The following is a 115,343-nucleotide window of genomic DNA, read 5'->3' on the forward strand; positions in this document are numbered from 1 at the left end:
CTTCGTGACGCTGGCATCAGAAGCCAAACAGCAAATTCCGCTACTTAGCGATTTAAAAAAGCATTTGAAATCGTCACTCAGCCGAAAGTTCATCGAAATTAAAAACGTTAACTCTGCGATTGCCCATAAACCCAATACTTACAGCACATCCAAAAGTGTTAAGTGCTGGGTGTTTGAGCGAGGTTGAGTTATTCATCAGCAAGGTTAAATCACCATAACTTAAGAGGTATTTATGGAGCCAATATGCAAATTTGGATGGGTTAAACCCGTTATTATCGAAAAATATAAAGGTATTACCGTTGCGGCATTAGAGAAAAAAAGACAACGGTCTCATCTAATAGAGGGAGTCCACTATAAATTATGGGGAGGCTCCTATTACTATAACTACGAAAAACTGAACGAGTTGATTGGACAATGACTGACCAATTAAAAGATTATTGTAGGAGCTTTGAAGGGGTTTCTATACACGGTAAAAGCATTAGGATTATGTTTTATTATCTTGGAACTAGATGTATCGAACCATTAAAAGGAGTTCCTGTAACTAAAAGTAATATCAAATATGCAAGCCAATTGAGAGCTACAATAATTCATGAAATTACAACTCAAAAGTTTGACTACGGTGAACGATTCCCACACTCTAAAAAAGCTAAACAGTTCAGCCATATAATTAAAGTACCCACCATTTCACAAGCCATTGAAAAGTGGCTTGTGAGTTACAAAATTCAAGTTCGAAGCAAGCAGTTCAACCTCGTTAAAAAAAGATGTGAACAATACATCTTACCCAAATGGGGTGATCGGAAAATTGATTCACTTGTCCAAAGTGAAATAAAACAATGGCGAGATACTGAACTGACAAAAACGCTTAGCAACAAAACTATTAACGACCTGCTTACTCCACTAAGAGCTATTTTTGACAGTGCTCATGCTGATCAGATCATCTCTCATAACCCATTCAACCATATAAAAAATCTGCCACGAATGAAGCCTGATTCACCAGACCCTTTCGATCGAGAGGAAATTGCAATGATTGAGTCAAGTGAAACACTTCAAGTGAATGAAAAACATGGGCTGCTATTTGCCATATACAGCGGATTAAGCGTTTCCGAATGGATGGCACTAGCTTGGGAGGATGTTGACTTAACTAAAAAGCAAATTAATGTAAGGCGCTCTGTTGTAAAAGGAGAATACGCTTTTACTAAGAACGACGGCAGGTGTCGAACAGTTGAACTTCTTGAACAAGCCTATGGAATATTGCTCGCTCAGAAAAAGTTAACAGAAAGTTTAGAATCGCAAACTGTTGAAGTTTTACAGGAGGATAACCGAACCATTAAGTGTACAGAGCTTAGGTTTGTATTTGTAAACACTGCAACTTTAAAGCCATTTTCAGGTAGCAACAATTTTAGTGACGACTTTGTAAAACCTTTCTTAAATAAATGCCAGATACGATACCGCTCAGCTAATCAAGCTCGTCATACTCACGCGAGCCAGTTACTTACAGCTGGCATACCCGAACGATGGATATGTAAACAAATGGGTTGGAGTTCAATATCTATGTTAGAAAAACATTATGGCAAATGGATGGATTCTGAAATGCCTCATATGTCCAAAACAGCCAGCAAAGTTTTTTCCAATGGATCCAATAGCGATCCAAAATAACCAGAAAGGCACTTAAGATACTGAAAAATAAGGGATTATTTGGTGCGGAAGGCGGGACTTGAACCCGCACGAGCTATGCTCACCACCCCCTCAAGATGGCGTGTCTACCAATTCCACCACTTCCGCAAGTGATTTGTAATAACCTGAGCTTGTTAGAAGGATAACTCAGATTTTAATATTGCTTATTGATCGTCAGCTTCTTTATTTTCAACGTTAGTTGAAACAGGGACGTCACTTTCGACTGACTCAGAAACTGGCATGTCACCTTTTTCTGGAGCAATCGCAGGAGCAGATACTTCCGTTGAGCCGAGACTTTCCCATTCGTCAACGTTCCTTTCAACACCCGTGGACATGTTGCCCAAAGCCAAATTAATAATGAAAAATAACGCTGCCAAGATAGACGTTGCGCGTGTTAGGAAGTTACCGGAACCAGTTGCACCAAACACTGTATTTGAGCCGCCACCACCAAATGACGCGCCCATATCAGCCCCTTTGCCTTGTTGAATTAGCACTAAGCCAATTAACATTAGGGCTACGATCAAATCTAATACCAAAAGAATTTCGTAAAGCATTAATTAATCTCTTTTAAATTGCAGCACGAGAAATGGCTACAAAATCCTGTAACGATAAACTTGCTCCGCCAATCAAACCACCGTCTATATCAGGCTGGTCGAATAATGACTTGGCATTATCAGGTTTAACACTGCCACCGTATAAGATGGACACGTTTTCAGCAACTTGCGCATCGTAACCAGCCACCAACGCCCTAACAAATGCATGTACTTCCTGAGCTTGTGCGGGCGTTGCCGTGCGTCCCGTTCCTATGGCCCAAATCGGCTCATAAGCAAGAACACATTGAGCCAAACTTTCAACGCTATTTTCAACGATAATCGCTTCAAGTTGCTGCTTCAAAAATTCAAAAAGATGACCATCATCTCTTACTTGCTCTGACTCACCGAAACAAATAATGGGAGTCAAACCAGCGCTTAATGCGACTTTTGTTTTCTTCGCAACCACTTCATTCGTTTCAGCATGAGTGTTACGCCTTTCCGAGTGCCCTACTATAACGTATCGACACCCAAATTCTGCCAGCATATCCCCAGAGACTTCACCTGTGTGAGCCCCTCCGGTAAACAGACTTACGTCCTGAGCACCTAAAGAAAACGCCTGTAACTGCGTTGCGTTAAAGCTCGCAAAGTAAGGTGATGGCGGACAGACAACCACTGTAACGCCTGCAATTGCTTCGTTAATCAAGCCCTGTTGCATTTCCTGAACCAAAGCAAGACTACCATTTTGCTTCCAGTTTCCAGCTACTATAATTTCACGCTGCTTGCTCATTACCTTACCTGAACATTTTTATCTGCTTCTGGAATTTTATAAATACAAAATTCCCTTCAAAAAAGCGGGCGTGATAGTAACGGACGGAATGAAAAGTTACAAGTATTTTGCAGCAAATAACGCAACTAAATACAAGTTTCATTCTCGCCTGATTATGAAACCGTCTTTTCGCCCACTTTTCAGGCATTTTTACCTTGTTTACGATGCTGATTTTACCGCTTCTGCGATATGTTCAGCCCATTTATTTGCGTCGGATTCTTCATGGGCTTCAACCATCACGCGAATAAGAGGCTCTGTTCCGCTCTTACGCAACAAAACCCGCCCATTGCCTTGCATTTCTGCTTCAGCTAGCTCAACCGCTTTTTTCACGTCATCGCTTTCTAATGGCGCTGTACCTTGCTTAAATCGCACATTAATCAGTCGCTGCGGAAACTTTTCCATTCCAAGACGCAATTCAGCGAGCTTCATATCGGAATGCAACATGGCGGTAATCACTTGTAAACCAGAAATGATGCCGTCGCCAGTTGAAGATTGAGACAAGTTCAAAATATGGCCAGAACTTTCCCCGCCAATATTCCAACCCTTTTCTTGTAAAAGTTCCATTACGTAGCGATCGCCTACTTTGCTGCGAGCAAAGGGAATGCTGAGGTTTTTAAGTGCCTTTTCCAACCCAATATTGCTCATTTGAGTCCCGACTACTCCGCCCTGCAACCTGCCAGATTTCAAGGCATCGCGAGCAATGATGTAAACAATCTCGTCACCATCCAAAATATGCCCTTCATGATCGACCATCATGATGCGATCTCCATCACCGTCTAGCGCAAACCCTAAATCGGCGTTTTCTGCTAGCACCGCTTTTTGGATAGCCGACATTGAAGTTGCCCCTACCCCATCATTAATATTAATGCCGTTTGGTTTAGTACCTATTTCAATGACGTCGGCACCCAATTCTCGCAGTACATTAGGAGCAATGTGATAGGTAGCGCCATGAGCACAGTCGACAACGATTTTCAATCCGGTAAGGGACAGCTCCGAGGGAAAATTCCCCTTACAGAATTCAATATAGCGACCTGCTGCGTCTTCAATACGAGAAGCCTTGCCTAGCTTGTCAGATTCGACACAAACCATCGGTTTGTCCATCTCCGCTTCAATAGCAAGCTCTATGTCGTCGTCCAGTTTAAAACCATCTGATGAAAAGAATTTAATACCATTATCATAATAAGGATTGTGGGAAGCACTAATGACGATGCCTGCTTCGGAGCGAAATGTTTTTGTTAAATATGCAATTGCTGGCGTTGGCATTGGTCCGAGTAAACCGATATCAATTCCCGCAGCGGATAAGCCAGCTTCTAATGCAGATTCCAACATATAGCCAGAGGTACGAGTGTCTTTACCAACTAAGACTTTATTGGTGCCTCTACCGGCAAGCACCTTTCCAGCCGCCCATCCTAATTTGATCACGAATTCAGGGTTGATGAGTTCCTCTCCCACTTTCCCACGAATACCATCTGTACCAAAAAACTTTCTGTTACCCATAAACTCTTATTTCCATCTCAAACTTTTCATTCAAATGAATCAATAACCAATTTTAACTTTTAGACTTTAGTCGAGAGAACATGCTCGCATTAGCGCTAATGCATCAACGGTTTCTTTCACATCGTGAACACGCAAAATACTCGCGCCTCGTTGCGTCGCTAACACGGCGCTAACTACACTTGGGACTAAACGCTGATCAATGTTTAAATCGAGCAATGCTCCAAACATGGATTTGCGAGAAACACCAGCCAAAACAGGCAGCCCAAAATCACTGAACTCAGAAAAATGGGCAAGTAAGTCGCAATTATGTTGCAATGACTTACCGAAACCAAAGCCTGGGTCGATTATGATTCGCTCTTGGGAAATCCCTACATCTGTGCATGCTTGAATCCGAGCGCCTAAAAATTGTTTAACTTCTTCAACCACATGCTCATAGGACGGCGCATTTTGCATTGAACTAGGCTGCCCCCGCATATGCATTAAACACACAGCCACATTGGAATCCGCGACGGTTTCCAACGCGCCTTCAGCCTGTAACGCAAAAATATCATTGACTAAATGCACGCCTGCGCTGATAGCTGCACGCATAACCTGCGCTTTTTTGGTATCAACGGATAACACCACATCGAAACGTGAGGCTAATGCTTCGATAATTGGCATGACTCTATCGAGTTCTTCTTGAAGCGGCACAGCAAGCGACCCTGGACGCGTAGATTCTCCACCGATGTCGAGGATAGTCGCGCCATCTTCAATCATTTTACTGGCTTGTTTGAGCGCTGTATCTAGTGTGTTAAACCGGCCTCCATCTGAAAAAGAATCAGGCGTCACATTTAATATTCCCATCACTTGGGGAGAATCTAATGAAAGTGTTTTATCTCTAAATCGCATGTTATCCATTATCAAAAACAAATAAAAAACGCCTCGCAAAGAGGCGTTTCAAAAAGATGACATCAATTCTAATTAATGTGGTAAATCACCCGGCTTGCCGATGTTGTTATCGCCGCCTTTTGATTCTTTCTTGCTTTCTGAGCTATCACCGTCAACATCAGCCGCAACAGTCGCTCCACCTGACGGTTTGTCGTCATCAGTTGGTTTGTCTGTCCAATCCGCTGGCGGACGAACATCGCGACGCGCCATTAAATCATCAATTTGCTTAGCATCAATGGTTTCATATTTCATTAATGCATCTTTCATTGAATGCAGAATGTCTTCGTTTTCTTTTAGGATAGTTTCAGCACGCTCGTAGTTACGATCAATCACTGACTTAATTTCAGCGTCAATAGCACGTGCAGTGTCATCAGACATATGCTTTGCTTTGGCAACACTGCGTCCCAAGAAAACCTCGCCTTCATCTTCTGCGTAAAGCATCGGTCCCATCTTAGTAGAGAGTCCCCACTGTGTAACCATCTTACGAGCGATTTCAGTTGCTCTTTCAATGTCGTTGGATGCGCCTGTTGTTACTTTTTCATCACCGTATATTTGCTGCTCGGCAATACGGCCACCAAACAAGCTTGAAATCATACTTTCAAGGTGCTGTTTGCTGTGACTTACCCTGTCTTGCTCAGGCAAATACATGGTCACACCCAACGCTCTACCTCTTGGAATGATTGACACTTTATAAACCGGATCATGCTCAGGCACTAATCGACCCACAATCGCATGACCAGCTTCATGATAAGCCGTCATGGTTTTTTCATCCTCGGACATCACCATTGAGCGCCTTTCGGCTCCCATCATGATTTTGTCTTTCGCTTTATCGAACTCTTCCATTGCCACTAAACGCTTGTTCGACCTGGCAGCAAATAGTGCAGCTTCGTTCACAAGGTTAGCTAAATCGGCACCAGAGAAACCTGGAGTACCACGAGCAATCACTCCAGCTTCCACATTATCCGCTACTGGCACTTTGCGCATGTGAACTTTAAGGATTTGCTCACGGCCACGAATATCTGGCAAACCTACCACTACTTGACGGTCAAAACGACCGGGACGCAGTAGAGCTGGATCTAATACATCTGGACGGTTTGTTGCAGCAATCACAATAATGCCTTCGTGCCCTTCAAAACCATCCATTTCAACAAGCATTTGGTTGAGTGTTTGCTCACGCTCATCATGACCACCGCCTAAACCTGCACCACGTTGGCGACCAACAGCATCGATTTCGTCAATGAAGATGATACAAGGCGCCGACTTCTTCGCTTGCTCGAACATATCGCGAACACGAGATGCACCCACACCCACGAACATTTCAACAAAGTCTGAACCAGAAATTGTGAAGAAGGGTACTTTTGCTTCACCAGCAATGGCTTTCGCTAATAGTGTTTTACCTGTGCCCGGAGGACCAACCATCAAAACACCTGTGGGAATTTTGCCACCAAGCTTCTGAAATTTAGTTGGGTCGCGTAAGAAGTCTACCAACTCGGTTACTTCTTCCTTGGCTTCATCACAGCCAGCAACATCTGAAAAAGTTGTTTTTATTTGGTCTTCACCTAATAAGCGCGCTTTGCTCTTACCAAAAGACATGGCTCCACGACCACCGCCGCCCTGCATCTGACGCATGAAGAAAATCCATACACCAATAAGCAACAACATAGGAAACCAAGAAATAAAAATGTTTGTAATAATTGAAGGTTCTTCTGGTGGTTCGCCATACACTTTTACATCGTGTTTGATCAAATCATTCAGAAGATACTCATCATAAGCAGTGGGAAGGAAAGTTACGAACGCCTCGCCGGTACGTTTAGTACCTTTGATTTCTCTCCCTTCTATGCGAACTTCACGGACAATACCTTGACGTACATCTTGTATAAAACTGGTATAGTCTGTTTGTTGTTTCGATGCTTCATTGGGCGCAAAACTCTGGAACACCGACATCAATACGACGGCAATGACTAGCCAGAGTATTAAGTTTTTTGCCATGTCACTCAATTTAAAAAACCTCGATTTATTAAAATAATTAGTTTTAAGTCAGAACTAATAAACGCTGGGAACCAAGCCTACTACAGTTTCCATCCAGTCGCCACCAAATACACTTCTCTTGAACGCGCTCTGGATGAGTCTGGCTTACGTGTTTTTACTGCCTTAAACCGTTGTCGCATGGCTTTGAAATACGCTTCAAAACCTGCCCCTTGGAATACTTTTACCACAAAGCTGCCATCTGGTTTTAAAACTTGATCACACATATCTAATGCAAGTTCTACCAAATACATCGCTCTCGCCTGATCAACTGTGTCGTTACCGCTCATGTTGGGTGCCATATCAGACATAACAACATCTACGTTCCGACCTCCGATTCTGTTCAATAGGGCATTTAAAACCGCCTCTTCTCTAAAGTCACCTTGAAGAAAATCAACACCCGCAATGGAATCCATTTCAAGTATGTCACAAGCAATAACTTGACCATTTTTTCCAACGATGTCAGCAGCATACTGAGACCATCCACCGGGCGCGGCGCCAAGGTCGACAACACACATACCGGGTTTGATAAGATTATCTTTTTCCTGAATTTCTTCTATTTTAAATACGGCTCGAGAGCGCAATCCCATTTTATGGGCTTTTTGCACATACTTGTCGTCGAAATGCTCTTTGAGCCAACGATTACTACTTCCTGAACGATTTTTCTTGGTCATGATACCGCAATTGACAATGGGAATAGCACTAAAATGAAGGTAGAATACTGGTTTTCAAGTAATTCAGACATGATTTCTTTGTAAATGAAATTAACTAATAAACAAAAACAACACCTAAAAGGTTTGGCTCACTCTCTCAAACCTGTGGTAATTGTAGGTGGAAATGGCGTAACTGAAAATGTTTTAGCCGAAATAGATTCCGCACTTGCACACCACGAACTAATCAAAGTGAAAGTAGCAAGCGAAGATAGAGAAGAGAAAAAGTCGCTAATGGATAACATCGTTGAAACTAGCGGAGCAGTTAAACTTCAAGTCATTGGGCATATGCTCATTATCTATCGACAAAGTGAAGATAAGAAAATCGAATTACCCAAGGGCTAACCATCTACAGGTAAATTCAAGTAATAATTATATGATTGTTACATTAAAAAAGGTGTCCGTTTTCACGTGACACCTTTTTGTTTCTGTTTTTCGAAAGGTGATATTCAATACCCACATCCAACGTTTAAGTTAGATGTATTCAACCTCAATAATTTCAAACTCTACCGCGCCCGCAGGTGTTTGGATAGTGACTTCATCATCTAAACTCTTACCGATTACGCCTCGTGCGATAGGTGAATTCACCGAAATGCGATTGTTTTTGATATCCGCTTCGTCATCACCAACGATTTTGTAGGTGGTTTCCTCATCGGTTTCCGTGTTTAACAAGGTGACGGTTACACCAAAAACAACCTTACCTGTATTTTGCATTTTGGTAACATCGATAATTTGAGCATTGCTCAATTTTCCTTCAATGTCTTGAATACGCCCTTCACAAAATCCCTGCTGTTCTCTCGCTGCATGATATTCGGCGTTTTCTTTCAAATCACCATGTTCACGAGCTTCAGCAATCGCTTTTATGATTGCGGGTCGTTTCACCGTTTTTAATTCATTTAATTCAGCACGGAGCTTTTCAGCACCTTCTGCCGTCATAGGAATTTTGTTCATGAATCCAATCTCTTATGTAGTTCCTGCACAGAAGTAACCGATTTACGATCATCTGCGGCATGAGCATTAACCGAGGCAAACGCTCCGTTCAATGTGGTTGAGTAAGGAACCTTACATTGCAATGCTTCACGGCGAATATACACGGAGTCATTAATCGCTTGGCGACCTTCCGTAGTATTAATGATGTAACAATATTCACCATTTTTTATGGCATCGACAATATTGGGACGCCCTTCAGAAACCTTATTGACCGTGGCACAAGCCACGTTTGATTCATTCAGGACTCTGGCTGTTCCACGGGTTGCTTCAAGCTTAAAGCCTTTTTGCAGCATTGCCCGACCTAACTCAACAGCGCGTGTTTTGTCATTTTTACGGAGTGAAAGTAATACCTTACCCCGACTAGGAATAGGTTCCCCTGCCCCTAAACAAGCTTTAGCGTAGGCTTCTACGAAGCTTTCACCGACTCCCATCACTTCCCCTGTAGAACGCATTTCAGGGCCCACAAGCGGATCAACGCCATGGAATTTAGCAAAAGGAATAACCACTTCTTTCACCGAGTAATAAGGTGGAATAATCTCTTTTTCAACCTTTTGTGACAACAAACTTTGCCCAACCATCGCTCTGGCGGCAATTTTTGCTAAAGGTCGTCCCGTTGCTTTTGACACAAAAGGCGCCGTACGAGCAGCGCGAGGATTAACCTCGATGAGATACACTTCGTTATCTTTTACAGCAAACTGTGTATTCATTAAGCCAATAACACCTAGCTCTAGTGCCATTGCTTTAACCTGCTCTCGCATAGTGTCTAACGTGTGCTCTGGCAAGCTGTAGGTCGGCAAAGAACACGCAGAATCTCCCGAGTGAACGCCTGCTTGCTCAATGTGCTCCATGATGCCACCAATGACCACATTTTCGCCATCACAAATGGCATCAACATCGACTTCTGTCGCATCGTCTAAGAAACGATCTAACAAAACAGGAGCTTCATTGGACACACTTACCGCATCAGTCAAATAGCGTTTCAAATCCTTAATGTCGTAAACAATTTCCATTGCGCGTCCTCCTAGAACATAAGAAGGACGAACAACTAATGGAAACCCTATCTGCTCGGCTTTTTCTAACGCTTCTTCCCAGCTACTAACGGTTGCATTCGCTGGTTGCTTCAACCCAAGCTTATTAACCATTTGTTGGAAGCGTTCACGATCTTCTGCCCTGTCTATGGCGTCTGGAGAAGTGCCAATAATGGGTACGCCAGCTTCTTCCAAAGCTCTCGCAAGTTTGAGCGGCGTTTGACCACCGTATTGCACAATAACGCCTTTTGGATTTTCAACACGGACGATTTCCAGTACATCTTCCAACGTAACTGGCTCAAAATACAAACGGTCGGAAGTATCATAATCGGTTGATACCGTTTCAGGGTTACAGTTCACCATAATGGTTTCGTAACCATCTTCACGTAGCGCTAACGCAGCGTGAACACAGCAATAGTCAAATTCAATACCTTGACCAATTCGGTTGGGGCCTCCACCGAGCACAATGATTTTATCTCTATCTGAAGGTTGCGCTTCACACTCTTCATCGTAAGAAGAATACATGTAAGCAGTACTGGTAGAAAACTCAGCCGCACAGGTATCAACGCGCTTGTATACGGGCATAATGCCGTTATCCCAGCGCATACTGCGAATATCGTTCTCAGAGATTTTTGTGAGCTCGGCTAAGCGAGCATCGGCGAAACCTTTACGTTTAAGACAACGCAAGAAGTCAGCGGTCAGACCGGGCGCACCGGCTTCCAATAAGCGACTTTCTTGCTCAACAAGGTCTTGAACTTGTACCAAGAACCAAGGGTCAACCATACAAAGCTCAAATACTTCATCCAGTGTCATCCCCATGCGGAATGCATCAGCGATATAGAATATACGATCTGATCCCGGTTCTTTTAATTCGCGGATAATGGTTGAGCGGTTTTCTTCATCAGAATAGTCCACATGTGAATCTAAACCGTTAACGCCAGTTTCTAACCCTCGCAACGCCTTTTGCAAGGATTCTTGGAAGTTACGACCAATTGCCATGACTTCACCAACCGATTTCATTTGCGTGGTGAGGCGATCGTTACTCCCTGCAAATTTTTCAAAGTTAAAGCGTGGAATTTTAGTCACAACATAATCAATAGATGGCTCAAATGATGCTGGTGTTAAGCCACCAGTAATATCATTTGCGAGCTCATCGAGGGTGTAACCAACAGCAAGTTTGGCCGCAACTTTAGCAATAGGGAAGCCTGTTGCTTTTGAAGCCAATGCCGATGAACGCGATACACGCGGGTTCATTTCGATAACTACCATGCGCCCATCTTTTGGGTTTACACCGAATTGCACGTTAGAGCCGCCGGTTTCTACCCCTATTTCACGCAACACTGCTAATGAAGCATTACGCATTAGCTGGTATTCTTTATCGGTTAACGTTTGTGCTGGCGCAACCGTGATGGAGTCACCAGTATGCACACCCATTGGGTCGAAGTTTTCGATGGCGCACACGATAATACAATTATCGTTTTTGTCGCGTACCACTTCCATTTCATATTCTTTCCAACCAATTAACGACTCATCAATGAGCAACTCGCTAGTCGGTGATAAATCCAAACCTCGACGACAAATTTCTTCGAATTCTTCAACGTTGTAGGCAATGCCTCCACCTGTTCCACCCATAGTAAACGATGGACGGATGATGCAAGGGAAGCCAATACGACTCACGACATCGTGAGCTTGCTCCATGCTGTGAGCAATTTCCGCATGCGGGCATGCCAAGCCAATGTTCTTCATAGCTCGGTCGAAACGCTCTCTATCTTCTGCCTTGTCAATAGCATCGGCCGTTGCACCAATCATTTCCACATTGAATTGCTTCAACACGCCATGTTTGTTGAGGTCAAGCGCACAGTTCAACGCGGTTTGGCCTCCCATGGTAGGCAAAATGGCATCAGGACGTTCTTTCTCAATAATTTTACTAACCACTTCCCAATGAATCGGTTCAATGTAAGTGGCGTCAGCCATTTCTGGATCTGTCATGATAGTTGCAGGATTCGAGTTAACCAGAATGACTCTGTAGCCTTCCTCTCGAAGTGCTTTACAAGCCTGCGCGCCCGAATAGTCGAACTCACATGCTTGTCCGATTACGATAGGGCCTGCGCCCAGAATTAAGATGCTTTTAATATCTGTACGTTTTGGCATTGTCACTTCCAACCTTAAGCGCGAGCTTGCATTAATTCGATAAACTGATCAAAAAGAGGGGCTACATCATGTGGACCGGGGCTAGCTTCTGGATGCCCTTGGAAACCAAAAGCCGGCTTATCGGTGCGTTTAACACCCTGTAACGAACCATCAAACAGTGAAATGTGTGTTACTTGTAAATTGTCTGGCAAGGCATTTTCATCCAGCGCGAACCCGTGGTTTTGACTGGTGATCATGACATTACCACGTTGTAAATCTTTAACGGGATGGTTGGCACCATGATGCCCAAATTTCATCTTCTGTGTTTTTGCACCGCTTGCCAAACCTAACAGTTGATGACCCAAGCAAATACCAAATATTGGGTAGTCGGCTTCAAGCAACTCAGAAATAGCGGCAATAGCGTAATCACATGGCTCAGGATCACCGGGGCCATTTGACAAGAAAACGCCATCGGGATTTAACGCTTTCACTTCACTGGCTGGTGTTGTGGCTGGAACAACAGTAACACGGCACCCCCTATCCACTAGCATGCGTAAAATGTTGCGTTTAACGCCAAAATCGTAGGCAACGACGTGAAAAGCGGGGTTTTCTGTCAGCGGTTGATGCCCTTCGCCTAACTTCCACACTCCAGCGTCCCAATTAACCACGGATGTTGTTGTTACCTCTTTGGCAAGGTCCATACCTTTTAATCCGGGAAAGGCTTTTGCTTTAGCTAACGCTGCATCAATGTCGAGGTTGTCGCCTGCAATAATACAACCATTTTGCGCGCCTTTATCTCGCAGAACACGCGTTAAACGACGAGTATCAATATCAGCAATGCCGATAATGTTACGTTCTTTCAAATAATCTGAGAGGCTTTGTTGATTGCGGAAATTGCTAGCCAACAAAGGCAGGTCTCTAATGACTAAACCTTTGGCCCAAATTTTTGAAGATTCCTCATCTTCATCATTGGTGCCTGTATTTCCGATATGTGGATAGGTTAAGGTAACGATCTGCTCGGCATAGGATGGATCTGTTAAGATTTCCTGATACCCTGTCATTGAGGTATTAAAAACCACCTCTCCAACAGATTCTCCGAGCGCTCCAATCGCTAAACCTTTAAACACCGTTCCGTCTGCAAGCACAAGTATCGCGGGATATGTCAACTGAGCCTCCTAAAAAGTCTACTTCTGGCTAATAAACTCACACCCATAAAAAACGGGATGCCAACCGAAGCTGACAACCCGTTTATATGAATGTAAAAAAATCTTCTTGCAATTTAGGCTCTACCCAAATTTCCGGCAAATTCCGCGCATTCTATATGAAGCTCGCAACACACGCTAGTGGAAAATGACATTTTTTATGGTTTTAGCGACTTCATCTCAAAATACCCTCGAAAGCGCCAAAAATCTAATTTATTTCAACCCTAATGCGTCTAGCATGTCGTACTTTCCTTTATTTTTTCCTGCTAACCATTTCGCTGCCCGAACGGCGCCAAAGGCAAAAGTAAGGCGGCTCGATGCTTTGTGTGTCAATTCAATACGCTCACCAATATCGGCAAACCAAACGGTATGCTCACCAACCACATCACCGGCTCGTATAGTAGCGAAGCCAATGGTTTCTTGAGAACGTTCCCCAGTATCGCCTTCTCTGCCGTAAACTGCACATTCATCAAGATCGCGATTTAATTCGTCAGCAATAACTTCGCCTAAGGCCATTGCGGTCCCCGAAGGTGCGTCCTTTTTGAAACGATGATGTGCTTCCCAAATTTCAATATCCGCAGAGTGGCCCATCACACGGGCAGTTTGACGAGCCAAATTAAATAGAAGATTCACACCTACACTCATATTAGCAGAAAATAAAACGGGTATATGTTGAGCTGCTGCATCTATCGCTTTCTTTTGTACTTGATTCAAGCCAGTAGTGCCAATTACCACGGCTTTTTTATTTTCAACACACCACGCCAAATTACTTTCAAGGGTTTCAGGTAGGGTAAAATCGATCATGACGTCAATGGCATTTGGATCAACGCTTTCTTTGGACGAGGTAATCACCGCATTTTTGCCAATCCCAGCAAGTTCACCAACATCAATACCTTTAACAGAGGAGTTGGGTCTAACAATTGCAGCCGTAAGCTGTGTATCTTCATCTTGGGAAATAGCTTCAACTAACACTCTCCCCATGCGCCCATTGGCACCAAATATTCCCAACTTGACAGTCATGTTTAACCTTCTTTGCTGACGACTCAAATAAGGCCACACAATACAAAAAAAGCCCCGTCATTCCTAGTCAATAACGGGGCTTCATTGAGATTTGAGTATTAATTTTAACTCGTTAAATCGTCAAAGAACTTTTTCACGTTGTCGAAAAAGCCTTTTTCTTTTGGACGATACTTAGCGGAGTCTTTTCCCATTGATGATTCAAATTCTTCAAGCAATTCTTTTTGCTTAGCTGTTAAATTAACAGGCGTTTCAACAGCGACTTTACACATCAAGTCACCCACTGCACCACTGCGTACAGACTTCACGCCTTTCCCACGCAAACGGAACATTTTTCCAGTTTGGGTTTCTGTGGGGATTTTTAACTTCACTTGACCATCTAAGGTCGGCACTTCAATTTCGCCACCTAAAGCAGCCTTAGTGAAGCTCAACGGCACTTCGCAATACAAGTTGTTGCCATCTCGAACAAAAATATCGTGCTCGCGAACATGAACTTGCACGTACAAATCGCCTGACGGCGCACCATTCTCACCCGCTTCACCTTCACCTGATAAGCGAATACGGTCGCCGGTATCAACGCCAGCAGGAACTTTAACTGAAAGCGTTTTGGTTTTCTCAACGCGTCCTTGACCATGACAACTGCGGCAAGGATCACTAATAATGGTGCCTTTACCTGAACAAGTTGGACAAGTTTGCTGTACCGCGAAGAAACCTTGACGCATCTGCACTTGACCATTTCCGTGACATGTTGGACAAGTTTTAGGAGATGACCCTTTTTTCGCGCCAGAACCATCGCAAGTTTCGCAGCCGACTAACGTTGGGACTTTAATCTCAACATCCTTTCCGCGAACGGCTTCTTCCAATGTCAGCTCGAGGTTGTAACGTAAATCGGCTCCTTGACGGGCTCGTTGTCTGCCACCACCGCGACCGCCACCGAAAATATCACCGAATACATCACCGAAAATATCTCCGAAGTCTGCCGCTCCTGCGCCCGCTGCGCCACGGTTAGGATCAACACCAGCGTGACCATAACGGTCATAAGCAGCCCGCTTATTTTCATTCATGAGGATTTCGTGGGCTTCTTGGATTTCCTTAAACTTCTCTTCCTTTTCTTTGTCGCCAGCAGTTCTATCTGGGTGATACTTCATAGCCAAACGTTTGTAAGCTTTTTTAATATCCCGCTCACTCGCATCTTTAGCTACACCTAACACTTCATAATAATCACGTTTCGACATAGAGATGATATCTTCCGGTTAATGCGTGCCTCTATGGCAACTTTAAAATTCTCTTACAACGACTGTTAAGCATCACGCTTACAAATAAATGCGGGCGCAAGAACTTAATCAGACGCCCGCTTAATCGTACTCATATGAGACGGTGTATTTCACCGCCTCTATTGCTTACGCTCGACGATTACTTTTTGTCGTCTTTCACTTCTTCAAACTCAGCATCGACAACATCGTCATCTTTGCTTGATTGGCTATTACCAGAACTTGCACCAGCATCTGCACCACCTGCTGCTTGCTCAGCAGACGCTTTTGCTTGTGCCATCTCCATTAACTTGGAAGATGCCTGCATCAACTCTTGAGTTTTTGCATCAATCTCTTCTTTATCGCCAGATTTAATAGCCGTTTCCAGCGCAGAGATTGCCGTTTCAATTGCTTCTTTATCTTCTGCCGGAAGCGCATCACCAGCCTCTTCTAACTGCTTACGCGTACCATGAACAACTGCATCGGCTTGGTTACGAGCTTGTACTAACTCTTCAAACTTTTGGTCTTCTGCAGCGTTGGCTTCCGCATCACGCACCATTGCTTCGACTTCGTCTTCACTCAAACCAGAAGATGCTTGGATCGTAATCTTCTGTTCTTTGCCAGTATCTTTGTCTTTAGCAGAAACGTGCAGGATACCGTCGGCATCAATGTCGAATGTTACTTCGATTTGTGGCTCTCCACGACGTCCCGGACGAATCCCTTCTAGGTTAAACTGACCAAGAGATTTGTTACCCGCGGCCTGCTTACGCTCACCTTGTAATACGTGAACCGTCACCGCTGATTGATTATCTTCTGCGGTAGAGAATGTTTGCGACTTCTTCGTTGGAATAGTCGTATTCTTTTCAATCAGCGCTGTCATGACTCCACCCATGGTTTCGATACCAAGAGAAAGAGGCGAGACATCTAATAGTAGTACGTCTTTTACATCACCAGACAATACACCACCTTGGATAGAAGCGCCTAATGCGACAGCTTCATCAGGGTTGACGTCTTTTCTAGGCTCTTTGCCAAAGAATTCAGAAACGTATTTCTGAACAAGTGGCATACGTGTTTGACCACCAACCAAGATAATATCGTTTACTTCACTTACCGATAAACCTGCGTCAGATAACGCTTGTTTTACAGGCTCAAGCGACTCTTTAACCATGTCTTCCACTAACGACTCTAACTTAGAGCGTGTGACTTTAATGGTTAAATGTTTAGGACCCGAAGCATCTGCGGTAATGTACGGCAAGTTAACTTCCGTTTGTTGCGCAGAAGAAAGCTCAATTTTTGCTTTTTCACCAGCTTCTTTCAAACGCTGCATTGCTAACGGATCTTTACGAAGATCAACACCTTGGTCTTTCTTGAATTCATCAACCAAGTAGTTAATAACACGGTTATCGAAATCTTCACCACCTAAGTGCGTATCACCATTAGTCGCTAATACTTCAAATGTGTGCTCACCTTCTACTTCATCAATTTCGATGATAGAAATATCAAAAGTACCGCCACCTAAGTCGTATACCGCTACTACGTTGTCGCCTTTTTTCTTATCCATACCATAAGCAAGAGCAGCAGCAGTCGGCTCATTGATAATACGCTTAACTTCTAAACCAGCGATACGGCCTGCATCTTTGGTTGCTTGACGCTGAGAATCATTAAAGTAAGCAGGTACAGTAATTACAGCTTCTGTTACTGGTTCGCCCAAGTAATCTTCTGCTGTTTTCTTCATTTTTTTCAATACTTCGGCAGACACTTGTGGCGGAGCCATTTTGTTGCCTTTGGCTTCAACCCATGCGTCACCATTATCCGCTTTCGCGATAGTAAACGGCATGATGTCGATGTCACGCTGGACTTCTTTGTCTTCAAAACGACGCCCAATCAAACGTTTGATTGCATACAACGTGTTTTTAGGATTAGTCACCGCCTGACGTTTCGCCGGCTGACCAACTAAGGTTTCGCCGTCGTCTGTGTAAGCAATAATAGAAGGGGTCGTACGATCACCTTCTGCATTCTCAATTACCTTAGGAGCATCGCCATCTAAAACGGCTACACAAGAGTTAGTGGTTCCTAAGTCAATACCAATGATTCTACCCATCAGATTTCTCCAACTACAAATTCTTTAAAACTGTACTTTTAGTGGGGGTTTATTTTGCTTTTTCAACTTTTAACAACAAAAAAACCAAACCCGGTTCAATTAAACTTCTACATCAACATTATTTTCTGGTGACTTTGACACCATCACCATTGCTGGTCTTAACAAACGTCCGTTAATAAGGTACCCCTTCTGCATTACCGCCATAACCGTATTCGGCGCATGCTCTGCTGATTCTTGCATGGACATGGCTTGATGTTGTTCTGGGTTAAACGGTTGCCCTTGCGGATCAATAGGTGTAATTCCAAATTTTTCAACTGTACTGATAAAAGATTTATACGTAATTTCGATACCTTCTATCACTGCTTTTAATGCATCGTCCGAAGCGTTAGTTGATTGCAATGCTCGTTCAAGGTTATCTACGACGTTAATCAACTCGCCAGCAAAACCTTCCAACGCAAACTTACGTGCTTTTTCAACTTCACCGGAAGCGCGTCTGCGTGCATTTTCAGCTTCGGCTTTCGCACGAAGTACGCCATCTTTCTGCTCATTAATCGTGGCTTCGGCTTTCGCTAATGCCGCTTCAAGTTCTTGAATTCTTGCTTCATCAACCGTTAAACCATCAACATTTCCTTGATTCGATTGATCCGCATCGTTTACTTGTTCTTGACCTGAATTGACGTCCTGAACATTTTCTTCATTCTGAGGCTCATTACTCATCGAAATACTTCCTAATCTGTATGCAAAAAATGGGATTGCGGCTATAGATGGGGATACTTTGTTACGATTCAAGCAATAATTTGCATAGATTTTTTGTTTATTTGCTTTACGGCAACAATTTACGCTAGTTTAATGCTAGTTTTTACGATTCCCTTACACCTATGCATCACGAATTTAAAACTATCGGCCTAATTGGCAAGCCGAATCACCCCGGTGCAAATGAGAGCCTTCAAATTCTATACAACTATCTGATCAAGCATGGCTACAACGTGGTTCTAGAAGAACGCGTTGCTGATGACTTAAATAGCCCAGAAGCAGAAGTGTTAGATTTAGTTTCTATCGGAAAACGCTCACAGCTAGCAATTGTCGTGGGAGGTGATGGCAATATGCTTGGCGCCGCGCGAGTGTTGTCGCGCTTTAACGTTTGTGTGGTCGGCGTTAACCGTGGCAATTTGGGCTTTTTAACCGATATTAGTCCAGACGAAATCGAAAAAGAAATGGATGAGATTTTGTCTGGTAATTTCGAACTAGAACAACGTTTCTTATTAGAAGTTGAAGTGCATCGACATGACAAAATTCGCAGTAGTAACGCTGCGGTGAATGAAGCAGTGCTGCATCACACCAAAGTCGCACACATGATGGAATTTGAACTACATGTAGATGATGAATATGTGTTCACACAACGCTCAGATGGCTTAATCATTGCCACGCCAACAGGCTCAACGGCTTATTCACTATCTGGGGGAGGACCCATTCTCACTCCAAACTTGGATGCTCTTAGCATTGTTCCCATGTTTCCGCATACGCTGAGTAGCCGTCCTATCGTAGTGGATGCAAACAGTAGAATAAAACTGAAAGTATCACCAGAAAATGCCGAAAACCAAACGGTGAGTTGTGATGGACATGTAATGTTGTCAGTGTTACCCGGTGATGAAATCCATATTCATAAAAACCCCAATAAATTATCACTCGTTCACCCAAAAAGTTATAATTATTTCAATGTGTTAAGAAAGAAATTAAGCTGGGGTAGTAAACTTTACTAGAACAAATACTAGACATTTTTAAATTTATGGATATATTTACAGTACCTGTTTATTTATACATGACTTGTTATGTTAACGCATCTATCCATCAAAAATTTCGCCATTGTTCGACTTTTAGATATTGAGTTTTCGTCGCATTCCACTGCCATCACCGGTGAAACGGGAGCTGGCAAATCAATTTCAATTGATGCATTAGGTTTATGTTTAGGTGAACGCGCTGAATCCAATATGGTTCGTAAAGGCGCAGATAAAGCAGAAGTTACAGCTACCTTTTCCGTAAAAGAAAATCAAAGCGCCCAAGCGTGGCTGCAAGCACAAGATTTAGAAGACGAAGATCATCTGTGCATTATTCGCCGTGTTGTTTCCAAAGAGGGCCGTTCTCGCGCATGGATAAATGGCATTCCTGCGACACTACAACAGTTAAAAGCATTCGGGGCGTTGATCGTTAATATCCACGGTCAACATGCACATCAAGAATTACTCAAGCCAGAATCCCAACGGGCTATGCTTGATGAAAGCGGGCACCATGACGCCATTCTGGCGAACGTGAAAAAGCAGAGTCATGAATACAACAAACTGCTTAAGCACTTACAATCACTTCTAAATGAAGAACAACAACGAATCGATCGCAAACAATTACTGCAATACCAGCTTCAAGAATTAGATGAATTCGAATTAGGCATTGATGAGTTTCCACACTTAGAAGCCGAATTTAAAAAGCTAAGTCATAGCCAAGCCTTGCTAGAAGACTCTCAAATTTGCTTGTTCAATCTATACGAATCAGAGCAAGGTACAGCACTATCGATTGTTGACGATGCTTTGGATAAACTTTCGGAGTTAGTAGAACACGATCCCACCCTTTCTGCAGTTACAACGTTGTTGAGCGAAGCACAAATCAATATACAAGAAGCGGCCGAAGAACTACGACATTATGTGGAAAGATTAGAAATTGATCCGCTACGCATGCAACAAACAGAAAATAGATACGGCAAAGCAATGGAATTAGCTCGTAAACATACAGTTATGCCTGAAATGCTTGCGGCCCACCATCAAGCTCTAAAAGAAGAACATGCTGCTTTGGAACAACAAGATAATGATTTAGCTTCCATGAATGAAAACTTGGATATACTCAAATCCAGCTATTTTGAAAGTGCAGCTAAACTGCACTCAGCCCGAGTTAAAGTTGCAAATAAACTAAGTAAACAAGTTACTGAACAACTGCACAAAATGAATATGCCGCACGCCACTTTTAGTATTGAAGTGGTAAGTAACGGCGAAGAAAAAATCAATTCTCATGGCACTGATGAAGTACGTTTCCTGCTGGCAGCAAACAAAGGTATTGAAGCCGATAGCATTGAAAAAGTAGCATCAGGCGGTGAACTTTCCCGTATCGGTTTAGCACTTCAAGTGCTGACGAATAAACAATCTGCAACCTTAATGTTCGACGAAGTAGATGTTGGCATTAGTGGTGCAACCGCTTCTGTTGTCGGTCAACTGCTCAGAGACTTAGGCGAAAGAAACCAAGTAATTTGTGTCACTCATCTACCTCAAGTAGCAGCAAAAGCCCATCAACAAATGCTAGTCACAAAATTTTCGGATAAAGACATTACCGAAACTCACATGCAGCCACTATCGCAAGAACAACGTATCGAAGAGCTTGCCCGATTACTTGCAGGAGACAAGATTACAGATTCGGCATTAGAAAACGCAAAAGGATTATTGCAAATTCAGCAAGAAAATTTAATTTGAACAATTGCTGAGACTTAGCGTCTAAGGTACGATGCCGCCTGCAATGGAGAAATTTAGAATCATGATCAAAATTCGTACACTATTTTCTAGCTTAGCGATCGTGCTGGCAGCTTCCTCGTTATCAGCATGTTCGTCTTGGGTTTTCCGTATTGACGTTCCTCAAGGAAACTTCCTTGATAAGAAAGACGTAGAAAAGCTACGAATTGGTATGACCAAAGAGCAAGTATCCTACGTTTTAGGCAACCCTGTAGTAAGGGATACCTTTGGCAGTGATACCTTCTACTACATTTATGAAATGAAACGTGGTTCAATTAGCAGGGGCGAAGATTTTCGTAAAGAGCTTATCGCGCGGTTTGAAAATGATAAGCTTATAGAAGTAACAGGGGACTTTGAACTATCAGAAGACTTTAATACACCTCTTCTATAGTGCAACATTAGGAAGAAAGTGTTAACACTCTTTTCTTCCTAATGACTTATCCACAATCAACTTATTCCGATGCACTTTTTCGGGGGCGTCCACCAGTTACTTTACTTGCACGCCCTTCTTCCTTCGCTTTCTCTGCTCGCGCACGTCGCGCTTCTTTCGGATCAGCAATAAGAGGACGATATATTTCCACTCTATCGCCGTCTTTCAACACATCTTGAAGTTTGCAAGTACGATTCCAGATACCAACTTTATTAATCATTAAATCGATGTCGTCGAACTCGTTTAAAATACCTGAGGCATGAATGGCATCTTGTACTTTGCAATCTTTTGCAACTTTCACTTCAAGCAAAGCTTGCTTCTCTGGCAAAGCATAAGCAACTTCTATAGTCATTAGCTGGCTCTCATTACTAGCCATTGCACACATCCTTGGCTCTCTCAGTAAAAGCCTTAACCATATTATTCGCTATTGCGCTAAATACTTTTCCAAAAGCCATTTCAATAAGCTTGCTAGAAAACTCGAAGTCTAGCCTTAGCTCAATTTTGCAGGCATCTTCTGCTAAAGCCGTGAATGTCCAACCGCCTGATAAGGCTTTGAATGGACCGTCAACCAAGGACATTTTTATAAATTTACCGCGAAGCAACTCGTTGCTAGTTGTAAACCATTGATTAACGCCAGCCTTCTTAATAAGCAAAGAAGCCTTCATTAGTTCATCAGAAGATTCCAACACTTTGGAGTCGACACATCCGGGTAAGAACGCAGGATAACTCGCTACATCATTCACAAGATCGAACATATTTTCAGCGCTAAACGGTACAAGAGCACTACGGTTTACTGTCGGCATTTAAACTCCTCTAAGCCCATTATCATCGGCGGCACGCATAATACCATAGATTCTTATAGCGAAAGTACAATCTAATTAAAGACAAATCTGTTCTAGTCGTTATAATACGCGACCATGAGCAAAAAGAAGCAAAACAAAACATCAAGCAATACCATTGCCCTTAATAAGAAGGCAAAGCACGACTTTTTCTTAGAGGATAAGTTTGAGGCGGGGATGGAGTTGCAAGGCTGGGAAATCAAAAGTATCCGTCAAGGGAAAGTAAACCTATCGGATAGCCATGTCTTTATTAAAGAAGGCGAGGCTTTTGTTACTAACTGCAAAATTCAGCCATTAGAGTCCGCATCCTCACACGTTATTTGCGATCCAAATCGCACGAAAAAGCTGCTTCTGCATAAAAGGGAACTCGACAAGCTAATTGGCAGTGTTGAGCGCCAAAGTTACACAATTACAGCAACGGCAATGTATTGGAAGAAGTGCTGGGTAAAACTAGAAATTTACCTCGCTAAAGGTAAACAGTCTCATGATAAACGTGACACAATAAAAGACAGAGATTGGGAGCGCCAAAAATCGCGTGTAATGAAAAACGCACGATAGACGTTGAAAAATTCGGCAAACAGCTCCATCTCTTAAATAATCGCTTTTGGCAACTCTGCTTTGTGTTAGAATGCGACACTTACCTAATCAGTAATACAAAATTTGTAAGTATTAATACTTGGGGCAGATTAGGATTCGACGGAATATACGAAACCCAAGGTGCATGTCGAGGGGCGGTTGGCCTCGTAAAAAGCCGCAAAAAAATAGTCGCAAACGACGAAAACTACGCACTAGCCGCTTAATAACCGGTATAGGCCCTCCCACTTCAGCCGTTGTCTGTTCGTGAAGGTTCGGGAGGTCATACTAATAGACTAGCGAGGGAAACTTGTCTGAGGTTGAACCGCGAAATAGTATCAGACCCGCTATGAGAAATCCTGTTTGTCGGAGTTCGATTAGTTAAATAATAGGCAAACTAAACATGTAGGACCGAGGATGTAGGTATTACGGACGGGGGTTCAAATCCCCCCTGCTCCACCACATACCGCTGAACCCAGCGTAATTGCTGGGTTTCGCATTTTTAAAGGGCTGCAAAAGGGGAAGTCTAGTACTTAGGTCTAGTACTTTGCTTTAAAACGAGACCCCTTTAATGCTAATATTTGCACAACGTTTAGGTATAAAAAATACAAAAGAAGTAGTATCAAGATGTCGAAAAAAATGTCTTCTCTCCCCTCACAAGAAAAAAATCTTGAAGGGAAGCAAGAGGGCAACCCGATGCACACGGTAAGGCAAAAGTCAGGCGTTTATTACTTTCAAAGAAAAGTCCCTATCGACCTAATTTCTGACTTTGATAAAACCAAGTTTGAGTTCTCGCTTAGAACCAAAGACAGAGAAACCGCTAAGGCTAAAGCACGTCTTAAAAGTGTTGAGTTAGACGCCAAGTTTCAAGCCATACGCCGCCAACGTGAACGCCTTCAAGCGATCAGCAATTCCGATATGCAAGTTATCGCTATGAACGAGGCTAACTACCAATTTGATCAGATAGAAAAAGGCATTTCAGGCAAAGTACTAAGCGAACGGGAAACCCTGATTGATGACCTAACCCTAATCCGGGTGCAATATTCAGATGCCCTAGACGGCAACCCAAACGAACTAAAAAGCCTAGCATGGCAAATAGACGAACTCAAAGAACGCCACTTAGTCCCCAAGAACCTACCAGAAGACAAAGAACAACGCCTAGTTTATTACTGGCTTAAAAACATGGTTGAAGTCTATACGCGCTTTCTCAACGAGCATTCCAAGCCGTGGGAACAAACACACGCCGAAAGGTTAGACCTGAGCCATGCAAAAGTTCCCGCACTTGGGCAAGCCGCCGAGGAATATCTGGAAGATATACGCAACGACAAAACCAAGAGCCGTAATCCTAAATACATGGATAGACCAACAATAGCAGCACGGGCGCTGGTGGCGGTATTGGGTAAAGAGACAAAACTTAAAGACATTCGTTACAAGCAATTGCGTTCTATCAGAGATTTATTAATACGTTTCCCCTCTAACGTAGGCAAAAAGAAAGAAACCCGCGATCTCCCCCTTGAGGAAGTCTTTAAACTCATTCCATCGGGTAAGTTTGACCACCTGCCCAGCCTGTCGCCCACGACCACAAACGGCTACATGCAAAAAATTAAAGAGCTGCTGGATTTTGCGGTGCGTAACGATTGGATCATGTCTAACCCTTACGACCCTAAATTGCTGATCTCAGACGAAGTAAAACAGGCCGAAAAACGCCTCGCTTTCACCAACGAGCAATTAAGAAAAATCCTCAACAACAAACAAGAAGACGATTTCTACAAATGGGCGACAAGGCTATCGTTAAGTTTAGGCTTAAGGCTGAATGAGATTTGCCAGCTAGAAAAAGCCAACTTTCAGGAAGTAGATAATATTTTATGTGTTCAAATCGCTTCTCTAGAAGGTCAGAGAGCCAAAACCAAGTCTTCTAGGCGTACCCTGCCCATTCCACAAAAAATACTCGATTTGGGCTTTACAGAGTGGTTAGACACTCGTCCAAAAAAAGGAATCATCTTTAACTTAAGTTCTGAGCGTTCCGGCGGCTATTTGTCTAGCAAAATTTCACAAGAATTCAACAGATCACTTGTTCCATTAGGCATTCGAAAACCAGCCGGTAACGGACAACAGCCTTACACCTTCCACAGCTTCCGACATACATTCAGGGACGCATTCAGAGCCAAGGCTCAGCAGATACCCAAAGAGATCGCCGAGATACTCGGTGGCTGGACAGTGGATAAAATGTCAGTCGCCGACAATTACGGCTCAGGCTTACCCGTGGCAGAAAAGAAACGGTATTTGGATTTGATCGAGTTTGAGGCTTTCTAATAAGAATTGAACAATAAGCTTTTTCTATTCCTTATTTTTTAAGTGAGGATTAAAAGATAATACTGACTCCCAAATTTCTAGCTCAAATTCTACACCAGCTAATTTATAAGCAATCATTGCCTGTCTTGTTGGGCTTGCATTGTTATGTGAAATTAAAAAGGCATCTTTCTTATCAATAAATTTGTTTAAAAAATATATGGCCTCTACGACATCGCAAAGCAAATAAGATGTATGATGGCGGGGAATTCTGAATGCGGCTTCGTTGCTTTTATCTATATCTTCGTCTCTCTTTTCTTCTTTTACTTTAATCCCTTCAATCTTATTTTCAATTCTTGTTTGAAACTCTCGTTGTTCTTGCGATAAAAGTCCTCCCGAAGAAATAATCTCAATTGATAATGCCTCTAGGAATCGAAAATCAAACTCTCTCAACCCTGAATAAGTATCCGTAACAGTTTTTTTAAACTCGTCGTCAAGGTTCAACAGCCAGCCTTCCAAATTGAGTTTTAAAATTCTGAACTCTCTGTAAAAAGCTTCTTGAAGAGCTTTTAACTTCTTCTTTCTCTCATAATAAACTAGCCAAAGTGATAGCAAAAAACCGATGACAGCACCGATAACGCCACCACTAACACCAATCAACAAGTCTTTGTATAAGTCCGTCATTTGTTCCCTCTAAAAATTATTGTCCCCTCATAAAGGAGAATGAAACGACAAGATAAAACTTAAACTCACAAAGATACCAATTTCTTTAGAAGTTCTATAGGGTAACTGAAATTCCCCCTTGTTATATCCAAAAAGTTAAATCTTAAAGATTCTGGCTGGTAGACAACAGCAAATACATTCTGATCAGGCTTCCGATTCAGTACTTGATGTCTATCAGCTTTTGGAGTGCATAAACAGTGACGAAACCAGCCAAATTCAAAGAAACGCCAAAACCTTATAAATCAAGGCTTCCAGAATTCCCCCCTCTTATGGGAGGAAGAACCTACAAGACAAAACAAAAGATAAACCTATAAGATCACCTTTAAGATCAACTTGAAGACTAACTTTAAGATCACCTATAGGTTTACCTCTCAGAGTCCTTACTCTTATTCTTTTTCTAAGTCTTTTTCAAAGATATACCTTAAAGATAACCTTTAGGTAAGACTTAGCTTATTGAGATCCTACAGAAGAGAATTACCCTAGAGACATAGCCTATAGTCACCTGTAAGAATCCCTTTGTGTCACCTTCAAGAGACAACCTAAAGATTCACCTATAGGCCGCTGGGGTGTTTCCTCTGCGTCGAATATCATTTCTCTTTATTGAAATCCGGTGAATCTTCAAGACGGCTTGAAGCCCCTTTAAGGCATTCAGGAACGCCCCTCAGTGTTTCTCTTGAAACAACAAGAACCGAATCCATCAACAGCAATGAACCAAAGTTAGTTCAGAGATTGACTTTAGACGTCTTCAACTCTCAACAACAACCGAAAAGTGATCCACGCCAGAAAGCCACCAGCAACAATCAAGCTTTTGCAGTCCCCCGTCTTAAAGATCAGCCCCGGGTTTATTCTATAGTCCCCGCTCAGTTCGCCCCTGAGAGGTTATTTATTCGTTGTCGTAGCAGAATGAAATAACTACCCAGAGACAACCGGACGACCACCATAGAGACCAGCGACAAAGAACCAGCCCCCTTGTTAACCTCTATGAACGTACGTCCGGCATTTGTCCTCAAAGCAAGAACTCAATAGCCAAAAACAGAAAAGCCCGCCAAAAGGCACGCTAAGAACGTTTAATTGAATATCTATACCATGACAAGTAAAAAAGCATATAAAGCCAGTAAATAGCTATTTAGGAAGCCTCAGAGGTATTCCTCAAGGTTGCTTAGGTACTTTCCAGACGATCAACCAAGGGTAATTCGCACCGCCTCGTTTCATTTCTGGGAGGGATTTTTTAGACCACTACTTGTTGCTGCTATTAAAATAACTTTTTCAAAGGCGAAGCAGCATTAAAACCTCAACGTTTACGTTGCGAATAGCCAAGTCACTAGCACAGTTTTTACTGATGGTCTTAAAGCTTACATTTTAGGTGTGCTAACATGGGCTGGTTTTGTTACCGAAAGAGAAAAACCTATGTTTGAGTTTGAACTAAACAGTCAGGAACTTTTAAAGAGGCGTGTTAGGTATTTGATCCAGACCGATTACAATGGCGTTGCTGATTTTCTTGAGCACTTGCATGACCGCAAAGTAGATGAAAAAGAAGTAGAAACATTCAATTTGTTTCTTAAAAGAGGAAAAATTAACTTTGAGTTTTTAGAGGCTCTCTCACAAAAAACAAAAATCGGCGAGATTCCCCTACGCCGACTTTTAAATATCGAGTTTAATAATGAGGATTTGTTTAAATCCTAACTTCTTAGCCAGTACATGAAGCGCGCGAACCTTCCGCAGTTGGTTCTGTCTGGTTCGTAATAGCTAAGTTCAATAGCCTTTTCAAGAAGCAGTGTGCCAGAAAGAAGGTGTGGTTGAAGCCCATCCCCCCAATGTAACAAAGCATCGGCTGAATCATCTAGCAGCATAAGCACTTCTTTTTTAAGCGCTGAATCCTCCCAGTCCTTAACGAAATGCTCAACGTTTTGAACGATGTCATACAGTTCTACCGAATCTGTTGTATCAACCTTGTAAACCTTGCCAAGAACCACTGCAACAATTAATACGGGGTTGTTTAACGTAGCAACAACGTTTTTAATGTCCCACAAAAACCACTGGGTGCTATCGGTAAGGTTGGGAACCGCGTTAAAGTTCAGTGCCATCACGTTTCTGTCTACATGCACGGCGAAATTAAGAATAGCTTCTAAACCAAGCAAGCATATTGCTAGGCTCATCATCAATGTCATGTTCTTTCGGTTTAACCAGAACAGGCCAACACCAATAACAATTTGAACGGCTGTATAAAATAAATAATGTACCTTAACCGCCTCAACGGCAGGCATTACCAACAACCAGTTAATACTGATTAAATGGGTAGTGGCATAAACAGCAAGTAAAAATACACTGCTATAAAATAAAGGGCTTCGTCCTTTTAGGTGATTTAAAACCGTTGTTCCTAGTAAAAGGAATACCCAAATTAAAGATAAAACAAACGCTAAACTTGTACTCATATCAAATTAATTCCTTTGTACTAATGCGGATCGGGAATAGAAGGGTCTCCACCACTGTTACCGCCACCGGATGGGGTGTAAATGGGCGTACTGATGCCAAATGCAGGATCGGGAATAGAAGGATCGCCGCCGCTATTTCCTCCACCCGACACATTCAACCAAGGAAAAAGACTCAATAGCCAATTATCCGAAGCGTGAACAGGCGTTACTGCAAGCAATCCAAGTACCACAACACTACATAACTTGATCTTTTTCATAAACTTAGCCTTTAAGATTAAAAACAAAAGGGATAACGGTAAGCATACTATCCTGAAATGTAATCCACTAGCAAGTTATGGATAATTTTAATGGCTGCATTTTTGCTAGTATGAAAACAAGATATTAAGGATTGATATTTATACAGTTTTCGGTGCTGGCTGGTGGGTTGTCCACAAGTGACAAGAAAAGGCTTCATTACCCTGAAAGGCTTCTATAACGGGACTATCAACATCTTTTATTGTTGTAGCGCTGGCGGTATCTATTGGCTTTCACCCGTTTCAAGGTAGAACCTTAAAGAGAGCTGAGAAATTAAAGCCATCTGCTCACATGGATATAAAATTAATCAATTTGCAATCAAGTAATAGACGCCTTCAAAGACAAAGACAAAGACAAACCATTAAAACCAATTTGACAGCCTCGGGAATAATCCCGGGGCTTTTTTTAGCATTTATAGCGGTTCACCCCGGCCATTCGATGACACCTAGAAGTTTCTTTATTAACATTGATAAAATAGAATCCCTGCTCTTTCTTTAGGCAATGACTGAGAGTAGTTAAGCCACATGAAATAGGTGTTGTATTGAGCTTTATGCTTTACTGATAGTTCGTACTGCAACCAAAACCACCAGCAGTTAGGAAGTGTCAAACGTCGAAGAATTACTCCTTGGTGTTATCAACAGTGAAGTAATTATTTGAAAAAATAGAACACGCAAACAATAGAGAAATATGGACTATAAAACAGCAATCCAAAGAACTAAACGAAGGTTTCGCCTTTTCAAAAATGCTCGGAATAAAGAAAGCGAAAATGACTTCTTTGAGCTTTCTATATTAGGAGTTCAGGTAATATTTGAAAGACTTCGAGATTTTGCCGAAAAACACAAGGAAGATGATGATGTCTGGCGCTGGTGGCAAGGAATTAAAGCTGATCGTGTGGATGGGGAAGTTTTAAGTTACCTAACAGAAATTAGAAATAGTGTCGTACATGGTTTGGACTATGAGCACTATCAGTTATCGCTAACAAAAATGTCTATCATATTTAAGAACCCAGTGCATTTACCCGAAGGTGGCACAATAAGACAAACACTTGATGACAATGGTACTCTCCAAATTAGTTTTGATGGCAAGGGCTTTGAAGATGCCGAATTAGACATGAATAATAGTCATTTGGAAATTCAGCAGACAGCTAAACAAGTTAAAACCAAACGAGCTAAACAACGGGGTTTAGCCCCTCCAATAAAACATTTAGGTAATGAATTACGGGATAGAACTATTCACAACCTTATTTCTTTAGCTCTAGAATACTATGAAGGTAAAGCACAAGAACTTGAAGAGTTCATAAATTAACAAGGATTTCTATGACTTTAGGAGACATTTTATCCCCACTAATTGCTTTAGTTCGTATGGCGTCTACTGTAATAGGTAGACGTAAATACCATCCATATAAAGATCTTAGGGCTAGTCTAATAGGAAGAGGCATTATTTCTGAATTACCTCGCTACATTCCCTATCACATATGCGACGAAAATGGAGACAAGTACAAAGGTATTTATATAATCAGTTTAATGCTTAGAAATAGAGGAAACCAACCCATAATCCAGTCGGATATTTTAGCATCGGCTCCTCTTAGAGTTTCTATCAGTGAGGATGCTCGACTAGCAGGAACAAAGTTATTGCCAATCGAAGATCAAACTGATTGCTACACAACCCTTATAGACAAACACACTTTTTCAATTAATTTTGATTGTCTTAACCCAAATGAATACATTTCTATACCAGTCTTTATAACTGGAAACCCGTGGGCTGAGGTGAAAGTTTCAGGGCGCATCATTGGTCAAGATTCGCCAATCGATCATACAGCTGAAGAAGTAAAAGCCTCTCTTGGTGAACGAGTTGTAGCCTTTTTAATGCTCATACTCTTATTAAATACAGTACCTAGTTTCTTTATAGGCGGCTACTTTATATTAAGAGATTATGGAATGTCTCAATTTTGGAACGCTCCTGAGAATATACCTGAATACCTTATGGTTCCATTCATCTTTGCCGTTTTTATTCTGTTCATAATTCTTTATTCGAAAACCGCAGACTGGTTTGAAAGAAGGAAATACCCCGAAGGATACCCGTTATACAACGATCTTGAGCCTTCACTTTTTGAGAATGTTAAAGGAATGCTTCGCACTATCTTTAAAGGTAAGAAGCAGAGAATATCCAAGTCACTTTTCAGTTGGGGAAAACCTGTGATGATGACTGATAAGAAAGTTAAAAAACGGACTGTTGATGATTGGATAGTATAGGCTTTTTCTAATATCAATAAATGGAAGTATGGTTTCACCTATCAGCTTTCGCCCATTACTCATGACATAATAGCTATAAGTAACTTAAACGAGCCTAAGCTTTACTAACACTCCCAGACATTTGTAAGCAGGCAATACCATGCCTATCTGTTAACAATTCTAAAGCTTTGTTAGCCTACCAGAAAGCACTGCTTCAAAGATACTTAAACTTCTTCTTTCATAATTAAGATTATTTATTTATCCTTTGCTGATAACAATTTTTACAACAAATCAAAGAATAGATATGTCAATCAAAAAAGTGATCATCCACCAAGTCAGAAGAGACAAAGATGGAGCCCTTCTACAAATAAAATGTAGAAAAAAGGAAAATGATATAGCAGGACTCACCGAGCAGTTAGCCGAAAAATTAATAGAACTATTCCCTAACAATCTAAGCTTTGGAGTCTTTGGTCAACATGGTGACAACACTTCTAAACCTGCTTTTGAGCAAGAACTTCACAAATATTACGACCTCAACAGTTTTGAGTGTTCAAATTTCGTCCAAATGACAACGGATATGGCAAATAGGTATGCAACACTACTAGAAAGGGGAAACAGGGGAAATGTAAAAGGTGGCTATCTGGTTTTCTACCAATATGAAAAAAGAGATTGTAATTGGCTCGCAGTAGTTGTACTTCAGAAAAAGCCCGGTATAGATTTATCAGATGACTTAACGACTGTAGCAAGAGAAATACTAGACTTAGACTCCCTTCATTTAGGTGCGACAATAAACCTTGAGCTGTGGGATTCGAAAGATAGCGATAAATACATAAGATTCATTACAAAATTAGCAAGTGATGTACGAGAGTACTTTGAAGAGTTTATAGGTTGCGTTAGAGACAAGACTGCTACAGCAGCAGAAACTCAGGCTTTAAAAAGAGCCATTGAAGATTATTCAAGCAACACTTTAAAGCTGGATGATGAAGATAAGCTAAATAGAACAACAAAGGCTCACCAGTTTATCTCTGAAAAGCTTAAAAAGAACGAACCTGTTGTACTTGAAGAAGTTGCAAACTTCGTGTTTCCTGAATCTCCTCAACCTTTTATCGTACATGCATCCGATGAATACGACATAAATTCGGAGCTATCAATTAACAAAACCACACTAAGAAGCTTTGTCAGGCTACATGGGCAATACAAAGGTATATCAATCAGTTTTGACAGACATCATTTAGGTAAAAGCATTATTTGGAATAACGGAGTGTTAGAAATCCATGAGATACCGCCATCTCTTGAGCATGAAATTATAATAGAAGATACACTTAAATCATTAAGAGACAATCCAGAAATGTCCGATGAAGACAAATTCAAACTAATTGAATCGGCAGTAAAAAAAGGTGTTTCCCCAAGCGAACTAGATATTTTTTATGGAACTTCTAATTCGATGCTACTAGAAAAATTTATTGAACCAGAGATGCTAGAGAATATCGAAGATGGACAAAACAACTCTACAAATCTTCTCGAAGATTTACGATAAACTTGAAAGCACTAAAGCCTTCGATAACGAAATTGAGGGTGAAATAGCTTTTAATCAGTCTCTTCTTGATGATCTAAGTATCCTTGGAAAAAATGAACTTTGCCAACCCCACATTAGCTTTTATAAGGGGAGACAAAGAATAACAGACAAAACATTTGATGAAGTACACGAGGAGCTTTTTAAAAAGTACACGGCCAAAGTTACACTTATAACATTTAAAGAGGGGGGATATTTTATATGTGAAAACTGGAATACCCTTCTACAATATGAATCTGTATGGAAACAACCTATAAACGGGGTTTTCTTATACGGTTCAAAAAGACTACTTTTTGCTGAATCTCAAGATTCCAGATTCAATAATTACTTAAATCTGTTCAAGTTATCTAAGCTAATAGAAAAAGCTTCAATACCAGCTAGCGGAAAAGAGAGGATCATTATTCATGGAGAAGCATTACACATAACAAACAATATAAATGAACAACTTTTAGAGACTGATATTGATATAAATACTCTAGAAGATTTTTTAACCGATGAATTACATCAAGAAGCTAAAATTAACTTATTTAGAGGTGAGGTGTTCAATCTTTTACACGGAATAGGGAAAGAACATAGATTTGAGTATCTTGTCACGCATTTTAATGCATTTTCAAGTAGGCTATTGGCTAGTTACAAGAATTTTATAAACGATTACACATTCGACAAAGTTAGAAAAGAATACCAAGAAAAAAAGACAGAATATATAGGTCGTTCTAATAAAATATTCGATGACATTTCCACCAAATTATTTTCGATACCAGCGGGAGTCTGGCTAGCAATAACTCAAATAAAACAAGATACCTCCAACAGTTTTCAAAATGCTCAAAATTTAGCAGTAGTCTTAGCTGTTATATCAATGTCTCTAATAATTATACTAATGATTAGTGGGCAATTTAAAAATTTAGAAGCCATCAGAAATGAATACAAGGGGCTATTTGAAAGGCTTTCTAGAGAGTACAAAGAAGAGTCAGAAGAAATCAATAAGGCCTACAACGAAATAGAAAACCGAGGAAATGCTGTATGGTGGAAGCTTTGCGCCTCTAACATTGCGACTATTTCGCTATCTATTATCACTATTACACTCGCCGTTTATGCATTCTAAAGGTTGCCATTCGACTGCTCTCTACAAAATCAGAATCCATGCATAGCTTCCAAAGAACACAGTAAAAATGAGGTCAAAATGAACAACCACCAATCAGAGGCTGAAGGCATTCACATACCCCTTGAAGAAATTGAAAGAATAGAAATTTTTCAAAAAATCGTAATAACATTCTTTAAGCGACTTTACCCTGAAATCCATAAAGAGTGGAAGAAAATTGAACCAGAAATGAAAATAGCTGCAACAAAGCAACTTCCAGCTTTAGAACGCTTCTTAAACGGTGTTTTTGATAACTTTTCCACAATGTATGAAGAGTTTAAGGAGAACGATGAAGAAGTATTATCAATTCTTGCAGAGGAATTTAGAACATTAATTGAAAGCACTTTTAAAGATTTTCAAAACTACTTAAACAAATCACCAAGCACTTACATTTTACTCAATGAGTTTTCAAACTCTTCAGATGAAATCGAATCTCATTTAAAAAAAGGGTGGCTCTTCTTTGAATCAAAAATTGAAATCAACGACATTTTAAAAATTGACAACATTATTAAAATCAACGAATTCGCAGAGGACAATGCTAATTATACAGAAATATCAAATTACATTAATGATAGGAGGTTCATAAAAAGGTTAGTTAAAAACTACTCATCTTTAAACTTAGCTGATGATAGGTGCAACCTAATAGAAGAGGCCATCGAGCTACATGGTTTAGGTTATTATGCTGGTAGCACAGTTCTGTTATACACCATATTTGAGGGTACAGTTACAGATATATTACTAAGGCAAAAATGGGTGCAAGAAACAAAGACAGGAAAACTAAAATCAACCAAAAAAAACACTCCCATAACAGGTCTATTCCAGAAAATGGACATATTAGAAAAAGAGATTAAGGAAAATAGAGAATTCTTCAATCAATTCAAAAATAAAAATGTCCATAACTCACCATACGATGCGACTTTAACTCAAAGTAGAAACATAATTTTACATGGGAGAGATACAAAATTTCCATCAAAGGTATTATCCCTCAAGTTAATACTGTGCTTGCACTCCGTAATCTTAAAACTTATGCACATTAGAAACGGAAATAAAGAAAGTTCTAAGAATGACCATTAAAAGTAAAATAGCTTAGTTTCCAGAATTGTTACATTCACCTAATAAACAATCATATATACATGATAACTAGATAGTTCTAAAATGCGGATCAAGAATATTTCCTGTTAAACATTCAAGATCGGCAAACGTCATAACAAATTATATGCCCAAACAAGCGCCACCGTTCACAATTACACCGACAATCATTACGCTGATTTCAAATATTAGTGAAAGCATTGGGCGTTTGTCTGTATTGCAGGAAGAAAAGGATCTTCGTCTTCGCCGCTTGAATCGTATTCGTACCATTCAGGGGTCGTTAGCCATTGAAGGTAATACCCTGAGTCAAGAGCAAATAACCGCCATACTCGAAGGAAAAAGGGTCATAGCGCCGCCTAAAGACATTCTGGAAGCACGAAACGCAATAAAAGCCTATGAAGAATTTGAACGCTGGCAACCTGCTAACGAAAAGGATTTGTTAAAAGCTCATAAAATATTAATGGCTGGCCTTATAGACGATGCTGGTCACTACCGTATTGGTAACGTGGGCGTTATGAATGGCGACAAGGTGGTTCATATGGCTCCCCAAGCCGAACGAGTAAAAATGCTAATGGGCTACCTGTTTAACTGGTTAGAAGCAACAGACCAACACCCACTTATTGCCAGTTCTGTATTTCATTATGAGTTTGAGTTTATTCATCCATTCGCTGACGGGAACGGTCGTATGGGGCGCTTATGGCAAACCTTAATACTCAGTCAATGGAATCCCTTGTTCTCTCAATTACCCGTTGAAAGCATGATTCATGAGTACCAAAGCGAGTATTACCAAGCGATTAACTTAAGCACTCAAAGAACGGATTCAAGCCCTTTCATTGAGTTCATGCTTAATGTCATTTTGGAGACCATCAGAAGCACAAACCCAAGCCTTACCCCCCAAGATAGCCCCCATGTTACCCCCCAAGTTAGATCATTAGTTGATTTGATGTCAGAAAAAGCAATTCCATTAAACCGGGAAGAATTACAACAAGCATTACAACTGAAAGATCGTAAATCATTTAGAGAACGCTATTTAAAACCTGCCTTAGAAAACGGACTAATTGAAATGACGATTCCAGACAAACCCAGCAGCAAATCACAACAATACAGACTTACCGAATTGGGTAGGTCATAAACAATAGACTACGCAATAACCTCAAGACCTTTTTTCTCAGCTAATGACAGCATTTTTAAAGCTGCTCCCTTTGGCTTACTTTCGCCTTGTTCCCATTTTTTAACAAGCTTATCACTTACATTCAAAAACTGGGCGAATACTGGCTGAGACAAATTATACTTGAGCCTCAAGTTCTTTACTTGTTCAGCATTAAATTCATGAATACTGGTCAAGCATAGGGCATCGAACTTACGCATAGTTGTTTTGTCGATGACACCGGACTTTTCAAGACCCTGAACAGTTCTATGTACTGATTTTAAAATATCACTCATGCTATTGACCTACCTCTATAAGCTCACCGGATTTTACAAGCTCGTTTAATCTTTTTGGTTCAAACTCCAGAAACAACTTCGCCAATTCCTTTAGCGCTAATTTTTCCTTATTGTTGATATTGGCTTTATCGCTCTTTGCAAAGGCGTACAAAAAGAAATATCTATCACCTATAACAGCACCAATAACCGTTCTATAACCTCCACGTTTACCTTTATTCCCCGCAGAAATTCGTTTCTTGTAAAGCCCTCCCCCCAAGTCAGCATCAAAAAGACCGCTACCCATCTCGTTACAAGCTTGGATCAAGTCATCATCCGATAAGCCTTCTTTCTTGGTTGAAGAAACAAAATCTTTTGTTTTATAGATCAAAGTGTACCCCACTAGGGTATATTTTCAACAAGTAAATACCATAAGCCAACCCCTTAAGAATTCTATCGAGTCCATAAAAGAGCTTCCCACTACAAAAAGAGAGCATTTTGATTGTCGAATATAGAGCTGTCAAACAATCAAACGACAAACTCCCGATACCGGTTCAGTTCCCCTTTGAGCATCTGAACCGAAAGTTTGATCGGGTAAGTCTAGTACTTTTGTTTCCTTACCCGGGTACTAGAGCATAAATTTAAAATGTTGCTTTCCCTTTGTTTTTATTGTACTTTTTACGCATGGAGAGCTTAAGTATTCCAAGCTTCCCCCCTGCTCCACCACATACGAGACCGCTAAACCCTTACATTTCAAGGGTTTAGCGTCCACCTTCCCACCACGCACCCACTCAAAAATGACACGCAAATGACACGCGGAATTCTGCAAATCACGTTCATAATTTACACAATACAACGTTAAAATTTACTTGTAGACGCTAAGCTGATTTTCTTGGTGTGCTTGGATAAATGAGCCATAGTGTCGGAAAAGCATTTCCGGTGAGGCATGACCCAACCAATTAGCAAACTGCCATAAATTTATCCCTTTGCTAATGTGTATCGTGGCGTAGGTATGACGCATTTGGTCACAAATTGCTTATTAGTGCTGAAAAGCTGGTTTTTGAAAAAGCCGAACCCTCTGCGAGTTCAGCTGTTTAAGGTGTAAACCACAGAACCATTCAGTTCACACTATATGCCACATCCCCCTAAACCTACGGTACAAGAGGGTGGCTCATTGGTATTGGTACAAACAAAGCCTTTAAATCGAGTCTCAAACAGGCAGCTATTTCCGGTACCCTGCAAGCAGTGCTCGGCTGCGCCTTCTAACACGAACTGCCAAACATAAAGCCCATCACCATAATTAGATTCGCATCCAGTCGAAATTTCTAAACCTGTATCTTGTGAAAACGACTCTTCAATACTATTCGACCGAGTGAAATCCTGGGTCACTGAAATAGTAGCCGAGCCAGAAAAGCCGACATTTGGCACAAGACCAAAGTTTTTGGTAAAAGAAAAACCAATTGACGTATTAAACTCTCGAGTATTCACTTCTGTTAGCCCGGTAGTTGTGCCATAACTTATTTTTTCATTATATGTTCTTTTACCATTGTATGGCGGCTGCCCCAGGATTAACTCCCATCGTCCACCCAAGTTGGCAGAAGAATCAGGCAGTGAAGGTGGTAATTTTCGATAGTTACAGAACTTAGTATTTCCGTTACTTGGGTCGTAGCCAAATCCATTATTATTGCATTGCAACTGCTGCGTCTGATAAACGTGGGTAACCACATTGTCTCCACTTCCGTAAGTTACTAGCGTAGGCAGATTAGAATTTATGTTGCAATTTTGCCCTTCGTTAGCACAGTCGTTATACACTCCATACTGATAGCCTGTACTGTCGGTGCTATATGCACTTTCCTGTGCAATGGCAGTATCGCCGATTTGATATGCTTTAGCGTTGCACGTTTTAGTTTGACCTGGATAGGGATCAAATTTGAAAAATCCATTGTCACATCTGAATTTTTGACCCGGCTTTGCAAATTGGTAAACATAACGACCAGAAGCACCATAACGCAAAACGTAAACATCACCTGAACTGGAAACAATACAGTTACTACCTTCACCACATGAACCGGAATAACCACTAGTATCAATGCCTAAGGGATTGTGGCTAGTGCGTGCGCATGATTTATCTATTCCTTTCGCGGGATCACCGAATATGCCGTTACTGCATTGAACGCCGGAAATACCATACACAAAAGTGTACTTAAATCCATTTTGCCCACCAAAATCACTACTATTCTTCACACCATATCGAATGGTTGTTAACTTATTTAAATCACCACTTGGAACACTGCAAGTGCCATTTTCATTGGCGCAGCCTGCAAAACCAGCAGCCTCTGCCATACCCGACCCCAACGGCGTCATCGCCATTGCGGTGTAGAGCCCGGCAAGAGATGCAACGTCTAAGATTCGACGCGAAAAGGTCACTTTGTGTTTGAATACTCGATTAAACATGATTTCACCCTCGTTTACCGCAGTAACATTCAATGCAGTTGTTGTTTCATTTCTTTTTCAATTCAATCCGTTACTACCACCGTCGACACGTTAATCCTTATTAAGACACTATTAATTTTCTTTGCGTGGTTTTTTATGGCTCATCAAAAATGCCCATTGTTAAAATTATATACCTTAAATAAAATTGTCAATTGCGAACTCAAAAACTAAATATATTCACTTTATAATCAGACGAATAGTTAGCAACATGGAAATATTAACAAACAGAAAAGATAAGAAAGAAGAATGGATAGTTAATTTATTATTATTTTTAATAATTGAGTTTATGCTTAATTTATTTCTTTTTGCCATCAAACACCAATTGGTAAAATTGTCCCTGTCGCTGATATCAATGCAATCACTAACCACTGCGGGTTGTGTCGCGCTATCCCATAGGGGACTGCATATTTTTCAAAACTTCAATGTATATCCAACACAAATTCCGTATAGTAACCTTTAATTAAAAAGCAGTAAGTTAGCCTAAAACCCGAAATTTAATGAAATAACAATTTTTAAGCCCCATAAAAGTCTTGCTGATTTAAGCCTTAATATAGGTGACTCAAAATTCTGTATAACCTGTCGATAGTTCTGCTATATATGTTATTGAAAATTCAATTTACGCCAGAGAATTAAATTATAAAACACTGCAATTATATGAATATATAAATACGACAAAGAATCCATAATCCACCTTTACATTCTTCTTGATTCGCCTCTCTTTCTGAGTGATCTGCTTTAATCAAACAAGGCACTAAAATAAAAGTGTAAAAGCTCAATGCTATGCTCCGACCGAATTGTGTAAGGACATGGTTAACTTGGAAATATAGGGTTTGACTTCTCTCAAACTCTATACTTTCTTTAGATAAATGCCCTATCTAACCTCCTCTTCAAGCGACATATTTCTCCGCTTTACATCAACTTTAATACAGGTCAGTATTGAGCCCCATTAAAAAGCAATAAGAACAAATGGGATAGATTTTGATCAACGACTTGGTGCAGGCCATTAATGGCGTTCTTTGGGGTGAAAGCATCGTAATTTTCGGTGTCGGCATTCCTCTCCTCATCCCAATGCTTGTATTCGCAGGCATCTGGTTCACAGTCAAGCTTGGCTTCGTGCAAATTCGACATTTTGGCTACATGTTCAGCGTAATGAAAGGCAGCACTTCAACAGACTCCAAAGGTCATGGGATCAGCTCTTTTCAGGCGCTTTGTACCAGCTTATCGGCCAGAGTAGGAACCGGAAACCTTGCTGGTGTTGCGGTTGCAATTTCCTTAGGTGGAGCGGGTTCTATTTTCTGGATGTGGGTAATTGCGATATTGGGAATGGCCACAGGCTTTGCTGAAAGTGTGCTAGGGCAGCTATACAAAGTTAAAGATGAAAATGGTGAGTATCGTGGTGGTCCTGCATATTATATTAAGCAAGGTATTAATAAAACGTGGCTCGCCGTAGCCTTCTCTTTATGCCTTTTTCTTGGTTATGGTTTTATTTTTAGCGCCGTTCAAGCTAACACTATCACCGATGCCCTCTCCCACGCATACGACATTCCCACAACCTATTCTGGGTTAGCCATCATTACACTTGCTGGGTTAATTGTTGTTGGCGGTATGCACCGTATTGCCCAGTTTGCGGAATGGATTGTGCCCTTTATGGCTGTTGGCTACATACTCGTGACTCTGGGTGTCACCATTGCCAATATTGAGCAAATTCCAGCCCTCATTTGGCATATTATTAGTTCCGCGTTTGGGTTAGAAGAAGCAACAGGAGGCGCGGTTGGTGCGGCGATTAAAAACGGCATTCAACGAGGCTTGTACTCCAACGAGGCCGGCTCGGGTAGTGTCCCTCACGCAGCAGCCGCTGCATCCCCAAATCCCAACCATCCTGTATCCCAAGGCTATGTGCAAATGCTAGGCGTTTTCTTCGACACCGTGGTGTTATGTACATGCACTGCCGTGATTATTTTGCTGGCTGGCGGTTCTCAGTCGGAACAAATGGAAGGTATTCGTTTAACTCAAGATGCCATGTCTCATCATTTAGGAGGCAATGGAATTGATTTTATTGCTGCCGCTATCAGCCTATTTGCTTTTACATCAGTCGTTGCAAATTATGCGTATGGAGAAAGTAATCTCCATATATTTAAATTAGATAATAAAGTGGGTCGAATCGCTTATACCATTGGCTATTTAGCAATGATTTTTTGGGGTTCTCGTGCAGCCTTACCTCAAGTCTGGGCCGCGGCTGATATGGCGTTGGGCATGATGACCGTTATCAATATTATTGCCATCATTTGGATGACGCCAACAATTGTTTCTATTAGTCATCACTATTTTGAACAACGTAAGAAAGGTCAAATACCCTCGTATAAACCGGGAGAGTGTGACATTCAAGGGGAATCAGAAAAAGGTATTTGGGACTAGCGATTTATCTAAACAGTCCAATTTATTTACCCTTTGATATTGCATTCAAGGGGTATTTCCCTTTATATTGGTAGTTAATTAACCAGTAACATGACGGGCTTCCAAGGATTATGTTTTCTGCAATAAAAAATCGATTGATAAAACCCAAAGAGGATAAGCCTCAAGTCACCATTAACAGTGGTGATGCGGAAAACGAATTGCTGGACGATCTCATTGAGGCAATGCAACTTGCTTCTACCAAAGGTATGACGGATCAACAAATATCTTCCATTATTTCCCAAGCAGCCTGCCAAGTAGGTATCAACTTAATGACGCCCCCGGGCTTGGAAGAAGAATTAAGTTCTAATGATGTGATTACTTACCTACGTTCTTTCGTCCAATATTTAAAAAAGGCTGACTAACGAATTCCGAGTACTTTGCTTTGAATCTTCTTTAGTTAGCCTCTTTCAAAACACCAATTTTAGTTTAGTCCCATGGCATAGCGCATCACTTTGTCCTTCGCCCAGCCCATATTATTTGCTAATTTCAACCCTACATTTCTGGCAAACTTTAATGGCAATGCGTCGCTTGCAAAAACGTTATAAATGGCGTCCATGGTCGACATCATTAACAAGTTCTGTGGCTTTCTAGATTGCTCATAAGCCAAGAGTTGAGATTGCAATAAACTCGCATCTTCAACTTGTGTGACGTGTTTAAGTAGCGCTTCCACATCTTTAAATCCTAAATTAACCCCCTGCCCTGCCAACGGGTTGATAGTATGCGCAGAATCCCCTACCAATACCATTCTGCCTTTGAAATAACGCTGGGCATGCATTCGTGTAATCGGGAATGCGCCAGTCTCAACAATATCGAAATCCGGTAATCTCTCTGGAAAAGCGCTAATAATACGTTTTTTTAATTCATTATTAGAAAGTTGCGTGAGTCGCTGTATAACGGGAATTTGGTCGTACCAAATCAATGCCGCATAATCGTCGAATAATGGTAAAAAGGCTTTAGGACAACCTGAAACGAAACGCTGCCAGGTTAAATCTGATTCTTTTTGTTGATGTTCATCATGGTGACACTTCACAGTTATACTCAGCACAGACTGACGATACTGCCAACCTTGCGTAGCAATACCGGCATTTTGTCTTGCTGATGATTGCGCTCCTTCGGCAACAATAACCAACTGTGCTTTCGCGGCAATGTCATCGTTTAAGGTGAGTTCGCCAGTGTCTTCGTTCAAGCCATGATAATGATTAAACCAATGTACATTCTTTGATTCAGAAAGCGCTTGGTGAATACCTAGCTGGATCACACGATTTTCCACCATGTGCCCCATCCTGCTATGAGCTTCCCCTGATGAATCCGACGCATCAAACTCTGTAAAGCTTGACTCATCTTCCCAAACTGCCAAGCGTCGATACGGGTGCACGCGCATTGCGGCGATAGAATCCCAAACACCTAATGCTGATAACAAGGACTCCGACGCTAAGCTAATAGCAGAAACGCGCAAATCCGGTGTGCTTGATGGGTTAAAAGCCGCAGGCATATTTGGCTCGACAATAGCAACATTAAAACTTTTGCGGGCAAAGCCTAACGCCACCGCTGCGCCAACCATTCCTGCACCTAATACCACGACATCAAATTGTTGCATCTATCTCAATCCAAACCGTTTTTTCATTATCACGATAACATTATCGGAGAAGGAGGAAATATACGTTAATTCAACTTTAGAATGTAGCGGCAACTCACATTCTCTTAATCAAGGCCAGTGTTATTTCAAGATAGACTAAAGCTTCACCGATAAACACTGGACCCAGCATATTGAAGTGGCTAAAATGCACGGCTGCCGTAAACAGAGCGGTTAAATTGTATTCACAATTCGCATATTGAGGATAATTAACGACGATGAGCAAAAAGCTTTATATAAAAACCTGGGGCTGCCAAATGAATGAGTATGACTCAGAGAAGATGGCAGATTTATTAGATTCAACCCACGGTTACACATTAGCTGAAGAAGCAGAAAATGCCGATGTGATCTTGCTCAACACCTGCTCAATCCGTGAAAAGGCACAGGAAAAAGTGTTCCACCAGCTAGGTCGCTGGAAAAACCTGAAAGACAAGAAACCCGACTTAATTATTGGTGTTGGAGGCTGTGTTGCCTCCCAAGAGGGCGAGGCTATTCGTAAACGAGCGCCTTTTGTTGATGTCATTTTTGGCCCACAAACTTTGCACCGTTTACCTGAAATGATTAACCAAGTGACTGGCGAGCGTACGCCAGTTGTAGACGTTAGTTTCCCTGAAATCGAAAAGTTCGACCGCATGCCCGAGCCCAGAGCGGAAGGTCCTACAGCGTTTGTTTCCATTATGGAAGGCTGCTCAAAATACTGTAGCTTTTGCGTAGTGCCTTACACCCGTGGCGAAGAAGTAAGCCGTCCGGTAGATGATGTGCTTTTCGAAATCTCCCAACTTGCCGAACAAGGCGTTCGAGAAGTAAACCTGTTAGGGCAAAACGTGAATGCCTTCCGAGGCCCACATCACGATGGCAGTATTTGCACCTTCGCCGAGCTACTTTATTTAGTCGCCGCGATTGATGGCATCGACCGCATTCGTTACACCACTTCTCATCCAGTTGAATTCACTGACGATATTATTGACGCCTACGCCGATATTCCAGAACTGGTTGATCATCTACATTTACCAGTGCAATCCGGTTCAGATCATGTTCTTGCAATGATGAAGCGGGGTCATACCGCTATCGAATACAAGTCAAAGATTCGTAAATTAAAGAAAATTCGTCCGAATTTAAGCATGTCGTCTGATTTCATTATCGGTTTTCCCGGTGAGACCGATAAAGACTTCGAAGACACAATGGACTTAATTCAAGCGGTTGATTTCGATTTGAGTTTCAGCTTTATTTATAGTGCGCGCCCGGGAACACCTGCCTCAGATTTACCCGACAACGTGCCAGAAGAAACCAAAAAACAACGTCTGTATTTGTTGCAACAACGTATTAATCAGCAAGCCTTGAACATTGCACGCGGCATGTTAGGCACCGAGCAACGCATTTTAGTCGAAGGCCCATCACGTAAGAATGTAATGGAGCTTAGCGGCAGAACAGAAAACTACCGAGTGGTTAATTTTGAAGGTACACCAGATATGATTGGTAAGTTCGTTGATGTCAAAATCATTGATGTTCACACCAACTCATTGCGTGGAGAGGTTATCCGTACCGAAGAACAAATGGAAAAATCCATTCCTGTTCCTGTACCCGAAAAATTTAAAATGCAACATTCAGGCGATAACCTAGGCGTTAGCCAGTTTCAGCCTTAGCCTGAATTAGGGTTCATGATGCCAGTGCCAAATCGTATTAAACAGCCTTTTAGGAGTGATCGTTGAGCAATCAATTAGTGAGTCGGAAGCTTGATTTAGAACCAAGCAATAACCATAGAATTTCCAGTTTAGTTGGCCCCTTTGACGACAATCTAAAGCACATTGAACGACGACTCGGTGTAGAGATCACTTACCGCGATAACCACTTCACGGTAATGGGTAAGGCGCTTCAAGCGAATGCAACAACAGAATTGCTAAAGTCGCTCTATATCGAAACCCAACCACTCAAAGGCCAAATCCCAGTTTTGGAGCCCGATCAAATTCACCTTGCTATCCAAGCATCTAAAAGTTTAGAGCAGAACGACGAGGCTGAACCGGGAAAAGAAACCTTTATCAAGACCAAGCGTGGCGTAATAAAGCCCCGTAATCCGCATCAATCCCTGTACGTTACCAATATTTTTCATCATGATATTACTTTCGGCATTGGCCCTGCGGGAACCGGTAAAACGTATTTGGCCGTGGCTTGTGCCGTGGATGCGTTGGAGCGCCAAGAAATTCGTCGTATTTTGCTCACTCGACCTGCGGTTGAAGCCGGTGAAAAATTAGGTTTTTTACCCGGTGATTTATCACAGAAAGTCGATCCATATCTGCGTCCTTTATATGACGCGTTATTCGAAATGCTGGGCTTTGAAAAAGTTGAAAAGCTCATTGAACGAAATGTGATAGAAGTCGCCCCCCTTGCCTACATGCGAGGCAGAACCTTAAATGATGCCTTTATTATTTTGGATGAAAGCCAGAACACTACAAAAGAACAAATGAAAATGTTCTTAACCCGTATTGGCTTCAACTCAAAAGCGGTGATTACTGGCGACATTACCCAAATCGACTTGCCTCGTGGCGTACGTTCCGGTTTGCGTCATGCTATTGAAGTATTAAGTGAAGTAAATGATATTTCGTTTAACTTTTTCACTGCCGAAGATGTAGTGCGTCATCCGGTTGTCGCCAGAATTGTGCAGGCTTACGAAAAGCATGATGAAATTCAGCGAAAAGAAGAAGCGGAAGCGAAAAAATGGCGAGAAAAAGCCAAAGAAGACGCCAAACTTGCCAATAGCGCAAACCAACCTGATACAGATCAACAAAAGTAAGCCAACAAAATATCATGATAAGCACCATCCTTGATTACCAATTAGCCAGTGAGTTTTCGCCAATTCCTAGCGAAGCCGAAGTGCAAAAATGGGTAGAAGCCGTATTGCAACATCAAGGTTTAACGAAACAAGAAATCACCGTTCGCATTGTTGATGCTGAAGAAGGTCAAGCGCTAAATCACGATTACCGACAAAAAGACTATCCAACCAATGTGTTGTCTTTTCCCTTTGAAGCGCCACCGCAAGTCGATATGCCTTTTTTAGGCGATTTAGTAATTTGTGCGCAAGTGGTCGCCAAAGAAGCGCAAGAACAAAATAAAGAATTAATGCACCATTGGGCCCATATGGTAATACATGGAACCCTGCATTTACTTGGCTTTGATCATATTGAGGCCGAAGAAGCCGAAGAAATGGAAACCATAGAAGTTGCCATTTTAAACCAACTGGGTATTGACGACCCTTATTAAGTTAGTCAATGATAAGTGCTCATTAGGAAGCGATTAAAAATCTATGAATACAGACGATAACCCCCACTCTAGCAACGGTTCTTCGAACAAAGGTTGGCTGGAAAAAATAGTACAAGCCTTTGCTGGAGAACCGCAAAATAGAGAAGAGTTGGCTGACATTATTACGGAAGCCGAGCAAAAGGAAGTCATTGATCCAGACACAAGAAAGATGATCCAAGGTGTTCTGGGTGTGAGTGAAATGCGAGTTCGGGACATAATGATCCCTCGCTCTCAAATGACCACTATCGAAATGGGTCAACCACTAGAGGCATTTCTGCCAATAGTCTTAGAAACCGCACATTCACGTTTCCCTGTGGTATCAGAAGACAAAGATCACGTTGAAGGAGTATTACTTGCTAAAGATCTCCTTCGCAAAGCATTCGAGCCTGAAGCAGATATTCAACTAAGCGACATCATTCGCCCCGCAGTTATTATTCCAGAAAGCAAACGTGTTGATACACTACTTCGCGAATTTAGGGAGCACCGCTACCACATGGCAATCGTGGTAGACGAATACGGTGGTGTATCTGGATTGGTCACAATTGAAGATATTCTTGAGCTCATTGTGGGGGAAATTGAAGATGAGCACGATGCGGAAGAAGATTTATCTGAAGACATTAAACAACTTAATACTTATACCTTCTCAGTAAAAGCGCTCACTTCTGTTGACGATTTCAACCGACACTTTGGTACTTCTTTCGATGCAGAAGATGCCGATACCATTGGCGGCATTGTAATTAACTCATTCGGTCACATGCCCGAAAAAGATGAAGCCGTGATGCTCGACAACATTCTGTTCAGGGTGAATAACGCTGATGGACGTCGCCTAATTCAGCTTAAAGTGACACTACCTAAACCCGACGACGAGCCATACCAACAAGAATAGAAACTGCAAGTTGAAGCATTTTGAGCGTCTAATTAGCCTATTACTGGGAGCGAGCTTAACACTGGCTTATGCTCCCTTTTCGTATTGGTTTATCGCCCCCGTTGCACTGACTACCCAACTTATCTTGTTAAAAAGAACCCAACACAGTGCTTTTACACTTGGCTGGGTGTTTGGCATTGGCTGGTTTGGTGCTGGCATTAGCTGGGTACATGTTAGCATCTCACAGTTTGGCGGTATCCCACTGATAGCCTCAGTCGCCATGATGTTAACTTTATGTGGTTATCTAGCGCTGTATCCTGCCATCGCCTTTTACGTTACCCGCAAATACGTAAATCCCAATCATTGGTATTGGAGCCTGCCAGCTATTTGGTTTATTACAGAGTGGATAAGAGGATGGTTTCTAACAGGCTTTCCTTGGCTTTCTTTAGGTTATACGCAAACGCTTAGCCCACTCAATGCATGGGCCCCGCTAATAGGTGAAACCGGTATCAGCTTATTATTGCTTGGGATCAGTGCTTTTCTCTGTTCGGTTGTCACAACTAACAGGATAACTGCTGGCCTTAAGAAACCGGCTTTTACCTTGTTTGTCAGTGTCTCGCTTATCTTTGGGTTATCCACACTCATCAAGCAAGTTCATTGGACCCAGCCTACAAAAGAGAAAACCCGGATTACCATGGTACAAGGCAATATCAAACAAGCCCTTCGCTGGGTACCGGAGCAAGACTTGCCCACCATGAATAAATATTTGTCATTAACAGAAGCACATTGGGACGCCGATGTTGTTATCTGGCCAGAAGCTGCCATTCCAAGACTAGAACCACTGGCGAAAACCTACCTAGAAAACCTAGACGCATTGGCCAAAGAGCACAATACCGGATTAATAACTGGAATTGTTAACTACAATTTTGAAACCCGAGACGCCTACAATACCTTAATGACCCTTGGTCAGGCTGATTCTGCTCCATCACAAGACGAGGGAGCCTATTTCTATGGTCATCCTAACCGTTATGAAAAACATCACTTATTACCCATCGGTGAATTTATTCCATTGGAGAGTTGGATTCGAGGGCTAGCGCCTATTTTCGACTTACCGATGTCATCGTTTTCACGTGGTGACTATGTACAAGCTAACCTAGAGGCTAATGGCATCTACTTTGCCCCTGCAATCTGTTTTGAAATTGCCTTTCCTGATCAGATTCGAGCTAATTTGAACCATCATACTAATTTCATTATCACTGTTAGTAACGACGCTTGGTTCGGCCGCTCCCACGGGCCACATCAACACCTCGAAATTGCACAGATGCGAGCTCTGGAGTTCGGCCTTCCTGTGATTCGAGCAACAAATAACGGCATAACTGCTTTTATTAATACAAATGGCAGAGTTCAAGCACAAGCTCCACAATTTGAAGATGCGACGTTAACTCAGTCTATTGCATCGACCACAGGCACGACTCCCTACCGAGCATTAGGTAACTTCCCACTTTGGATTTTCTCCGTCATCGCCCTATTCTTTACGTTTAGACACCGCCAATAAAGCGTATTTCGGTATAAATTTACGCTCAAATGTTCTATCTTAGGCTTGCGAGTTAGTCAGGAAGCCGTGACAAAAATTAGGGAAGCGTTTGATAATGCTTAAATTTAATTTCAGTAATCTCCGTAAGAGCCAGCAAACCCCATGGTTCATTATCGATGCCATCATGCTTGGCATGCTAACGATCAACCTATTACTTATTGTTTTCGATTCACTGTTTGATGTCGTTAGTATTAACGATGCATTACATCAGCACCTTCCTGCAATTGCTGAAGCTTACCAACCCATTCACGATAACTTTCTTCTTATCGACTTAATATTTATCAGTATTTTCCTTGTGGAGTTTTTCATCCGTTGGGCAGTTGCCATCAAAGAAAAAGAATATCTACGCTGGTATTTTTTCCCCTTTATCCATTGGTACGACCTAGTAGGGTGTATTCCTGTAACAACCGCTCGCGTTTTTAGGTTGTTACGCATCATATCAATACTGCATCGACTGCATAAATATCGCATAGTCGACCTAAAAGACACCGGTGTTTACCGTTTTTTCCGCTTTTACTACAACGTCTTTATAGAAGAGTTAAGCGACAGAATTGTAGTGAAAGTCTTAAGTGACGTGCAGCAAGATATTTCCGGTGATTCTGATCTTTTGAACAGGATACAAAGTCAGGTACTTGCGCCACGTAGAGTGGTGTTGCATCATTGGTTATCTTCCTTGGCACTACACGTTGGTGATTCAATTGCAGATCAACAAGTTGGAGAGTCAGTAAGAGAGCACATAGCGCTTAGTGTATCTGATGCAGTACGCAATAATGCTCAAGTTCAAACACTCACGTATCTACCGGTCGTTGGTTCGAGTATCGAAAGACTGTTAGAAACGGCAGTGGCAGACATTGTAGTACAAGCTATTGTTAACATGCTCCAAGATATGACACCTCAAAGAGTAGGCGACATAATCGATCATGGACTAACGGCGCCTTCTGTTGCAGAGCAAGCGCTGACGCAGGAAGTGTTAGGCATGGTGAACGAAACAATAGAGCTTGTGAAAGAACATGTCTCTGTACAACAATGGAAGGATAAACTTGATTAGATTCAATATGGTACGAGCACTTTTCCGCTCGCAACAAAAACCGCATAGGCAATCATCTTGGATGATGGTGCTTTGTGTGTGTGTTTGCTGTCTGACGTTTTCCCCCTTACCAGCCTATAGCGCGGATGGCACACTTGATAACCAATCAGGCAGACTCCGAACTGGTCTTAAAATCTTCCGCTCAATGCTCTTAGCCGACCGCGAAATCGGCAAAAAAGTGAACCAAGATGATGAAACTGACATTGTTTTCATATACCACTCCAACATCTCCAAAGCGAAACACTATGCTCGCTCTTTTGTTCGTATGGGGCGTTTAGAAAATAAAGGTCAAATAAAAGGCAGTCATGTAAAAGTACACCTTGTTCAACACCTTGATTTGGTTAAGGAAGTTAGCCTAAAGCCGGCTGCCATTTTTTTAGTCGATCCTTTGATTGAAGATAGGGTCAAAAGTATCGTCGATTACGGTATTGCACACGGCATCATTACCTTTTCACCATACGAAGGCGACGTTGAAAACGGCATTCTTGGTGGGCTTTTTACGACATCAAGAATCCATCCGTACGTCAATATCAACACTATTGAAAAGTCGAAAGTTCAGATCAAACCCTTTTTCTTAAAAGTTGCGAAAGCCTATGTCCCAGACAACATCAAGTAGGTTAAAAAGTACATCGTATTTCATTAATACGGTATTTTTGGTGCTCACCGTGGCGCTACAAGGGTTATTAACCTCTTATTGGTTCCAAGTGCTTGAGCCCGAACTTCGTAATAAAGCCAGTGTTGACGCTAAAATTATGGCTGAGGCCCAATCACTGCGCCTTGCAAGCCTAATTAATCAAATTCCTGTCGATGAAAACTTCGATCCTATTTACGAAATGATGGATAGGATCATGCTCTACAAAAATAATGAATCTTCGGATGCCATGTATGTGGGGATTCACATAGAAATAGATGAAGACTTCTACCCTTCCCTCCCACTCACAGCTGGTACCTTAGACTGTGAAACCTGTTTTCATTCGAATATCGAATTATTCTCCCCCGACACCTATGAACTCATCGGTTTGGTTCAATTTTGGACATCAGACTCTTTCTACCAAACGGTCGCCAACGATATTCGCAACCAGTTAGCAATTGAAGGCGCAATTAGTTTACTACTTCTATTAACCGCGTGGGGCTTATCCTTCTACATGCTTCGGACAATGAGCAAAGAAGAAGCACTGCGACGCCTCTCTGAACAAGCTCTGTATCGAAATCAAAAGAAATACCACCGATTATTGAGCAGCTTGAACCATTACTTTGTGTATACGCGCAACCCCAAAGGCGTGATAACCAGCACCAGTGACAATGTTTTCACGCTCTTTGGTTATCGAGAAAATGAAATGCAAGAGTTGGTTAACCTGCTAACAAATAACCCTATCAACCAAGTGGCAACACACTATTACTCAGGTGCTAGACATCCAGAAGATCAATTAGAGTTTGAAGCAGAAATCTTAGACAAATATGGTAACAAACGCTGGTTATTGCTTTCTGAAGTTAACCTTTACGACGAAAGCGGCAATTTTCTCAGTATTGAAGGCTTAGGACGGGATATTACCAAGCAAAAACAAATCGAATCGGCATTACGTGAAGCAAAAGAGCAAGCGGAAGTAGCAAATCAGGCAAAAGGGCAATTCCTCGCCAACATGAGCCATGAAATACGTACTCCTCTGAATGCCATCATTGGTAATACTTATTTGGCGCTTAATTCCAATCTTAATCGTAAGCAGCGCGGGCTGATTAAACGTGTCGATAGCTCCGCCCATGTACTGTTAAGTTTGGTCAACGATATTCTTGATATTTCAAAAATCGAAGCCGGTAAAATGGAACTTGAATCTATTCCTTTTACCATAGAAGAAATTCTTTCGAATTTATCTAATGTGACCGCTATACAAGCCTCAAATAAAGGCTTAGATATAATCTACTTTGTTGACCCAAGTATTCCCCAACCTTTAATGGGCGACCCACTCCGTCTAGGACAAATTTTATTAAACTTAGTTAACAACGCCATCAAGTTCACTGAGAAGGGCGAGATCCTAGTCTCGATTAAAATTAAATACATAGGCGAAGGCCATATTGAGCTTCAGTTTAGTATTAAAGATCAAGGCATCGGCATCGCCGAAGATAAACAAAAGCATCTATTTAGCTCATTTAATCAAGTTGATAACTCAATTACTCGCAAGTACGGCGGAACGGGTTTAGGTCTGTCGATTTGCGCCAAACTCGTTAACTTAATGGACGGCGAAATTTGGGTCGACAGTGAGTTTGGAAAAGGCAGTACCTTTAGTTTCACCGCCTATTTAGATCTTGCTCCTGAACAAGTGGCCTATCCTCAACAAGAAGCGGCACAACTGATAGAAGATGGACTAAAAGGTAAACATATCTTTATTGTGGACGACAGTACCACATCAACCTATGTACTGGCAGAAATGCTACACCACATGGGTTGCCACGTCAGTGTTGCCCATTCAGGCGCAGAGTGCTTGAAAAAGTTGCATGAAATAGATGAAACCGTTCATCTCATGATTATCGACTGGAAAATGCCAGAAATGGATGGTGTAGAGCTGATTAAACAAATCAATAGTCAGCGTATTAAGGCTTCACTTCCAGATTCACAAAAGCACTCTCAACCCGCCATTATCATGCTAACAGCCTATGGTCATAATGAAGACTACATAAAGGAAACACAGGACTTACCCTTATCAAGTCAACTTTCCAAACCTGTTACCCAACACAAGCTCTTTGAAGCGATTAACGAAGCCCTATTCGACAAACAAGCTCCTCAAGAAATTGATCATTCTCCCTGTTTAAATGGTGGCGTCTGCGAAGGCAAAAAGGTCTTACTTGCAGAAGACAACAAACTCAACCAAGAAGTGGTACTTGGCCTCTTAGATGATATTCATGTTCAAGTTGTCATTGCCAACAATGGACAAGAAGCCATTACACGAGCGAAAGAACAAAAGTTTGATCTCATATTGATGGATATTCAAATGCCGGAAGTTGATGGTCTCACCGCGAGCAAAACCTTAATCAATGAACTGAAAGTAACTACCCCAATTATTGCAATGACAGCCCATGCAATGAAGGAAGACAGAGAAAGAAGCCTGCAAGCAGGTATGGTTGATCATTTAAGTAAACCCATTGATGTCGAACTGTTTTACAGCACCATTGGGAAATATCTATCTGTTAATACCACTGTCGATGTTGAAGATAGAAAATCTGAGATAAGTGATCTGCCCTACATAAGAGGCATTAACCTTGAATCCGCTTTAAAGCGGATGGGTTATAAAACGAACTTATTAGACAGTTTATTAGGCGAGTTCCATCATGACTATGAAACCTTTAATCAAAGGTTCGAAAACTATCATAAATCCAATAATTTAGAAGCGATGCTCCACCATATTCACAAACTCAAAGGTGAAGCAGGTAACATTTCGGCAAACGATATTCACCACCTTGCAGGCAAAATAGAAAGCCAATTACGTTTACACAACCAAGTCACAAAAGATGAGCTAAATAGCCTTTTTGAGCAAATGGATAGCTTAATCACGGCCATCAATGAATATTTAAATAGTGCTAAAAAACTAAAAGAATCAAGTAGTTTAGAAAAAACAACACAAATTGATACGGAAAATATTATTCCCCTGATTGAACAACTTGAGAATATGCTGCAAACTCAGCAGTTAGATGCAATTGAATTTGGTGAGACTTTAGTCAACAAAATACCGGATGAGCAATACGGGCCAACCAAACAGACCCTAATTGCCAGTTTAGGACGACTTGATTTTGAAGAAGCAAGTCAATCCGCCAAAAGGTTAAAGCAAGAAATAGAAGCTGATAGTGCTTAATAAACAATAACTCAGTGCAGTAATTACTTGTGACAATGATAAATCGGTGCAGCCGTTGAGTGAAGTGAACGAAAAACAGACGGTTTTGATCGTTGATGATTCTATCAACAATATTAAAACCTTGGGCGAAATCATTCGCACAGAATGCAACATCATATTTGCGAGAAGTGGCAAAGAAGCGCTGTCGCTTGCCCAAAAGATGCGCCCAGATCTTATCCTGCTTGATGTAATGATGCCCGAAATGGACGGCTACGAAGTCTGTTCTCGCCTTAAAGAAAACAAATTCACCGATATGATCCCTGTCATTTTTGTCACCTCATTGGATAGCGAAGATGACGAACAAAAAGGGTTAGAGCTCGGTGCTATTGATTACATCGCGAAACCTTTTCACCCTTCAATCGTTAAAATGCGGATCCGCAACCATTTAGAATTGGTACGTTATCGTAATCAACTTAAGCATTTATCCACCACCGATGGCTTAACCGGTATTGCGAATCGTCGTCGATTTGACGATCAACTGTATATTGAGTGGGGTCGCGCCCTTCGAGAGCACGATCCCCTTAGCCTAATCTTCCTCGATATTGATAATTTCAAAAAATACAATGATTACTACGGGCATTTACAAGGTGATGAATGTTTACGCACCATAGCCCAAACGATTGAGCAATGTTACAAGCGCGAAACCGACATTGTTGCTCGATATGGTGGAGAAGAGTTTGCTATCGTATTGCCAAATACAGATTTGGAAGGCGCTAAGTCTTGCGCAGACAAATTGGTCGATACCATTCGCGCTCTCGCCCTGCCCCATCCAGAAAATAAGGATTACGGCATCATCACAATTAGTATTGGGCTATCGAGTGTTGTACCTAATCCCAACATCACGCCTGAGCAAGTGCTTAATTTTGTTGATGGCTGTATGTATGAAGCAAAGGAAACTGGTCGCAATAAATGTATCGCAAGGGCATTTAAAGCTTAAATCCCTTAACATACATATTCAGTGGTTTGCTTTGCCCAAAATGCATCCAAAAGACATATTTACATCTTAATCCCGTTCAATACTTCTTCGCTCATTCAGAAAAATTATATTTTTCAATTACCTAGCGTCACAAGATACAGAAACCTACGAACCACCGCCACAAAAAAGACATTTTTTTAGCTAATATTTAATTATCCTTATGGTATTTTAAAAATAGCCATGTTAAATTCCCATTTGAGACACTTTTATATCCACAAAGAGGAAACAACATGAAATTAAAAAATAAACTTATCCCACTTACATTAAGTGCATTACTTGTATCTCAAGCAACCAGTGCAGGCAGTCACTCTCTTTCCTTTGGTATTCAAGCAGCCAATATTAACAGCGAGAATGCCTCCTTATCATACAACAAGGAAGAGGGAGTTATTGTTGCAAGCGGCAATGGCGAAGGCGTTATTCCTCCTAAGCCAAAATCAATTTCACCTGAAGAAAGTTCGGTGTGCTTCCTTGGTTTCTGCCTAAAGCCTTAATCTAAGGTTGAAATAATTATGAGCTGGAATGAAGCCGCATTAAGTATTGCTAAAAGCTTACCTTATTTATATACATTGCTATTTGTTTTTAGTGTAGGGACAACAAAACATCTCTCATCAGTATCGATTATCGTGGTAATCCTAGCGCTCGCTGAGTTTTTCTCTGCAACGCTAAATACGCCATTAATTCGTTTCATTTACGATCAGGATGTTGAGTTTGTTCTAAGGGTAGGCTTTTGGGTTATTTTATGGTCGATTTTCAGCTTTCTTGTGGTACTTATTCTGCAAAAATGCCATGAATGGACCAATACCAGTAAAGGCAAAGAACTCAGAATTGTGCAAGGCGCATACGTCATTAGCATCGTATTGCACTTGCTTATGTTCCTCAACCAAATGCTGATACATATGAGTATTTTGGATAGAGTCTACAATTTTGGCATTCCTTTTATTAACTTTTCGATAGCAGGATATTTATTACTCCAAGTGCTTTCTCAGGGAGGTTTGAAATGGAGACAGCATGCTTAATCCTTATCTCAATTTTGTTAAGTTGCCTACTGATGTTAACTTGGCGAATTTTTCAGCGCGATTTTACAGCAGCAAGGAATAAACCAAACATACTCGCTTTTCATGAAGCAATTGTTGAGGGAGTTATGTTGTCGGAACGATGTCTACTGTCACGCCTATCAGCAAACGACGTTGACGCTTTGTTCCTAGCTCAAGCGGAATTGGAACAATGGGAGCTTAAAATCCTGCAACTCACTCGATTCGAGGTTGTCGATTACCCATGACGTTAGAAAATCTCGCTGTGTTGAGTATTGTGTACTTATTGTTTCGCATCAGCATTCATACGATCCGACTTTTTCGGCAACCCTACCAAGCCTCACCTCCCGCTCATTTACACGCTAAAAGGCTCATATTTCAACGCAAAGCAATAATAGATAGCGGTAATATCAATGCTCAAAAAGCGTGGCTAAAAGAAGCAAAAAATTACTTAAAAATGGATGAGCACTAAAAAATCGTACAAAGAAACAATGTGGTTAGCGCACTTTTATACGCCAATACTCAGCATCGGGAAACCTGTGCTCCATCGCATAATAAAGTCGACGAGCGCCTTGATGCTTATCAAATACCTCTTGCACTGCGGCATAATAATCAACGAGGGCAATTGCGCTTTCAGTAGCTTGATGCGTCTTGATTATCGCCTCAGCACCTCTAATGCCACTATACAAGGCAAAGAAAATTCCTTGCGACGATAACGGGTCAAGACTCAAGATAGCATCCCCAACAGCAATAAAGTCAGAATAGGTTTCCGCTTGTATAAGGCGAGAAACGCTAGCGTCCGCGAGTAAAATAGGCGCTTGTAATTGCCGTGGCGAAAATGAAACGGGTAAACACGAAGATTGGTTCAACGCCTCTAAAAAGCAATAAACATCAGTTAAGACTTTAGCCTCTTTCTGTAATGAAAACTTAGCGATCACTCGAATCGAAAGACCTTTCTCGGAATACATGGGTAATCGAGCGCTATACCACCATCCATCTTTTACTGATTTTATCCGCGTGACTTTCTCTTTATCGGATGCGTCTGATTCAACCCAAGCTACGGAAGCCATTTGGCGATCCAAATGACACTTTTTCAAACCCAACAATTTTGCGACAACGGAAGCTCTTCCTGACGCATCAATAAGATAACGACAAGTCAGTGCCTCTTGCTCGCAACTAACCTGAACATTCCATCCTTGAGAAGTGCGATTTACAACCGTTATTTTTGCTTCCTTGTGCTCAACTAATCGCGCTAATGTTAATTCAAATAACGCATTGTTAAATGCACGGCGATTAAGGTGCCAACCGCCTCCTTGGGGGTTTTGAATAGCATCATTTCGAACCCAATTATCACCTCCCCAAGCAGACACATTGCCTCGACAGACATCGTAAGCGTCTGAAGATAACCAATGTTCAAAATTAGCAATACCAATACGATCTAAAAGCGGTAATGCTGCACCGGGCAGGGATTCCCCAACAAAAGTCATTGGTTGTCTGTACCAAGAAAAAACACTCACATTAAAGGTTAAGAATAGACTCTGAAATCTTGTTAAGCCAATGGAAATTATGAAAAGATTTTTGGTAAGAAAGAACGAATCGATAAACTCAGAAATGAATAGGTTAAGCCCAAAAAAAGAAGCCGACCAAAACTTGGTCGACTTCACATTTTAAAACATTTGTTTTTGTCTTGATAACTTAGGCTGCGGCAGGCATTGCGTCATGTGCTTCGTCGCTTTTCTTCAAGCCAAATCCAGTGTCGCCATAAACAAGCAGGACAGCAACAAAACCAAAGATAGGTAAATGCCCCATTAGCTCATCAAGGCCAGAAATAACACCGGTTGATGCGAAGAAGAAGGCAATAACAAGCAACACATAACGCGTCGCTAAACCAAGTGTTAGCATAATGCCAAACAATGATTCAAAGGTTCCGGCTGCAAGAGCGAAGTGCAAATGCGTAAAGTCTTCCCATCCGAAGAAGTTAGGGAAATTATAATAAGGGTGTTCTTCAAGGAAGAAATACGTTGCGGCAGGCTCATAAAATTTATTATGTATCGCCAACGTTAACAACTGAACCCCAAGACCAATACGCAAAACAATTGGTGCATAATGTTTCAGCTTGTCTAAGCCAAAACGAGCAAACATGCCACGATCAAACTGACTAATACGGGTAGAAATGAAGAAGTAGGCTAATCCAAGGCTCGCCATTTCGAAAAAGTAGTCAATACCACTTTCAAAGGAGAAGAAAAGCAACGATACCAAAGCAATCGCAAACAGCACCAACCCAGTAAAAGCTAAAGAGATTACCGATCCTATTAACACAAGCGACTGTAAAACAACTCCCACGATAATTCTTTCATGAGAAATAAAGAAGTGAGGACCTAAAAATTCTCCCAACAATAAATTGTGTAAAAACAGAAGGTTAACAAGGCCGAATAAGATATACCAACCAATATTATGTTTATCATTCCATTGGTTGAATAATGCGTTACCAAAGCGTTGACTGCTTTGACCTATTTTGGCAATCACAAGAACAGAGACAACAAATCCTGCTCCACCAAATAAGATTAATGCGGCGATCCAATCCATAGGCAGGCTCATCTTAGGTAGTTCAGTACCAACAGGCACAAACCAACGAACATGCGCGAAGGATTGGAATGACAATAAGGCTAACAAGCCAGTAAAAATACGTAGGATTGATGTTTTCATTGGTTATGACACCCTAAAAATTAATTGAGCTGGTTTCTGCTGCATACTTTTTATTTTGTTTTACGCCTTCCATTGGAGGAGCTTGAAGCCACTCTTTTTCCACTGCGATACCACCGTTTAGTGTCATTAGAAAAGCTTCCAATTGTTCCAACTGATGCGGAACAAGTTTGAGAGGTTCAACATCAATATGTACCCCCTTTTCTATCATTGGACGGTTGTAGTACTGAAGCACTTCATCAAGATTGTTGAAGACACCTGAATGCATATAAGGTGCTGTTAATGCAACGTTTCTTAGCGTAGGAACTTTGAATGCGCCTTCCAGCTCCATTCCATCTGCTTTAACAAAATTTAGCTCATCACACATTTCGGGTGTCGCATCACTAAACTTGCTTTTACAGTTAAATTCCTGTGCTAAAAGCTTAATTACACCTTCTTTTCGACCGATGTCTTTGCGATCAGTGTGTTCATCAGAGCCATCTGGTGCATTAATTGCTTTGAATTCAAAGCTACTCAGCATTGGTCCATTGTGACAGCTAATGCACTGCGCACTTTCCTCATCCATGAATAGCTTCAATCCCGCTATCTCTTTTTGATTAAGCGCGGATTTGTGCCCTTCCATGACTTCCCCTTGGTCATTCAAACTAGCAATATACTCGTCAAAACGACTTCGGGCCGGGACCAATTTCGCCTCGTACGCTCCAATCGCTTTTCCCACGTTGGTAAATACAAGGTTCACTTGCTCCCGATCTTCTTCTGACATTTGCGCCCACAACACATCACTATCCTGAACACCTGAATCAGGGCTAGCAAAAGGTGGAAAACGACGACTATCAGAAAAATCTGGTAACGTGCCGAAAACGGCTTCGTATTCTTCTTTATGTTTTTCTGCAACACGCAAAGCCACTAATGTTCTTGGCGTCCCGTGCTCATTCATACTTTCTAATGATTCTAGCGCTTGAGACCACAAGCTATCTCTGCGACCATCCCAAAATTGCCATGCCGACAACCCTGAACCAACAATAGTTGGCGTGTTACGAGTAATCGGTTCAGCTTCAGATATAGGCGTAGGCAAACCATCAGTGAATGCTTTTTCTGGATGATGACAACTGGCACACGAACGCTCTCGATTAATGCTCAAGTCTTCATCAAAAAATAATCGATGCCCAAAACGCTCTGCTTCTTCTACTCCAGCGTAACGATTAGTCAACGACTCGTAAGACTGCTCCATAATATTTTGCGGAATAGCAAGAGTTCGTAATATAGCAACTTCTTGTTCTTCCCATATTGTGCCGCCTTCTCCTTCAGGGAAAGCAATATTTAAGATGCCAATTAGCCCGATTATCCCAATCAGAGCTGTTACGCAAAGCGTTAAAAGTGGATGCGATCTCATTATTCAATTCCTTTAAACGTTCAAGCTCTTTCCACATCTACAACTTAAGAAAAGCGAGCAGACAAAATTTTCAATTTTTTCCCGTAGTGAAGCTCTATCTCCAGCGTTAACCTAACGTTGGTATCACCACGTTTTATGTCAAAATACAACTCCCAAACACCCGGCATCGAAAACTTAATTCCTTTAATGACGAATACCGAATCAGTTTGTTTCATGACTTTAGGTGTTGTTGGCATACCGTGACCATGCGAAGGCATACCACCGTCGAACACCATTTCCACCTCACTAAAAGCCTCACCGTCAATTTGCGCGACCTCAACATCCCAGTGCTGAATCTTGTTTAGCGCAAGAAAGTGACGCTTCCCTTGAATTTCAATAGCTAGGTCATGACTTTCAGATTTGAAGGTCATTACTGCATCCTCTTTACCCTCGAGATTAGAATCCTCACCTTTAGCTGAAACTGAAAACTGTACAGAAGCCAAAAACAAGGTAACAGCGCTTAAAAATATTTTTCCCTTAAACAAGCCAATTCCAGATCTCATGTTGTTTCCCACCTCACCATTTAACCTCAGAAATTATTTTACCTAAACAGGTTATCAAAAAGCCAGAAAAAAGATAGAGAGATATTGTTAAATAGATTCAAATATTTTTGAAAAGGAGTATTTTTTGAGAAGGTAAAGTCTAATTTTTCAACTAGCATCACATCCTATGAAATGCCATATCCCTTATATAACAACACGTTGAACAAAATTGAGTTAAGTTGACAATATATATTCACTCAAAATTATAATATATATTTATATATACATTTAATTTTAATATAAGCTTTGATTTTATTGGCTTTAGATGGGATTAGCTGTTCTTCCATGAGGTGATATTCCATTAATCGAGACTACTGTTACTCCTTATTCTAAATCATATCCATATCTTTACCAGTCCGGCGTGAAGATTTTTATCTTTTTTATCAAATTGAGGCGTACTCAGAACTTACCTTTTTTCTTACAAACCCTTTTAACATAGGCTCTACAAGAGTAAAAATATGTAATTGAACGGTAAGTTATCGACAATTCACTGACGATACAAATTTTTATTTAAATGAAATATTTTCGTTCCCTTTTGAGAAAAATGTCACATATGGCAAAACAAATCCAGCCTACAAGCACCATACAGAAAGCCAAAAATCCACTCAAAAAGGAAGTGTAAATAAAGAAGGGAAAATGGAAAATAGCAATAGATAAATATGATTTTATAAATAAGTAATTACTACAAATAAATGACACATTATCTGTTTTAAGTAAGAGACTGTCATTAAATAGCAATATATATATACTTTATTTTGAAAATTAAATTTAACAATTTTGTTAACAATTGTTCCAAATATATTTGATAACACTTTCTACATATCACTTTTAAATTCTGAAAACCACGATCTAATTATTAATATTACGGTATTAATTAAGACATAAATTCTTAAATAGAGAGAAAGTAATATCATGATACTACGCAATTAACTTTGCACTCAATATAAATGAAAACGCTTACTAAAATTGCCGAATAACGCAAAGGGTTAATTTTATTGGCGATGTAGCGCCTATCCCCAGATGACAAGCACTACGAAAAAGAACGAAATGACTACAGAGGGAAGACCTTGGGCTTTTTAATACACAATCCCATTTCAATAACATCACCTTGGCTAAAATTATATTTAAGGTGGGAATAAAGGGTAACAATAGACCTGCTTACCGCTAACTCCACTTCATATTGAATGACCGATCCATTGTAAATTCGGTTAATTATCTTACCGATTTTAGCGGTTAGTTCTTGTGGGTCTCGACCCTCATCAGAGCTGATTAATCTTTTAATATTAATATCGAAAGGTCTTATTAAAATCTCAACAATTTGTCCATTAAATAGATTAGGCTGTAAATGGGTTGTTAACACGCCGAGTTCGGTTAAAAGTTCACAATGATCCTCGTTAATCTGCACTTTTGCTTTTATGAAGCTACAGATTCCAAGCAAGGCGGCAATGGCTTGCGTTTTGGGTTGCTCATACAATGTTGCAGGCTCGTCCCACTGTAATAATCTTCTGTGTTGAATCACACCCATGACATCTGAAAATGCAAAGGCATCTTGTGGATCTTGAGTAGCAAGCACTGCCGCAATGTTTCCAGACTTAAGAACATTTCGTATTTTTTGGATTAGCTTAAGACGCTCGTTTGCGTTAACCCGAGAGAAAATGTCTTCTAGTAGTACAACGCTCGGTTCCGTCGCTAACGCTCGTGCAAAAGCAACGAGAACCTTTTGTTCCGCAGACAAGGCGTTAATGTGACTCAATTTGTGTGCATCTAGCATTAGTTCGGTCAATATATCCGCTATTTTGCGAGTTTTATCCTTGGCGTTATTTGTCGACAATCCAAAAGCAATATTTTGTTCTACCGTTAAATGAGGAAACAGAGCCAAATCCGAGAACACGACTCCCATTCCTCGTTGATGAGGCTTAACTTGATTACCTTGGGCTGCAACTACTTGCCCTTCGATAATGATCTGGCCTGAGTTAATAGAACTGAATCCTGAAATTGCTTCAATAATGGCCTGTTTGCTGGCGATGTCCTCACCTAGCAAGCTCACCATCACTCCTGAATTGACGTTGAAACTCAAATCATCGATAAAGGTGTTGTCGCTTAGTTGAAGAGTCACATTATCCAGACGTAGCATTATCGCACTCCTTGCTTTCGCGTATTCCATATTAAAAATAGAACGGGAATACTCCCTATTATCACCATGCTCATTGCACTTAAATATACCCAATCCGAATGACCTATTGACGCGAATGCAACCGGCAAGTCACGAACCAATACCAGCAGAATCATCAATATGACTATCCCATTTTCTTTTTTGAACATCTTCGCTAAAAGTGTGCTGATCAACTGAATATATTGAGGGTTCCCATGGTGGGTTAGCACTCTAAGCTGAGAGACTTCTAGCTGTTCAAGCATGATAAAAACGACGTATGTAATGATACCGACATAATGAAGGCAGTAAGCTAAAAGGAAGGCCGACAACACATCCCCCTCCCAGTAAGCAAGCAAGATTATTGTTCCCACAGCCACCGCAATAAATGGGAGAACCCTGCTCACTTTACCTACTACTGTGGTTAAACGTACTAAACGCGCTTTCGACTTCCTCACCACAAGGCTCGCCAATGTCACCAATACAACAACCGATGCAACAACCAGAACAAGCGCGAGATTACTCCACAATTCGAAAATAGACCTAGCGTTGGAGTACTCCCATTTTATTTTCGCCCCCCAAAGAAGCAGTTGTGAAATTGGAATAATGAACCCCATGATAAGTAAGGAAGCAAAGAAAGCGGTAACTAAACCCCCCTTAGTTTTACTCAAAATTTCTCTAGAAATTGGTATAGATTCTTCACCTGACGGGCAATATCGGTCTTTTTTTAACAAATAATTTACAAAGGGCAAAAATAAAACCACAAAAAGTACAAGGAGGAACACGAGTGAAGAAACGCCTAACACGATGTTTTTATTGTCTAGCGCTTGAAAAGTACCCATTGCCAATGTTTCAACAGATAAAAAAGAAACCACTCCTATATCAAATACGCTAACTGACATCACCAACAAGCCGGCTAACACAGTGAAAGGTAACGCCATAGGCAGTGCAATCTGAGTAAGATGAATCCAGCGGCTTACTCCCAAACTTATTGATGCTTTATGCAGATTGCCAGATTGAATCAGAAACGCATAACGAGCAAATAAGTATACGACTGGAAATAACGTCAGCGTAAATATGCTAATAGCTGTTAATAAAGGCGGAAAAGGTAAGAAGTCAACATGACCATTGGCTTTAACATATCCTGGGATTGTTAAAGGCAGTAACAAAGCCCACTGAAAGAAATCGCGAAATGGAAACTGGTATCTCACCATGTACCAAGCACTGCATGTTCCAATGATGATGCATCCGAAAAATACGCCTAAAAGCAGAATCAACGCGTTCCAAGAATACAGTATGAACGCATCTATTTGCGTTGTGCCTATGCTCTCCCATTCAGAGAAAACCCATACAGAGGTGAATGCAACCAATGGTAGCAGCATCAATGCAGCGAATAATAAGGCAGAATATTTCCATTGGCTTATCAACAACACGGACTGGCTCACTTTGGTTATCTGAAATTAAATATTGACGCGGTTTACTGCCAGTTCGCGCTTTAGGGCTCAGGCTTATTTAAACACAATTAGCAATGGAGAAATGTGTTATCACTGACACCCGAAGAGAGCATTATAATACACATTCAGGTTAAATTTCCTCACAAATATGTCAGTAAAATTAAGGAAATATCAACCGTATAATGCTGATGAAAGGATCAGTAGGTGGGTTAAGGGGCGCTGGAAAGAACGAATCATGCCAGCGCATACAACAAGAATAGGAAAACTAAATGATTAGATGGCTATAATCACATGGGCACGTGTGCCATTTTCTGAGTACGTATATTCGTCTGTTAATTCATTAACTAAGCCTATACCTCTGCCGTGATGTTGGTCGGTGTCGGTGCTAGAAGCAACATCACTTAAATCGAACCCTTTCCCGGAATCTTTAACTTCCAATAAGAAACGATTCGGTTCAATTTCATATTTAAGTCGAATCTGAATATGCCCTTCTCGAAGTGACTCAACACGCTCCATACGCATATCAAAGTAATCCATAAAGCCTTCAGGCGTGTTTTTAAGATGAGATTCCAACCCTAAAATGCCATGCTCTAGAGCATTATTATATAACTCGCTTAGCACGGTAAATAACGTTGAGCGCACGCCGCTAAAAGCGGGATTTCCACTCAAAATAGTAATAATTTCAGAAACCGGATCTGATTCTCTGATCTGCTCAGCGTCCAAATCCAGTACCAGTTCAAAAGGAATAACTGGCTTTTTATGTAGTTTTTTCTCAAAACCTAACGATTGGCACGTATAACTTACAAAAGAAATGTCATCACTTTGTACATCAGAGGAATCATATCCTGCAAGGCGCGCGGCTAACTCCGCGACGGGGGCTTTGGGTTGTTCAACAATCCATTCTTCGAACCCTTCTTCCCCTAACATTTCACCCGCTTCGTTGTGAGCTTCAATTACGCCATCGGTGAACCCAATAAAACGATCACCAAGCTCTGCATCATAACGTTCGGATAGCGATTCAAAATCACTCATTTCTAGAATGCCCAATGCCATATGTTGAGATTTGAAACGCTTTTTCACTCTTCCATATGGATCGACCAGTAAAAAGTTCGGTAATCCACCATTCCACACATCCAGTAAACGACCGTTGTCCGAAACCTCAATAATAGCAGCCGCAAAAAACATGTCTGCTGGTAGAAAGTCTAAAAGGGTTTTATTAAAAATACTGGCCATTTCTGATACGGTGAGCCCCTTTTTGGACACACTCTGAAATGCTTTGGATATAGGAATTGCTCCAATAGCGGACGCCAATCCATGCCCCGTGAAATCACCGAGCACGATATATAAGCCACCATTTGGGCTACGCTCGATTAGCAATAAATCACCATTGAAACGGCTTGCTGGTGCAAGCTGATAGTCAATATATTGTGTTAAGTCTTCATCAAGAGTTAACACATTTTTGAAAATATGCTCGACGATAGCATGCTCACGCTTGATGTTATTTTGATGATAAAGCAGTTCTATATTTTGCTCATAAATGTCGCTGGCCATTTTGCGGGTTCGGGCATGAGCACTGATTTTTGCAGACAAGATAACTTTATTAAACGGCTTTGAAACGAAGTCATCACCACCCGCATCCAGACAGCGAGCCAGACTACTTTCATCATCCAGCGACGTAATAAATATAATAGGGAGGTACTGATCTTCAGATTGCCCTTTCACGGTTCTGGCAACTTCTAACCCATCAACATCGGGCATGACCACATCAAGCAAGATTAAATCAGGATCGACATCTGGGAACATCTCTATCGCTTGTGCTCCCCCTTCCGCTTCATAAATCTCGGTGAAGCCTTCTTCTTCAAGCATGTGACGAAGTAGGAAACGATTAATTGATTCATCATCAACAATTAGAATTCGCATGTAATACGGGACCTAGTTGGGCATGAAAATCACGTTAAGCACCTAACTACTTGGAAGGCTTAACAACATAGGACAACGAACGATGCCACCAGTTACTGGCATCTTGCACTAATTTTGGGGGAATTTAAACACCCCAAAGGTATCCTTTTTAAAACATGGCTTTGTCCGACTTAACTCTCGGCCTCGATTATCTCAAATTTTTTGTCGAAGCGAGAAATCTCAAAAATCTTTGCCACCTTAGACCCCACATTACAGATAGTAAAGGAAGACACTTGCCCTTCCATACTCTTATGCATGTTCAGCAACAAACCAAGCGCAGAACTATCTATGTACTGTGTTTTTTCCATGTCTATAGTGATTTTTTTAATTTCACTTGTACCTTCACTGTACGCGTCTCGAAATTCATTGACCATATTAAAATTAAATGTCTTATCCAGAGCAATGATTAGCTGCACACCATCCTCTGAAAAATATCTAGAAAGCCCCATAAATATTTCCTAAATTAAGTAAGCCAGCGAGTTACGTTTTGTACCACATTAAAAGCAACGTGCATAAAAGGACTCACATACTATACATTTTCGACTAAAATTATCGTGTATCGATAAATCTAAACGTATATATCATGTTTGTTTTTTCATAGAATCTGAGTCAAATAGCAAGTAGACAATAGTATAGTAGAATGCAAAACAATCCCTTGGTATACAGTACCGAATCTGGACGGGTTAGCCCCGACGAAAGTCAACATCAACCCTCACCAAAAGGTGATGGTATCGTTCGAATAAGAAGGGAAACGAAAGGACGTAAAGGCAAGGGGGTCACAACGATTACCGGCTTAAGCTTACCCGATCCTGACCTTAAGAAACTCGCTAAAGACCTGAAAAAGCTGTGTGGCACTGGAGGCGCAGTGAAAGACGGCGTCATCGAGATACAAGGTGACAACAGGGAAAAGATAAAAGAAAAGCTCGAGAAACAAGGTCTTAGCGTAAAATTGGCTGGAGGCTAAAAGCCTCTCTTAACTGGAAGAAAAATGGAAAACGTAACGCTTTCTGATTTACACATTTTATTAGTTGAACCTTCAGACACGCAAAGAAAGATAATCACGTCTTTGCTAATTAAAGAGCAAGTTGGCGAAATTGACGCCGTTTCGACTGTCGCGGAAGCCAAAACTGCTTTACGTTCTCATGGTGCAGATTTAGTCGTCAGCGCGATGTATTTTGAAGATGGCACAGCATTAGAACTGTTACAAGATATTAAAAATGCGTCAGAGCTTCAATCAACTCCCTTCATGCTAGTGTCGAGCGAAACTCGTGTATCACGCCTAGAAGAGTTCAAACAAGCAGGCATTGCTGCTATTTTGCCTAAACCTTTTCAACCGGCTCACCTGCATCGAGCGTTAAAAACCTCTTTAGACTTAATTAACGAAGAAGAAGTAGAACTCGACTTATTTGATATTAAATCAGTTCGTGTTTTGGTCGTTGATGACAGCCGCCTTGCTCGTAACCATATTCGCCGAGTATTAGAAAATATGGGCCTGCAAAGTATTAAAGAAGCAGAAAACGGTGCAATGGCCCTGACTTTGCTGAAGGATGAAGAGTTTGATTTAGTTGTTACCGATTACAATATGCCCGAAATGGATGGAAGAGAACTTTCAGAATTTATTCGCTTCAATCCTAATACCGCTCACATTCCTATCATCATGGTCACGTCGGAAGCTGCTGACAGTGCGAAAATGAGCAACATCCAACAAACTGGCGTTAACGCTCTATGTGATAAGCCTTTTGAACCCCAAGAAGTACGTCGCATGCTTATGGCACTGTTGAGCGAGTAGTACCACAAAAGGCTTCTTGTGCTTGTTAAAAAACGACGGTTGTTGAAAACAACGCCGTCGTTTTTTTAATAAATCATCCCCCGCCGCAATCTCACCTAACACATTGCACATGTTCAAATTTTGATTTAGTTTGACTACCTAACTTGGATTGATTGCGGTGCTTATGGAGTAGTTTATGCTGGTAACAAAAATTATAAAACGCACATTCATCTCACTTATATTGCTGTTAATAATAGTCGCTACCTTCGGCTATGTTTGGTTATCAAGTAGCAAGCCCATATTGGAAGGCAAACTTCCTTTAAACGGAATTTCTCAGGCCGTATCGATTTCCCGAGATGCACAAGGTATCCCACTGATTGAAGCTAAAAGTCGCACAGATGCAGCCGCAGCACTGGGCTTTTTACATGGTCAAGAACGCTTTTTTCAGATGGATCTACAACGCCGTAACTCTGCCGGTGAGCTGTCCGCTCTATTTGGCAAGGCAGCGCTCAAGCGAGATAAGCAAATCCGTCTTCATCAATTCAGGAAACGTGCTCAAGAAGCGATTAAACGTGCTCCTGAACAACATCAAGCAATTTATCAAGCTTATACAGACGGCGTAAATCAGGGGCTACAGCAATTAGGTAACGTCCCTTTCGAGTATAATTTACTCGGAGCAACACCACGCCTTTGGCAACCCGAAGATACATTACTCACAGTGTTTAGCATGTACTTGGATTTACAAGAGCACAATGGCATTGGTGAACGCTCTATATCCTTGTTAAAGCAGCACTTGCCCGATGATCTTTTTGCGTTTTTACGCCCCAATGGCGGCCAATGGGATGCGCCTATTGACGGCACAATCGGCTCAATGTCGCCAATTCCTTCAAGCACTTGGCCGTTAGATGAAAACGCCACTCTTGCATATCAAGCACTAAATGACATGGAACCTGAAGACCTTATGCCCGGCAGCAACAATTGGGCCGTTGCAGGCGCACTCACACCTTATCAAAGTGGGATGTTAGCCGACGATATGCACTTAGGGATCCGAGTCCCCATTCTTTGGTATCGCGCTCATATAAAGTGGCAAGAAAAGGGAAAATCACACCAAGTTGTTGGTGTGACGTTACCCGGAGCGCCAATTTTAGTGGTTGGCAGTAATACTCACGTTGCATGGGGATATACCAACAGTTATGGAGATTGGTCCGACGTTATTCGCCTAAAAACAAACCCTGAGCAAACACAATACTTAACCCCTGAGGGATATAAAAATTTTACCGTTAGTACAGAAACCATCCAAATTGCTGATGCGACTCCCGAAAAACTCACCATCCGTTCCACAATTTGGGGCCCAGTTATTGCCGAGGAAGCGGATGGTAACTTGCTAGCCTATCGCTGGGTTGCTCATGATGAAACCGCGGCAAACCTTAACTTTTTAGCGCTAGAAAAAGCCGAAAGTGTTGAACAAGCTTTTGCACTTGCTCCCTCTCTTGGAATGCCCGCCCAAAATATGGTGGCTGCCGATAAGCACGGCAATGTTGGTTGGACCATCACCAATAGTATTCCGGTGCGTAATGGTTACGATGGTCGTTATATTTCTGATTGGAGCGATGGCTCACAATATTGGCAAGGTAAGTTATCCACCGATGATTACCCCAAAATCATCAACCCCGAACATGACCGAATTTGGACCGCTAACTCTCGCGTAGTCGGTGGCGACATGTACCAAAAGATTGGCGATGGCGGTTATGCTTTAGGTGCGAGAGCTAAACAAATTCGTGATGCACTGTTCGCTAAGTCGCATTTTACAGAAAAAGATCTACTGCAAATTCAACTTGATGCTCGCGCTATTTTTCTATCTCGATGGCACAAGCTCATGCTTGAGCACATTGTACCTAAATCACAACATCCAGAAAAAAAGCAAATTCTAAAAGAGCTGAATACTTGGAGTTACTCCGCTAATAAAGACGATCTCGGTTACTTGCTTGTTCGCCAATTCCGATTAAAGCTGAAAGACTTAATGTTCAATCACCTTGTAAAGCAATTAAAAGCGAAGGATGAAAGTTTCCAATTTAAATCGACTCAGCGCTATGTAGATAACGCTCTGTATTTACTGGCTACAAAGCAACCTGAGCATCTCCTGCCACCTAATTTTGCATCTTGGGATGCATTATTAGAACAAGCACTAACGGACTCTCTTGCCGAGCTTGATCATGAGTTTGGTGACTGGAAGCAACTGACTTGGGGAGAGTTCAATAGCGTTGCCATCAAACACCCACTTAGCCAATTTGTTCCCTTTCTTGGTCTCTTGACCGATATGGAACGTCAACCTCAATCAGGCGATACCTTTATGCCTAGAGTTAGTGGACGCGCATTTGGCGCCTCCCAACGAATTGTTGTTGCTCCAGGGCATGAAGAAAATGCCATATTGCATATGCCGACAAGCCAAGCCGCCCACCCTTTATCCCCCTATTTTGGTGCGGGGCACAATGATTGGCTTAATGGAACCCCAACACCTTTACTTCCGGGTAAAGGGCGCTATGAACTCACTCTTATGCCAAATCAATAAGCCAACACATGCATTCGGGGCTGCCTTAGCCCCGAAAACTTTAGCCCCGAAAACTTTTTATTGACAACTTTCCCATCAAATTATAATTTCTGGGGCTATGAACAAATTCAACGCGCTTTTTCTATTTTTTACCTCACCCTAACCCGGGAGGACCGCGCTTGAATGCCGTATACTGAAACCTCCCACTCTGGGAGGTTTTTTTTTGGAAAATTGGAATACCCTACAGGCAGAGCAATGACAACTGACTTAGAAACTATCAGAAAAGAAATCTCAGCAACCGATACCCAATTGCTGTCTTTGTTGGCGAAGCGTCTGCAACTGACACAACAGGTTGCAGAAAACAAAATTGCTAATCATGTTGATGTTCGCGATCCAAAACGTGAAGAAGAATTGCTTGTTTCGCTAGTCCAACAAGGTTCGAAATTAGACCTAGACCCTCACTATGTCACCCGAATTTTCCACGTTATTATCGAAAACTCCGTGCTAAGCCAGCAAGCATTATTGGCAGAAAGAGCGAACCCGGAATTAAACCAACCTTTAAATCGCGTGGCATTCCTTGGTAACAAAGGCAGTTATAGTTATTTAGCGACACAGCGTTACTTTTCCAGAAAGCCCGGAGAATTGCATGAAATGGGGTTCAAAACCTTTTCCGAGGTCATTGCAAAGGTTGAAAACAATGAAGCCGATTACGCCGTTTTACCTATTGAAAACACTACATCTGGCAGTATTAACGAAGTGTATGACCAGCTTCAACATACAAGCTTATCCATCATTGGAGAATTAACGCAGCCCATCGAACATGCATTATTAGTAAAAGGTGCTGGAAATATAGATGAAATAAAGACCATTTATGGGCACCCTCAGGCACTTGCTCAATGCCGTCTATTCACAGAATCTTTGGAAAATGTTACCACGGTCCCCTGCACCAGCACTTCCACGGCCATGCAAACCGTAAGTGAATCTAACGCTTCCGATATTGCCGCCATTGGCAGTGTTCAAGGAGGAGAAAACTACGGACTCACCGCCCTTAAGCAAGGCTTGGCTAATCAAAGTGAAAACCACACCCGTTTTATTGTGGTTGCACGCAAGCCAGTAAAAGTGCCAATTCAAATTCCTGCTAAAACTACCGTTGTTATGTCAACCATTCAAAAACCCGGAGCCTTGGTTGACGCCCTTATCGTCCTTAAAAACAATAAAATCAATATGACCAAGTTAGAATCTCGCCCAATCACAGGGAATCCTTGGGAAGAAATGTTTTATCTCGATATTGACGGTAATACTGATGATGGCCCAATGCAAAAAGCACTGGAGGAACTTCAAGGAATGACGAGAAAATTCAAGGTGTTAGGTTGCTACCCTATTGAAGAAGTAACACATACCAAAGTGCCTGTTTATAAAGCGCTGACTGAAAACTCGAGCAATTTGCAAAATTAATGGCTTAAGAAAGAATAGACAAAGGCCGCCAGTTCTCCCTAAATAATAGAGTGTAATTGTCAGTCACCTACAGAGACTGACAATTTGGAACAGGTATCTATAGCGGCCTTTTCATTTTGTTTTTTCTTTCACCACACCGTTTAGCGCATTGAACAAATGGCTCATTTACTTGTTATTCAAATCCCTGTGTTTAACGTGCGATCATCATTGGCTTTTTGCAGCAGTTTTTCACTGTCTTTTAAACATTCGTTGGCATAATCTCCAAGCCAATCTGCAATATGATGAAACTGATCAATAAACCCTTGCTTATCCCCATTTTCAACTAATGTGAGACACTCTTGTAAACGAGTGGAAAAACGCTGCAACAACTCAAAGCCTTTATTATTGGAGAATATAATATCGGCGTACAACACAGGGTCTTGTGCAAACAAACGTCCAACCATCGCCAATTCCAGCCGGTAAATAGGTGAACTTAATGCTATTAACAGGTCGAGATCCGGGTTTTCTTTGGCAAGATGCGCACCGTATACAAAGCTACTAAAGTGCCTCATTACTTGAATGAATGCCATTGCATCATCATGTTGCTGTGCAGTGGTGTGATAAACCGCCGCTCCCCAAATAGCGATTTGATCAACTAGCCATTTGTAATCTTCCGCTTTACGACCTTCGCATACCACAACCACCTGTTTTGCCATGCTTTTGATATTCGGACCAAACATGGGATGCAACCCAACGACAGGTCCTTGATGCACCTCCAACATAGACGCTAATGGCGCAGATTTAACACTCGTCACATCAGCCAAAATACAGTATGGAGGTAAACGACTTAGCTCACTGATCACCGTTTGAGTAAACCGTATCGGCACAGAAACTAAGACCAAACTTGCATTATTCAAAACGTTGCCAGCACTTTCCCAGTCATCTTTATCAAGCACTTCTACTTGATAACCACTGCGCTCAAACATAGACACAAAAAAACCGCCCAACGCCCCTTTTCCGCCAACAACTACCACCTTGCCTGCCTCAGAATTAGCACATAAATATTGGTGGCTTTGGGTTTGATAAGACTCTCTCATGACACGGCGGAGAATATCTTCAACTAAGTTAGGTGAAACCTCCTTTTCTTGTGCTTGTTGCCTGCGCTTCTCAAGTAGTTCAGCTTCTCGACTCGGGACATAAATTGGCAACCCTACCTGACTTTTATATTCTCCAACTTGTTTAGTTAACTGTGATCTCGCTGCCAATAAGTCCACAAGTTGGCTGTCGATATCATCAATCTGCACGCGCAACGTTTGTAATATATTATCCGCCATGATTTTTCCCATTCAGGTTTAAGCTACTTGGTTGCGTTTGTTTAAGCGCATTGGTAATACTGTGATCAGTTTTTCTCGCGCTTGATGCATTAAGGTCTTGGTAGTTTCCCAGCTAATGCAAGCATCTGTAATCGACATCCCATACTCAAGTTCATCCACCGATTTGCCTTTATTAGATTGGTTGCCTTCTTTTAAATGACTTTCCAACATAATACCGATAATTGACTGATTTCCTTCCAATATTTGATTCACGACATTAAGTGCAACGGGCACTTGCCTGCGGTAATCTTTAGATGAATTCGCGTGGCTACAATCAACCACTAAACCAGCAGAAAGCTGACTTTCTTCCAACTGTGTTTCACACTCGGCTACACAAACAGAATCGTAATTTGGCTGTTTACCACCACGAAGAATAATATGACCATCTTCATTACCCTGAGTATTAATAATAGCCACTTGTCCCAATTTATTTATGCCCATAAAACTATGCCCAGAAGACGCTGAACGTAGCGCATTTATGGCAATATCGAGGCTACCATCCGTACCATTTTTAAAACCAACTGGCATGGATAAACCACTCGCCATTTCACGGTGTGTTTGCGATTCCGACGTTCTTGCGCCAATCGCTGACCAGCTAAAAAATTCTGCTAAATATTGAGGAGAAATAGGATCTAACGCTTCTGTTGCAACCGGTAGTTCCAACTCAGCCAACCAAATTAAGAGTTCACGAGCTTTGCGTAAACCTTTATCAATATCAAAAGTACCATCAATGTTGGGGTCATTGATAAGCCCTTTCCAGCCCACCGTTGTCCGTGGCTTTTCAAAATACACCCGCATAACAATATAAAGTGTGTCCTTGCACATTTCATGTAGCTCTTTGAGCTTTAATGCGTACTCCTTTGCTGCCTCTATATCGTGAATCGAACAAGGTCCAGCTATCACCAAAAGGCGATGATCGCGACGATGGATAATGTCGGAAATGATGTTGCGGGATGCTTCAATTCTCATTAAAGCCTTTTCGCTAACCGGAAGCTCTTGTTGCAACTGCATCGGTGTCACCAAGACGTTTTCCGAAGAAACATGGATGTTATCTACATGTGCCATTTTGTTTAACCTAAATTTAAATTGCTGTTTTTTGGGGAATCGAAAGGTGCCTGAGCGGCGGATGGCGTTGATGAAGCGCCAAAAAGTAGTCTCACCAATAATAGTGATAATAAGGAGGGCAGCGATAGGACTCGCGGTTTTTCATCTATTCACACTCTGTATGTAAATTTTATTTTACTCAATTACACCAGCCCCGAACAGCTAATGTAAGCACCTAGGCTTGACTTTCTATCATTATGACAATTTAAGTACAAGCACTATTTTCAGCTCCCTTTGAAAAAAGCCATTTTTCAGCACTTACTAGGGTGTTCTCTCTGATTCGGAAACCCGTTTTTGTTTACCAACACTGAAACGCCGCCACTTCGCTTGGCTAATGAATAGTCCAGCAAGGATAAGACTACAAACGAGCCATTTAGTTGAGCTAAGTGACTCGTTGTACATAACAACACTCCCCAACATGCCGAACACTGGGACAAGTGTCGTTAACAACGATACCGTCGATAAAGGGTACTTCAAGACCAACTTATTCCATACCAAATACCCTAAAAGGGTTGTGGGATAAGCTTGAAATAAAACAGAAAACCAAACAGTAGCGTTCATTTTGCTTGGTAATTCAATAAAGATACTTGGGCCATGCAATAACCAAGCAATCACCACCAAAGGAATAGGGGCAAATGCCATTCCCCACACACTAAAGGCAAACGCTTGCTTTACATTCGACATTTTGACGATGAGTGACACAAGACTCCAACTTAGCGCACCGAATAGTACAAAGATCAACGCGACTTTTGGTGCAGATCCATCTTGCAGCGTTAAACTCACGGCCAACCCCACAATGGCGAGCAATGCGCCTATCAACTTGTTTACAGCGACTTTTTCTTTCAAAACGAGCCAACTCAAGATCAAGCTAAAGACCAAGCTAAGCTGCATTAATATGCCAGCCATCCCCGCAGATAATCCAAGATTGATGGACCACGTCATCATGCCCCACAAACCAACACCAAAACACAAACCATAAGCAACCAAATACTTTGCAGGCACCTTAGGTTTTGCAATGAAGAAAATGGCAGGAAAGACAGCAAATGTGAATCGAAGCGCAGTTAATAGCACTGGGTTGATTTGATCTGCTCCAAGTTTAATAACGGAAAAGTTAAGTCCCCAAAGACACATTAATGCAATAGCAATGAGTAAATCCCGCTTTGTCATTTTCCGACTCAACCTCTTACACGAAATGGAACGCGCACATTATTACAAAACAAAAAGGGAGCCGATTCAGCTCCCTTTCATATCAATTTAATGTAGCTGTTATGAAGGTTCTCAACCGGGCATGTATAAATAACTAGATTGGATACCCAGTGGCAAACCGATACCCCAATACAGTAACAGGAAGGCCGTCCAAGCGATAATAATGGTAAAGGCATAAGGCAGCATCAACGACAATAATGTTCCAATTCCTGTGCCTTTTACGTAACGCTGACAATACACAACAACAAGTGGAAAATACGGCATTAACGGAGTAATGATGTTAGATGAAGAGTCACCTAAGCGATATGCCGCCTGCGTTAAATCGGGTGAGATATTAAGCTGCATTAACATTGGCACAAAAATAGGACCTAACAACGCCCATTTTGCCGAGGATGATCCTACAAACAAGTTGACGAAAGCGGTCAGAAAGATAAGACCAACAATAGTGACCATACTCGGTAGGTTAAGCGTTTTTAATAGCTGACCACCTTCAATGGCTAACAATGCGCCTAGATTCGACTTACCAAAGGCATCGATAAACAAAGCACAGAAGAACGCCATAACCATATAATAAGCCATGCTATCCATGGCTTTACTCATACTGCCAATCACATCTTTGCTGGTTTTGAAGGTGCCAGCCATATAGCCATACACCACACCCGGTAACAAAAATAGCAAGAAAATCAATGGTACGATGGAGCGCATAACGGGCGCAGCAAAAGACGTTAATTCACCATTCGGCGCACGCATAGGCGAAGTATCAGGCCAAAGAATAGCGACTAACGCAACAATACCAGCCACCATCACGCCGGTTGCGGCTCTTAACGCTTTGGTTTGACGCGCATCCAAATTATCGAATTTGGGAATTTCTGCTGGGTCGCCGTCAATTGGTGTATCTTTTAATCTCGGCTCAATGACTTTGTCGGTTAAATACCAGCCTAAACAAACGATAAGCAAACTTGAAGCAGAGTTAAAGAACCAGTTATTCAGCGGGTTCACTTGAATGCTAGGATCAATAATTTGAGCAGCGCTTTGCGTAAAGCTCTGTAATAATGGGTCGATTGCTGATGGAATAAAATTCGCACTAAATCCACCACTCACGCCAGCAAAAGCCGCAGCTATTCCTGCTAATGGGTGACGCCCCATCGCATAGAAAATCACACCCGCTAAAGGAATCACTAACACGTAACCTGCATCGGTTGCGGTATGGCTCACCAAAGCGACCAGAATGATTGATGGTGTGAGTAAACGCTTAGGCGTTGCATCTAACATTCGCTTTAAACCTGCATTGATAAAGCCAGAATGTTCCGCTACGCCAACCCCTAACATGGCGACTAACACCACTCCTAATGGGGCAAAGCCAGTAAAGATACCAACCATGCGAGATAAAAAGTCGGCCAAAGAGGCTCCCGTAAGCAAGTTATTAACAATAACGGGCTCTTGAGTCCGAGGGTCTATCGTTGTAAAGCTAACATCAGCGAGAAGTGCCGAAAGTACCCAAACAATAACCATACTAATTAAGAATATTACTGCTGGATCAGGGAGTTTATTACCAACCCTTTCTACCTTATCCAAGGCCCGGGTTACAAAGGAGTTGCTTGCCATACTTCCTCTTTATTTATTGTTATGTTTATTTGCAGAATGAGTCATTATCGACCCTAGTGCGCTAGAGTGTGCCAGACTCTATCGAAATGACAACTGTTTTGCTTGAGATAGTAAAAAGCCCGCTATAAGCGGGCTTTTTGGAGGTGTTAACATTAGCAATGGGATGGGGTTTATTAACCCAACTTCTCTTTGATACGAGCAGACTTACCTGTACGACCACGCAAGTAGTACAACTTAGCGCGACGTACGTCACCACGACGCTTCACGTCAATTGAAGCAACAGATTTACTGTGCGTTTGGAATACACGCTCTACGCCTTCACCGCTAGACATTTTGCGAACAGTGAATGCAGAGTGTAGACCACGATTTTTCTTCGCAATTACTACGCCTTCATATGCCTGTAGACGTTCTTTTTCGCCTTCTTTTACGCGTACTTGAACGACAACTGTGTCACCAGGACCAAACGCAGGCACGTCAGTTTTCAACTGATCTTGCTCGATACGCTTGATGATATCTTGATTAACTTTGCTCATCTTAACCTCGATTACTAGTTAACTGTCATGTTTATTTTGCTGCAAATGCGTTTGTTTAAAAGCTTCTAACAAGCGCTTTTGCTCCTCAGTCAGAGCTAGAAAATTTAATAATTCAGGGCGCCTCAACCACGTTCTCCCAAGAGACTGTTGTAGCCGCCACTGCCTAATCTTTTCATGGTTGCCACTTAGCAACACTTTTGGAACGGGTTCACCGTTCAGGATTTCCGGCCGAGTATAATGGGGACAATCTAATAACCCATTATTAAATGAATCTTCTACTGCTGAATCGGCATGACCTAACACACCGGGCACTAATCGAGAAACTGCGTCCATTAGCACCATCGCAGGAAGCTCACCACCACTTAATACGTAATCTCCTACTGAGATTTCCATGTCAACGTGGCTTTGTATCACTCTTTCATCAATACCTTCATAACGCCCAGCCACCAAAATCAATGCGTTTTCATTCGCCAAATCTTGTGCAATTTGCTGCGTTAAGGGTTGCCCCTGCGGCGACATATACACAACCTTTGCCCGATGATTTGATGCAGTTTTAGCAGCATCAATTGCATCACTTAATGGCTGTACCATCATCAACATGCCCGGACCACCGCCGTAAGGTCGGTCGTCCACTGTTCGGTGCTTGTCGTGCGTAAAATCTCTTGGATTAAAGCATTCTACGTCAATCAAACCCTTCTGGACCGCTCTCCCAGATACCCCTTGTTCAGTAAACGCGGTAAACATCTCTGGAAAAAGCGTTACCAACCCGAACCAATAAGAGGATGTCATTAAAAACTGGGATCCCAATCAACAGTGATGACTGCAGATTCCAAATCAACTTGCTTAACGACTTGATCAAACAAGTAAGGAATCATGCGCTGTTTCATGCCGAAAGCATCTTTTACGTTTGCCTTCACTAACATGACATCGTTAGCGCCGGTTTCAAACATTTGCTCAACTTTACCCAAGTTATAGCCTTTGTCGGAGACAACGCTCAACCCAATTAAGTCGCGCCAGTAGAATTCATCTTTATCCAATTCTGGCAACAAAGCCTCATCAACACGAATCTCCGCGTTTTTGATTAACTCTGCGTCATCTCGGGTATCAACGCCTTCTATTCTGGCAAGCAAATGCTTATTTTGATGTTTCCAATCAATGACTTTGTATTCCTTTACCGTACCTTGAAGTGTTAACTTCCAAGGCGAGAAATCGAAAATTCCGTCCGATTTTTCTGTGTAAGAAGTAATGCGAACCCATCCTTTAACCCCATGCGGAGCGCCAATTTTACCGACCACTAGGGTGTTTTCAGAATTCGTCACGGCCTACTTTCCTACTTGAACAACTTACGCTGCTTTTTGAATGTCTTTTACCAAGCGCTTAACGCGATCAGACATACCAGCACCGTGACTAACCCAGTGCTCAACACGTTCTAGATCTAGACGAATTCTTTCTTCTTGACCGCGTGCTGTAGGGTTAAAAAAGCCGATATTTTCAATGAATCGACCATCACGAGGACTGCGACTGTCTGTCACAACCACTTGATAAAATGGACGCTTTTTCGCGCCACCACGTTGTAAACGAATAGTTACCATAATTGCCTCAATTTAGCTGTTAGTGAGTTCGAAAGTCAGATACGTTCCCATTAACGCTAATGTTAACCTAGCCTTCCCAAACGACAGGCGCTCAGAAAGGCCGCGAAATTGTACGTATTTTATAAAGAAATGCAAGCAGCTTTATTTACGGAACATACCGCCAAGGCCACCGGGTAATCCTCCGCCCGGTGCCATATTTTGCATTTGACGCATCATCTTCTTGGCACCACCGCCAGACATCTTCTTCATCATCTTTTGCATTTGGGTAAATTGCTTCAATAAACGATTCACATCTTGAATCTGAGTCCCCGAACCAGTAGCGATGCGTTTTTTACGTGATCCTTTAATCATATCGGGTCGTTCACGTTCTGCTGGCGTCATTGAATTAATGATGGCTTCCATTTGGTTGAACGACTTTTCATTGGCTTGATCTTTGATTTTATCCGTCATTGAACCCATGCCTGGAAGCTTATCAAGCATTCCCATCATGCCGCCCATGTTACGCATTTGCTCAAGTTGCTCTTTAAAATCTTGCAGATCAAAGCCCTTGCCTTTTTTCACTTTTTGAGCGAGTTTCTGTGCTTTGGTCTTATCAACTTTACGCTCAACTTCTTCAATTAAGCTAAGTACATCACCCATACCTAAAATACGAGAAGCTACTCGATCGGGATGGAAAGGCTCTAGTGCATCGGTTTTCTCACCAACACCTAAGAATTTAATCGGTTTGCCAGTAATATGACGTACAGATAGCGCCGCGCCGCCGCGCGCATCACCATCCGTTTTCGTTAGGATTACCCCGGTGAGTGGCAATGCTTCGTTAAACGCCTGAGCGGTTTTCGCGGCATCCTGCCCCGTCATAGCATCAACAACAAATAACGTTTCAGCGGGGTTAATTGCGGCGTGGACCTGCTGAATTTCAGCCATCATATCTTCATCAATAGCAAGACGGCCAGCCGTATCCACCATTACCACATCGTAAAATTGTTTACGTCCGTGTTCGATAGCCGCGTTAGCAATATCAACCGGCTTTTGATCCGTTGAAGAAGGGAAAAAGCTTGCACCGACTTCATTAGCGAGAGTTTCTAGCTGCTTAATGGCTGCGGGCCGATATACATCAGCACTAACCAACAGCACCTTTTTCTTTTCTCTTTCCTGCAAGTATTTAGCAAGTTTAGCGACACTGGTTGTTTTACCAGCACCTTGCAAACCCGCCATTAAAACAACGGCTGGCGGTTGAGTTGCTAAATTAAGCTTCTCATTCACTTCACCCATGATTTTTTCAAGCTCAGCTTGAACTATTTTGATGAAGACCTGCCCCGGATTCAGGCTTTTGGTGACTTCTTGACCTAGCGCCTGCTCTTTAATCGCAGCCACCACATCTTTTACAACAGGTAAAGCGACGTCGGCTTCAAGTAATGCCATACGCACTTCGCGCATCGTATCTTTAATGTTGTCTTCTGTAAGACGACCGCGACCGGTAACGTTCTTAAGTGTTTGACTTAAGCGTTCTGATAAATTTTCAAACATTAGATACACCTTTTAGTATCTTGTGCGCCTTGCTAAACGCTTTCCAAAAAATTGCGCAGAGTATAATACCGCTAAACCTAGATTAAAACGGTCTTTATCGCATTCGTAAGTATGTTTTAAGTTGAGGGAAAACTAACCTCTCCTCTGGTCCCTTGCAAAACAAAGAGATATACTCGGGTAATTCCGCTGGACACTGGACAAAGAGCTATCGTGTTTCTCCTGATTACAATTATAAGTATCCTACTTTATGCACTCGCGACAGGGCTGATTTCTTCCCGCCTATTTCACCAAGACGGCCCCAATGTTCCTCACTCTCGCATTACCGCGATATTAGCTTTGCTGTTACACGGCGCAACATTATTTCACGATGTCATTATTCAAGCAGGGCAAAATCTCAGCATTACGAATGTTGCATCCATTGTCGCGTGGATAATGGCAGCAACCATTACTGCGGCCTCTTTTGGCCTCACGCCGGTCTTTTTAATGCCAATGGTATATAGCTTTGCAGCACTTGTTTTAGCAATGAATGCGATTATTCCAGCAATGTACCTCATTCATATCGAACTGCACCCGAGTCTACTCATTCATATTAGTTTAGCGTTGTTTGCTTATGGTACTTTGATGATTTCCGTTCTTTATACCATCCAATACAGTTATATTAATTATCGCTTGAAGCACATTAGAGCGTCGATTCTTCACTCATCATTACCTCCTTTAATGCGCGTGGAAAAGACGCTATTTAGAATTCTATTAATTGGCATTAGTTTGCTGTTTTTATCGCTTGCGAGTGGCTTTATATTTCTAGATGATATGTTCGCGCAGAAGCAAGTTCATAAAACCATTCTGTCACTTATTTCATTTATTATTTTTAGCGGCGTTTGGATTGGGCATAAATACTTAGGCTGGCGCGGCAATGGCATGGTTAGTGCCACCTTTATTGGGGCAATATTATTAACTCTGGCATATTTTGGCAGCAGAATTGTTAAAGAGATTATTCTATAAGCAGTTAGTTAAATTTTAACCTTTAACTTTTTCTTTTAAATCAACATGTTGTAAACATTGTAGAAAAAAATACTTATCTACCCTTGAAGCAACTTTGAATAGCACATAAATTTGCTAGTGTTTTTACCATAAAGGAACTCGTAGTTGGAAGACTTTTCCACAGGCGCTTTGTTCGCGCTTCTAATCTTATTAATTCTATTGTCAGCCTACTTTTCAAGCTCCGAAACGGGGATCATGTCGATCAACCGTTATCGATTAAAGCACTTAGAAAAGGAAGGTGTTAAAAGTGCCAAGCGGGTACAACAATTACTTAAAAGGCCTGATCGTTTAATCGGGTTAATCCTGATAGGCAACAATGCAGTCAACGTGCTGGCTTCGTCGATAGCGACGATAATTGGTATGCGTTACTTCGGCGATTTAGGTATTGCAATTGCCACAGCAGGATTAACGTTAGTTTTATTGGTATTCGCTGAGGTAACACCCAAAACAATCGCCGCACTTTATCCAGAAAAAATTGCCTTTCCTAGCTCGTTTATTTTGCATCCGCTAATGAAGGTGTTTTTCCCAGCAGTAGTTGCGGTGAACTACATCACCAATAATTTGCTGAAACTCTTTAGAATAAATCCTAACGATGCTGATGCTCAAAGCTTAAGTAAAGAAGAGTTACGTACCGTTGTCCATGAATCAGGCGTCACTATTCCTAAAAAGCACCAAGACATGCTCGTCGGTATTTTAGACTTAGAAAAAGTCACCGCTGAAGACATCATGGTGCCTCGCAATGAAATCATCGGCATAGACATCAACGATGAATGGAAAGATATTCAAAGACAATTAACCCACTCTCAACATACCCGTGTACTCGTTTATCGAGATTCTATTGATGACGCCGTTGGTTTTATTCATGTCCGTGACGCATTACGTATGCTGTCAAAAGATCAGTTCACTAAAGCAACCTTACTTCGCGCAGTGAAAGAGATCATGTTCACCCCAGAAAAAGCCAACCTGCACACGCTTATGTTTAATTTCCAACGAGCCAAACAACGCATCGGTTTGGTCGTTGATGAGTACGGTGATATTCAAGGACTAGTCACCCTAGAAGACATTCTGGAAGAAATTGTTGGTGACTTTACGACGAATATTCCTGAGGAATTGAGCCAAGATATTATTGCTCAGCAAGATGGCAGTTATTTAGTTGATGGCACCGCTAACATCCGTGAATTGAATAAAGAAATGGGTTGGCACTTCCCAACAGAAGGCCCTAAAACACTCAATGGATTAATCGTTGAATACCTAGAGGATATTCCTCACGAGCAGATTAGCCTTCGCTTAGCGGGTTATCCAATAGAAATCGTCGACATGAACGACAATATCGTTAAAACGGTAAGGGTATTGCCTGATTTGTACAAGGAAGAAAAGAAAAAGGAAGAGTAAGTAGCGACACCTTATAACCAGCACTATCACTGAGGCTCGCAACAAAGTAGAACAGCAGCAAAGGAAAAGCGAAATGGAACAATCTAACTCACTTTGTACCATTTCGCTTAGTCATCGGATTCCTTTTCCTGCCGTGAAGCTAAGATTTTACCCTTAACACGTTCCACGGATTCATTCAGTTGCGACAGCCGTGACATGATCCCACGTAACTCCTCGTCGTCCTCAATATCAGACTGAGCAACATGATTCTCTAGCACCTTTTGCAGGTTTGCTATCAAACTATGACTCGACATACTGAAGTCCTCCCGATTACTTTATCGGACCAAATCAGAAAAAGTGAACGCTTTTTTATCTAACATTAAAGATTAGCAGTAAGTTCGCTAAAATTCATATCCAGAGCACTGGGCCAATTTAAATAAACAGTGAGCTTTAATCAGGAAAAAATATTGAACCGGGCATTCCACGACTAATAGAAACATCATAATCGACACTAAATATTGATGCAGTGCCAAATAAAGCGGCTTGATTAGACTTACAAAACTCATCTAACAAAAAGCTTACAATTGGCATATGTGCTACTAACAATAACGATTTCACATCAGAATGTTCATTTAACAGTACATCAACATAGTCATGAACAAGGGAAGGATTGCCACATGGGGTAATGTCCGTATTAATTTCAACACGCCCCACATCAACAAATTGTTGAATAGACTCCAAGGTTTGCTTCGCCCTCACAAAAGGGCTAACTAAGGCCATATCAATCTGATCGTATTCTTGCTTTAGCCAAATACCAGCTTGCTGCGCTTGAGAACGCCCATAAATTGTTAAGTTACGAGCCTCGTCGCTCGTGTTGTAAGGCTCGGCCTCACCATGCCTCATTATGAATAACCGCATTTGTATTTCGCTTGAAATTAGGTCCACTCAATACCGTATAAAAACGGGCAGCTTCAATTAACCTGACTAAACCAAAAAAATTCACTCATTAATCAGCATTATGTGTATGCTTAATTAAGAGCATACCAATAAAACAACAAAAGGCTTCTACTTGATCACAGCAAAATTTGACCACAGACAATACCGTATGACAGAAAACCTAGGTGGTCTAAGGGTTTTGCTCGTCCATGATTCAAAAGCAACGAGCAGTGCAATTTCACTCACTATATCAGCTGGACATTTTCAAGAACCGTCTGATTGCCCAGGGCTTGCCCATTTATTGGAACACTGTTTGTTCTCTGGTTGCAAGGCTTATCCCGAAGAAAACCAAATTAACCATTATATTGAATCAAACGGTGGTCAAATCAATGCATGGACTACCGCAGAAATGTCTGGGTTTAATATTGATTGTCAGACTCGAGATTTTGCCCTTTGCAATCATATGCTCGCCTCTATGCTAACCACACCACTTTTTCCAGAAGCGAGTATTGAAAAAGAAATCACGGCAATTGATGCTGAATTTCAGTCCAAACGTCATGAAGACCAACGCCGTATTCAGCAAGTCGATAAAGAAACCTGCAATCCTGCTCATCCCTATCATCACTTTAGTACAGGCAATCGAGATTGTTATCAAAGCGTTTCAATTTCAACATTGCGTGAAAAACTGAAAACGTTTCACCAACAATATTATCACGCAAAAAATATGTGTTTGTGCCTGATATCGAATTTGGATCTCGACCAAGTACAAGAACACATCATCCCTTTTTACGACGACCTTGCTCCTAATGGCGCAACTTTAGAAGCTCCCACGGAACCATTATATTTGCCGGAGCAGCTTGGAACGTTTTTGCATATTAAACCAATAAAAAATATGCGAGCCCTGATGGTTTCATTTTCCCTACCTGACATTCATCATTGGTATGAGTCTAAGCCAGAAGCACTGATTAGTGCCATGCTGGGTGATGAAACTCGCGGCAGCTTGCTTTGTTGGCTTCAACATAATCAATGGGTGACTCATCTAAGTGCTGGAGGTGGTATTCAAGGCAGTAATTTCAAAGACTATACAATTAACCTCCAACTCACCGAGAATGGGCTAAATCATATCGATGATATCCTTGAAAGCATCTTTGATTACCTGCGTTTAATTAAAGAAGAGGACTTCCCTAATTGGCGCTTCGAGGAAATGAAACAGCTAAATCAACTCGCTTTTGATTATCAAGAGTTCCCCAAAATAGGCAAGCTTGCTACCTATTTGGCAACACAAATGCATTACTATCCTAAAACAATGATTGCCTACGGGGAGTATATCGTCACCGCTTTTGATAAAAGCTCAGCTCAAACCATGTTGAGTTATTTTCGTCCTGATAACATGCGTGTGAAACTTATTCATCCTCAAGCAAAAACCGATACACAAAGTTTGTGGTACCACGTTGATTACGCCATTGATACGCTCCCCAAAGAATTACTGCAAAAACTGTCAGATCCACCAGCCAACGATGAATTAGCCCTTCCCGATGCCAACCCCTATATGACTTCGGATTTAACTGTTTATCCAGTACAGGCAAAATTCCACTTACCTCAGGCATTATCCATAAAAGATAATGGAGAGTTCTGGTTTGGTCAGGACCCTGAGTTCTCTCAGCCTAAAAATGAGCTTTTTCTCTCTTTAGGTTGTGGCGCACTAAACGATTCAGTTGAAGCATCTGCTCACACTCGCATTTGGACTTCAGCAGCCCAAGCCTTTATCAATGATAACTTTTATGCGGCATCAGTAGCTGGCATTTATTCCCATGTTTATCCGCATAAACGAGGCGTCACCTTACATGTGGCAGGTTTTTCCCAATTCCATGCAGATGTTAGCCAAAAAGTACTGACATTATTACTCGACCCAAACATCGTGGTCCCCTACTTTGAGCAAGCTAAAAAGCAACGTTTAACGGCGTTAAGTAATAGTTTATTGAATAAACCAATCAATCGTTTATTCGCGACATTAAATAACTTGATACATGAGCACAGCTTTCTACCTGAAGAGCTCGCTCAAGTAATTGAAAAAACTCAACTAGAGGAAATTCAAGCGGTTCCTAAAACCCTTACCAAGAGCTACTGGCAGGCTTTAGCTTACGGGAATTGGACAGAGTCAGTCGCCCAAGAAATGGACACCTATTTGCGCAGAACATTTAATGCGGCCAACGCAGAAAACTATGAAAATAGAGTATTGCGTCTTTCTGCATTACAACAAAATATTGTTGCGATTGATTGCCAACAACCAGAATCGGCATTGGTATATTACTTACAAGGCAAAGCAAACACATTGCGAGACAAGGCCATTTGCATTGCTATTGAGCACCTTCTGGCACCCGATTATTTTCAATTAATGCGCTACGAGAAACAATATGGCTATCAACTAGGGTGTGGCTACCTTCCCTTCATGAAAGCTCCCGGCATTGCGCTTTACATCCAATCTCCTGTGACATCTGCACTCGAATTGCATAAAGATACCGAAGCGTTTTTACATCAAATACCCGACAACATACGCCAAATGAGCTCGGACGCTTGGGAACGAACAAAACAAGCGCTACAGAAGCAACTAGGAGCAAACGATCAAAATCTATCGATAAAATGTCAACGATTATGGGCAGCACTAGACAACGAAAACCAAAACTTCAGCGAATTCGAACAAATCAAAACAGCGCTCATGGGAATTTCTCCACTTGATATAGCTGACTATCTATCTGATTTAATGAATACCAAAGAAGGAAAGCTTAGCTTAATCACCTTGAACGATAAAAAAATGCCTCTTACATCTGAAGACATTAACTATATTGATGTTACACAGTTTCGTGCACTGGCAAAGCAATACATTTAAAAATCACAACAACAATAAGATGCGCAATAATTAAGCACGCAAAGGATTCTGACGCCTGTAAGGCAATAGAAACACCAAATAAAATCATCATTCAACTGGATTGTTTGTTTCGGTGAGCTAGTATCTGATATACTCACTTTTCATTGGCCGAGTGCTGTTTCATGAGTCAATAAAGAACAAAAAAGTGCCCAGTTTAATTCGCATCCTCTCCGTTAGTTACTCCCTTTTAAAACAATTGTCTCAACTAAGTTTAGGCAGCCTTTTTCTATGCTTAGGAAATGCCAATGCACAGGAAAGCGCCACCACAGACATTGTCACAGACGTATCTAACCCCTATTTTTGGCTCTCTTGTGGCTTGATTAGTTTCATCACTATCCGAAAGTGGCAACAAATCCGCCAACAAAACGCTATTGATATAGAGCAACCGGCAGCTAAACCGCAGTATCAGAAGGTTCAACCTCAAACCTACAACGGCGGCGAGAACTCACATTTGCTCATTAAGGCCATAAATAATACTTCCGATGGCGTTTTTATCGCCGATGCTCACTATCGAATTGTTTATGTGAATCGGGCTTATCTGAGATTCACAGGAGAAACAAAGGAACAAGCTTTGCGTACTCCGTTGCAATTTAATCAATATTCGAAGCAGTTTGAACAAAAGGTGAAAAGCAGCCTTAGGCAGAAACATCACTGGAAGGGAGAGTTTGAAACGGTTGCAGGTAATGGCATTCATTCCACTGTTACCATGCGAATTGACGCCATTTTGAGCGAACAAGACGAAGTCAGCCATTATGTTGGCGTTTTTTCTGATATCACCGAGCGTAAACAAGCAGAACAAGAACTGATAAAACTCGCCAATGTTGACCCTCTCACCCAATTACCTAACAGAACGTACTTCCACACTTATCAGGAATACCAGATTAAAAACGCAAAGCCTTACGCCTTACTGTGCCTTGACTTAGACAACTTTAAGAAAATTAACGACACCATTGGTCATTCGGTAGGTGATCAGTTATTGCGCCAAGTAGCGACGCGTGTAGAAAGTCTAGTAAGGAAGAACATGGTCGCGTTTCGTTTAGGCGGAGATGAATTTGCCATCATTATCGAAGGCACGCCGGATGTACACCGCTTAACCAAATTCTCACAACTATTATTAGATAAGCTTGCTAATCCCTATCGCATTCTTGGGCAGGAATTTGTCGTAAAAGCGAGTCTGGGTTTAGCCTTCTATCCGAATGATGGTAAAAACCCACAAGAAATCTTTAAAAACGCAGATACCGCTATGTATTTTGCTAAAAGTTTGGGAGGGAACCGCTGTCAGTTTTTCCAAACCGAACTTAATCAAGAAGCAGTAAAGCAACTTAAAACAGAGAATTTGATCCGCTTTGGCTTACAAAAAGATTTATTCAAAGTGATGTATCAACCTAAGGTAAGTGTGAAGACGGGTCAGCTTTGTGGCATGGAGGCATTGGTCCGTTTCGAACATCCTAAACAGGGACTTATCAGCCCGAAGGACTTCATTCCAATGGCGGAAGAAACCGGGCAAATTCTGGAAATTGGCGAGCGTGTTTTGCAAATGGCCTGTTCTGATACAGCACGTTGGGTAAATGCTGGATTAATGTCGGGCAAAGTTGCCATTAATATTGCTGCGCTGCAATTTAAAGAAGATGATTTTGCTCTGCAAGTAAAGCGCATCTTAAAAAGCTCAGGACTCTCTCCTAAACACCTTGAATGTGAAATCACCGAAGGCACACTTATTGATAGCCCAGATGATGCTTTAAACGTGATGCTCGCTCTCAGATCTCAAGGCGTGCAATTAGCGCTAGATGACTTTGGGACCGGGTATTCATCTTTAGCCTATTTAAAGCGCTTCCCGATTACAACGCTAAAAATAGACAAAGCCTTTATTGATGATATTGATAAAAACAGTACCGATAAAAACATGGTTGAAGCCATCATTAACATTGCTCACAACCTTGGTTTAGAGGTTGTGGCTGAAGGCGTCGAAACTGAGTCTCAACTGATGGTGTTAAGTGAATTTGGCTGTGAGATGCTTCAAGGTTACTTATTCAGTAAACCACTTTCGTCCGATAAATTTGAGAAGTTGCTAAAAGCAGAGAATTTGTCTCGTACCCGCTCAAATATACAAGACATATGAGCGAGAGTACGCCTTCTACAATTACAACATGGTATGCGTTAAAGCAACAAACACACGACTATAGACACTTAGTTTTCAGACAATGACTCCGGGATTTTCGTGGCTTGCCAAGCAACCACTTGCCATTTGCCATTACGCTTTAAAAATGTCCCGGTGTTGTAGTAAAACTGCTGTAATTCAACATCGTCTTCTACCCATTCTGCACCGAGTTTAAAGGCAACAATTGCGGTTGTACCATATAAGCGAATGTCTGTATCTTCAGCCCAATAAGAGGGTTCTGAATCCGACTTTTCATGTTCCTTTTTGGCTGCTTGCTCTGCTTTTATGCCATTAATAATGGATGATTTACCAAACCGCTTACCCGCAGAACTGGTATAAATCAAATCGTTTGCCCAGAACTGTTGATGATTCTTCAAATCGTCTTGAATTGTATTTGCTAGAAAGTCGTCGAGCAGTTGCTTTAATTCGCTTTTATCGTTGGCGTATGCACACGAGCTAGCCATTAACATTAAACCCAACACACCTTTTCTCAACATGACTATTTCCTATTTTGTTACCACTTTCCTGCCACTATAAAACGCCGGGACTTAGAAGCAAACGACGAACATAAAAAAACCCAGTACAAAACTGGGTTTCTTGTTATTCAACCAATATCGTTAATAACGATGTTAGTAGAAAGTCTTACCTTCTTCTGCCATTCGCTTAAGCGATTCTGCTGGTGCAAAACGGTCGCCAAACTGACCTTGATAATGCTCAAGGCGCGCAACCACATGTTTGATACCTAAGGTATCCATATAATGGAACGGACCGCCAAGGAATGGAGGGAAACCGATACCGAAGATAGCACCAATATCACCATCACGTGCTGAACGAATTAAACCTTCATCCAAACACATGGCAGCTTCGTTTAGCATTAATAAAGCACAGCGCTCGGCAATTTGCTCTCTTGAAAGGGTTTTATTCACCTTTATGCCCAGCAATTCATATACGCTTTCATCTACTTCTTTACCCGGCTTTTTGCCTGAATATAGGTAAATACCGCGTTTATTTTTCTTGCCTTTACGATCATCAGCTAAAAGTTTATCGAAAGCATCAGGCGCTTTGAATCTATCCCCTAAGTCGGCCTGTAGAATCGGCGAAATCTTTGAACCTACATCAATGCCCACTTCGTCCAATAATTTCATTGGACCAACAGGGAAACCGAAATCTAACAAAGCGGCATCAACATGTTTAACCGGCTCGCCTGAAAGCAATATGTTTGCCGCTTCGTTCATATAAGGAGCAAGAATACGATTAACGTAGAAACCGGCACCATCTTGAACCACAATTGGCGTTTTACCCTGACGACGCGCATATTCCACCGTGGTAGAAATGGTTTCATCCGAGGTTTTTTCATGCACAATCACTTCTGCCAGTGGCATTTTGTCAACTGGTGAAAAGTAATGTAAACCAATCACATTTTCAGGTCTCGCGGCCTTAGCTGCAATTTTATGAATTGGAATAGAAGAAGTGTTGGTTGCAAAAATGGTAGATTCATTACAGTTTTCTTCAATATCAGCAACCATCTTTTGCTTCAAATCGAGATCTTCAAAAACCGCTTCAATCACCATGTCCACATCTTTGTAGCCTGAATAATCTAGCGTGCCAGTTAAAAGCGCGAGCTGCTTTTGCATTTCGCTCTTCTTCATATGACGGCGTTTAACTTTTTTATTCAGCAAGTCGTAGCTGTATTTCATTGCATTGGCGATACCTTCTGGGCGCACATCCTTAATACGCGCAGGAGTACCAGCTTTAACGGCGCTCACAAACGCAATACCACCGCCCATTAAGCCACCACCTAATACACCAACTTTGTTGATTTTAGCTGGATCAACACCTTCAACGCCGGTTTCTTTCTTCATTTCCGTTGTTGCAAAGAAAATATGACGAAGCTGCTCTGACTCTGGTGTCATTACCAGCTTACCGAATAACTCAGCTTCAAGCTGATAACCGCGCTTGCAAGCTTTCCCTTCACTTGCTTCTAACACATCTAAAATCATATTAGGTGCCGGGTAATTACCGCGTGTTTTCGCATTAGTTTGCTTTCTTGCTTGTTTAAACAAGAAATTACGTCCAAATGACGTTTGCTCTAACACTTTACCAAGCAAGTTTAGCTTAGGCCCACTGCGGTGAGGCTTGCTTTTAGCAGCAAATTCTTTTGCCACATCAAGCAAGATGCTAGGCGGTACAACATCATCCACAATACCAAGCTTCTTCGCCTGTTTAGCTCGAACTTGTTTACCCGTTAGAATCAGTTGCATAGCCTGCTGAATACCAATCAGTTCTGGTAAACGTTGTGTACCACCACTACCCGGTAATAGGCCAAGCTGGACTTCAGGCAAACCCACTACGGTTTTAGATGATTCTGAACAAACTCGATAATGACACGCGAGTGCCAATTCCAAACCACCACCTAGCGCTGGTCCATCAATTGCCGCAACAAACGTGGTACGCATATTTTGAATACGGTCGAATACCGCTTGACCGCCTTTAGAGAGCACTTCGGCTTCTTCTGCGGTTTTACAGGCTGCTAACATCGTAATGTCAGCACCCGCAACAAAAGAGCCTTTCTTGCCACTAGCAAGCACAACGCCCTTAATACTTTTATCTGCTTCGATGTCATCTAACATCGCAGAAATTTCATCGCCGAATTCTGCTTTCAGCGTGTTCATGGATTCCCCAGGGACATCCATTAATAACGTGGCGATTCCGTCATCACCTTTAATCAGCGTGAATGCGCTTTGATTAGTCTCTGTCATAACCACTTTTCCTGAGAATTTCGTTATTCAGTTTCTACGATCATAGATGCAGCCAAACCACCCGCTGCACAAGCTGTTAGCAAACCTGCACCACCACCTCGGCGGTTTAACTCGTTCAACATTTGAGTGATCATACGTGTACCTGTTGCAGCAAACGGATGACCATAAGCAAGCGAACTGCCCATCACGTTGAATTTATCCATATCGATTTCGCCCGTTGCTTTCGAACGACCTAGTTTCTCTTGTGCGAACTTATCGCTAGCAAACATTTTCACATTCGATAAGGTTTGTGCGGCAAAAGCCTCATGCATTTCGATGAGCGTTAAATCGTTTAACGTCATACCTGCTCGGTCGAGCGCCATTGGTGTCGCGTAGGACGGCCCCATAAGCATATCTTCCCACACATCAATCGCCGCAAACGCATAACTCTTAATGTAGCCTAATGGCTTATAACCCAGCGCTTTTGCTTTGCTTTCTGTCATCATTAATACGGCTGATGCCCCATCAGTGAGTGGCGTGGCATTAGCCGCAGTCACCGAGCCATGCTTCTTGTCGAATACAGGGCGAAGTTTAGAATAACTTTCGAGTTTTGAATCAAAGCGAACGTTGTTATCTTTTGATAACGCCCCTTTGAATGGTTCTGCGTAAGCAGTCATGACTTCGTTTGCTAGCTTACCTTCGTTCCAACTGGCTGCGGCACGGGAGTGCGAACGATGTGCCAGTTCATCCTGATCTGCTCTAGAAATACCATGGGTTTTTGCCATTTGTTCAGCCGTTTGCCCCATCGACAATCCGGTTGAATATTCTGCAACCGCAGGTGGAACCGGAAGTAAGTCTTTGAAGCCAAGCTTTTTAACGACGCCCCAGCGTTGACCTAACGTTTTTGCTTTTTGTAAATCAACAAGGGCTCGTCCGAGCTTTTTGCTTACACCAATGGGTGAAACGGATGCGGAGTCTGCACCGCCAGCAATACCAACATCAATAGTGCCAGCCATCATAGATTCAAGAATATTAACGGTAGATTGGAAGCTTGTTGCACAAGCTCGAGACACGCTGTACGCATCAGTGTGGATATTCATTCCCGTACCAAGAACAATCTCACGGGCAATGTTTGGTGCTTCCGGCATTTGCACCACTTGTCCGTAAACCACTTGATCCACTTCTTTAGGATTCAAGTCATTACGAACCATTAATTCATTGACCACCATTTTGCCCAAATCCACGGCAGGCACGCCATGAAAATATGTAGCAAGCTTAGCAAAAGGTGTTCGTAAACCGGCAACAATTGCAATGCGATCCCCGGAGTGGGTCTTCAGATTTTGTTGAGTTGCCATTATCTACCTCCAAAAAAGTGGTCTGACCTGTCAAAATGGCGATTGTACCTATTACCAATGAAAATTAAAACAACTGTTTAACATTCACTGCGACTTTATTAAACAAACTCGTCTTTTGTGCTTTTAACCCCGGCATACATGTATTTTCGCTTCATCGATTCGAAACAAGACGCGCCGAGGATGGACCAAGGTTAACTCAAACACATCAATAAAGACGCTCAAAGAATACACGTAAATTTACTAAAAAGGGGTAGTTTTCCTTTTGATTATGTAAGGGAACCTTATATTAAGCTTTGGTTAAGTGTTAAAGTGCAGCATTCAAAGGGGGCATATGAGATGAACTTCCATCCCGTATGGCTGTCGATAACACGTATTTAGTTAAGACTCATCTTGAAGGGAAAAAGAATCCAGTATGGCTGAAAAAGCTTTTAATCATCTAAAACAATACCTTGATACTCAAATTATTGGGCAATCTGAGTTCACTAAGAACATACTTATCGCACTACTCGCGGATGGTCATTTACTGGTTGAAGGGCCACCTGGCTTGGCCAAAACCCGTGCTATCAATGCGTTGGCCAACGGCCTTGAAGGCGACTTTCACCGAATCCAATTCACCCCGGATTTATTGCCAGCCGATCTCACCGGAACCGATATATATCGGCCAGAAACCGGACAGTTTGTCTTCCAACAAGGCCCACTTTTTCATAACCTCATACTTGCTGACGAAATCAACCGAGCTCCGGCGAAGGTGCAATCTGCGCTGCTCGAAGCCATGGCCGAACAGCAAATTACCGTGGGCAATAAAACCTATAAATTGCCAGAACTCTTCTTAGTAATGGCAACGCAAAATCCAATTGAACAAGAAGGCACTTACCCGCTACCGGAAGCGCAATTAGACCGTTTCCTAATGCATCTGAGAATTGATTACCCTGAAGCAGATATTGAGCTGGAAATATTGCGCCTTACGCGCGGCGAAGCACTAAACAACCATGTGGCAAAGCCCACCCCGCTAACTCAAGACAGCATTTTTCAAGCTCGTAAGGATATTCTTAACATCCATTTAGCAGAAAGCTTAGAGCGATACTTGGTTGAGTTGATTATTGCCACCCGTTTCCCACAAAAATATGATAGCCAATTAGCAGAATGGATTGAATACGGCGCTAGCCCAAGGGCAACTATTGCACTTGATAAATGCGCCCGAGCCCACGCTTGGCTGGCAGGAAGAGATTTTGTTGGGCCCGACGATATTCAGGCTGTTTTCCATAATTGTATGCGTCATCGTGTTTTATGTTCTTATGAAGCAGAAGCCGAAGGCATGACAGCGGACAACATTCTCAGCCGTATTGTACAACTGGTTCCTGTACCTTAAATTTTCACTTTAATGAGCGTCTTAAATACTCATGCAAGAAGCACAAGAGTGGTTGCAGTCTCACTATGCGGATGGCTGCAACGTTAGCATTAAAGAGCTGATTCAATATCGTGGAAAAACGGGGTTAATGAACTTATCCCCGAGTAAAACGATTCAATCCAAACTGGCTGGCAGTTATGTCACAAAAACCAAAGGCCGTGGGATGGAGTTTGATGAAGCCAGACACTATCAACCCGGCGACGACATTCGAGCAATCGATTGGCGCGTGACTGCGCGTACCGGAAAAACCCACACCAAATTATACCGAGAAGAAAAAGAGCGCCCCGTGTTTATTTTGGCAGACTTTTCTCCCAGCATGTATTTCGGAACACAGTTGATGTTTAAATCAGTGCAGGCCGCCCACCTAGCATCACTCATTGCTTGGTCTGCGGCGGCGCGTGGAGATCGCGTCGGTGGCTTAGTTTTTAATGAACTGGCACACAAAGAATTCAAACCCTTAACGCGCCAAAAAGCCGTACTTTCTTTATTGAGTGGAATGACAAATCTGCACCGACAAGGGTTGCAACAAAGCTTAGAAGATGGCACCTCAGATTACGGACAAGACAATTTCAGTGACGCCTGTGCTCGACTAAGGCGTCTCGCTCGTCCCGGCAGCTTGGTTTTCATGTTGAGCGATTTTCTACATTTAAGTGAGAAAGCATCGCAGCATATTTCTCGTATTGCCAAGCATTGTGAAATCATTGCTTACCAAATTACCGACCCTTTTGAACATCAATTACCGCAAGTATCCGTGCCACAAAATGTATCGTTAACCGATGGCACACGCTCACAAACCATCACGCTTGGCGAAGCCAAAACTGCCCAAGAATATGAAGCTTCACACCAACAAATGAGCGAATTTATCGCAACAAGCTTGAAAAAGTGTCAGGCGAAACATATTCCTTTGAGCGCAGCATCTCCCATTGAAACACAGCTGACAGCCGGTTTAAGGAGCTAACAACATGAACCCCCTTGATCAGTTGCAAGACATTCATTTGCCGCAAGCCGTAAGTATGTGGCCCCCAGCTTATGGTTGGTGGTTATTGGCACTGCTCATCATATTAACTATTGGTGCAAGCGTGTACTTCTGGTTGCAGCGCCGCCAATGGTTAAAAGCGAAAAAAGCAGCGCTACAACAATTAAAAGAACTGGATCCAGAATCACAGCAGTGGCCGCAAGACGTCAACGCCCTGCTTAAGCGATTATGTTTGAGCTACTTGCCTCATGAAGACTTTGCTCGTACGCACGGCAAACAATGGGCGCAGTTTTTGGCGCAACAATTACCAGCCAAGCGTCGAGATGACTTCATTCAAGCTTTTACACCGTTATCCGAAAACCTATATCAATCGCAGCCAGCGACACTCAATACCGTTGAGGTTAATCAAGCTATTCGCCAATGGATAAAAAACTTCAAACCTAAAATGAAGCGCCAAATTAACAAGGAGGCGGCTCATGTTTGAGTTTGCATGGTGGTGGGCATTATTTGCCCTGCCCTTACCTTTTCTTGTTCGCTTGCTGCCAGCGAAAAAACAACAACAGTTGGCAGCATTGAAAGTGCCCAATTTGCCGCAGGGTATTAGCACCAGTAAGCAAAAATCTGGTACACCAAAAAGTAAGCTATTCCTTGCGACATTGGCTTGGATAGCCCTTGTGCTGGCCGCCGCCAGACCACAGTGGTTAGGCGACCCGGTGAGTATTCCCGCCGAAGGACGAGATCTCATGCTAGCAGTAGATTTATCCGGCAGTATGAAGATGGAAGATATGGAAGTAAGGGGGCAGCAAGTACACCGGTTGTCCATGATAAAACACGTCATGCAAGACTTTATCGCACGTCGTGTTGGCGACCGTATAGGGTTAATCCTCTTTGCCGATACCGCTTATTTACAAACGCCACTCACTTATGACCGCGAAACCGTTAATCAACTCTTGGATGAAACCGTAATTGGCCTTGTGGGAGAGCAAACCGCTATTGGAGATGCTATCGGATTGGCGGTAAAACGTTTTAAACAAAAAGATGAATCCAACCGGGTACTGATTCTCTTAACCGATGGTCAAAATACGGCTGGTAATATCACCCCAGAACAAGCCAAAGAATTAGCCATAGCCGAACAAATTACGGTTTACACCATCGGTGTTGGAGCTGACAAAATGCTCATGCGTAGCTTTTTTGGTACACGTCAAATCAACCCATCGCAAGAGCTAGATGAAGACATGCTCAGTGACCTAGCGCAAAGCACCGGAGGCAAATATTTCCGAGCGCGCAACACAGAAGCCTTACAAGAAATTTATGCAACACTGGACAAACTCGAGCCAGTTGAGCGCGATAGTCGCCAAATGCGCCCCTTACAAGCGCTCTTTCATATTCCGCTGGCAGTATCACTTCTTCTTTCTGTGATACTCGCTTTCATTCCATTAATTCAACTACTTAGCCGGAAGTTAAAAGCCTGATGCCCTTTGATTTACAAGACTTTCACTTCATTCGTCCATTGTGGCTGCTGGCTATCGTACCACTGCTTTTCGTTGTACTGAGTCTGCGCCATATTCAAAAACAACAGTCTGGCTGGCAAGGTGTTATTGCCAATCATTTATACGCAAGATTGATTAGCGTTCAAGGTGGAAAAACGCGCAAGCCGCCATTGCATTTGCTGGTCCTCGGATGGGTTATCACCTGCTTGGCACTCGCTGGCCCAACGTGGGAGCGACTACCTCAGCCCGTGTATCAATTACACACGGGAAAGGTGGTCATTATTGATATGACACTTTCAATGCGGGCAACAGACGTTAAACCGGATCGATTATCACGCGCCAAATTCAAAGCTATTGACCTTGTTACACAAGCGGGCGAAGGCGAAATTGGCTTAATTGCCTACGCTGGCGACGCCTTTGTGATTAGCCCGCTAAGTACCGATATTCAGAACCTTACCTCACTCATTCCAAGCTTGGCCCCTGAAATTATGCCGACGCCGGGCAGCGAACCTTTGTACGCTTTTGAAGAAGCTATCGAACTACTGGGCAACTCTGGCTATCAAAAAGGCGAGATTTTCTGGATTACTGACGGCGTGGAACTATCACAAATTGCGCCTATCACCAAACTCATAAGTCAGCATGACTACCGCGTTTCTATTCTAGGTATTGGCACAGAAGAAGGCGCACCGATTCAGCTCGCCAATAAAGAATTATTGAAAGACGGCTCAGGCGCCATTGTTGTGCCCAAACTCAACAATGATCCGCTGAAAACCATTGCCAGAAAAGGCCAAGGTAAATACGTAGATATGCAAGCCAACGATGATGATATTGTGTATTTAACAGAACAAAATTTACTAGAGCGCGAAACGCAAGAACAAGGCTCGGAAGAAGACAATAACTTCGGTGATCAATGGAAGGAAATGGGTCCGTATTTAGTGCTGCTACTCCTCCCCTTCGCGGCTTACGCCTTCCGTCGTGGGATTCTGGTTGTGCTGTTATGCGCGCTATTACCCAGCTTACCAAAACCCGCCCATGCTGGTTGGTGGGAAGATTTATGGCAGCGCCCGGACCAACAAGGCATGAAAGCGTTTAATCAAGAAAACTTTGCCGAAGCGTCAGAGCATTTTAAAGATCCAATGTGGAAAGGCAGTGCGGCCTACCGAGAAGGTGATTTTGAGTCTGCCGCAGAGCATTTCTCTCAACTCGACACCGCAGAAGCGCATTACAATCGTGGCAACGCGCTTGCCAAAGCAGGGCAATTAGACGAAGCAATTAAAGCTTATGAAAAAACGTTAGAGCAACAGCCCGATCACACCGATGCGGCAAAAAACAAAGCATTGCTTGAACAGTTGAAGCAACAGCAAGAACAAAATCAAGATCAACAGAACCAAAACAAAGATAATCAAGAACAAAACTCTGATGATCAGGAATCCGAGGAGCAAGACTCTCAAAACCAGAACTCTCAAAATAAAGACTCAGAAAGTCAATCTGGCAAAGACAACCAAGAGCAGGATAACCAAAACAACCAAGATCAACAGCAAGAGCAGCAAAGCGACTCTGAGCAAGAGCAATCTGATCAGCAAGATGAATCTCAGCAGTCCCAACAAGAAGAGCAAGAAAAGTCGGAAGAAGAACAACAATCCGATGAAAACCAATCTTCTCAAGAGCAAGACGCTGAAGCCGAAGAGCAAGAACAACAAGGGACAACACCACCTGTTTCAGCCCAGAACGAAGAACTAACAGACGAAGAAAAAGAAGAGCTGCAAAAGATGCAAACTTTACTTCGTAAAATCCCCGACGACCCAGCTTACTTATTGAAACGAAAAATGCTTTTAGAAAAACAAAGAAGAAGAACCCAACGTTTGCCTAGCAATACTGGAAGGAATTGGTAATGAGACACTCCCTAATGCGCTGTTTCCTTATTTTTAGCCTAATGTTGATTTCTGCATCAGTGCTTGCAGATGTCACCGACGTTACCGCTACGGTTGATAAAAACCCCATCATGCGGGACGAATCTTTTATTTTAGAAGTGACTGCCAATGATGAAGTTGCAGCCGGTAAATTCGATCCATCTCCTTTGCTCAAAGATTTTGTGGTTGGCAGAACCTCCACATCAAGACAAACGCAAGTGATCAACTTCGACACCACGCGCACCACTCGCTGGCAAACTGTGCTGATACCGCGCGAAATAGGTCGTTTCACCATCCCCTCTTTCAATATTGAAGGTGTGTCTACCCAACCATTTACCGTTGAAGTTTTACCTGTTTCCCAAAACAAAAACGCGCAAGGGCGAGATATTTTCATCACCACGGAAATCAGCAAAGACGAAGTGTATTTGCAGCAACAAGTGAAATACACAGCAAAATTGCACGTTGCGGTTGATCTACAAAGAGGCAGTTTAACCGCTCCACAAATTGCCGATGCTGAAATCGAACAAGTCGGGCAAGATAAAGAGTACAGCGAGATAGTAGGTGGTCGTCGTTATCGAATTATCGAGCGAACCTTTTCCATCATTCCCCAAAAGAGCGGCACCTTTAACGTACAAGCGCCGTATTTTGAAGGAGAAATGTTAGATAACTCTCGCCGCTCATTTGGATTTTTCAATCGCACTCGCACCATTAACCGCGTCGGCGAAAACCGATTCCTTACGGTAAAGCCTATTCCTGACAACTACGATCACCACTGGTTGCCAAGTGAGCACGTAGAAATTCACGACGAGTGGCAAGGCGATATTAATAATTTGACGGTAGGGGATCCTATCACCCGCACACTCACATTAACGGCAATAGGCGTGGTAGAAGAGCAATTACCGGAAATTGTCAGCCAATACCCAGATTCAGTGAAGACTTATCCAGACCAAGCGGATTCTACCACTGTCGAGCGCAACGGTACTTTTGTTGCTCAACGCAAGGAAAGCATTGCCATTATTCCCAATACGGACGGTTTGGTTACACTTCCAGAAATTAAAGTCCCTTGGTTTAATACACGTACGGGAAAAACCGAATACGCCACCATTCCTGCAAAGCAAGTCAACATAAAAGCAGCGGAAGGAACGCAAGAAACGGTATCAACACCAGAGACAAATATTCAGCCTCAAGCACCGGAATTTTCTCCCCGCTCGCAGGCAACATCACCCAATAGCGCTATCCCAACAGTGTTATCCAATCCACCTTTACCTTATTGGTCGTTAAGTAGTTGGGTATTGTTAGTGCTTTGGCTACTAACGCTTCTGGCATGGTTCATTTCATCTCGCAGAAAAACACTCAGCGTAGATACAGTCAAGCGCCACACCGCTACACACCAAAATGAGCAAGAAGCATGGAAAAAACTCGTGAACGCAGCTAAAACTAATGACTCGAAGAATCTTACAAATTATTTGCAGCAATGGCTTGCTGTCTTATGTGAGAATCCTCAACAGTCACTAGCTGCAAGCGTGTCTCAACTTAAAGATGAGCATCTAAAACAGCAAGTAACGCAGTATTTTGATAATCGTTTTGGAGCCAATAACGCAACAGACTCGTTATCAACGCTTATGGAAAGCCTAAAAAAGATAAGGAAACAATACCAAGAAAAACCAAAGGTTAAAGGGACTGAGTTAAGTCCTCTCTATCCGAATACACTATAAAGGTACAAGTGAATGATGAAACTGAAACCCATTGTGATTGCCATGGCATCAACCCTTTGGCTCGCAGGCTGTCAACAAGATACAACTGACAAAACCACTGCCACGCCAGAAGCCGAACAAAAACAAACGATGCAACAAAAAGCGGCGGCAACTGAGTCCGAGCGATTAGCGCAATTCTTTGAAGATTCTTTCCAGACCTCTTTAAAAGAATCGCCAATGTATCAATCCTACCTTGGCTTAAAATGGGATTACGGTTCTTGGGATGAAGTCACCGATGCCCAAACACAAAAGGGTATTGATCGTTTAAAACAAGAGTTAGAAGCGCTGGCTAAATTCGATGAAAGCCAATTAAGTGAGCAAGAAAAACTAAGCAAGCTGATTTTTGAAGTGGATAGCAAACGCCAGCTTGCAAATGATGAATTCCGTCATCACGACTACATCATGCACCAGTTCAGAGCTTTCCATACTATGGTGCCAAGCTTCCTCATTAATATTCATCGCGTATCAGAAAAATCCGATGCAGAAGCTTATGTTTCACGCCTTGATAGCGTCGAAACCTTATTTGACCAAGTTATTGAGCAATTACGCATTCGTGAGAAATTAGGTGTATTCCCGCCTAAATGGTCTTACGAGCAAATGATTCAGGCTTCTGAAAACGTTATTACGGGCCAGCCTTTCTCAAGTGAAGGCGAAGATTCCACTATTTGGGCCGACTTTAAAAGCAAAGTTGAAAAGTTAGAAATAGACCAAGCAGAAAAAGACAGCTTACTTGCTGATGCCAAAAAAGCATTGTTAACTTCTGTTAAACCCGCCTATGAAAAAATGATCGCTGAGCTGGATAAACAAATGCAAATCACCCCAGAAGGCGATGGTGTTTGGCGTTTACCTGATGGCGACAAGTGGTACAAAAACCGCTTAGAGTGGTTTACCACCACAGATTTAAGCGCCGATGAAGTCCACAACATTGGTTTGAAGCATGTTAAACGCATTCATAACGAAATGCGCGACATCATGAAACAAGTCAACTTCGACGGTAGCCTAGAAGAATTCTTTGAGTTCATGCGCACAGATAAACAGTTCTACTACGAGAATACTGATGAGGGGCGTGAACGTTACATGCAGGAAGCCACCGCACTCATTAATAAAATGCGTGAAACGCTACCCGAATTTTTTGGCTTAACACCAAAAGCCAACATGATCGTGAAACGAGTGGAAGCCTTCCGAGAAAAATCTGCCGGGAAAGCCTTCTATCAGCGCCCAACGCCGGATGGCTCAAGACCGGGAATTTACTACGCGAACCTTTACGACATGAATTCCATGCCAACCTACCAAATGGAAGCCTTGGCTTACCATGAAGGTATTCCGGGCCACCACATGCAAATTGCCATTGCTCAAGAACTTGAGGGTGTACCGCAATTCCAAAAATTCGTGAGCTTTACCGCATACACCGAGGGCTGGGGTTTATACACAGAGCAGCTTTCTAAAGAAATGGGCTTTTATCAAGACCCCTACTCTGACTTTGGTCGTTTAGCGATGGAACTCTGGCGCGCTTGTCGCTTAGTGGTCGACACGGGTATTCATGCGAAAAAATGGAGTCGTGAAAAAGCGATTCAATATCTTATCGACAATACACCGAATCCAGATGAAGATTCACGCAAAGCAATTGAACGTTATATAGCCATGCCGGGGCAAGCAACGGCTTATATGATTGGTAAATTAAAGATTGTTGAAATTCGCGAAAGATTGAAAAAACAACTTGGTGATAAATTCGACATTCGAGGCTTCCATGATGAAATTCTTAAAGATGGTCCAGTGCCAATGAACATTTTGGAAGACAAATTAAACGCTTGGGCTGAAAAAATACAAAAGTCTTAGGGTTGTAATCTGACCAAAGTGCTCATATTTTCTTCAAATATGAGCACTTTTTCGCTTTATATACGCAAAAGGAAAAGCAAACAACCAAATCAAGGGTTGCCGAGGTAAAAAAGGGGGGTACAATTAACGCTCACGGCTTGCTGGATCACACAATATTATGATTTTACGAAAGCAAAACTCATCAGCATCGGTCTCAAAGAACATGGCAGATAAGCAAAAACGCTACGAAGCACTTGTACATGCGCTTCACGCAGATATCTACAGATACGCATTTTGGTTAGTGAAAGATAAACACATAGCCGAGGACATTGTGCAGGAAACGTTTTTGCGTGCTTGGAAGTCACTGGACTCTCTAAATGACGAGAAAGCTGCTAAGTCTTGGCTAATTACCATCTTAAGACGGGAAAACGCCAGACGTTTCGAAAGAAAGCAGTTTGATCTTGTTGATATGGACGATGTGACATTAACCGATGATGATATTTCTCATGAAGGTAAGATGGAGCAGCGCGAATTACGCCGCCACATTGCCTCATTAAGTGAAGAATATCGCGAGCCTCTTATGTTGCAAGTAATCTTTGGTTTTAGTGGTGAAGAAATCTCAGAGCAGCTTGGGCTAAATAAAAACACGGTTATGACACGATTATTTAGGGCTAGAAACCAGTTGAAAGACGCAATCGAACAACAATCTACTACCGTGGAGCAAGCTAATGGATGATTTGGAATTTCGTCGTAAGTTGTATGCAGAGCCATACACCAGCGACGAGGCAATCTTGGGTGCAGCAGCAGATGATCCATCTAAGCAACAGTTTATCGATGAACTTAAGCAATTGGAAAATAGAATTCAATCGACAGTTCATGCCGTGCCTGTTCCTGATGGGTTAGCTCATAAATTAATCTTTAGGCAATCTATTGAAAGCCATAGCAAAAAACAACGTCGTGGTCGATTTCACCTTGCATTAGCAGCATCTATTGCATTCGTGGCCGGCCTTACGTTAACGATGGTGAATCAACAACCTGAAAAAAGTGATTTTGCAGCAATTGCTTTAGGTCACATTCATCATGAGCAAGAGTACACTAACAGTGCCAACGAACACGTTGACTTAAATGATGTGAATGCAAAATTAGCTTCATTCGGCGGTGAAATTAAAGATGATTTCTCGCATATTTATTTTGCTAATTACTGCCTGTTTGAAAAGCAGAAAAGTCTTCACCTTGTTGTAGGTGGTGAAGGTGATGATCGTTACACCGTATTTATTATGCCAAGGGGCGAAAATGAAGATTTCGTACCTAGTTTCGAAGACGAAAACTTCGTTGGAAAAGCATGGCAAACTAAAGATGCAAACGTTGTGGTTATCTCTGAAAAAACACATCCTTATGAGAAAGGAATGGAAAAGGTAAAAGAAAACCTAGTATTTTCCATCTAAATAAAATAAGTTTCTACAAGTTTACTCTCATATAAAAAACCGAGCTTAAATTAGGCTCGGTTTTTTTATGCTTAAATGGAATATTGATTTTTCTTTGCTCTGAGCAGAAATGCTAGATAGACTAATTCCCCCATTCCCAAATATAACTATAAGAATTATGGACACTTACACCCTCATCTCCCTCGCAATTTATTTCATCGCCATGTTAGGTATTGGCCTTTATTCATACAAACAATCAGACGCCGATGTTGCCGGCTTCCTTCTTGCTGGTAGAAAAGTAAGCCCCAAAGTTACCGCCTTATCCGCAGGTGCTTCAGATATGAGTGGCTGGATGCTCATGGGGCTCCCCGGCGCCATGTATATTTCCGGCATGTCTAGCGCGTGGATTGCTTTAGGCTTAGTTATTGGTGCATTTTTGAATTATATTTTGGTTGCCCCACGCCTTCGTGTTTATACCGAACTAGCCGACGCCCTAACTATCCCTGATTACTTTGAACATCGTTTCCAAGACAACTCCCACACCTTACGCATCATATCGTCTATCGTTATCGTATTATTTTTCACGCTCTATACATCATCGGGCGTAGTTGCAGGCGGCAAGCTTTTTGAAAGTGCCTTTGCAATGGATTACTACTCAGGTCTTTATATCACCACCGGAGTTGTGGTTGCGTATACCTTGTTTGGTGGCTTTATGGCGGTGAGCATGACCGACTTTGTTCAAGGTTGTATTATGTTTATTGCTCTAATTCTTGTGCCGGTAGTGGCCATTTCCAGTATGGATGGCGTATCACCGATGATGCAGCAAATTGAATCGATTAATCCTGATATGCTCAGTATTTTTAGCGGTATGAGTATCGTAGCGATTATTTCTAGTATGTCGTGGGGATTAGGTTACTTTGGTCAACCACATATCATCGTTCGCTTCATGGCTATCCGCTCCGAAAAAGTCATTCCAACTGCGCGCCGTATCGGCATGACATGGATGATAGTATCCATCATTGGAGCCTTAGGTGTTGGCCTTACAGGCGTTGCCTACATCAATATGAATCAACTGCAATTGGGCGATCCTGAAACAATTTTTATTTATTTTAGCCAAGTCTTATTTCATCCACTCATTACCGGCTTTTTGCTCGCCGCCATTCTGGCCGCAATCATGAGCACCATATCCTCCCAGTTGCTAGTTACATCAAGCTCATTAGCCGGTGATCTATACCACCGTTTTCTACGCAAAAAAGCCTCGCAAAAAGAGTTACTCTTCATGAGTCGACTCAGTGTTGTTATCGTTGCCGGTGTTGCCATTGCCTTAGCACACGATAGAAGTAGCTCAATTTTAAGCTTGGTAAGTAATGCTTGGGCTGGATTTGGCGCGGCTTTTGGTCCTCTCATTCTATTGTCATTATTCTGGAAAAAAATGACTAGAGCCAGTGCTATTGCAGGTATGATTTCTGGCGCTATAACGGTACTTATTTGGATTTATCTCCCCCTAGAAATAGCCGGGAAAACATTAAGCGCACATATGTATGAAATGGTACCGGGGTTCATTATCTCAACATTGATGATTTTGTTGGTTAGCAAGATCAGTGCTACACCGACTTCCGAAGTAATGCAACGTCATGATGAAGTAGAAAAAAGGTTGCAAGATTAGACAACAGAACCCAAGAGCATCAGCTACACTTAATTCTGATGTCATTATTTTCTGATATTGATCGCTAAACGCAGCCGCCAAAGTCTGTTTACTGCGATCAATATCATACTAATTTGGGAAACAATCTTTGTTAAATCAATTCCATCAAATGCCTGTAGTACGGACAATGATCCATATCTAGGAAACCGAGCAAATGGCTTTTTTTACCGCAAGACAACCTATTTTAGATATAGAAAAAGACGTTTTTGCTTATGAGCTCCTTTTCAGAGACAGCCTTAAAAATGTTTTTCCTGATGTTCCTCCAAACGAAGCCACATTGAAAATGGTTGAGGGCTTACAGCTAAATTTAGGACTGGATACGCTTACTCAGAATAAGCTTGCATTTATCAATTTTACAGAAGAAACCCTTTTAGAACGTTTTCCGTTAATGCTGCCACGCGAACAAGTTGTGGTTGAAGTGCTGGAAACGGTGACGCCTAACAAAAAGTTACTCGCGGTGGTGAAAGAGTTAAAACAAGAAGGCTACACCGTCGCGCTTGATGATTATGAACATGCGCCAGTCTGGAAGCACTTCTATCCCTACACTGACATCATTAAAATCGACTGGAAATTAACCTCCATTGATGAAATCCGTCAGGTGATTCAAGACATCAGTGATTTCCCTCACATCAAACTACTGGCGGAAAAAGTCGAGACTCATGAAGAGTTTGAAATAGCAAAAGAGCTCGGTTTTTGTTATTTCCAAGGGTATTTTTTCAGCAAACCTGAAGTTCTGCAAAGCCGCGCGCTCACTTCGTCACAAATGGCACTCGCTGAACTCATGGCGGAAATGGCAAAAGAAGACCCAAACATTGATCTCATTGTGCAAGCATTTGAGGTTGACGTTAATCTCTCTTTCAAGTTACTCCGATATAGCCAAAGCCCTATATTTAAACGACGCAGCGAAATCACTAACATCAAGCAAGCCATTGTGGCGCTAGGACAGCAGGAACTCAGACGTTTTGTCTCCCTCCTATTCACCACGCATATTTCAGCCGGAAAACCAGCAGAATTAACAACGATGTCGTTAGTTAGGGCGCGGTTTTGTGAGTCATTATCTAAATTACCGGATCAAACTCATGAGCCAGCAAGCGCCTTTCTTGTAGGGCTACTTTCCTTGCTCGACGCGATGTTAGATACAGAGCTAAGCGATTTATTAAACAAATTGCCGCTAGCAAACAGTATTAAGCAACCACTTTGTGAAGGCGAAGGTTTATTGGCCTCCTATCTTTCGTTGTGCCATGCCTTTGAGGCTGCAAACTGGGCTAACGCTGGTTTAATTGCCAATCAGATTGAAGTGGATTTTGATCAATCGGCACATATTTATTTAGAGTCGGTAAAATGGGCAATCGAGCGTATGAGTATTAACGATTAAAATTAATTTGATATAGCCAATAGGCATAATCGTTATCACATTATTTGTGCTAAGGTTCTAAGAATATAATTCTTTAGTATAAAAGTTATTACTTAGAATCAAGATGCCTAGCAAAATACCAAATACCACTCATTTAAAGCAGCTCGAAGCTGAAAGTATTCATATCTTTCGTGAAGTCGCTGCTGAATTCGAAAATCCCGTAATGCTTTACTCTGTTGGCAAAGACTCTTCTGTTTTGCTACACCTTGCGCGCAAAGCATTTTATCCAGCGAAAATCCCTTTTCCTCTGCTCCATGTTGATACCACGTGGAAATTTCGGGAAATGATTGAGTTTCGTGATCGCATGGCGAAACAACATGGTTTCGAATTATTGGTTTATACCAATCCAGACGGCGCTGGCGATAAAATTACACCTTTCACGCACGGTAGCAGTAAATACACCGACATCATGAAAACACAAGCCTTGAAGCAAGCATTGGACAAATACCAATTTGATGCAGCTTTTGGCGGTGCTCGACGTGATGAAGAAAAGTCTCGCGCTAAAGAGCGAGTTTACTCATTTCGTGATGAGCATCATCGCTGGGATCCCAAAAACCAGCGTCCAGAATTGTGGAGCATCTACAATTCTCAGGTGAATAAAGGTGAGAGTATTCGCGTGTTCCCAATGTCGAACTGGACTGAATTAGATATTTGGCAATACATCTACTCGGAAAATATCGAAATTCCTTCTTTGTACTTAGCAAAAGAACGTCCTGTCGTGGAACGTGATGGCGTACAAATTATGATCGATGATGAACGTATGCCACTCCTTAGCGGCGAAACACCGGAGATGAAGTCAGTACGCTTCAGAACGCTAGGCTGTTACCCACTCACAGGCGCGGTTGAGTCTACAGCAAGCACACTACCAGAGGTTATCCAAGAAATGCTCCTGACCAAAACCTCCGAGCGACAGGGCCGTGTTATTGATCACGACTCATCAGGCTCCATGGAGAAAAAGAAAATGGAGGGGTATTTCTAATGACAAACAAAAATATTGTCTGGCATGAACACAAGGTAGATAAAGCCGCTCGTGCTGAGCATATGCAGCAAAAGCCGTTGGTTATTTGGTTCACAGGATTAAGCGGTTCCGGCAAGTCCACGCTCGCTAATTTATTGGAACAAAAACTTAAAAACCACGGACGCTACACTTACTTACTCGATGGCGACAACGTGCGTCACGGCTTATGTGGCGACTTAGGATTCAGCAGCAAAGACAGAGTTGAAAACATTCGCCGCATTAGCGAAGTGTCTAAACTCTTTGCCGATGCAGGGCTCATCGTGTTAACAGCCTTCATTTCACCGTTTCGTGATGATCGAAATTATTGCCGCAACTTACTTGAAGAGAACGAGTTCGTGGAAGTGTTTATCGATACCCCTATCGACATTTGCGAACAGCGCGATCCAAAAGGTTTGTACCACAAGGCGCGTCAAGGCGAGATAAAAGACTTCACTGGTATCGATTCGCCCTACGAAGCGCCAGTAAACCCCGAAATTCATCTTCAATATGCCAATGAGTCCGCTGAGCAGGCTGTTGAAACCTTATTCTCAGAACTTGTGGCAAAAGGGTTTGTAAAAGCATGAGCATACAAGAACTCACTCAGCAGGTTGTCAACATCGCACTCAGTGCTGGCGATGCCATCATGGATATTTACGAGCAAGACTTTTCCGTTTATGAGAAGCAAGATGCTAGCCCGCTAACCGATGCAGACTTAGCCGCACATAACATTATTGTCAACGCATTAGCAAGTTACTCCGACTACCCTATTTTGTCGGAAGAATCCGCCGACATCCCTTGGGAAGAGCGCCAAAAATGGTCAACCTATTGGTTAGTTGACCCTCTCGATGGCACCAAAGAGTTCATCAAAAAGAATGGCGAATTTACCGTTAATATTGCCCTAATTGACAAGGGAGTCCCGGTTTTAGGAGTGGTTTACGCCCCTGTGCTACACAAATGCTATTTTTGTGATTCAGATGGCGCATTCAAGATCGAAACCAACACCTGCAAACCCATCGCGGCCAAGCCTTGGCAAGAAGGTGAAGTCTGCAAAGTGGTGGGCAGTCGTTCACACCAAAGTCCCGAAATTCAAGGTTTTTTGGAAACCCTACCCGGCGAAACAGAAATGTTATCCATGGGAAGCTCACTCAAACTGTGTTTAGTTGCCGAGGGAAAAGCTCACTACTACCCTCGCCTAGGCCCTACATCTGAGTGGGATACTGGCGCGGCGCATGCCATCGTATTAGCCGCTGGTGGTCGTGTGAATATTTTGGAACAAAGCAGCGAGGGTTATGTCGACTCTGGCACCCCACTGCAATACAACCAAAAAGAATCTGTTTTAAATCCTTATTTTTTAGTGAGTGCTTAATTTATGCATAGTGAGAACGAATTATTGCAGGACGATGTTCTTGCCTACTTAGCACAACATGAAAGAAAAGATCTTCTTCGCTTACTCACCTGTGGCAGCGTAGATGATGGCAAAAGTACCCTTATTGGTCGTTTGCTGCATGACTCAAAAATGATCTATGAAGATCAAATGGCAGCGGTTGTTAAAGACAGCAAAAAAGTAGGAACAACTGGCGAAGAAGTCGACTTAGCATTACTTGTAGACGGCCTACAGTCCGAACGCGAGCAAGGTATTACCATTGATGTTGCCTATCGTTACTTTTCGACTGAAAAGCGTAAATTTATTATTGCCGACACTCCTGGGCACGAGCAATACACCCGCAACATGGTAACGGGCGCATCAACTTGTGAGTTAGCTATTATCCTGATTGATGCCCGCGAAGGCGTGAAAACCCAAACTAAACGCCATTCGTTTTTGGTGTCCTTGTTAGGCATTAAGCACGTTGTCGTTGCTATCAATAAAATGGACCTGATGGACTTCCGTCAGGACGTATTCGAAGGTATTCGTTCCGATTATCTCGACTTTGCCGCTCAACTGGATATTGAAGATATTCATTTTGTGCCGATTTCCGCGCTAAAAGGCGATAACGTTGTTGATAAAGGCGACAGCTTAGACTGGTACAAAGGCGATACCTTAATGCACCTGCTGGAAACCATCGAAGTTAATCGCGATAAAGACAACGAAGAATTCCGCTTCCCCGTGCAGTACGTGAACCGCCCTCACCTCGACTTTAGAGGCTTCTGTGGCAACATCGTTTCTGGTGAGATTAAGGTTGGCGACCACGTCACCGTATTGCCATCGGGCAAGCAATCTAAAGTAAAATCGATCGTTACTTTTGATGGTGAATTACAATACGCGCACGTGCCACAAGCCGTTACCATCACGCTAGAGGATGAGATTGATATTTCTCGTGGCGATACTATTGTGAAAAGCAACTCTGCGCCATTAGTGGGCAACGAATTTAACGCACACTTGGTATGGATGTCAGAAGATTCTCTCATCCCTAACAAACAATACGGTATCAAGTTTGCCACCAAACAAACCACGGGTAGCGTTAGCGAAATTCAATACCAAATTGATGTAAACACTCTAGCGCATTGTGATGCCGTACGATTAGGTTTAAACGAGATTGGATTAGCAAAACTCAAGCTAACACAACAGGTTGCCTGCGATCCTTACAAGCAAAATCGGTCTACCGGTGCCTTTATCATTATTGATCGCATCTCTAATAGTACCGTAGGTGCAGGAATGATTGTTGACCAATGCCAAACGGAAACCAGTGAGCACAACTTCTCGGAGTTTGAGCTAGAATTCAACGCACTGGTGCGTAAACATTTCCCGCATTGGCAAGCTGTGGATATTAGTAAACTTTAATCGGACAAAAGCGGGTTTCATGGATTTTAATGCAGTGATGACTCTGTTGGTTTTTTTCAGCACTATTGGTGCGTTAATTTTTTCCAACCGAAACCCGTCCTTTATTTTTTCCATGGCAACCCTTGTGTTGCTTATCTCCCAACAACTGACCATTTCAGACGTTTTTCACAACCTCGCTAATCAAGGCTTAGTGACTTTGGTACTGCTACTGGTTATTAGCGTCGCTATCGATAAAACCGGCTTTATTAAGTCACTCGGACGTAAGCTGGTTACGGCCAACGCAACAAAAAGCTTAGCGCGCTTGCTCGGAGCGTCTTTCTTTTCTTCTGCGCTGTTAAATAATACCGCTGTGGTTGCCAGCCTTATAGGCCCCGTCAAACAAAACCAGCATCATCCAGCATCAAAGCTGTTATTGCCGCTTTCCTACGCAGCAATTTTAGGCGGTACAGTAACCTTAATCGGCACTTCCACAAACTTAATTGTCGACAGTTTTTTGGTTGAGCATGGTCATCAAGGTTTTGCTTTTTGGGACTTTACGCTTTATGGCCTTAGTGCTGGGATTGCTTGCTGTTTATTACTATTTGCAGTCGCTCGCTATCTGCCTCAAATTGAAGTCTCGAAAGACCAATACAAGCATTATTTTATTGAAGCAAAAGTCGCTGAATATTCATCGCTTATCGGCAAATCCATTGAAGAAAACCATTTACGTAATCTGCCTGAATTGTTTTTAGTGGAAGTGGTCAGAGAGAACAAGTTAATTTCCCCCGTGTCTCCTGAACTCGTTATTGAAGCTAATGATATTTTGATTTTTTCCGGCAATGTTCAGCGAATGGATACCTTAAATCACATCGACGGTCTCACCTTGTTTGCCGACAACATTGGCTTACTGAAAGACAACCTGACGGAAGTGATTATTTCCAACCGCTCAATGCTTTTGGGCAGAACCCTCAAAAATATTGGTTTTAGGGCCTTGTTCGACGCGGCAGTAGTGGCAATTCGTCGAGATGGCGAAACCCTATCAGGAAAATTAGGGGAAATTAAACTGCGTGCAGGTGATGCGTTATTACTGGCAACCGGCCCCGACTTTCAAAACCGCAACAACCTAAAGAATAACTTTTTCATCGTATCGGAAGTGAACCTCAGCAGGAAGTTAACCCGTTTTCAAGAAGCCAGCACAATCGGCGGATTCATCGGAGCCATTGCTTGCTCAGCCTTATTTAATGTTCCGCTTACCCTTTGTTTACTGGTTCTGCTAGCGCTACTGGTTACGGCGAACGTAATCAATGGCAACGAAATCAAACGCAGTCTACCAGTGAATTTGATTGCGATTATTGTTGGTGCGCTCAGCCTTGCGTTGAGCTTAGAAAAGGCAGGGTTGATTAATCAATTTACGCAGTCTATGACGCCAATATTAGCCAATAGCAGTCCTTTCGTTGCCTTACTTGGCGTGTATTTGGCCACATGGCTACTTACCGAACTCGTTACCAACAATGCCGCTGCCGCGCTGATGTTCCCTTTTGCCTACGGCATTAGCGAATCCCTTGGTCTACCCATTATGCCTTTCGCTTTGGCGGTGGCTTTTGCTGCCAGCGCGAGCTTTATCTCGCCTTATGGCTACCAAACCAACTTGCTAGTTTTTAGCGCCGGCAACTACCGTTTTTCCGATTTTATTAAGTCAGGTGTTCCGGTTTCTATACTCTATTCTGCTATTATTTTAGTGCTGCTAAAAATGCAATATGGCTTGTAAACAAAGCAAGTTTACCCAAGATTAATGGATAATGTCCCCTAAATCAGCGGTAACAAAAAACGCAATGCAACGGCAGCAAAAATACCCGCAATAACATCATCAAGCATAATACCTAGCCCTCCTTCCACTTTTTTATCAATGAAGCGAATCGGGAAAGGTTTAACAATGTCGAAGAAACGGAACAGCACAAAGCCTAGCAATAAGGTAAGAGGCGTTAAAGGAATAGCAATGAAGGTGATGAGCATGCCTGCAATTTCATCCCAGACAATAGCAGGGTGATCGTGCACGCCAAGGTCGTCGGCAACGCGCTGGCAGATGATTACGCCATAGCTAACCGCCAAGGTAGTTACAATCAAATAACTCCACCAAGGATGAAATTGTAGAAGTAAAATGATGGGCAATGCGGCCAGTGAGCCAAAAGTGCCGGGCGCAAACGGAGCAAGCCCCGTTCCAAAGCCGAAGCCTAAGAAGTGTGTTAAGTTAGAAAGCTTAACCTTCTCTTTAAACGCTTCTCTAGAAAGTGAATGTTTATCAGGCAAAATGTTGAAAACCTTCTGAATCAATTTGGAATGGCGCTTGATTATACTTTAATTCCAGCTTGTCAGGGGTTCCATTTAATTGGCCGATGCAAGTAGCAGATACATTGCAGTTTGCTAACGCCACGTCGAGCTTGCCTTTTTGCTCTTCAGAAATGGTGAACAACAGCTCGTAATCATCGCCACCTGTGAGCGCATATTGCAATGCTTTCTCTTCATTTGCCGATTCTTGCATTGCCTCTGAGAGCGGCAACTTTTCCACATGGATGGTTGCGCCAACTTGTGAAGCATACAAAATATGTTTTAAATCAGAGATTAAACCGTCAGACACATCAATACATGCATTGGCGATACGCCTTAATTGCGTGCCCGCTAGCACACGAGGTGTTGGCATGTTCAAACGATTAAGCAAGTAATTTTTGTGATGCATTGGCGCTTCGGCTTGCCCAAAAGCAAGATCTAACCCAAGTGCAGCATCACCCAGCGTACCTGTCACATAAACCCAATCCCCCGGCTTTGCTTTCGAACGCCTCAGCGCTTGACCTTCCGGCAAAAAACCTTGGGCAGTAATGGTAATCGACAACGGCCCTTTTACGGTATCACCACCAATCAATTGAATTGAATAGTATTCAGTAAGCTCTTGCAGCGTAGATGAAAACTCGCCAAGCCAGTCTTTATCAACATGTGGAAGCGATAACGATAGGCTCACCCAAGCAGGTTCTGCGCCCATCGCTGCTAAATCGCTTAAATTAACGGCCACGGCTTTATGCGCAATGGCCCGAGCTGAGGTTTCCTTTGGGAAATGTACACCTTCAACCAAGGTGTCTGTGGTAGTCGCAAGCTGTTGCCCTTCCGGCACGCTTGTAACCGCACAGTCATCCCCTATTCCTATCGCAACATCGTGGCGTTGATAGCTACGAGGTTGGAAGAAGTGTCCAATAATATCGAATTCTTTCACGTGCTTATTTGGTTCGTTCGTCTTTTCTGAGCGTTTTTACGGCTTTATCTAACACGCCATTCACGAACTTGTGACTATCGGCGGCACCGAACGACTTCGCCAATTCAATGGCTTCGTTAATCACAACTTTGTAAGGCACATCAATTCGGTGAACTAACTCAAATGCAGCAACACGTAAAATCGCCTTTTCTACTGCGTCTATTTCTTCTGGAAGACGCCCTAAATAAGGCTTCATTGCTGCATCTAGCTCATCCATTCGCAACATGACAGTACGCAGGATGTCTTGAAAAAACTTCACATCCACCTGTTTCATGTCGTTACTTGTGGCAATCGAAAGCTCGATTTGGTCGACACTATTGCCCGTCATTTGCCAGGAATAAATTCCTTGCATGGCCAATTCTCTGGCTTTATGTCTTGGTGAAACTTTCACTACTTATGCTCCAGCAATTTGGTCAACAACGTTCACCATTTCAAGTGCTGTCATTGCCGCTTCCGCGCCTTTGTTACCTGCTTTTGTACCAGAACGCTCAATAGCTTGCTCAATGGTGTCTGTGGTGATCACACCAAAGGCCACTGGAATACTGTACTGCAAAGATACTTGCGCCAAACCTTTGTTACACTCACCGGCAACAAAATCAAAGTGCGGCGTACCGCCACGAATGACTGCTCCTAGTGCAATAATGGCATCGTATTTACCGCTTGCAGCAAGTTTTTGTGCGGCTAACGGCAACTCATAAGCGCCGGGTACACGTACTAATGTAATATCGTTTTCGTTCACTTCACCGTGACGCTCTAACGCATCAATAGCACCATCCACTAGGTGTTCAACTACAAAACTATTGAAGCGAGAGATGACTAACGCAAACTTTTTCCCTGTTGCTCTTACATTACCTTCAATAATGTTCATTCTATTCTCCAGCAAAAAATCGGCGCGTAGTCTAGCATAACTGCGCCGATAAAAATCGTAATTTTATAGACCAAAATTCTCCATTTGGAGAACACGTTTTAATAATCAGAAATGGTCTCAACCACTTCTAAACCATACCCTGATAATGCATGATATTTTTTCGGGCGACTCAGCAAACGCATTTTCTGAACCCCCAGAGATTTCAATATCTGGCAACCTACGCCAACCGTTCTAGACGTACCTTGCCATTTCGCTTTTGTTGGCGCGACGCCTTTA

General features: G+C 42.2%; 103 protein-coding genes, 1 tRNA gene and 1 other RNA gene (1 of these 105 running past the window's edge). 55 read left to right on the top strand and 50 right to left on the bottom strand.

Annotation, left to right across the window (positions count from 1 at the left end):
- Together HJG39_RS10190 and HJG39_RS10195 are read left to right on the top strand one after the other, a co-directional pair.
- The coding region (locus HJG39_RS10190) for a hypothetical protein (RefSeq protein ID WP_268408976.1) at positions 1-187 on the top strand (187 nt) is incomplete at its 5' end.
- Positions 188-414: 227 nt separating this feature from the next.
- Positions 415-1,656 (top strand): Arm DNA-binding domain-containing protein, encoded by a 1,242-nt coding sequence (locus tag HJG39_RS10195; RefSeq protein WP_268408977.1) that lies wholly within the window; start codon positions 415-417, stop codon positions 1,654-1,656.
- A 40-nt stretch (positions 1,657-1,696) separates the two neighbouring features.
- On the opposite strand, the gene HJG39_RS10200 is transcribed toward HJG39_RS10195, so the two are convergent.
- The 7 genes from HJG39_RS10200 to rlmE all read right to left on the bottom strand — a co-directional run bounded on the left by HJG39_RS10200 (position 1,697) and on the right by rlmE (position 8,156).
- A tRNA-Leu gene (locus HJG39_RS10200) sits at positions 1,697-1,782 on the bottom strand.
- Positions 1,783-1,838: 56 nt separating this feature from the next.
- Entirely contained in the window at positions 1,839-2,228 is a 390-nt protein-coding gene (gene secG / locus HJG39_RS10205) for a preprotein translocase subunit SecG (RefSeq protein WP_268408978.1), read from the bottom strand.
- A 13-nt stretch (positions 2,229-2,241) separates the two neighbouring features.
- The gene (gene tpiA, locus HJG39_RS10210) at positions 2,242-2,994 is read right to left on the bottom strand and encodes a triose-phosphate isomerase (protein ID WP_268408979.1); all 753 of its coding nucleotides are present in this window, start codon (positions 2,992-2,994) and stop codon (positions 2,242-2,244) included.
- Positions 2,995-3,192: 198 nt separating this feature from the next.
- Positions 3,193-4,530, bottom strand: coding sequence for a phosphoglucosamine mutase (gene glmM / locus HJG39_RS10215; protein WP_268408980.1), 1,338 nt, complete (start codon positions 4,528-4,530; stop codon positions 3,193-3,195).
- Positions 4,531-4,596: 66 nt separating this feature from the next.
- Entirely contained in the window at positions 4,597-5,418 is an 822-nt protein-coding gene (gene folP, locus HJG39_RS10220; RefSeq protein ID WP_268408981.1) for a dihydropteroate synthase, read from the bottom strand.
- A gap of 72 nt (positions 5,419-5,490) precedes the next feature.
- Complete coding sequence (gene ftsH, locus HJG39_RS10225) at positions 5,491-7,455, bottom strand: ATP-dependent zinc metalloprotease FtsH (RefSeq protein ID WP_268408982.1); 1,965 nt, start codon at positions 7,453-7,455, stop codon at positions 5,491-5,493.
- Between the two features lie 71 nt (positions 7,456-7,526).
- Positions 7,527-8,156, bottom strand: coding sequence for a 23S rRNA (uridine(2552)-2'-O)-methyltransferase RlmE (gene rlmE, locus HJG39_RS10230; RefSeq protein ID WP_268408983.1), 630 nt, complete (start codon positions 8,154-8,156; stop codon positions 7,527-7,529).
- An 84-nt stretch (positions 8,157-8,240) separates the two neighbouring features.
- Here rlmE and yhbY point away from each other — a divergent pair, with 84 nt between their 5' ends.
- Entirely contained in the window at positions 8,241-8,537 is a 297-nt protein-coding gene (gene yhbY, locus HJG39_RS10235; RefSeq protein WP_268408984.1) for a ribosome assembly RNA-binding protein YhbY, read from the top strand.
- Between the two features lie 129 nt (positions 8,538-8,666).
- Here the strand turns inward: yhbY and greA are convergent, their stop codons facing one another.
- From greA to grpE, 7 genes are all read right to left on the bottom strand, one after another.
- Entirely contained in the window at positions 8,667-9,143 is a 477-nt protein-coding gene (gene greA / locus HJG39_RS10240) for a transcription elongation factor GreA (protein ID WP_268408985.1), read from the bottom strand.
- Positions 9,140-12,361, bottom strand: coding sequence for a carbamoyl-phosphate synthase large subunit (carB, locus tag HJG39_RS10245; protein WP_268408986.1), 3,222 nt, complete (start codon positions 12,359-12,361; stop codon positions 9,140-9,142). Before carB ends, greA begins: the two co-directional genes overlap by 4 nt.
- Before the next feature lie 14 nt (positions 12,362-12,375).
- Positions 12,376-13,506, bottom strand: coding sequence for a glutamine-hydrolyzing carbamoyl-phosphate synthase small subunit (gene carA / locus HJG39_RS10250; protein WP_268408987.1), 1,131 nt, complete (start codon positions 13,504-13,506; stop codon positions 12,376-12,378).
- 249 nt (positions 13,507-13,755) lie between these two features.
- Positions 13,756-14,562, bottom strand: a complete 807-nt coding sequence (gene dapB / locus HJG39_RS10255) for a 4-hydroxy-tetrahydrodipicolinate reductase (RefSeq protein ID WP_268408988.1) — start codon at positions 14,560-14,562, stop codon at positions 13,756-13,758.
- A 104-nt stretch (positions 14,563-14,666) separates the two neighbouring features.
- Positions 14,667-15,794 carry a molecular chaperone DnaJ gene (dnaJ, locus tag HJG39_RS10260; RefSeq protein WP_268408989.1) on the bottom strand — a complete coding sequence of 376 codons (1,128 nt, stop codon included), beginning with the start codon at positions 15,792-15,794 and terminating at the stop codon, positions 14,667-14,669.
- A gap of 178 nt (positions 15,795-15,972) precedes the next feature.
- The gene (dnaK, locus tag HJG39_RS10265; RefSeq protein ID WP_268408990.1) at positions 15,973-17,910 is read right to left on the bottom strand and encodes a molecular chaperone DnaK; all 1,938 of its coding nucleotides are present in this window, start codon (positions 17,908-17,910) and stop codon (positions 15,973-15,975) included.
- Between the two features lie 99 nt (positions 17,911-18,009).
- On the bottom strand, positions 18,010-18,627 hold the full coding sequence (grpE, locus tag HJG39_RS10270; protein WP_268408991.1) for a nucleotide exchange factor GrpE: 618 nt from the start codon (positions 18,625-18,627) through the stop codon (positions 18,010-18,012).
- 161 nt (positions 18,628-18,788) lie between these two features.
- On the opposite strand from grpE, the gene nadK reads away from it, so the two are divergent.
- From nadK to HJG39_RS10285, 3 genes are all read left to right on the top strand, one after another.
- On the top strand, positions 18,789-19,670 hold the full coding sequence (gene nadK / locus HJG39_RS10275; RefSeq protein ID WP_268408992.1) for an NAD(+) kinase: 882 nt from the start codon (positions 18,789-18,791) through the stop codon (positions 19,668-19,670).
- Between the two features lie 69 nt (positions 19,671-19,739).
- Positions 19,740-21,419 (top strand): DNA repair protein RecN, encoded by a 1,680-nt coding sequence (recN, locus tag HJG39_RS10280; protein WP_268408993.1) that lies wholly within the window; start codon positions 19,740-19,742, stop codon positions 21,417-21,419.
- Between the two features lie 61 nt (positions 21,420-21,480).
- A complete protein-coding gene (locus HJG39_RS10285; RefSeq protein WP_268408994.1) occupies positions 21,481-21,846 on the top strand; it encodes an outer membrane protein assembly factor BamE in 366 nt (121 codons plus the stop codon).
- A gap of 61 nt (positions 21,847-21,907) precedes the next feature.
- On the opposite strand, the gene HJG39_RS10290 is transcribed toward HJG39_RS10285, so the two are convergent.
- Positions 21,908-22,261: an RnfH family protein gene (locus HJG39_RS10290; RefSeq protein ID WP_268408995.1), complete on the bottom strand. Its 354-nt coding sequence runs from the start codon at positions 22,259-22,261 to the stop codon at positions 21,908-21,910.
- Positions 22,254-22,688 (bottom strand): type II toxin-antitoxin system RatA family toxin, encoded by a 435-nt coding sequence (locus HJG39_RS10295; protein ID WP_268408996.1) that lies wholly within the window; start codon positions 22,686-22,688, stop codon positions 22,254-22,256. Before HJG39_RS10295 ends, HJG39_RS10290 begins: the two co-directional genes overlap by 8 nt.
- Positions 22,689-22,802: 114 nt before the next feature.
- On the opposite strand from HJG39_RS10295, the gene smpB reads away from it, so the two are divergent.
- The 3 genes from smpB to HJG39_RS10310 all read left to right on the top strand — a co-directional run bounded on the left by smpB (position 22,803) and on the right by HJG39_RS10310 (position 25,610).
- The gene (gene smpB / locus HJG39_RS10300; RefSeq protein ID WP_268408997.1) at positions 22,803-23,282 is read left to right on the top strand and encodes an SsrA-binding protein SmpB; all 480 of its coding nucleotides are present in this window, start codon (positions 22,803-22,805) and stop codon (positions 23,280-23,282) included.
- Between the two features lie 120 nt (positions 23,283-23,402).
- Positions 23,403-23,759, top strand: a transfer-messenger RNA (tmRNA) gene (gene ssrA, locus HJG39_RS10305).
- A 165-nt stretch (positions 23,760-23,924) separates the two neighbouring features.
- Positions 23,925-25,610: a DUF6538 domain-containing protein gene (locus HJG39_RS10310; protein WP_268408998.1), complete on the top strand. Its 1,686-nt coding sequence runs from the start codon at positions 23,925-23,927 to the stop codon at positions 25,608-25,610.
- Between the two features lie 24 nt (positions 25,611-25,634).
- On the opposite strand, the gene HJG39_RS10315 is transcribed toward HJG39_RS10310, so the two are convergent.
- Complete coding sequence (locus tag HJG39_RS10315) at positions 25,635-26,270, bottom strand: hypothetical protein (RefSeq protein ID WP_268408999.1); 636 nt, start codon at positions 26,268-26,270, stop codon at positions 25,635-25,637.
- A 1,446-nt stretch (positions 26,271-27,716) separates the two neighbouring features.
- Between HJG39_RS10315 and HJG39_RS10320 the strand changes: the two genes are divergently transcribed.
- A complete protein-coding gene (locus tag HJG39_RS10320; protein WP_268409000.1) occupies positions 27,717-27,992 on the top strand; it encodes a hypothetical protein in 276 nt (91 codons plus the stop codon).
- Here the strand turns inward: HJG39_RS10320 and HJG39_RS10325 are convergent.
- Entirely contained in the window at positions 27,989-28,741 is a 753-nt protein-coding gene (locus tag HJG39_RS10325) for a hypothetical protein (protein ID WP_268409001.1), read from the bottom strand. The genes HJG39_RS10320 and HJG39_RS10325 overlap by 4 nt on opposite strands.
- Before the next feature lie 20 nt (positions 28,742-28,761).
- Positions 28,762-28,998 carry a hypothetical protein gene (locus HJG39_RS10330; RefSeq protein WP_268409002.1) on the bottom strand — a complete coding sequence of 79 codons (237 nt, stop codon included), beginning with the start codon at positions 28,996-28,998 and terminating at the stop codon, positions 28,762-28,764.
- A gap of 724 nt (positions 28,999-29,722) precedes the next feature.
- On the opposite strand from HJG39_RS10330, the gene HJG39_RS10335 reads away from it, so the two are divergent.
- The 6 genes from HJG39_RS10335 to HJG39_RS10360 all read left to right on the top strand — a co-directional run bounded on the left by HJG39_RS10335 (position 29,723) and on the right by HJG39_RS10360 (position 36,198).
- On the top strand, positions 29,723-30,340 hold the full coding sequence (locus HJG39_RS10335) for a hypothetical protein (protein ID WP_268409003.1): 618 nt from the start codon (positions 29,723-29,725) through the stop codon (positions 30,338-30,340).
- 11 nt (positions 30,341-30,351) lie between these two features.
- The gene (locus tag HJG39_RS10340) at positions 30,352-31,287 is read left to right on the top strand and encodes a hypothetical protein (RefSeq protein ID WP_268409004.1); all 936 of its coding nucleotides are present in this window, start codon (positions 30,352-30,354) and stop codon (positions 31,285-31,287) included.
- Between the two features lie 283 nt (positions 31,288-31,570).
- A complete protein-coding gene (locus tag HJG39_RS10345; RefSeq protein WP_268409005.1) occupies positions 31,571-32,803 on the top strand; it encodes a nucleoid-associated protein in 1,233 nt (410 codons plus the stop codon).
- Positions 32,760-33,941 (top strand): hypothetical protein, encoded by a 1,182-nt coding sequence (locus HJG39_RS10350; protein WP_268409006.1) that lies wholly within the window; start codon positions 32,760-32,762, stop codon positions 33,939-33,941. Before HJG39_RS10345 ends, HJG39_RS10350 begins: the two co-directional genes overlap by 44 nt.
- A 78-nt stretch (positions 33,942-34,019) precedes the next feature.
- Positions 34,020-35,051: a hypothetical protein gene (locus tag HJG39_RS10355; protein WP_268409007.1), complete on the top strand. Its 1,032-nt coding sequence runs from the start codon at positions 34,020-34,022 to the stop codon at positions 35,049-35,051.
- Between the two features lie 142 nt (positions 35,052-35,193).
- Positions 35,194-36,198 carry a Fic family protein gene (locus HJG39_RS10360; RefSeq protein ID WP_268409008.1) on the top strand — a complete coding sequence of 335 codons (1,005 nt, stop codon included), beginning with the start codon at positions 35,194-35,196 and terminating at the stop codon, positions 36,196-36,198.
- Between the two features lie 8 nt (positions 36,199-36,206).
- On the opposite strand, the gene HJG39_RS10365 is transcribed toward HJG39_RS10360, so the two are convergent.
- The 3 genes from HJG39_RS10365 to HJG39_RS10375 form a co-directional block, all read right to left on the bottom strand.
- Entirely contained in the window at positions 36,207-36,509 is a 303-nt protein-coding gene (locus HJG39_RS10365) for a helix-turn-helix domain-containing protein (protein ID WP_268409009.1), read from the bottom strand.
- 1 nt (position 36,510) lies between these two features.
- The gene (locus tag HJG39_RS10370; protein ID WP_268409010.1) at positions 36,511-36,876 is read right to left on the bottom strand and encodes a type II toxin-antitoxin system RelE/ParE family toxin; all 366 of its coding nucleotides are present in this window, start codon (positions 36,874-36,876) and stop codon (positions 36,511-36,513) included.
- A 737-nt stretch (positions 36,877-37,613) separates the two neighbouring features.
- On the bottom strand, positions 37,614-38,939 hold the full coding sequence (locus tag HJG39_RS10375; RefSeq protein WP_268409011.1) for a hypothetical protein: 1,326 nt from the start codon (positions 38,937-38,939) through the stop codon (positions 37,614-37,616).
- Positions 38,940-39,956: 1,017 nt separating this feature from the next.
- On the opposite strand from HJG39_RS10375, the gene HJG39_RS10380 reads away from it, so the two are divergent.
- Both HJG39_RS10380 and HJG39_RS10385 read left to right on the top strand, forming a co-directional pair.
- Positions 39,957-41,393 (top strand): alanine/glycine:cation symporter family protein, encoded by a 1,437-nt coding sequence (locus HJG39_RS10380; RefSeq protein ID WP_268409012.1) that lies wholly within the window; start codon positions 39,957-39,959, stop codon positions 41,391-41,393.
- Positions 41,394-41,503: 110 nt separating this feature from the next.
- Entirely contained in the window at positions 41,504-41,794 is a 291-nt protein-coding gene (locus tag HJG39_RS10385; RefSeq protein ID WP_268409013.1) for a hypothetical protein, read from the top strand.
- Between the two features lie 59 nt (positions 41,795-41,853).
- Here HJG39_RS10385 and HJG39_RS10390 read toward each other — a convergent pair whose 3' ends face one another.
- Positions 41,854-43,029, bottom strand: a complete 1,176-nt coding sequence (locus HJG39_RS10390; RefSeq protein WP_268409014.1) for an FAD-dependent monooxygenase — start codon at positions 43,027-43,029, stop codon at positions 41,854-41,856.
- 254 nt (positions 43,030-43,283) lie between these two features.
- Between HJG39_RS10390 and miaB the strand changes: the two genes are divergently transcribed.
- The 12 genes from miaB to HJG39_RS10450 all read left to right on the top strand — a co-directional run bounded on the left by miaB (position 43,284) and on the right by HJG39_RS10450 (position 56,041).
- Positions 43,284-44,708, top strand: coding sequence for a tRNA (N6-isopentenyl adenosine(37)-C2)-methylthiotransferase MiaB (gene miaB, locus HJG39_RS10395; RefSeq protein WP_268409015.1), 1,425 nt, complete (start codon positions 43,284-43,286; stop codon positions 44,706-44,708).
- A gap of 62 nt (positions 44,709-44,770) precedes the next feature.
- Complete coding sequence (locus tag HJG39_RS10400; RefSeq protein ID WP_268409016.1) at positions 44,771-45,853, top strand: PhoH family protein; 1,083 nt, start codon at positions 44,771-44,773, stop codon at positions 45,851-45,853.
- A gap of 17 nt (positions 45,854-45,870) precedes the next feature.
- A complete protein-coding gene (gene ybeY / locus HJG39_RS10405; protein WP_268409176.1) occupies positions 45,871-46,320 on the top strand; it encodes an rRNA maturation RNase YbeY in 450 nt (149 codons plus the stop codon).
- 43 nt (positions 46,321-46,363) lie between these two features.
- The gene (locus tag HJG39_RS10410) at positions 46,364-47,245 is read left to right on the top strand and encodes an HlyC/CorC family transporter (RefSeq protein WP_268409017.1); all 882 of its coding nucleotides are present in this window, start codon (positions 46,364-46,366) and stop codon (positions 47,243-47,245) included.
- A gap of 10 nt (positions 47,246-47,255) precedes the next feature.
- Entirely contained in the window at positions 47,256-48,779 is a 1,524-nt protein-coding gene (gene lnt / locus HJG39_RS10415; protein WP_268409018.1) for an apolipoprotein N-acyltransferase, read from the top strand.
- A gap of 94 nt (positions 48,780-48,873) precedes the next feature.
- Positions 48,874-49,866, top strand: a complete 993-nt coding sequence (locus HJG39_RS10420; protein ID WP_268409019.1) for an ion transporter — start codon at positions 48,874-48,876, stop codon at positions 49,864-49,866.
- On the top strand, positions 49,859-50,521 hold the full coding sequence (locus tag HJG39_RS10425; RefSeq protein ID WP_268409020.1) for a hypothetical protein: 663 nt from the start codon (positions 49,859-49,861) through the stop codon (positions 50,519-50,521). The genes HJG39_RS10420 and HJG39_RS10425 overlap by 8 nt, the downstream gene beginning before the upstream one ends.
- Positions 50,499-53,747, top strand: coding sequence for a PAS domain-containing hybrid sensor histidine kinase/response regulator (locus HJG39_RS10430; protein ID WP_268409021.1), 3,249 nt, complete (start codon positions 50,499-50,501; stop codon positions 53,745-53,747). The genes HJG39_RS10425 and HJG39_RS10430 overlap by 23 nt, the downstream gene beginning before the upstream one ends.
- 64 nt (positions 53,748-53,811) lie before the next feature.
- On the top strand, positions 53,812-54,723 hold the full coding sequence (locus tag HJG39_RS10435) for a diguanylate cyclase domain-containing protein (RefSeq protein WP_268409178.1): 912 nt from the start codon (positions 53,812-53,814) through the stop codon (positions 54,721-54,723).
- Positions 54,724-54,992: 269 nt separating this feature from the next.
- Positions 54,993-55,253 carry a hypothetical protein gene (locus tag HJG39_RS10440; protein WP_268409022.1) on the top strand — a complete coding sequence of 87 codons (261 nt, stop codon included), beginning with the start codon at positions 54,993-54,995 and terminating at the stop codon, positions 55,251-55,253.
- 18 nt (positions 55,254-55,271) lie between these two features.
- Positions 55,272-55,778 (top strand): hypothetical protein, encoded by a 507-nt coding sequence (locus tag HJG39_RS10445; protein ID WP_268409023.1) that lies wholly within the window; start codon positions 55,272-55,274, stop codon positions 55,776-55,778.
- Entirely contained in the window at positions 55,760-56,041 is a 282-nt protein-coding gene (locus tag HJG39_RS10450; protein ID WP_268409024.1) for a hypothetical protein, read from the top strand. Before HJG39_RS10445 ends, HJG39_RS10450 begins: the two co-directional genes overlap by 19 nt.
- Before the next feature lie 249 nt (positions 56,042-56,290).
- On the opposite strand, the gene HJG39_RS10455 is transcribed toward HJG39_RS10450, so the two are convergent.
- From HJG39_RS10455 to HJG39_RS10480, 6 genes are all read right to left on the bottom strand, one after another.
- Entirely contained in the window at positions 56,291-57,280 is a 990-nt protein-coding gene (locus HJG39_RS10455; RefSeq protein WP_268409025.1) for an NAD(P)/FAD-dependent oxidoreductase, read from the bottom strand.
- A 208-nt stretch (positions 57,281-57,488) separates the two neighbouring features.
- The gene (locus HJG39_RS10460) at positions 57,489-58,499 is read right to left on the bottom strand and encodes a hypothetical protein (RefSeq protein WP_268409026.1); all 1,011 of its coding nucleotides are present in this window, start codon (positions 58,497-58,499) and stop codon (positions 57,489-57,491) included.
- 13 nt (positions 58,500-58,512) lie between these two features.
- The gene (locus HJG39_RS10465) at positions 58,513-59,889 is read right to left on the bottom strand and encodes a cytochrome-c peroxidase (RefSeq protein ID WP_268409027.1); all 1,377 of its coding nucleotides are present in this window, start codon (positions 59,887-59,889) and stop codon (positions 58,513-58,515) included.
- A 44-nt stretch (positions 59,890-59,933) separates the two neighbouring features.
- Positions 59,934-60,431 (bottom strand): hypothetical protein, encoded by a 498-nt coding sequence (locus tag HJG39_RS10470; RefSeq protein ID WP_268409028.1) that lies wholly within the window; start codon positions 60,429-60,431, stop codon positions 59,934-59,936.
- A gap of 1,090 nt (positions 60,432-61,521) precedes the next feature.
- Positions 61,522-62,604: an ABC transporter ATP-binding protein gene (locus HJG39_RS10475; protein ID WP_268409029.1), complete on the bottom strand. Its 1,083-nt coding sequence runs from the start codon at positions 62,602-62,604 to the stop codon at positions 61,522-61,524.
- Complete coding sequence (locus HJG39_RS10480; protein WP_268409030.1) at positions 62,604-63,833, bottom strand: ABC transporter permease subunit; 1,230 nt, start codon at positions 63,831-63,833, stop codon at positions 62,604-62,606. The genes HJG39_RS10475 and HJG39_RS10480 overlap by 1 nt, the downstream gene beginning before the upstream one ends.
- Between HJG39_RS10480 and HJG39_RS10485 the strand changes: the two genes are divergently transcribed.
- Positions 63,832-64,077, top strand: coding sequence for a hypothetical protein (locus HJG39_RS10485; protein ID WP_268409031.1), 246 nt, complete (start codon positions 63,832-63,834; stop codon positions 64,075-64,077). The two genes, HJG39_RS10480 and HJG39_RS10485, sit on opposite strands and share 2 nt — an antisense overlap.
- Before the next feature lie 269 nt (positions 64,078-64,346).
- On the opposite strand, the gene HJG39_RS10490 is transcribed toward HJG39_RS10485, so the two are convergent.
- The gene (locus tag HJG39_RS10490; protein ID WP_268409032.1) at positions 64,347-65,993 is read right to left on the bottom strand and encodes an ATP-binding SpoIIE family protein phosphatase; all 1,647 of its coding nucleotides are present in this window, start codon (positions 65,991-65,993) and stop codon (positions 64,347-64,349) included.
- Between the two features lie 170 nt (positions 65,994-66,163).
- Positions 66,164-66,481, bottom strand: a complete 318-nt coding sequence (locus HJG39_RS10495) for an STAS domain-containing protein (RefSeq protein ID WP_268409033.1) — start codon at positions 66,479-66,481, stop codon at positions 66,164-66,166.
- 191 nt (positions 66,482-66,672) lie between these two features.
- Between HJG39_RS10495 and yciH the strand changes: the two genes are divergently transcribed.
- The 4 genes from yciH (at position 66,673) to pheA (ending at position 71,803) form a co-directional block, all read left to right on the top strand.
- Positions 66,673-66,996, top strand: coding sequence for a stress response translation initiation inhibitor YciH (gene yciH, locus HJG39_RS10500; RefSeq protein WP_268409034.1), 324 nt, complete (start codon positions 66,673-66,675; stop codon positions 66,994-66,996).
- Positions 66,997-67,020: 24 nt separating this feature from the next.
- Positions 67,021-67,821: a response regulator gene (locus HJG39_RS10505; RefSeq protein WP_268409035.1), complete on the top strand. Its 801-nt coding sequence runs from the start codon at positions 67,021-67,023 to the stop codon at positions 67,819-67,821.
- A gap of 175 nt (positions 67,822-67,996) precedes the next feature.
- On the top strand, positions 67,997-70,369 hold the full coding sequence (locus HJG39_RS10510) for a penicillin acylase family protein (protein WP_268409036.1): 2,373 nt from the start codon (positions 67,997-67,999) through the stop codon (positions 70,367-70,369).
- Positions 70,370-70,603: 234 nt separating this feature from the next.
- The gene (gene pheA / locus HJG39_RS10515) at positions 70,604-71,803 is read left to right on the top strand and encodes a prephenate dehydratase (RefSeq protein WP_268409037.1); all 1,200 of its coding nucleotides are present in this window, start codon (positions 70,604-70,606) and stop codon (positions 71,801-71,803) included.
- 176 nt (positions 71,804-71,979) lie between these two features.
- Here pheA and tyrA read toward each other — a convergent pair whose 3' ends face one another.
- The 9 genes from tyrA to ffh form a co-directional block, all read right to left on the bottom strand.
- Positions 71,980-73,116 (bottom strand): bifunctional chorismate mutase/prephenate dehydrogenase, encoded by a 1,137-nt coding sequence (gene tyrA, locus HJG39_RS10520; protein WP_268409038.1) that lies wholly within the window; start codon positions 73,114-73,116, stop codon positions 71,980-71,982.
- A gap of 18 nt (positions 73,117-73,134) precedes the next feature.
- Positions 73,135-74,220 carry a 3-deoxy-7-phosphoheptulonate synthase gene (locus HJG39_RS10525; RefSeq protein ID WP_268409039.1) on the bottom strand — a complete coding sequence of 362 codons (1,086 nt, stop codon included), beginning with the start codon at positions 74,218-74,220 and terminating at the stop codon, positions 73,135-73,137.
- Positions 74,221-74,520: 300 nt separating this feature from the next.
- The gene (locus tag HJG39_RS10530; protein ID WP_268409040.1) at positions 74,521-75,426 is read right to left on the bottom strand and encodes an EamA family transporter; all 906 of its coding nucleotides are present in this window, start codon (positions 75,424-75,426) and stop codon (positions 74,521-74,523) included.
- Between the two features lie 111 nt (positions 75,427-75,537).
- Positions 75,538-77,070 (bottom strand): AbgT family transporter, encoded by a 1,533-nt coding sequence (locus tag HJG39_RS10535; protein WP_268409041.1) that lies wholly within the window; start codon positions 77,068-77,070, stop codon positions 75,538-75,540.
- A 173-nt stretch (positions 77,071-77,243) separates the two neighbouring features.
- Positions 77,244-77,603: a 50S ribosomal protein L19 gene (gene rplS, locus HJG39_RS10540; protein ID WP_268409042.1), complete on the bottom strand. Its 360-nt coding sequence runs from the start codon at positions 77,601-77,603 to the stop codon at positions 77,244-77,246.
- A gap of 18 nt (positions 77,604-77,621) precedes the next feature.
- Entirely contained in the window at positions 77,622-78,392 is a 771-nt protein-coding gene (gene trmD / locus HJG39_RS10545) for a tRNA (guanosine(37)-N1)-methyltransferase TrmD (RefSeq protein ID WP_268409043.1), read from the bottom strand.
- A complete protein-coding gene (gene rimM, locus HJG39_RS10550) occupies positions 78,392-78,922 on the bottom strand; it encodes a ribosome maturation factor RimM (RefSeq protein ID WP_268409044.1) in 531 nt (176 codons plus the stop codon). The genes trmD and rimM overlap by 1 nt, the downstream gene beginning before the upstream one ends.
- A 24-nt stretch (positions 78,923-78,946) precedes the next feature.
- Entirely contained in the window at positions 78,947-79,195 is a 249-nt protein-coding gene (gene rpsP / locus HJG39_RS10555; RefSeq protein WP_268409045.1) for a 30S ribosomal protein S16, read from the bottom strand.
- Positions 79,196-79,336: 141 nt separating this feature from the next.
- A complete protein-coding gene (gene ffh, locus HJG39_RS10560; protein ID WP_268409046.1) occupies positions 79,337-80,722 on the bottom strand; it encodes a signal recognition particle protein in 1,386 nt (461 codons plus the stop codon).
- A 210-nt stretch (positions 80,723-80,932) separates the two neighbouring features.
- Between ffh and HJG39_RS10565 the strand changes: the two genes are divergently transcribed.
- Positions 80,933-81,724 (top strand): cytochrome C assembly family protein, encoded by a 792-nt coding sequence (locus HJG39_RS10565; protein ID WP_268409047.1) that lies wholly within the window; start codon positions 80,933-80,935, stop codon positions 81,722-81,724.
- Between the two features lie 144 nt (positions 81,725-81,868).
- Positions 81,869-83,155, top strand: a complete 1,287-nt coding sequence (locus HJG39_RS10570; protein ID WP_268409048.1) for an HlyC/CorC family transporter — start codon at positions 81,869-81,871, stop codon at positions 83,153-83,155.
- A 107-nt stretch (positions 83,156-83,262) separates the two neighbouring features.
- On the opposite strand, the gene HJG39_RS10575 is transcribed toward HJG39_RS10570, so the two are convergent.
- Positions 83,263-83,448 (bottom strand): hypothetical protein, encoded by a 186-nt coding sequence (locus HJG39_RS10575; protein ID WP_268409049.1) that lies wholly within the window; start codon positions 83,446-83,448, stop codon positions 83,263-83,265.
- A gap of 136 nt (positions 83,449-83,584) precedes the next feature.
- Positions 83,585-84,052 (bottom strand): phosphohistidine phosphatase SixA, encoded by a 468-nt coding sequence (sixA, locus tag HJG39_RS10580; RefSeq protein WP_268409051.1) that lies wholly within the window; start codon positions 84,050-84,052, stop codon positions 83,585-83,587.
- A 151-nt stretch (positions 84,053-84,203) separates the two neighbouring features.
- Between sixA and HJG39_RS10585 the strand changes: the two genes are divergently transcribed.
- Together HJG39_RS10585 and HJG39_RS10590 are read left to right on the top strand one after the other, a co-directional pair.
- Positions 84,204-86,957 (top strand): insulinase family protein, encoded by a 2,754-nt coding sequence (locus HJG39_RS10585; RefSeq protein ID WP_268409053.1) that lies wholly within the window; start codon positions 84,204-84,206, stop codon positions 86,955-86,957.
- A gap of 184 nt (positions 86,958-87,141) precedes the next feature.
- A complete protein-coding gene (locus HJG39_RS10590) occupies positions 87,142-89,115 on the top strand; it encodes a putative bifunctional diguanylate cyclase/phosphodiesterase (RefSeq protein ID WP_268409055.1) in 1,974 nt (657 codons plus the stop codon).
- A 68-nt stretch (positions 89,116-89,183) separates the two neighbouring features.
- On the opposite strand, the gene HJG39_RS10595 is transcribed toward HJG39_RS10590, so the two are convergent.
- From HJG39_RS10595 to fadI, 3 genes are all read right to left on the bottom strand, one after another.
- Positions 89,184-89,651, bottom strand: coding sequence for a nuclear transport factor 2 family protein (locus tag HJG39_RS10595; protein ID WP_268409057.1), 468 nt, complete (start codon positions 89,649-89,651; stop codon positions 89,184-89,186).
- A 132-nt stretch (positions 89,652-89,783) separates the two neighbouring features.
- Positions 89,784-91,913, bottom strand: coding sequence for a fatty acid oxidation complex subunit alpha FadJ (fadJ, locus tag HJG39_RS10600; RefSeq protein WP_268409058.1), 2,130 nt, complete (start codon positions 91,911-91,913; stop codon positions 89,784-89,786).
- A gap of 23 nt (positions 91,914-91,936) precedes the next feature.
- Positions 91,937-93,247: an acetyl-CoA C-acyltransferase FadI gene (gene fadI / locus HJG39_RS10605; RefSeq protein ID WP_268409060.1), complete on the bottom strand. Its 1,311-nt coding sequence runs from the start codon at positions 93,245-93,247 to the stop codon at positions 91,937-91,939.
- Between the two features lie 412 nt (positions 93,248-93,659).
- On the opposite strand from fadI, the gene HJG39_RS10610 reads away from it, so the two are divergent.
- The 16 genes from HJG39_RS10610 (at position 93,660) to HJG39_RS10685 (ending at position 112,666) form a co-directional block, all read left to right on the top strand.
- Positions 93,660-94,616: an AAA family ATPase gene (locus HJG39_RS10610; protein WP_268409061.1), complete on the top strand. Its 957-nt coding sequence runs from the start codon at positions 93,660-93,662 to the stop codon at positions 94,614-94,616.
- Between the two features lie 31 nt (positions 94,617-94,647).
- Positions 94,648-95,613, top strand: a complete 966-nt coding sequence (locus tag HJG39_RS10615) for a DUF58 domain-containing protein (RefSeq protein WP_268409062.1) — start codon at positions 94,648-94,650, stop codon at positions 95,611-95,613.
- Positions 95,614-95,617: 4 nt separating this feature from the next.
- Complete coding sequence (locus tag HJG39_RS10620; RefSeq protein WP_268409063.1) at positions 95,618-96,115, top strand: DUF4381 domain-containing protein; 498 nt, start codon at positions 95,618-95,620, stop codon at positions 96,113-96,115.
- Positions 96,108-97,103 carry a vWA domain-containing protein gene (locus tag HJG39_RS10625; protein ID WP_268409065.1) on the top strand — a complete coding sequence of 332 codons (996 nt, stop codon included), beginning with the start codon at positions 96,108-96,110 and terminating at the stop codon, positions 97,101-97,103. Before HJG39_RS10620 ends, HJG39_RS10625 begins: the two co-directional genes overlap by 8 nt.
- Positions 97,103-99,013: a VWA domain-containing protein gene (locus HJG39_RS10630; protein ID WP_268409066.1), complete on the top strand. Its 1,911-nt coding sequence runs from the start codon at positions 97,103-97,105 to the stop codon at positions 99,011-99,013. The genes HJG39_RS10625 and HJG39_RS10630 overlap by 1 nt, the downstream gene beginning before the upstream one ends.
- Positions 99,013-100,746 (top strand): BatD family protein, encoded by a 1,734-nt coding sequence (locus tag HJG39_RS10635; RefSeq protein ID WP_268409067.1) that lies wholly within the window; start codon positions 99,013-99,015, stop codon positions 100,744-100,746. The genes HJG39_RS10630 and HJG39_RS10635 overlap by 1 nt, the downstream gene beginning before the upstream one ends.
- Before the next feature lie 15 nt (positions 100,747-100,761).
- Positions 100,762-102,621, top strand: a complete 1,860-nt coding sequence (locus HJG39_RS10640) for a DUF885 domain-containing protein (RefSeq protein WP_326849253.1) — start codon at positions 100,762-100,764, stop codon at positions 102,619-102,621.
- A 157-nt stretch (positions 102,622-102,778) separates the two neighbouring features.
- Positions 102,779-103,336, top strand: a complete 558-nt coding sequence (locus tag HJG39_RS10645; RefSeq protein WP_268409071.1) for a sigma-70 family RNA polymerase sigma factor — start codon at positions 102,779-102,781, stop codon at positions 103,334-103,336.
- Positions 103,329-104,045, top strand: a complete 717-nt coding sequence (locus HJG39_RS10650; protein WP_268409072.1) for a DUF3379 family protein — start codon at positions 103,329-103,331, stop codon at positions 104,043-104,045. Before HJG39_RS10645 ends, HJG39_RS10650 begins: the two co-directional genes overlap by 8 nt.
- Before the next feature lie 157 nt (positions 104,046-104,202).
- Positions 104,203-105,690 (top strand): sodium/proline symporter PutP, encoded by a 1,488-nt coding sequence (gene putP / locus HJG39_RS10655; protein WP_268409073.1) that lies wholly within the window; start codon positions 104,203-104,205, stop codon positions 105,688-105,690.
- Positions 105,691-105,883: 193 nt separating this feature from the next.
- Positions 105,884-107,104 carry an EAL and HDOD domain-containing protein gene (locus HJG39_RS10660; protein WP_268409074.1) on the top strand — a complete coding sequence of 407 codons (1,221 nt, stop codon included), beginning with the start codon at positions 105,884-105,886 and terminating at the stop codon, positions 107,102-107,104.
- Positions 107,105-107,207: 103 nt separating this feature from the next.
- The gene (gene cysD / locus HJG39_RS10665) at positions 107,208-108,122 is read left to right on the top strand and encodes a sulfate adenylyltransferase subunit CysD (RefSeq protein ID WP_268409075.1); all 915 of its coding nucleotides are present in this window, start codon (positions 107,208-107,210) and stop codon (positions 108,120-108,122) included.
- The gene (gene cysC, locus HJG39_RS10670) at positions 108,122-108,724 is read left to right on the top strand and encodes an adenylyl-sulfate kinase (RefSeq protein WP_268409076.1); all 603 of its coding nucleotides are present in this window, start codon (positions 108,122-108,124) and stop codon (positions 108,722-108,724) included. Before cysD ends, cysC begins: the two co-directional genes overlap by 1 nt.
- Positions 108,721-109,506, top strand: coding sequence for a 3'(2'),5'-bisphosphate nucleotidase CysQ (gene cysQ / locus HJG39_RS10675; protein ID WP_268409077.1), 786 nt, complete (start codon positions 108,721-108,723; stop codon positions 109,504-109,506). Before cysC ends, cysQ begins: the two co-directional genes overlap by 4 nt.
- 3 nt (positions 109,507-109,509) lie before the next feature.
- Entirely contained in the window at positions 109,510-110,919 is a 1,410-nt protein-coding gene (cysN, locus tag HJG39_RS10680; RefSeq protein WP_268409079.1) for a sulfate adenylyltransferase subunit CysN, read from the top strand.
- A 19-nt stretch (positions 110,920-110,938) separates the two neighbouring features.
- The gene (locus HJG39_RS10685; protein ID WP_268409081.1) at positions 110,939-112,666 is read left to right on the top strand and encodes an SLC13 family permease; all 1,728 of its coding nucleotides are present in this window, start codon (positions 110,939-110,941) and stop codon (positions 112,664-112,666) included.
- Positions 112,667-112,704: 38 nt separating this feature from the next.
- On the opposite strand, the gene HJG39_RS10690 is transcribed toward HJG39_RS10685, so the two are convergent.
- From HJG39_RS10690 to ribBA, 5 genes are all read right to left on the bottom strand, one after another.
- Positions 112,705-113,205 carry a phosphatidylglycerophosphatase A family protein gene (locus HJG39_RS10690; protein ID WP_268409082.1) on the bottom strand — a complete coding sequence of 167 codons (501 nt, stop codon included), beginning with the start codon at positions 113,203-113,205 and terminating at the stop codon, positions 112,705-112,707.
- Positions 113,198-114,160 (bottom strand): thiamine-phosphate kinase, encoded by a 963-nt coding sequence (gene thiL / locus HJG39_RS10695; RefSeq protein ID WP_268409083.1) that lies wholly within the window; start codon positions 114,158-114,160, stop codon positions 113,198-113,200. Before thiL ends, HJG39_RS10690 begins: the two co-directional genes overlap by 8 nt.
- A gap of 4 nt (positions 114,161-114,164) precedes the next feature.
- The gene (gene nusB, locus HJG39_RS10700; RefSeq protein ID WP_268409084.1) at positions 114,165-114,590 is read right to left on the bottom strand and encodes a transcription antitermination factor NusB; all 426 of its coding nucleotides are present in this window, start codon (positions 114,588-114,590) and stop codon (positions 114,165-114,167) included.
- Positions 114,591-114,593: 3 nt separating this feature from the next.
- Entirely contained in the window at positions 114,594-115,067 is a 474-nt protein-coding gene (gene ribH / locus HJG39_RS10705; protein ID WP_268409086.1) for a 6,7-dimethyl-8-ribityllumazine synthase, read from the bottom strand.
- Between the two features lie 98 nt (positions 115,068-115,165).
- Positions 115,166-115,343: the 3' portion of a bifunctional 3,4-dihydroxy-2-butanone-4-phosphate synthase/GTP cyclohydrolase II gene (gene ribBA / locus HJG39_RS10710; protein WP_268409087.1), read on the bottom strand. 935 nt of this gene lie beyond the right edge of the window; only the last 178 of its 1,113 coding nucleotides appear in the window; the start codon falls outside the window, past its right edge; its stop codon occupies positions 115,166-115,168.

The organism is Alteromonas sp. a30 (assembly GCF_026788005.1).
In the GTDB taxonomy this organism is placed as follows: domain Bacteria; phylum Pseudomonadota; class Gammaproteobacteria; order Enterobacterales; family Alteromonadaceae; genus Paraneptunicella.

Bases quoted from the DNA above. Each gene is read 5' to 3' on its own strand.
- smpB (WP_268408997.1), top strand. From the start codon at position 22,803: ATGAGCAAAAAGAAGCAAAACAAAACATCAAGCAATACCATTGCCCTT.
- HJG39_RS10375 (WP_268409011.1), bottom strand. From the start codon at position 38,939: ATGTTTAATCGAGTATTCAAACACAAAGTGACCTTTTCGCGTCGAATC.
- dnaK (WP_268408990.1), bottom strand. From the start codon at position 17,910: ATGGGTAGAATCATTGGTATTGACTTAGGAACCACTAACTCTTGTGTA.
- HJG39_RS10350 (WP_268409006.1), top strand. From the start codon at position 32,760: ATGGACAAAACAACTCTACAAATCTTCTCGAAGATTTACGATAAACTT.
- tyrA (WP_268409038.1), bottom strand. From the start codon at position 73,116: ATGGCGGATAATATATTACAAACGTTGCGCGTGCAGATTGATGATATC.
- grpE (WP_268408991.1), bottom strand. From the start codon at position 18,627: ATGAGTAATGAGCCTCAGAATGAAGAAAATGTTCAGGACGTCAATTCA.
- yhbY (WP_268408984.1), top strand. From the start codon at position 8,241: ATGAAATTAACTAATAAACAAAAACAACACCTAAAAGGTTTGGCTCAC.
- HJG39_RS10620 (WP_268409063.1), top strand. From the start codon at position 95,618: ATGAACCCCCTTGATCAGTTGCAAGACATTCATTTGCCGCAAGCCGTA.
- trmD (WP_268409043.1), bottom strand. From the start codon at position 78,392: ATGACATCCTCTTATTGGTTCGGGTTGGTAACGCTTTTTCCAGAGATG.
- HJG39_RS10510 (WP_268409036.1), top strand. From the start codon at position 67,997: ATGCTGGTAACAAAAATTATAAAACGCACATTCATCTCACTTATATTG.
- secG (WP_268408978.1), bottom strand. From the start codon at position 2,228: ATGCTTTACGAAATTCTTTTGGTATTAGATTTGATCGTAGCCCTAATG.
- HJG39_RS10430 (WP_268409021.1), top strand. From the start codon at position 50,499: ATGTCCCAGACAACATCAAGTAGGTTAAAAAGTACATCGTATTTCATT.
- putP (WP_268409073.1), top strand. From the start codon at position 104,203: ATGGACACTTACACCCTCATCTCCCTCGCAATTTATTTCATCGCCATG.
- rpsP (WP_268409045.1), bottom strand. From the start codon at position 79,195: ATGGTAACTATTCGTTTACAACGTGGTGGCGCGAAAAAGCGTCCATTT.
- HJG39_RS10335 (WP_268409003.1), top strand. From the start codon at position 29,723: ATGGACTATAAAACAGCAATCCAAAGAACTAAACGAAGGTTTCGCCTT.
- HJG39_RS10340 (WP_268409004.1), top strand. From the start codon at position 30,352: ATGACTTTAGGAGACATTTTATCCCCACTAATTGCTTTAGTTCGTATG.
- HJG39_RS10505 (WP_268409035.1), top strand. From the start codon at position 67,021: ATGGAAAACGTAACGCTTTCTGATTTACACATTTTATTAGTTGAACCT.
- tpiA (WP_268408979.1), bottom strand. From the start codon at position 2,994: ATGAGCAAGCAGCGTGAAATTATAGTAGCTGGAAACTGGAAGCAAAAT.
- HJG39_RS10410 (WP_268409017.1), top strand. From the start codon at position 46,364: ATGAATACAGACGATAACCCCCACTCTAGCAACGGTTCTTCGAACAAA.
- HJG39_RS10345 (WP_268409005.1), top strand. From the start codon at position 31,571: ATGTCAATCAAAAAAGTGATCATCCACCAAGTCAGAAGAGACAAAGAT.
- HJG39_RS10575 (WP_268409049.1), bottom strand. From the start codon at position 83,448: ATGTCGAGTCATAGTTTGATAGCAAACCTGCAAAAGGTGCTAGAGAAT.
- HJG39_RS10495 (WP_268409033.1), bottom strand. From the start codon at position 66,481: ATGGGGCTTTCTAGATATTTTTCAGAGGATGGTGTGCAGCTAATCATT.
- carB (WP_268408986.1), bottom strand. From the start codon at position 12,361: ATGCCAAAACGTACAGATATTAAAAGCATCTTAATTCTGGGCGCAGGC.
- HJG39_RS10450 (WP_268409024.1), top strand. From the start codon at position 55,760: ATGGAGACAGCATGCTTAATCCTTATCTCAATTTTGTTAAGTTGCCTA.
- recN (WP_268408993.1), top strand. From the start codon at position 19,740: ATGTTAACGCATCTATCCATCAAAAATTTCGCCATTGTTCGACTTTTA.
- HJG39_RS10535 (WP_268409041.1), bottom strand. From the start codon at position 77,070: ATGGCAAGCAACTCCTTTGTAACCCGGGCCTTGGATAAGGTAGAAAGG.
- ffh (WP_268409046.1), bottom strand. From the start codon at position 80,722: ATGTTTGAAAATTTATCAGAACGCTTAAGTCAAACACTTAAGAACGTT.
- sixA (WP_268409051.1), bottom strand. From the start codon at position 84,052: ATGCGGTTATTCATAATGAGGCATGGTGAGGCCGAGCCTTACAACACG.
- HJG39_RS10615 (WP_268409062.1), top strand. From the start codon at position 94,648: ATGCAAGAAGCACAAGAGTGGTTGCAGTCTCACTATGCGGATGGCTGC.
- HJG39_RS10635 (WP_268409067.1), top strand. From the start codon at position 99,013: ATGAGACACTCCCTAATGCGCTGTTTCCTTATTTTTAGCCTAATGTTG.
- HJG39_RS10650 (WP_268409072.1), top strand. From the start codon at position 103,329: ATGGATGATTTGGAATTTCGTCGTAAGTTGTATGCAGAGCCATACACC.
- HJG39_RS10610 (WP_268409061.1), top strand. From the start codon at position 93,660: ATGGCTGAAAAAGCTTTTAATCATCTAAAACAATACCTTGATACTCAA.
- pheA (WP_268409037.1), top strand. From the start codon at position 70,604: ATGACAACTGACTTAGAAACTATCAGAAAAGAAATCTCAGCAACCGAT.
- HJG39_RS10625 (WP_268409065.1), top strand. From the start codon at position 96,108: ATGTTTGAGTTTGCATGGTGGTGGGCATTATTTGCCCTGCCCTTACCT.
- HJG39_RS10480 (WP_268409030.1), bottom strand. From the start codon at position 63,833: ATGGTGAGATACCAGTTTCCATTTCGCGATTTCTTTCAGTGGGCTTTG.
- HJG39_RS10490 (WP_268409032.1), bottom strand. From the start codon at position 65,993: ATGCGAATTCTAATTGTTGATGATGAATCAATTAATCGTTTCCTACTT.
- HJG39_RS10460 (WP_268409026.1), bottom strand. From the start codon at position 58,499: ATGAAAACATCAATCCTACGTATTTTTACTGGCTTGTTAGCCTTATTG.
- HJG39_RS10445 (WP_268409023.1), top strand. From the start codon at position 55,272: ATGAGCTGGAATGAAGCCGCATTAAGTATTGCTAAAAGCTTACCTTAT.
- fadJ (WP_268409058.1), bottom strand. From the start codon at position 91,913: ATGACAGAGACTAATCAAAGCGCATTCACGCTGATTAAAGGTGATGAC.
- HJG39_RS10455 (WP_268409025.1), bottom strand. From the start codon at position 57,280: ATGACTTTTGTTGGGGAATCCCTGCCCGGTGCAGCATTACCGCTTTTA.
- HJG39_RS10525 (WP_268409039.1), bottom strand. From the start codon at position 74,220: ATGGCACATGTAGATAACATCCATGTTTCTTCGGAAAACGTCTTGGTG.
- HJG39_RS10660 (WP_268409074.1), top strand. From the start codon at position 105,884: ATGGCTTTTTTTACCGCAAGACAACCTATTTTAGATATAGAAAAAGAC.
- HJG39_RS10630 (WP_268409066.1), top strand. From the start codon at position 97,103: ATGCCCTTTGATTTACAAGACTTTCACTTCATTCGTCCATTGTGGCTG.
- HJG39_RS10365 (WP_268409009.1), bottom strand. From the start codon at position 36,509: ATGAGTGATATTTTAAAATCAGTACATAGAACTGTTCAGGGTCTTGAA.
- HJG39_RS10645 (WP_268409071.1), top strand. From the start codon at position 102,779: ATGATTTTACGAAAGCAAAACTCATCAGCATCGGTCTCAAAGAACATG.
- yciH (WP_268409034.1), top strand. From the start codon at position 66,673: ATGCAAAACAATCCCTTGGTATACAGTACCGAATCTGGACGGGTTAGC.
- fadI (WP_268409060.1), bottom strand. From the start codon at position 93,247: ATGGCAACTCAACAAAATCTGAAGACCCACTCCGGGGATCGCATTGCA.
- miaB (WP_268409015.1), top strand. From the start codon at position 43,284: ATGAGCAAAAAGCTTTATATAAAAACCTGGGGCTGCCAAATGAATGAG.
- cysC (WP_268409076.1), top strand. From the start codon at position 108,122: ATGACAAACAAAAATATTGTCTGGCATGAACACAAGGTAGATAAAGCC.
- HJG39_RS10390 (WP_268409014.1), bottom strand. From the start codon at position 43,029: ATGCAACAATTTGATGTCGTGGTATTAGGTGCAGGAATGGTTGGCGCA.
- HJG39_RS10530 (WP_268409040.1), bottom strand. From the start codon at position 75,426: ATGACAAAGCGGGATTTACTCATTGCTATTGCATTAATGTGTCTTTGG.
- ribH (WP_268409086.1), bottom strand. From the start codon at position 115,067: ATGAACATTATTGAAGGTAATGTAAGAGCAACAGGGAAAAAGTTTGCG.
- rlmE (WP_268408983.1), bottom strand. From the start codon at position 8,156: ATGACCAAGAAAAATCGTTCAGGAAGTAGTAATCGTTGGCTCAAAGAG.
- HJG39_RS10195 (WP_268408977.1), top strand. From the start codon at position 415: ATGACTGACCAATTAAAAGATTATTGTAGGAGCTTTGAAGGGGTTTCT.
- dnaJ (WP_268408989.1), bottom strand. From the start codon at position 15,794: ATGTCGAAACGTGATTATTATGAAGTGTTAGGTGTAGCTAAAGATGCG.
- HJG39_RS10325 (WP_268409001.1), bottom strand. From the start codon at position 28,741: ATGAGTACAAGTTTAGCGTTTGTTTTATCTTTAATTTGGGTATTCCTT.
- HJG39_RS10295 (WP_268408996.1), bottom strand. From the start codon at position 22,688: ATGCCGACAGTAAACCGTAGTGCTCTTGTACCGTTTAGCGCTGAAAAT.
- nadK (WP_268408992.1), top strand. From the start codon at position 18,789: ATGCATCACGAATTTAAAACTATCGGCCTAATTGGCAAGCCGAATCAC.
- HJG39_RS10330 (WP_268409002.1), bottom strand. From the start codon at position 28,998: ATGAAAAAGATCAAGTTATGTAGTGTTGTGGTACTTGGATTGCTTGCA.
- rplS (WP_268409042.1), bottom strand. From the start codon at position 77,603: ATGAGCAAAGTTAATCAAGATATCATCAAGCGTATCGAGCAAGATCAG.
- HJG39_RS10310 (WP_268408998.1), top strand. From the start codon at position 23,925: ATGTCGAAAAAAATGTCTTCTCTCCCCTCACAAGAAAAAAATCTTGAA.
- HJG39_RS10290 (WP_268408995.1), bottom strand. From the start codon at position 22,261: ATGGCTAGTAATGAGAGCCAGCTAATGACTATAGAAGTTGCTTATGCT.
- cysQ (WP_268409077.1), top strand. From the start codon at position 108,721: ATGAGCATACAAGAACTCACTCAGCAGGTTGTCAACATCGCACTCAGT.
- HJG39_RS10595 (WP_268409057.1), bottom strand. From the start codon at position 89,651: ATGTTGAGAAAAGGTGTGTTGGGTTTAATGTTAATGGCTAGCTCGTGT.
- HJG39_RS10470 (WP_268409028.1), bottom strand. From the start codon at position 60,431: ATGAGATCTGGAATTGGCTTGTTTAAGGGAAAAATATTTTTAAGCGCT.
- HJG39_RS10355 (WP_268409007.1), top strand. From the start codon at position 34,020: ATGAACAACCACCAATCAGAGGCTGAAGGCATTCACATACCCCTTGAA.
- HJG39_RS10320 (WP_268409000.1), top strand. From the start codon at position 27,717: ATGTTTGAGTTTGAACTAAACAGTCAGGAACTTTTAAAGAGGCGTGTT.
- HJG39_RS10420 (WP_268409019.1), top strand. From the start codon at position 48,874: ATGCTTAAATTTAATTTCAGTAATCTCCGTAAGAGCCAGCAAACCCCA.
- HJG39_RS10285 (WP_268408994.1), top strand. From the start codon at position 21,481: ATGATCAAAATTCGTACACTATTTTCTAGCTTAGCGATCGTGCTGGCA.
- HJG39_RS10440 (WP_268409022.1), top strand. From the start codon at position 54,993: ATGAAATTAAAAAATAAACTTATCCCACTTACATTAAGTGCATTACTT.
- glmM (WP_268408980.1), bottom strand. From the start codon at position 4,530: ATGGGTAACAGAAAGTTTTTTGGTACAGATGGTATTCGTGGGAAAGTG.
- HJG39_RS10640 (WP_326849253.1), top strand. From the start codon at position 100,762: ATGAAACTGAAACCCATTGTGATTGCCATGGCATCAACCCTTTGGCTC.
- HJG39_RS10315 (WP_268408999.1), bottom strand. From the start codon at position 26,270: ATGACGGACTTATACAAAGACTTGTTGATTGGTGTTAGTGGTGGCGTT.
- HJG39_RS10485 (WP_268409031.1), top strand. From the start codon at position 63,832: ATGTACCAAGCACTGCATGTTCCAATGATGATGCATCCGAAAAATACG.
- greA (WP_268408985.1), bottom strand. From the start codon at position 9,143: ATGAACAAAATTCCTATGACGGCAGAAGGTGCTGAAAAGCTCCGTGCT.
- HJG39_RS10360 (WP_268409008.1), top strand. From the start codon at position 35,194: ATGCCCAAACAAGCGCCACCGTTCACAATTACACCGACAATCATTACG.
- HJG39_RS10465 (WP_268409027.1), bottom strand. From the start codon at position 59,889: ATGAGATCGCATCCACTTTTAACGCTTTGCGTAACAGCTCTGATTGGG.
- HJG39_RS10685 (WP_268409081.1), top strand. From the start codon at position 110,939: ATGGATTTTAATGCAGTGATGACTCTGTTGGTTTTTTTCAGCACTATT.
- HJG39_RS10385 (WP_268409013.1), top strand. From the start codon at position 41,504: ATGTTTTCTGCAATAAAAAATCGATTGATAAAACCCAAAGAGGATAAG.
- HJG39_RS10475 (WP_268409029.1), bottom strand. From the start codon at position 62,604: ATGCTACGTCTGGATAATGTGACTCTTCAACTAAGCGACAACACCTTT.
- dapB (WP_268408988.1), bottom strand. From the start codon at position 14,562: ATGACTGTCAAGTTGGGAATATTTGGTGCCAATGGGCGCATGGGGAGA.
- cysN (WP_268409079.1), top strand. From the start codon at position 109,510: ATGCATAGTGAGAACGAATTATTGCAGGACGATGTTCTTGCCTACTTA.
- cysD (WP_268409075.1), top strand. From the start codon at position 107,208: ATGCCTAGCAAAATACCAAATACCACTCATTTAAAGCAGCTCGAAGCT.
- folP (WP_268408981.1), bottom strand. From the start codon at position 5,418: ATGCGATTTAGAGATAAAACACTTTCATTAGATTCTCCCCAAGTGATG.